This is a genomic window from Brachybacterium massiliense (genome assembly GCF_900184245.1).
GTDB lineage: Bacteria > Actinomycetota > Actinomycetes > Actinomycetales > Dermabacteraceae > Brachybacterium > Brachybacterium massiliense.
The window spans coordinates 114,145-225,651 of record NZ_FXXB01000003.1 but is presented as its reverse complement, the minus strand read 5'-3'; the positions used below and the strand labels follow the sequence as shown (position 1 = coordinate 225,651).

The 111,507-nt window shown below is 71.4% G+C and carries 105 protein-coding genes and 1 tRNA gene (2 of these 106 cut by a window edge); 46 read left to right on the top strand and 60 right to left on the bottom strand.

The window, feature by feature from the left end; genetic code table 11:
* Together BN4251_RS01370 and malQ are read left to right on the top strand one after the other, a co-directional pair.
* Positions 1 to 284, top strand: partial view of a dolichyl-phosphate-mannose--protein mannosyltransferase gene (locus BN4251_RS01370; RefSeq protein ID WP_245810143.1) — the end only. The gene continues 1,318 nt to the left of window position 1, outside the view; only the last 284 of its 1,602 coding nucleotides appear in the window; its start codon lies beyond the left edge, outside the window; its stop codon occupies positions 282 to 284.
* An 89-nt stretch (positions 285 to 373) separates the two neighbouring features.
* Positions 374 to 2,497, top strand: coding sequence for a 4-alpha-glucanotransferase (gene malQ / locus BN4251_RS01365; protein ID WP_087483380.1), 2,124 nt, complete (start codon positions 374 to 376; stop codon positions 2,495 to 2,497).
* Here malQ and BN4251_RS01360 read toward each other — a convergent pair.
* From BN4251_RS01360 to BN4251_RS01340, 5 genes are all read right to left on the bottom strand, one after another.
* Positions 2,484 to 2,957: an S-ribosylhomocysteine lyase gene (locus tag BN4251_RS01360; protein WP_087483379.1), complete on the bottom strand. Its 474-nt coding sequence runs from the start codon at positions 2,955 to 2,957 to the stop codon at positions 2,484 to 2,486. The genes malQ and BN4251_RS01360 overlap by 14 nt on opposite strands.
* Positions 2,958 to 3,001: 44 nt before the next feature.
* Positions 3,002 to 3,547: a LysR substrate-binding domain-containing protein gene (locus BN4251_RS01355; RefSeq protein WP_087483378.1), complete on the bottom strand. Its 546-nt coding sequence runs from the start codon at positions 3,545 to 3,547 to the stop codon at positions 3,002 to 3,004.
* A gap of 9 nt (positions 3,548 to 3,556) precedes the next feature.
* Positions 3,557 to 4,315, bottom strand: a complete 759-nt coding sequence (locus tag BN4251_RS01350) for an alpha/beta fold hydrolase (protein WP_087483377.1) — start codon at positions 4,313 to 4,315, stop codon at positions 3,557 to 3,559.
* A complete protein-coding gene (locus BN4251_RS01345) occupies positions 4,312 to 5,031 on the bottom strand; it encodes an alpha/beta fold hydrolase (protein WP_087483376.1) in 720 nt (239 codons plus the stop codon). Before BN4251_RS01345 ends, BN4251_RS01350 begins: the two co-directional genes overlap by 4 nt.
* A gap of 129 nt (positions 5,032 to 5,160) precedes the next feature.
* Positions 5,161 to 5,733 carry a dihydrofolate reductase family protein gene (locus tag BN4251_RS01340; RefSeq protein ID WP_087483375.1) on the bottom strand — a complete coding sequence of 191 codons (573 nt, stop codon included), beginning with the start codon at positions 5,731 to 5,733 and terminating at the stop codon, positions 5,161 to 5,163.
* Positions 5,734 to 5,933: 200 nt separating this feature from the next.
* On the opposite strand from BN4251_RS01340, the gene BN4251_RS01335 reads away from it, so the two are divergent.
* Positions 5,934 to 6,134 carry a hypothetical protein gene (locus BN4251_RS01335; protein ID WP_087483374.1) on the top strand — a complete coding sequence of 67 codons (201 nt, stop codon included), beginning with the start codon at positions 5,934 to 5,936 and terminating at the stop codon, positions 6,132 to 6,134.
* Positions 6,135 to 6,211: 77 nt separating this feature from the next.
* On the opposite strand, the gene BN4251_RS01330 is transcribed toward BN4251_RS01335, so the two are convergent.
* The 6 genes from BN4251_RS01330 to BN4251_RS01305 all read right to left on the bottom strand — a co-directional run bounded on the left by BN4251_RS01330 (position 6,212) and on the right by BN4251_RS01305 (position 11,411).
* Positions 6,212 to 6,284, bottom strand: a tRNA-Ala gene (locus tag BN4251_RS01330).
* Positions 6,285 to 6,360: 76 nt separating this feature from the next.
* A complete protein-coding gene (locus BN4251_RS01325) occupies positions 6,361 to 7,242 on the bottom strand; it encodes an inositol monophosphatase family protein (protein ID WP_087483373.1) in 882 nt (293 codons plus the stop codon).
* 58 nt (positions 7,243 to 7,300) lie between these two features.
* Positions 7,301 to 8,626 (bottom strand): D-arabinono-1,4-lactone oxidase, encoded by a 1,326-nt coding sequence (locus tag BN4251_RS01320; RefSeq protein WP_087483372.1) that lies wholly within the window; start codon positions 8,624 to 8,626, stop codon positions 7,301 to 7,303.
* A gap of 36 nt (positions 8,627 to 8,662) precedes the next feature.
* Complete coding sequence (locus BN4251_RS01315; protein ID WP_087483371.1) at positions 8,663 to 9,865, bottom strand: alanine racemase; 1,203 nt, start codon at positions 9,863 to 9,865, stop codon at positions 8,663 to 8,665.
* Between the two features lies 1 nt (position 9,866).
* Positions 9,867 to 10,748 (bottom strand): hypothetical protein, encoded by an 882-nt coding sequence (locus BN4251_RS01310; RefSeq protein ID WP_087483370.1) that lies wholly within the window; start codon positions 10,746 to 10,748, stop codon positions 9,867 to 9,869.
* Between the two features lie 36 nt (positions 10,749 to 10,784).
* Entirely contained in the window at positions 10,785 to 11,411 is a 627-nt protein-coding gene (locus tag BN4251_RS01305) for a GNAT family N-acetyltransferase (protein WP_087483420.1), read from the bottom strand.
* Positions 11,412 to 11,522: 111 nt separating this feature from the next.
* On the opposite strand from BN4251_RS01305, the gene BN4251_RS01300 reads away from it, so the two are divergent.
* The 5 genes from BN4251_RS01300 (at position 11,523) to BN4251_RS01280 (ending at position 14,823) form a co-directional block, all read left to right on the top strand.
* Positions 11,523 to 12,188 carry a 5-formyltetrahydrofolate cyclo-ligase gene (locus BN4251_RS01300; protein ID WP_087483369.1) on the top strand — a complete coding sequence of 222 codons (666 nt, stop codon included), beginning with the start codon at positions 11,523 to 11,525 and terminating at the stop codon, positions 12,186 to 12,188.
* A gap of 75 nt (positions 12,189 to 12,263) precedes the next feature.
* Positions 12,264 to 12,611 (top strand): FmdB family zinc ribbon protein, encoded by a 348-nt coding sequence (locus BN4251_RS01295; RefSeq protein WP_087483368.1) that lies wholly within the window; start codon positions 12,264 to 12,266, stop codon positions 12,609 to 12,611.
* Positions 12,612 to 12,721: 110 nt separating this feature from the next.
* The gene (locus BN4251_RS01290; protein ID WP_087483367.1) at positions 12,722 to 13,354 is read left to right on the top strand and encodes an SAF domain-containing protein; all 633 of its coding nucleotides are present in this window, start codon (positions 12,722 to 12,724) and stop codon (positions 13,352 to 13,354) included.
* 60 nt (positions 13,355 to 13,414) lie between these two features.
* Positions 13,415 to 13,843 (top strand): large conductance mechanosensitive channel protein MscL, encoded by a 429-nt coding sequence (gene mscL, locus BN4251_RS01285; protein ID WP_087483366.1) that lies wholly within the window; start codon positions 13,415 to 13,417, stop codon positions 13,841 to 13,843.
* A gap of 5 nt (positions 13,844 to 13,848) precedes the next feature.
* A complete protein-coding gene (locus BN4251_RS01280; RefSeq protein WP_087483365.1) occupies positions 13,849 to 14,823 on the top strand; it encodes an HhH-GPD family protein in 975 nt (324 codons plus the stop codon).
* 20 nt (positions 14,824 to 14,843) lie between these two features.
* On the opposite strand, the gene BN4251_RS01275 is transcribed toward BN4251_RS01280, so the two are convergent.
* From BN4251_RS01275 to BN4251_RS01265, 3 genes are all read right to left on the bottom strand, one after another.
* Positions 14,844 to 15,353, bottom strand: coding sequence for an amino-acid N-acetyltransferase (locus tag BN4251_RS01275; protein ID WP_087483364.1), 510 nt, complete (start codon positions 15,351 to 15,353; stop codon positions 14,844 to 14,846).
* A complete protein-coding gene (locus BN4251_RS01270; RefSeq protein WP_087483363.1) occupies positions 15,350 to 16,231 on the bottom strand; it encodes a VTT domain-containing protein in 882 nt (293 codons plus the stop codon). The genes BN4251_RS01275 and BN4251_RS01270 overlap by 4 nt, the downstream gene beginning before the upstream one ends.
* A gap of 164 nt (positions 16,232 to 16,395) precedes the next feature.
* A complete protein-coding gene (locus BN4251_RS01265; protein ID WP_087483362.1) occupies positions 16,396 to 18,975 on the bottom strand; it encodes an ATP-dependent Clp protease ATP-binding subunit in 2,580 nt (859 codons plus the stop codon).
* 196 nt (positions 18,976 to 19,171) lie between these two features.
* On the opposite strand from BN4251_RS01265, the gene BN4251_RS01260 reads away from it, so the two are divergent.
* The 6 genes from BN4251_RS01260 (at position 19,172) to BN4251_RS01235 (ending at position 25,276) form a co-directional block, all read left to right on the top strand.
* Positions 19,172 to 19,414, top strand: a complete 243-nt coding sequence (locus BN4251_RS01260; protein WP_087483361.1) for a DUF6458 family protein — start codon at positions 19,172 to 19,174, stop codon at positions 19,412 to 19,414.
* A 129-nt stretch (positions 19,415 to 19,543) separates the two neighbouring features.
* Positions 19,544 to 21,028 carry a malate:quinone oxidoreductase gene (locus tag BN4251_RS01255; RefSeq protein ID WP_087483360.1) on the top strand — a complete coding sequence of 495 codons (1,485 nt, stop codon included), beginning with the start codon at positions 19,544 to 19,546 and terminating at the stop codon, positions 21,026 to 21,028.
* A 79-nt stretch (positions 21,029 to 21,107) separates the two neighbouring features.
* A complete protein-coding gene (locus BN4251_RS01250) occupies positions 21,108 to 21,893 on the top strand; it encodes a (Fe-S)-binding protein (protein ID WP_087483359.1) in 786 nt (261 codons plus the stop codon).
* A gap of 82 nt (positions 21,894 to 21,975) precedes the next feature.
* Positions 21,976 to 23,556 (top strand): lactate utilization protein B, encoded by a 1,581-nt coding sequence (locus BN4251_RS01245; RefSeq protein WP_087483358.1) that lies wholly within the window; start codon positions 21,976 to 21,978, stop codon positions 23,554 to 23,556.
* A complete protein-coding gene (locus tag BN4251_RS01240) occupies positions 23,553 to 24,314 on the top strand; it encodes a LutC/YkgG family protein (protein WP_087483357.1) in 762 nt (253 codons plus the stop codon). The genes BN4251_RS01245 and BN4251_RS01240 overlap by 4 nt, the downstream gene beginning before the upstream one ends.
* Positions 24,311 to 25,276, top strand: a complete 966-nt coding sequence (locus tag BN4251_RS01235; RefSeq protein WP_087483356.1) for an aldose 1-epimerase family protein — start codon at positions 24,311 to 24,313, stop codon at positions 25,274 to 25,276. The genes BN4251_RS01240 and BN4251_RS01235 overlap by 4 nt, the downstream gene beginning before the upstream one ends.
* Positions 25,277 to 25,414: 138 nt before the next feature.
* Here the strand turns inward: BN4251_RS01235 and BN4251_RS01230 are convergent, their stop codons facing one another.
* The 15 genes from BN4251_RS01230 to BN4251_RS01160 form a co-directional block, all read right to left on the bottom strand.
* Positions 25,415 to 25,744, bottom strand: coding sequence for a histone-like nucleoid-structuring protein Lsr2 (locus BN4251_RS01230; protein WP_087483355.1), 330 nt, complete (start codon positions 25,742 to 25,744; stop codon positions 25,415 to 25,417).
* A gap of 119 nt (positions 25,745 to 25,863) precedes the next feature.
* Positions 25,864 to 26,043: a hypothetical protein gene (locus tag BN4251_RS01225; protein ID WP_087483354.1), complete on the bottom strand. Its 180-nt coding sequence runs from the start codon at positions 26,041 to 26,043 to the stop codon at positions 25,864 to 25,866.
* 1 nt (position 26,044) lies between these two features.
* Positions 26,045 to 27,553 (bottom strand): lysine--tRNA ligase, encoded by a 1,509-nt coding sequence (gene lysS, locus BN4251_RS01220; protein ID WP_087483353.1) that lies wholly within the window; start codon positions 27,551 to 27,553, stop codon positions 26,045 to 26,047.
* Between the two features lie 43 nt (positions 27,554 to 27,596).
* Positions 27,597 to 28,472: a pantoate--beta-alanine ligase gene (panC, locus tag BN4251_RS01215; protein ID WP_087483352.1), complete on the bottom strand. Its 876-nt coding sequence runs from the start codon at positions 28,470 to 28,472 to the stop codon at positions 27,597 to 27,599.
* Positions 28,469 to 29,374 carry a Rossmann-like and DUF2520 domain-containing protein gene (locus BN4251_RS01210; RefSeq protein ID WP_087483351.1) on the bottom strand — a complete coding sequence of 302 codons (906 nt, stop codon included), beginning with the start codon at positions 29,372 to 29,374 and terminating at the stop codon, positions 28,469 to 28,471. Before BN4251_RS01210 ends, panC begins: the two co-directional genes overlap by 4 nt.
* Complete coding sequence (locus BN4251_RS01205) at positions 29,371 to 31,020, bottom strand: PH domain-containing protein (RefSeq protein ID WP_087483350.1); 1,650 nt, start codon at positions 31,018 to 31,020, stop codon at positions 29,371 to 29,373. Before BN4251_RS01205 ends, BN4251_RS01210 begins: the two co-directional genes overlap by 4 nt.
* A complete protein-coding gene (locus BN4251_RS01200) occupies positions 31,017 to 31,622 on the bottom strand; it encodes a PH domain-containing protein (RefSeq protein WP_087483349.1) in 606 nt (201 codons plus the stop codon). The genes BN4251_RS01205 and BN4251_RS01200 overlap by 4 nt, the downstream gene beginning before the upstream one ends.
* Before the next feature lie 103 nt (positions 31,623 to 31,725).
* Entirely contained in the window at positions 31,726 to 32,235 is a 510-nt protein-coding gene (locus BN4251_RS01195) for a DUF3180 domain-containing protein (RefSeq protein ID WP_087483348.1), read from the bottom strand.
* Positions 32,232 to 33,122 (bottom strand): 2-amino-4-hydroxy-6-hydroxymethyldihydropteridine diphosphokinase, encoded by an 891-nt coding sequence (gene folK / locus BN4251_RS01190; RefSeq protein WP_087483347.1) that lies wholly within the window; start codon positions 33,120 to 33,122, stop codon positions 32,232 to 32,234. Before folK ends, BN4251_RS01195 begins: the two co-directional genes overlap by 4 nt.
* Positions 33,119 to 33,976, bottom strand: a complete 858-nt coding sequence (folP, locus tag BN4251_RS01185) for a dihydropteroate synthase (protein WP_087483419.1) — start codon at positions 33,974 to 33,976, stop codon at positions 33,119 to 33,121. Before folP ends, folK begins: the two co-directional genes overlap by 4 nt.
* Before the next feature lie 5 nt (positions 33,977 to 33,981).
* A complete protein-coding gene (gene folE, locus BN4251_RS01180; protein ID WP_087483346.1) occupies positions 33,982 to 34,548 on the bottom strand; it encodes a GTP cyclohydrolase I FolE in 567 nt (188 codons plus the stop codon).
* Between the two features lies 1 nt (position 34,549).
* Complete coding sequence (gene ftsH / locus BN4251_RS01175; RefSeq protein ID WP_087483345.1) at positions 34,550 to 36,655, bottom strand: ATP-dependent zinc metalloprotease FtsH; 2,106 nt, start codon at positions 36,653 to 36,655, stop codon at positions 34,550 to 34,552.
* Positions 36,656 to 36,659: 4 nt separating this feature from the next.
* Positions 36,660 to 37,214: a hypoxanthine phosphoribosyltransferase gene (gene hpt / locus BN4251_RS01170; RefSeq protein WP_087483344.1), complete on the bottom strand. Its 555-nt coding sequence runs from the start codon at positions 37,212 to 37,214 to the stop codon at positions 36,660 to 36,662.
* Between the two features lie 44 nt (positions 37,215 to 37,258).
* On the bottom strand, positions 37,259 to 38,353 hold the full coding sequence (gene tilS / locus BN4251_RS01165; protein ID WP_087483343.1) for a tRNA lysidine(34) synthetase TilS: 1,095 nt from the start codon (positions 38,351 to 38,353) through the stop codon (positions 37,259 to 37,261).
* Positions 38,353 to 39,759: a D-alanyl-D-alanine carboxypeptidase gene (locus BN4251_RS01160; RefSeq protein WP_087483342.1), complete on the bottom strand. Its 1,407-nt coding sequence runs from the start codon at positions 39,757 to 39,759 to the stop codon at positions 38,353 to 38,355. Before BN4251_RS01160 ends, tilS begins: the two co-directional genes overlap by 1 nt.
* A 68-nt stretch (positions 39,760 to 39,827) precedes the next feature.
* On the opposite strand from BN4251_RS01160, the gene BN4251_RS01155 reads away from it, so the two are divergent.
* Positions 39,828 to 40,340 (top strand): inorganic diphosphatase, encoded by a 513-nt coding sequence (locus tag BN4251_RS01155; protein WP_087483341.1) that lies wholly within the window; start codon positions 39,828 to 39,830, stop codon positions 40,338 to 40,340.
* A gap of 107 nt (positions 40,341 to 40,447) precedes the next feature.
* Here BN4251_RS01155 and BN4251_RS01150 read toward each other — a convergent pair whose 3' ends face one another.
* Positions 40,448 to 41,203, bottom strand: a complete 756-nt coding sequence (locus tag BN4251_RS01150; RefSeq protein ID WP_245810142.1) for a hypothetical protein — start codon at positions 41,201 to 41,203, stop codon at positions 40,448 to 40,450.
* A 97-nt stretch (positions 41,204 to 41,300) separates the two neighbouring features.
* A complete protein-coding gene (locus BN4251_RS01145) occupies positions 41,301 to 41,984 on the bottom strand; it encodes a peptide deformylase (protein ID WP_170931768.1) in 684 nt (227 codons plus the stop codon).
* 294 nt (positions 41,985 to 42,278) lie between these two features.
* On the opposite strand from BN4251_RS01145, the gene BN4251_RS01140 reads away from it, so the two are divergent.
* The 3 genes from BN4251_RS01140 to yczE all read left to right on the top strand — a co-directional run bounded on the left by BN4251_RS01140 (position 42,279) and on the right by yczE (position 45,488).
* On the top strand, positions 42,279 to 43,364 hold the full coding sequence (locus tag BN4251_RS01140; protein WP_087483340.1) for an ABC transporter ATP-binding protein: 1,086 nt from the start codon (positions 42,279 to 42,281) through the stop codon (positions 43,362 to 43,364).
* A gap of 155 nt (positions 43,365 to 43,519) precedes the next feature.
* Positions 43,520 to 44,761: a DUF4032 domain-containing protein gene (locus BN4251_RS01135; protein WP_087483339.1), complete on the top strand. Its 1,242-nt coding sequence runs from the start codon at positions 43,520 to 43,522 to the stop codon at positions 44,759 to 44,761.
* A gap of 16 nt (positions 44,762 to 44,777) precedes the next feature.
* The gene (yczE, locus tag BN4251_RS01130; protein ID WP_087483338.1) at positions 44,778 to 45,488 is read left to right on the top strand and encodes a membrane protein YczE; all 711 of its coding nucleotides are present in this window, start codon (positions 44,778 to 44,780) and stop codon (positions 45,486 to 45,488) included.
* Here yczE and rlmB read toward each other — a convergent pair.
* The 4 genes from rlmB to BN4251_RS01110 form a co-directional block, all read right to left on the bottom strand.
* Positions 45,473 to 46,441 (bottom strand): 23S rRNA (guanosine(2251)-2'-O)-methyltransferase RlmB, encoded by a 969-nt coding sequence (gene rlmB / locus BN4251_RS01125; RefSeq protein WP_087483337.1) that lies wholly within the window; start codon positions 46,439 to 46,441, stop codon positions 45,473 to 45,475. The genes yczE and rlmB overlap by 16 nt on opposite strands.
* 19 nt (positions 46,442 to 46,460) lie before the next feature.
* Positions 46,461 to 47,912, bottom strand: coding sequence for a cysteine--tRNA ligase (cysS, locus tag BN4251_RS01120; protein WP_087483336.1), 1,452 nt, complete (start codon positions 47,910 to 47,912; stop codon positions 46,461 to 46,463).
* Between the two features lie 67 nt (positions 47,913 to 47,979).
* Positions 47,980 to 48,462: a phage holin family protein gene (locus BN4251_RS01115; protein WP_087483335.1), complete on the bottom strand. Its 483-nt coding sequence runs from the start codon at positions 48,460 to 48,462 to the stop codon at positions 47,980 to 47,982.
* 52 nt (positions 48,463 to 48,514) lie between these two features.
* The gene (locus BN4251_RS01110) at positions 48,515 to 49,702 is read right to left on the bottom strand and encodes a LacI family DNA-binding transcriptional regulator (RefSeq protein WP_170931767.1); all 1,188 of its coding nucleotides are present in this window, start codon (positions 49,700 to 49,702) and stop codon (positions 48,515 to 48,517) included.
* Between the two features lie 148 nt (positions 49,703 to 49,850).
* On the opposite strand from BN4251_RS01110, the gene BN4251_RS01105 reads away from it, so the two are divergent.
* From BN4251_RS01105 to BN4251_RS01095, 3 genes are read left to right on the top strand one after another with little or no spacing between them, the layout of a single operon-like run.
* Complete coding sequence (locus BN4251_RS01105; protein WP_087483333.1) at positions 49,851 to 51,152, top strand: sensor histidine kinase; 1,302 nt, start codon at positions 49,851 to 49,853, stop codon at positions 51,150 to 51,152.
* Positions 51,149 to 51,802, top strand: a complete 654-nt coding sequence (locus BN4251_RS01100; protein WP_087483332.1) for a response regulator transcription factor — start codon at positions 51,149 to 51,151, stop codon at positions 51,800 to 51,802. Before BN4251_RS01105 ends, BN4251_RS01100 begins: the two co-directional genes overlap by 4 nt.
* Entirely contained in the window at positions 51,802 to 52,734 is a 933-nt protein-coding gene (locus BN4251_RS01095) for a DUF4097 family beta strand repeat-containing protein (RefSeq protein ID WP_087483331.1), read from the top strand. Before BN4251_RS01100 ends, BN4251_RS01095 begins: the two co-directional genes overlap by 1 nt.
* Positions 52,735 to 52,848: 114 nt before the next feature.
* Here BN4251_RS01095 and acs read toward each other — a convergent pair whose 3' ends face one another.
* Entirely contained in the window at positions 52,849 to 54,828 is a 1,980-nt protein-coding gene (acs, locus tag BN4251_RS01090; protein WP_087483330.1) for an acetate--CoA ligase, read from the bottom strand.
* Positions 54,829 to 54,992: 164 nt separating this feature from the next.
* Between acs and BN4251_RS01085 the strand changes: the two genes are divergently transcribed.
* From BN4251_RS01085 to BN4251_RS01075, 3 genes are read left to right on the top strand one after another with little or no spacing between them, the layout of a single operon-like run.
* Entirely contained in the window at positions 54,993 to 56,099 is a 1,107-nt protein-coding gene (locus tag BN4251_RS01085) for an NADH:flavin oxidoreductase/NADH oxidase (protein WP_087483329.1), read from the top strand.
* A gap of 19 nt (positions 56,100 to 56,118) precedes the next feature.
* Positions 56,119 to 56,907 (top strand): SDR family NAD(P)-dependent oxidoreductase, encoded by a 789-nt coding sequence (locus BN4251_RS01080; protein WP_087483328.1) that lies wholly within the window; start codon positions 56,119 to 56,121, stop codon positions 56,905 to 56,907.
* A complete protein-coding gene (locus BN4251_RS01075; protein ID WP_087483327.1) occupies positions 56,904 to 58,007 on the top strand; it encodes an AMP-binding protein in 1,104 nt (367 codons plus the stop codon). The genes BN4251_RS01080 and BN4251_RS01075 overlap by 4 nt, the downstream gene beginning before the upstream one ends.
* Here the strand turns inward: BN4251_RS01075 and BN4251_RS01070 are convergent.
* Together BN4251_RS01070 and BN4251_RS01065 are read right to left on the bottom strand one after the other, a co-directional pair.
* Positions 57,988 to 59,382: an L-serine ammonia-lyase gene (locus BN4251_RS01070; RefSeq protein WP_087483326.1), complete on the bottom strand. Its 1,395-nt coding sequence runs from the start codon at positions 59,380 to 59,382 to the stop codon at positions 57,988 to 57,990. The genes BN4251_RS01075 and BN4251_RS01070 overlap by 20 nt on opposite strands.
* Before the next feature lie 53 nt (positions 59,383 to 59,435).
* Positions 59,436 to 60,983, bottom strand: coding sequence for a DEAD/DEAH box helicase (locus BN4251_RS01065; protein WP_087483325.1), 1,548 nt, complete (start codon positions 60,981 to 60,983; stop codon positions 59,436 to 59,438).
* A 68-nt stretch (positions 60,984 to 61,051) separates the two neighbouring features.
* Here BN4251_RS01065 and panD point away from each other — a divergent pair, with 68 nt between their 5' ends.
* The 4 genes from panD to BN4251_RS18150 all read left to right on the top strand — a co-directional run bounded on the left by panD (position 61,052) and on the right by BN4251_RS18150 (position 66,883).
* The gene (gene panD, locus BN4251_RS01060) at positions 61,052 to 61,477 is read left to right on the top strand and encodes an aspartate 1-decarboxylase (RefSeq protein ID WP_087483416.1); all 426 of its coding nucleotides are present in this window, start codon (positions 61,052 to 61,054) and stop codon (positions 61,475 to 61,477) included.
* Between the two features lie 111 nt (positions 61,478 to 61,588).
* Entirely contained in the window at positions 61,589 to 62,515 is a 927-nt protein-coding gene (locus BN4251_RS01055) for an AEC family transporter (protein WP_087483324.1), read from the top strand.
* Between the two features lie 241 nt (positions 62,516 to 62,756).
* The gene (leuS, locus tag BN4251_RS01050; RefSeq protein ID WP_087483323.1) at positions 62,757 to 65,705 is read left to right on the top strand and encodes a leucine--tRNA ligase; all 2,949 of its coding nucleotides are present in this window, start codon (positions 62,757 to 62,759) and stop codon (positions 65,703 to 65,705) included.
* A 785-nt stretch (positions 65,706 to 66,490) separates the two neighbouring features.
* Positions 66,491 to 66,883, top strand: a complete 393-nt coding sequence (locus BN4251_RS18150) for a hypothetical protein (RefSeq protein WP_170931766.1) — start codon at positions 66,491 to 66,493, stop codon at positions 66,881 to 66,883.
* 19 nt (positions 66,884 to 66,902) lie between these two features.
* Here BN4251_RS18150 and BN4251_RS01040 read toward each other — a convergent pair whose 3' ends face one another.
* Positions 66,903 to 69,533 (bottom strand): ATP-dependent Clp protease ATP-binding subunit, encoded by a 2,631-nt coding sequence (locus BN4251_RS01040; RefSeq protein ID WP_087483322.1) that lies wholly within the window; start codon positions 69,531 to 69,533, stop codon positions 66,903 to 66,905.
* 283 nt (positions 69,534 to 69,816) lie between these two features.
* Here BN4251_RS01040 and BN4251_RS01035 point away from each other — a divergent pair, with 283 nt between their 5' ends.
* On the top strand, positions 69,817 to 71,214 hold the full coding sequence (locus tag BN4251_RS01035; RefSeq protein WP_087483321.1) for a PrsW family intramembrane metalloprotease: 1,398 nt from the start codon (positions 69,817 to 69,819) through the stop codon (positions 71,212 to 71,214).
* An 86-nt stretch (positions 71,215 to 71,300) separates the two neighbouring features.
* On the opposite strand, the gene BN4251_RS01030 is transcribed toward BN4251_RS01035, so the two are convergent.
* Genes BN4251_RS01030 through BN4251_RS01015 form a run of 4 tightly spaced genes read right to left on the bottom strand, consistent with a single transcriptional unit; the run spans position 71,301 to position 74,063 of the window.
* Positions 71,301 to 71,735 (bottom strand): RNA-binding S4 domain-containing protein, encoded by a 435-nt coding sequence (locus BN4251_RS01030; RefSeq protein WP_087483415.1) that lies wholly within the window; start codon positions 71,733 to 71,735, stop codon positions 71,301 to 71,303.
* Entirely contained in the window at positions 71,732 to 73,186 is a 1,455-nt protein-coding gene (locus BN4251_RS01025) for an amidase (protein WP_087483320.1), read from the bottom strand. Before BN4251_RS01025 ends, BN4251_RS01030 begins: the two co-directional genes overlap by 4 nt.
* Before the next feature lie 2 nt (positions 73,187 to 73,188).
* The gene (locus BN4251_RS01020; RefSeq protein ID WP_087483319.1) at positions 73,189 to 73,698 is read right to left on the bottom strand and encodes a low molecular weight protein-tyrosine-phosphatase; all 510 of its coding nucleotides are present in this window, start codon (positions 73,696 to 73,698) and stop codon (positions 73,189 to 73,191) included.
* Positions 73,695 to 74,063 carry a GNAT family N-acetyltransferase gene (locus BN4251_RS01015; RefSeq protein ID WP_087483318.1) on the bottom strand — a complete coding sequence of 123 codons (369 nt, stop codon included), beginning with the start codon at positions 74,061 to 74,063 and terminating at the stop codon, positions 73,695 to 73,697. Before BN4251_RS01015 ends, BN4251_RS01020 begins: the two co-directional genes overlap by 4 nt.
* Positions 74,064 to 74,087: 24 nt before the next feature.
* Here BN4251_RS01015 and BN4251_RS01010 point away from each other — a divergent pair, with 24 nt between their 5' ends.
* Both BN4251_RS01010 and BN4251_RS01005 read left to right on the top strand, forming a co-directional pair.
* The gene (locus BN4251_RS01010; RefSeq protein ID WP_087483317.1) at positions 74,088 to 74,453 is read left to right on the top strand and encodes a DUF952 domain-containing protein; all 366 of its coding nucleotides are present in this window, start codon (positions 74,088 to 74,090) and stop codon (positions 74,451 to 74,453) included.
* A 38-nt stretch (positions 74,454 to 74,491) separates the two neighbouring features.
* On the top strand, positions 74,492 to 75,127 hold the full coding sequence (locus BN4251_RS01005) for an L-threonylcarbamoyladenylate synthase (protein ID WP_087483316.1): 636 nt from the start codon (positions 74,492 to 74,494) through the stop codon (positions 75,125 to 75,127).
* Positions 75,128 to 75,157: 30 nt separating this feature from the next.
* Here the strand turns inward: BN4251_RS01005 and BN4251_RS01000 are convergent, their stop codons facing one another.
* The 8 genes from BN4251_RS01000 to gcvT form a co-directional block, all read right to left on the bottom strand.
* Positions 75,158 to 76,429 carry an MFS transporter gene (locus BN4251_RS01000; protein WP_170931765.1) on the bottom strand — a complete coding sequence of 424 codons (1,272 nt, stop codon included), beginning with the start codon at positions 76,427 to 76,429 and terminating at the stop codon, positions 75,158 to 75,160.
* 121 nt (positions 76,430 to 76,550) lie between these two features.
* Entirely contained in the window at positions 76,551 to 76,790 is a 240-nt protein-coding gene (locus tag BN4251_RS00995; RefSeq protein WP_087483314.1) for a hypothetical protein, read from the bottom strand.
* Between the two features lie 66 nt (positions 76,791 to 76,856).
* Entirely contained in the window at positions 76,857 to 77,600 is a 744-nt protein-coding gene (locus tag BN4251_RS00990; protein WP_087483313.1) for a gamma-glutamyl-gamma-aminobutyrate hydrolase family protein, read from the bottom strand.
* Positions 77,601 to 77,795: 195 nt separating this feature from the next.
* Positions 77,796 to 78,941 (bottom strand): glycosyltransferase family 4 protein, encoded by a 1,146-nt coding sequence (locus BN4251_RS00985; RefSeq protein ID WP_087483414.1) that lies wholly within the window; start codon positions 78,939 to 78,941, stop codon positions 77,796 to 77,798.
* Positions 78,942 to 79,082: 141 nt separating this feature from the next.
* Entirely contained in the window at positions 79,083 to 80,294 is a 1,212-nt protein-coding gene (locus BN4251_RS00980; protein ID WP_087483312.1) for a cobalamin-independent methionine synthase II family protein, read from the bottom strand.
* A gap of 108 nt (positions 80,295 to 80,402) precedes the next feature.
* Positions 80,403 to 83,351: an aminomethyl-transferring glycine dehydrogenase gene (gene gcvP / locus BN4251_RS00975; protein WP_087483311.1), complete on the bottom strand. Its 2,949-nt coding sequence runs from the start codon at positions 83,349 to 83,351 to the stop codon at positions 80,403 to 80,405.
* Positions 83,352 to 83,462: 111 nt separating this feature from the next.
* On the bottom strand, positions 83,463 to 83,834 hold the full coding sequence (gcvH, locus tag BN4251_RS00970) for a glycine cleavage system protein GcvH (protein ID WP_087483310.1): 372 nt from the start codon (positions 83,832 to 83,834) through the stop codon (positions 83,463 to 83,465).
* Between the two features lie 49 nt (positions 83,835 to 83,883).
* A complete protein-coding gene (gcvT, locus tag BN4251_RS00965) occupies positions 83,884 to 85,017 on the bottom strand; it encodes a glycine cleavage system aminomethyltransferase GcvT (RefSeq protein ID WP_087483309.1) in 1,134 nt (377 codons plus the stop codon).
* 228 nt (positions 85,018 to 85,245) lie between these two features.
* Between gcvT and BN4251_RS00960 the strand changes: the two genes are divergently transcribed.
* The gene (locus BN4251_RS00960) at positions 85,246 to 85,818 is read left to right on the top strand and encodes a GNAT family N-acetyltransferase (protein ID WP_170931764.1); all 573 of its coding nucleotides are present in this window, start codon (positions 85,246 to 85,248) and stop codon (positions 85,816 to 85,818) included.
* A gap of 93 nt (positions 85,819 to 85,911) precedes the next feature.
* Here BN4251_RS00960 and BN4251_RS00955 read toward each other — a convergent pair whose 3' ends face one another.
* Positions 85,912 to 87,144, bottom strand: coding sequence for an arginine deiminase (locus tag BN4251_RS00955; RefSeq protein WP_087483308.1), 1,233 nt, complete (start codon positions 87,142 to 87,144; stop codon positions 85,912 to 85,914).
* A gap of 128 nt (positions 87,145 to 87,272) precedes the next feature.
* Between BN4251_RS00955 and BN4251_RS00950 the strand changes: the two genes are divergently transcribed.
* Positions 87,273 to 88,118 carry an aldo/keto reductase gene (locus BN4251_RS00950; protein ID WP_087483307.1) on the top strand — a complete coding sequence of 282 codons (846 nt, stop codon included), beginning with the start codon at positions 87,273 to 87,275 and terminating at the stop codon, positions 88,116 to 88,118.
* A complete protein-coding gene (locus tag BN4251_RS00945; protein ID WP_087483412.1) occupies positions 88,115 to 88,894 on the top strand; it encodes an SIR2 family NAD-dependent protein deacylase in 780 nt (259 codons plus the stop codon). The genes BN4251_RS00950 and BN4251_RS00945 overlap by 4 nt, the downstream gene beginning before the upstream one ends.
* A 19-nt stretch (positions 88,895 to 88,913) precedes the next feature.
* Here the strand turns inward: BN4251_RS00945 and epsC are convergent, their stop codons facing one another.
* Together epsC and cysK are read right to left on the bottom strand one after the other, a co-directional pair.
* Entirely contained in the window at positions 88,914 to 89,501 is a 588-nt protein-coding gene (gene epsC / locus BN4251_RS00940; RefSeq protein ID WP_087483306.1) for a serine O-acetyltransferase EpsC, read from the bottom strand.
* A gap of 13 nt (positions 89,502 to 89,514) precedes the next feature.
* Entirely contained in the window at positions 89,515 to 90,444 is a 930-nt protein-coding gene (cysK, locus tag BN4251_RS00935; protein ID WP_087483305.1) for a cysteine synthase A, read from the bottom strand.
* Positions 90,445 to 90,629: 185 nt separating this feature from the next.
* Between cysK and BN4251_RS00930 the strand changes: the two genes are divergently transcribed.
* Positions 90,630 to 92,168, top strand: coding sequence for a DUF5129 domain-containing protein (locus BN4251_RS00930; RefSeq protein WP_087483304.1), 1,539 nt, complete (start codon positions 90,630 to 90,632; stop codon positions 92,166 to 92,168).
* 94 nt (positions 92,169 to 92,262) lie between these two features.
* On the opposite strand, the gene trpS is transcribed toward BN4251_RS00930, so the two are convergent.
* Both trpS and BN4251_RS00920 read right to left on the bottom strand, forming a co-directional pair.
* Positions 92,263 to 93,339: a tryptophan--tRNA ligase gene (gene trpS, locus BN4251_RS00925; RefSeq protein ID WP_087483303.1), complete on the bottom strand. Its 1,077-nt coding sequence runs from the start codon at positions 93,337 to 93,339 to the stop codon at positions 92,263 to 92,265.
* Positions 93,336 to 94,355 (bottom strand): LacI family DNA-binding transcriptional regulator, encoded by a 1,020-nt coding sequence (locus BN4251_RS00920; RefSeq protein ID WP_087483302.1) that lies wholly within the window; start codon positions 94,353 to 94,355, stop codon positions 93,336 to 93,338. The genes trpS and BN4251_RS00920 overlap by 4 nt, the downstream gene beginning before the upstream one ends.
* A gap of 160 nt (positions 94,356 to 94,515) precedes the next feature.
* On the opposite strand from BN4251_RS00920, the gene BN4251_RS00915 reads away from it, so the two are divergent.
* The 10 genes from BN4251_RS00915 to BN4251_RS00870 all read left to right on the top strand — a co-directional run bounded on the left by BN4251_RS00915 (position 94,516) and on the right by BN4251_RS00870 (position 106,678).
* Positions 94,516 to 95,790, top strand: a complete 1,275-nt coding sequence (locus BN4251_RS00915; RefSeq protein WP_087483301.1) for a sugar ABC transporter substrate-binding protein — start codon at positions 94,516 to 94,518, stop codon at positions 95,788 to 95,790.
* A gap of 116 nt (positions 95,791 to 95,906) precedes the next feature.
* Complete coding sequence (locus BN4251_RS00910; protein ID WP_087483300.1) at positions 95,907 to 97,484, top strand: ABC transporter permease subunit; 1,578 nt, start codon at positions 95,907 to 95,909, stop codon at positions 97,482 to 97,484.
* 20 nt (positions 97,485 to 97,504) lie between these two features.
* Positions 97,505 to 98,407: a sugar ABC transporter permease gene (locus BN4251_RS00905; protein WP_087483299.1), complete on the top strand. Its 903-nt coding sequence runs from the start codon at positions 97,505 to 97,507 to the stop codon at positions 98,405 to 98,407.
* A 101-nt stretch (positions 98,408 to 98,508) separates the two neighbouring features.
* Positions 98,509 to 100,212: a glycoside hydrolase family 13 protein gene (locus tag BN4251_RS00900; RefSeq protein ID WP_087483298.1), complete on the top strand. Its 1,704-nt coding sequence runs from the start codon at positions 98,509 to 98,511 to the stop codon at positions 100,210 to 100,212.
* 80 nt (positions 100,213 to 100,292) lie between these two features.
* A complete protein-coding gene (locus tag BN4251_RS00895; RefSeq protein WP_087483297.1) occupies positions 100,293 to 101,549 on the top strand; it encodes a carboxylate--amine ligase in 1,257 nt (418 codons plus the stop codon).
* 33 nt (positions 101,550 to 101,582) lie between these two features.
* Positions 101,583 to 102,857 carry a carboxylate--amine ligase gene (locus tag BN4251_RS00890; RefSeq protein WP_087483296.1) on the top strand — a complete coding sequence of 425 codons (1,275 nt, stop codon included), beginning with the start codon at positions 101,583 to 101,585 and terminating at the stop codon, positions 102,855 to 102,857.
* A gap of 80 nt (positions 102,858 to 102,937) precedes the next feature.
* Positions 102,938 to 103,420 (top strand): YbhB/YbcL family Raf kinase inhibitor-like protein, encoded by a 483-nt coding sequence (locus BN4251_RS00885; protein ID WP_087483295.1) that lies wholly within the window; start codon positions 102,938 to 102,940, stop codon positions 103,418 to 103,420.
* A 192-nt stretch (positions 103,421 to 103,612) separates the two neighbouring features.
* On the top strand, positions 103,613 to 104,866 hold the full coding sequence (locus tag BN4251_RS00880; protein WP_245810141.1) for a glycosyltransferase: 1,254 nt from the start codon (positions 103,613 to 103,615) through the stop codon (positions 104,864 to 104,866).
* Positions 104,863 to 105,564: a TVP38/TMEM64 family protein gene (locus BN4251_RS00875; RefSeq protein ID WP_087483294.1), complete on the top strand. Its 702-nt coding sequence runs from the start codon at positions 104,863 to 104,865 to the stop codon at positions 105,562 to 105,564. The genes BN4251_RS00880 and BN4251_RS00875 overlap by 4 nt, the downstream gene beginning before the upstream one ends.
* Before the next feature lie 13 nt (positions 105,565 to 105,577).
* Positions 105,578 to 106,678 carry a glycosyltransferase family 4 protein gene (locus BN4251_RS00870; protein WP_087483293.1) on the top strand — a complete coding sequence of 367 codons (1,101 nt, stop codon included), beginning with the start codon at positions 105,578 to 105,580 and terminating at the stop codon, positions 106,676 to 106,678.
* 4 nt (positions 106,679 to 106,682) lie between these two features.
* Here the strand turns inward: BN4251_RS00870 and BN4251_RS00865 are convergent, their stop codons facing one another.
* The 4 genes from BN4251_RS00865 to dnaK form a co-directional block, all read right to left on the bottom strand.
* On the bottom strand, positions 106,683 to 107,123 hold the full coding sequence (locus BN4251_RS00865; protein ID WP_170931763.1) for a heat shock protein transcriptional repressor HspR: 441 nt from the start codon (positions 107,121 to 107,123) through the stop codon (positions 106,683 to 106,685).
* Positions 107,124 to 107,175: 52 nt separating this feature from the next.
* On the bottom strand, positions 107,176 to 108,183 hold the full coding sequence (locus BN4251_RS00860; RefSeq protein ID WP_087483291.1) for a DnaJ C-terminal domain-containing protein: 1,008 nt from the start codon (positions 108,181 to 108,183) through the stop codon (positions 107,176 to 107,178).
* Positions 108,184 to 108,353: 170 nt separating this feature from the next.
* Positions 108,354 to 109,025, bottom strand: a complete 672-nt coding sequence (locus BN4251_RS00855) for a nucleotide exchange factor GrpE (RefSeq protein ID WP_087483290.1) — start codon at positions 109,023 to 109,025, stop codon at positions 108,354 to 108,356.
* The gene (dnaK, locus tag BN4251_RS00850) at positions 109,025 to 110,884 is read right to left on the bottom strand and encodes a molecular chaperone DnaK (RefSeq protein ID WP_087483289.1); all 1,860 of its coding nucleotides are present in this window, start codon (positions 110,882 to 110,884) and stop codon (positions 109,025 to 109,027) included. The genes BN4251_RS00855 and dnaK overlap by 1 nt, the downstream gene beginning before the upstream one ends.
* 383 nt (positions 110,885 to 111,267) lie before the next feature.
* Here dnaK and BN4251_RS00845 point away from each other — a divergent pair, with 383 nt between their 5' ends.
* Positions 111,268 to 111,507: the 5' portion of an OsmC family protein gene (locus tag BN4251_RS00845; RefSeq protein ID WP_087483410.1), read on the top strand. 318 nt of this gene lie beyond the right edge of the window; 240 of the gene's 558 nt are visible here — the first part of the coding sequence; its start codon is at positions 111,268 to 111,270; its stop codon lies off the right edge, out of view.

The following is a 111,507-nucleotide window of genomic DNA, read 5'->3' as shown; positions in this document are numbered from 1 at the left end:
TGGCCGGCTATGTGCCGTGGCTGCTGTTCTCCGAGCGCACCATCTTCACCTTCTACACGATCGCCTTCGCGCCGTGGCTGATCCTGTGCCTGGCCTACGTGATGGCGCTGGTGATCGGCCCGCCCGGGGCTGATCGGGAGCGGCGCCTGGCGGGCGGGCTGTTCGTGGGCTCCCTGCTGGTGCTGATCGTGCTGGTCTCCGCGTTCTTCTGGCCGGTGTGGACCGGGCAGGTGCTGGACATGGAGCAGTGGCGCTACCGGATGTGGCTGCCCTCCTGGACCTGAGCCCACGCCGCCGCCCTCGAGGATCGGTGGGGCGCAGGGAGGGGCTCGGAGGCGTCGTCCCCGCTCCCCTGTGCCGTTACTCTTGCCACATGGCTTCAGATTCCTCGATGCTGCGAGATCTTGCTCGCGACCTCGGTGTCAGCACCCAGTACTGGGGGTGGGACGGCAGCCGCAAGGACGTCTCCGACACCACCCTGCACGCGATCCTCGAGGCGCTCGGGGCGGGCATCCGCTCGGAGGAGGATGTCGCCACGGTGCGTGCGGCGCGGGAGCGGGAGCCGTGGGCGCGCACCCTGCCTCCGGTGACGGTGCTGCGCGAGGACCGCGCCTCGACCGTGCCGGTGCACGTGGACCACGGCACCTCGGTGCGTCTGCACCTGCGGCTCGAGGACGGCGGCCGCTGGGACCTGGCGCAGGGCGAGGACCACACCCCGCCCTTCGACCTGGATGGGACGCTGCGCGGCCGTGCCCGGTTCCACCTGCCGGCGGGGCTGCCACTGGGCTGGCACCGCCTGGTGGCCGAGACCGAGCAGGGCGTCCACGAGGCCGATCTGGTGGTCACCCCGGCGCGCCTGAGGGTCCATGAGCAGTACGCCTCCCACCGCGCCTTCGGGCTGCAGGCCCAGCTGTACTCGGTGCGCTCGCAGCGCTCCTGGGGCATCGGTGATCTCGGGGATCTGCGCGATCTCGCCGCGATCAGCGCGGCCCGGCACGGCGCGGACTTCCTGCTGCTGAACCCGTTGCACGCCTCCTACCCCACGGCGCCGGTGGAGCCCTCCCCCTATCTGCCGGTGACGCGGCGCTTCACCAGCGCGCTGTACCTGCGTATCGAGGACGTCCCCGAGTACCGGGACCTGCCCGGATTCGCGCGTCAGCGGGTGGATCTGCTGCGCGAGGGCGTGCAGGGCTGGAACACGCGCGCGGACCGGCTCGAGCGCGATGCGGTGCTGAGCGCGAAGATGGAGGCGCTCGAGGAGATCTTCGCGGTCCCGCTGACCCCGGGCCGGCAGGCGCTGCTGGACGCCTATCGCCGCCGCGAGGGGGAGGGGCTCGAGGACTTCGCGCTGTGGAGCGCGATCGCCGAGCACGTGCACGGCACCGCCGAGGAGACCGTGCTCGAGCACCTCGACGAGCCCCTGCTCGCGCGCGCCCGGACCGAGCTCGCGGACCGCATCGAGTTCCATGTGCGCGTGCAGTGGCTGCTGGACGAGCAGATGGGCGCGGCGCAGTCCGCTGCGCAGGACGCCGGCATGCGGATCGGGATCATGCATGACCTCGCCGTCGGCGTCGAGCAGATCGGGGCGGACTCCTGGCGGCTGCGCGAGGTGCTCGCGGGCGGCGCCGCCGTGGGCGCCCCGGCGGATCAGTACAACCAGCAGGGGCAGAACTGGCATCAGCCTCCCTGGCATCCCGAGCGGCTGCGCGATGCCTCCTACAAGCCCTGGCGGGACATGCTGCGCACCCTGATGCGGCATGCCGGCGCACTGCGCATCGACCACGTGCTGGGCCTGTTCCGGCTGTGGTGGATCCCCGAAGGGCATGAGGCGGCCGACGGCGCCTACGTCTCCTACGACCATGAGGCGATGATCGGGATCCTGGTGCTCGAGGCACAGCGCTCGGGCACCCTGGTGGTCGGCGAGGATCTGGGAACCTTCGAGCCGTGGGTGCGCGACTATCTCGTGGACCGCGGGATCCTGGGCACCTCGATCCTGTGGTTCGAGTACGACGGGGAGCGCCGGCCGCTGCGGGCTGAGGACTACCGCACCCTGTGCATGGCCTCGGTGAACACTCACGACCTCCCGCCCACTGCGGGGTACCTGCAGGGTGATCACGTCTCCCTGCGCCATGAGCTGGGGCTGCTGGAGAGGAGCCTTCCGGAGGAGCTCGCCGCCGATGCGGCGGGCCGGGAGCAGGTGCTCGATGTGCTGCGCGCCGAGGGTCTGCTCGGTGAGGGCGCGGGCATCGAGGAGACGGTGATCGCGCTGCACCGGCACCTGGCGCGCACCCCGTCGCTGCTGCTGGGCGTCTCGCTGGTGGACTGCGTGGGCGAGCGCCGGATCCAGAACCAGCCGGGCACCGACGAGGAGTACCCCAACTGGCGGATCCCGCTCGCGGATGCGGAGGGCGAGACCGTCTCGATCGACGACATCGCGAGCGATCAGCGCACCGCGCGCCTGCTGGCGGCGGTGCGCGAGGGGATCAGCTCGCGCTGACCCTGCCCCAGTCCGCCCGCTGGTCGAGGAACTCGCGGGCCGCGCGCTGAGCGCCCTCGAGGGTGTGGTGGGCGCCCCAGCCGCACTGGATCTCGTTCGCGGCGGGCACCTCGGTGGCCGCGAGCAGGTCGCGCAGGGTCGCCTCGAGCACCGGGGCGAAGTCCTCAACGGTGTGGTCGCCCACCAGCAGCACGTAGAAGCCGGTGCGGCAGCCCATCGGGGAGACGTCCAGGACGTCCCCGGAGTGGTTGCGCATGTGCTCGGCCATCATATGCTCGAGGGAGTGGACGGCCTCGGAGTCGAGGTGGGTGACGTTGGGCTGGGTGAAGCGCACGTCGAACTTGGTGAGCACGTCTCCCCCGGCGAGCTCCTTGCGGTCCGCGATGCGGAGATAGGGGGCGGCGACGGTGCGGTGGTCGAGGTTGAAGCTCTCGACGTTCATGCGGGGCTGCTCGGTCATGGGGATGCTCCTTCTGCGAGGGGTCGTGGGGTGAGGGCGAGGGGTCAGCGGCTGGAACGGGCGGTGCGCCCGCGCACGACGCCGACGAACTCCTGGCGCACCTCGTCATCGGCCGCGCGCGGCCAGGCGAGGGCGATGCGGGTGGGCTCGCCGTCGATCAGCGGACGGGCGGCGGCATCCTTGCGATGGTGGAGCCGGGCCAGGGAGAGCGGCATGCGGGTGTAGCCGATGCCCGTGGCGACCACGGCGACGCGGTCCGCGGCGTCGTCAGCGTGCTCGGCGGGGATCTCGGTCTCGCCGCTCAGATCCGTCTCGCTGATCTCGTCGAGGAGGCTGAGGACGTTCTCGGTGCCCACCACGATCGCGGCACGCTCCTCCCACAGCGGCACCAGGTGGTGGTCCGGGGCCTCGTGCGGGAGGCGCACGAAGCACATGTCCACCTCGCCCTGCTCGAGCGCTTCACGCTGGCGGGAGAGCGGGACCGGGACCAGTTCGAGCCAGGCCTGGCGGCGACCGGACTTCCAGCGGCGCAGGAAGCGATCGGGTTCGACCCCGGGCACGAAGCCGACGCGGAGGGTGGTGGTGTGCATGGCCTCAGCCTACGACCCTGAAGCGCCCCCTCGCCGCTCGCGCTGGGTGCGCTCCAGGACCCGCAGCAGATCGGCGTTGAACCGGCCCGGTGCGACGAGGTTGACCATGTGGTTGCCGTACGGGAGCACCTCGAGGTGTCCGTGCGGGGCGGCGGCGGTGAGGGTCTTCTCGTGGGCGCGCAGCTGGTCGCCGCGGCCGTGGAGGAAGGTCACCGGTGCGGTGATCCGGGCGAGGTCGCGGCGCAGGTCGAGCGAGGCGACGGCGGCGAAGGCCGGGGCGACCACGGAGAGGTCGGCGCGGCCTCCGCGGAGGTAGGCGCGAGCCCCGTCGGCCCCGAGGATCCTCTGGAACAGCGCTCCGCCCTCCCGCATCCCCGGCACCAGATCGGCGGAGGCGATGAGCCGGCCGTACAGGCGGGCGCCGCGCGGCCCGGGCTGCAGCGCGGCGCCGCAGGCGACGAGCCCTCCCAGGATGCCCGGGGTGGAGTCGAGATCGGCGGCGGCGCGGATCGAGAGCATCCCGCCCAGCGAGCTGCCCACCAGCAGCACCGGCTCGCCGGAGCTCTCGTGCAGCGTGCGGGCGGCGTGCTCGATGGTCTCCAGCGCTGTCTCGAGCGTGAAGGCTTCCTCGCGCCGGCTGCCGTGACCGGGCAGATCCGGGGTGGCGACCCTGTGACCGGCGGCGCGCAGGGCCGGCAACTGCAGGTCCCACTGGCTGTGCGAGGTGCGGGTGCCGTGGATCAGGACCACGGGCCAGCGGCTGGTCATCGCTGCGCCACCGGGGTGCTCGTCGCGGCGCGGCGGCGCAGCAGCTTCGCGAAGCGTTTGGGGCGGGAGAGGTTTGCGATGTGCCCGGCATCCCGGAGGATCACCAGCTCGCCGTACTGGGCGGTCTCCACGAACAGCGACTCGTGACGCCGGAACGGATCGTGCTCGCCGTTGACGAAGGTGATCGGCACGTCGATCGCGGCAACATCAGCCAGCAGGTCAAGGCTGCCGATGAAGCGCACCACGGAGCCGACCACGCCGTGGGCGCGGCCCCCGCCGTAGTAGCGCTTGGCCGCCTTGCGGGTGTGGCGTCGGGCGAAGGAGCGCGCCACCCGGGCGTCCGAGTCCCCCGGCAGCCAGTCCTTCATCGAGATCCACAGCCCGTACAGGCGTGCTGTGGCCGGGCCGGGGACGATCGTGCAGCCCGCCGCGACCACACCCGCGACCCTGCCGGGGTGGGTGCCGGCCCAGTGGAGGGTGAGGAAGCCGCCCAGGGACAGCCCCACCAGCAGGGGTGGCTCCGCGCAGGCGCCGACCGCCTCGTCGATGGTCTCGAGCGCTCCGGTGAGGGTGAACGGCTCGCCGCGCCGGCTGCCATGGCCGGGCAGATCCGGGGCGCGGACCTCATAGCCGTGCTCGCGTAGTCGGCGGCGCTGGCCCTTCCACATGGTGCGGGAGGAGCGCACGGCGTGGATCAGCACGATGCTGCGCGTCATGGCCCCTCCCCCGTGCGGGGTGTCGAGGGGACACTACCTCGCCGGTCTTGCGACGAGGTGACCGGGACGCGAAAAGTTCGGACCGCTGTGGTCTCCCGACTCAGTTCCCCCGCCGCGCCCTGTTGAGAGTCAGCCTCGGTGCGGCGGTGACGACCGGTAGCGCAGCGCCACGGCGCCGGAGTCGAACTGCTGACGGTCCACGAGCTCGAGGGAGAGGCGTTCCTGCAGGCCGGCCAGCAGCGTCGGCCCATGCCCGGCGATCACTGGCAGGATGAGGAACTCGTACTCGTCGATCAGGCCCGCCTCTGCCAGCGCGAGAGGGAGCCTCACACCGCCCACGGACAGCCTCCCGCCCGGCTGTTCCTTGAGTTCTCGGACCTGCTGGACGGGGTCGCCGCGCAGCAGCTCGGTGTTCCAGTCGACCTCGCGGAGCGTGCTGGAGATGACGTACTTCTTCGCCGCGTCGATCGCCTCTGCGAAGGGGATCTCCCAGTCCTGCATCCAGTCGGGCCAGCGGCCCGAGTCGGGTCTGCGCCAGGCCGATTCCATCATCCGGTAGGTCACCCGGCCGAAGATCTCGGCGTCCGCGCTGAGCATCTGCTCGGTCCAGTACGCCATCGATTCAGGGTCCGGCGGGATCCCCGCCTCGTGGTGCACACAGCCGTCAAGGGTGAGGTTGAGCGAATAGCGCAGCGGTCTCATGGCGCGGCTCTCCTTCGATGCGCACGGGCGGTGGGGTGGAGCGTACTCCTCCCATCCTCCGATCGCGGCGGTCCGCGTCGAGGACCATGGCGCGTGGCCGAGAGCGGTCCGACCGGAAGGTCGACGCTCGCGCGAGCGCTGGACCAGCGCAGATCGAGGCCACCCGTCGGCGGCGACGGATGTGACGGTAGTCTCACCGCATGATGAGCACAGGTCCAGGAGCACCCCTTCCGCACGGCTTCGTCGTCCCGCCGCACGACATCGTGAACGACGACGCCGCAGACCCGGAGAGCACGACCGAGGAGGCCGACAAGGACGAGGCCAGCGCTGAGGCCCTCGGCTACGCCGACCCCGAGGACACCCCGACCGGCGATCACGGGGGTGAGGACCAGCCGGGGTGAGGCAGCCTCTCGCGCCGGCATGAAAAAACCTGTGCCGCATCACCGTTCACGAACGGTGATGCGGCACAGGCCTGCGGTGGAGCTAGGGGGATTCGAACCCCCGACCTTCTCATTGCGAACGAGACGCGCTACCAACTGCGCCATAGCCCCATGTCGCTGTGCGACCACGACAGATTATCACCGCTGAGGGGCTGGCGTCGCACTCGGCCGGGGGCCTTGACGAAGGTCACAGGGCGGCGTCGCGCAGTTCCTGCAGCTCCTCGTGCAGCTCGTCGAGCACGCTCAGCCGCTCCTGGCCGGTGCAGGCCACGTAGGCGGGCTGCAGGTGGTCGGCCTGAGCGACGCCGGCCTTCCCTGGCCAGGTGCGGATCGTGCCGCCGGCGCGGCGCAGGATGTGGAATCCCGCGGCGACGTCCCAGGCGTTGATGGTCCCGAGCGAGGTCGCATCCGCCCAGCCGGCGGCGACGTAGGCGAGCTCGAGCGCCGCGGTGCCCAGGTGGCGCACCGAGGACACCCCGTTCTCGAGGGAGCGCTGGGCGCGGGCCGCGAACTCGGGGAACTCGTTGCCGATCCGCTGACCGGGGAAGCCCGAGAGCACCAGGGCATCAGCGGCGGGGCGGGTGGCGCGGGGGCGCAGCGGGCGGCCGTTGAGGGTGGCCTCGCCGGCGGCCGCGGCGAAGACCTGGCCGAGGATCGGGGCGTCGATCACGCCGGCGACCAGCTCGTCCCCGATCGCGACCCCGATCGAGACGCAGAACAGCGGCAGACCGGCGGCGAAGTTGCTGGTGCCGTCGATGGGGTCGACGAAGAAGCTGACCTGGGGCCCCTCGCTCTCGGCGGCCGGCTGCTCGGCGGGGCGGACGCCGCCCTCCTCGCCGACGATCCGGGCACTCGGCAGCAGGCGCTGCAGCTCGGAGACGATGATCTCCTCGCTCGCGCGGTCGTGCTCGGTGACGATGTCGTGGCTGGAGGTCTTGTACTCGCGGGCCAGGCCGTCGCGGTCCAGGCCGCGGATGTACTCGGCGGCGGCGAAGGCCGCGGTGGTCGCGATCTCGAGCAGCTGGGCGGGAGAGGGAGCGGACGGGGAGCGGGGCGCGGTGGTGTTCATCCCCGCCAGGCTAGCCGCCCCGCACTGCGCAGGAGCGTTCGCCTGAGGTGCGGACTGTTCAGCGCGCTGCGCGATGTTCCAGCAGGTGAGAGAGGTACGGGGTCATGAGCACACCGTCGGGGTCCACGGCCCGGCGCACCGCGGTGAAGTCCTCGAAGCGGGGGTACAGCTGCGCGAGCTCGCGGGCGCCGAGCCAGTGCTGCTTCCCCCAGTGCGGCCGGGCGTCGAAGGCGGCGAGGGTGCGCTGGACCATCAGCAGGTACGGCCCCGCCTGCTCCGCCTGGTAGCGATGGGCGGCGATGTAGACGGAGTCTCGCTCGTGGGCGGTCGAGAGCCAGACGTCGTCCGCTGCGACGCGGCGGATCTCGAGGGGGAAGGTGACCCGCACGTCCTCCTGCGCGAAGCGGGCACGCAGCGCCGCGAACGCCTCCTCGAAGCGGTCCGCCGGCAGCGCCCACTCGGATTCGTGGAACCGCACCCGGCGCGGGGCCGCGTAGACGGAGGCGGAGTCGTCGACCACTCGTGGCCCGGCCAGGACGTGCGAGGCGATCTCCGCCACGGGACGGCTGAGCGACGGCACCAGGGCGGCGCCGCGGCACATCAGCTCCCAGGTCCCGTTGCCGAGCACCTCGCTCTGCAGCAGCTCGAGCGCACGGGCGGGCCGGACGCGGGCGGTGCCCGCAGGGAGGCGGCGCATGGTGCGCTGGGTGGCGCGGCCGGTGCGGGGGAACCAGAAGAACTCGTGATGGTCCGCGCGAGCGGAGTCGTCGAGGAAGTGCGCGGCGGTCTCCTCGAGCGGCGCAGTGGTCTCGACCAGCTCGAGCCGGTAGGCGCTCACGCACTGCAGGGTGACCTCGAGGATCACCCCGATCGTGCCCAGCCCCAGCCGCGCCGCCTCGAACAGGTCCCGATCCTGCGTGGGCGAGGTGTCCACGATCGTCCCGTCGGGCAGCGCCAGGCGCAGGCCCCGCACCATCCCCGCGAAGCCGGTGAAGCGTGCGCCGGTGCCGTGGGTGCCGGTCTGGATCGCGCCGGCGATCGCCTGCCGGTCGATGTCCCCCATCACCGACAGCGCCAGGCCGTACGGTCCCAGCAGCTCGGCGATCGCCCAGAGCCGGGTCCCGCCGCGCAGGGTCACCAGGCCCGTGGTCGCGTCGGCGGCGACCAGGCCCTGCCAGTCATCGAGGCTCAGCAGGATCCCGTCGGTCGCCGCGAGGGCGGAGAAGGAGTGCCCGCCGCCGATCACCCGCAGGGAGCAGCCGCGCTCGCGCGCGATGCGCAGCGCCTCGAGCACCTGGGCCTCGCTGGTGGGCCGGCGCACCTGCTGCGGGCTGAAGCGCACCGAGCCGCTCCAGTTGCGGTGCCTGCGTGCGTTCGTCCTCATCGACTCCTCCATCGTGGCCTCGGCGCCCAGCGCGTCTCAGAGGAAGACTGCACCCTCACCGCGGTACGTGGGCACGGTTCCGAGGATCTCCTCGCCGCGCACCAGCACGTACTGGCCGAAGTGCTCGGCGGGCTCGCCCGCCTTCGCGTGCTGCAGCCACACCGTGTCCCCCACCCGCAGCGCGTCGGCCGCGGGGCCGAGCACGGGCGTCTGCACCTCGCCCGCAGCTTCCTGTGGCGCGAACCGCAGGCCGCCGGGGTGCAGGATGCGCGGCAGCCGGTCCGGGCCGGGCACGCCGCTGGCGATCCATCCCCCGCCCAGCAGGGTCGCCGCCCCGGGGGCGGGCCGGCGCACCACGCTCGCGCCGAGCAGCAGGGCGGGGCGCGGGGCGAAGTCGCGGTAGCTGCTGAACAGCCCGGAGCCGAGCAGGCCGGAGCCGGCGGCGATCTCGGTGACGGCCTCCTCCGCGGCGGTGGACTCGATCGACCCGGTGCCGCCGCCGTTGACGAACTCGAGCTCGGCCAGCTCGCGCACCGCGGCGACCGCCTCGGCGCGCCGTGCGGCGACGTCCGGGCGGGAGAGCCGCTTCATCGTGCGCACCGCCGCGCCATAGGGGCCCGGAGCGACGTCGGTGACCCCGGCGATGTGGCCCTCGTAGGCCATCAGGCCCACCAGCTGCAGGCGCGGCCGGGCGAGGATCTCCCGGGTCAGCCTTGCGGCCTGGGCGGGGGTGCGCACCGGTGAGCGCAGCGCGCCGAAGCGCACCCCTGGCAGCGGTGCGTAGGAGACGTCCAGCTCAAGAGCCACCCGGATCCGCCCGGCGGGGGCGAGATCCTCGATGGCGTCCAGGATCAGATCGGCCTGCGCGGTCTCGTCGATCATCAGCGTGATCGCCTCGAGCGCCTCGGGCCGGCTCGCGAGCCGGCGCAGCGCACCGCGCTCGGCGGTGGGATAGGCGACCACGACGTCGCGGGCCCCGTGTGCGACGAGCCAGAGCGCTTCGGGGAGGGTGAAGGCGAGGATCCCGGCGAAGCCGGGGCGGGCGAGCACCCGCTCGAGCAGCGTCCGCACGCGCAGCGACTTCGAGGCGACGCGCAGCGGGGTCCCGGCGGCGCGGCGCACCAGATCCTGGGCGTTGGCGTCGAAGGCGTCGAGATCGAGGACCGCCACCGGGCGCTCGGCCCATCCCTCGCGCGCCAGCAGCGCCGAGAGGTCCTCGAGCCGGCGGGCTGGGCTCATCTCAGGCCCGACGGCGGGCGAGGATCTCGTCGAGGTGGAGGTCCTGCGCGGGGGCGAAGCCCTCGTCGACGGCCTCGAGCTCCTCGACCTTCTCGTTCTCGAGCGGCACGGAGGTGGCCAGCATGCTCTGGCGGTGCGCGGCGTGACGGCTCGCGAGGTCATCGACCTCGCCGCGCAGCGCGTAGGTGGGGCGCGGCACGGGGCGGGGAGTCCACTCCCCCGGCCGTGCGACCTGCTCCGCTGAGCGCTCGGCGCCGTCCTCGAGGGCGGCCGGGGCCGGGACGGCAGACTGTCCCTGCGCAGCCCGCGGCGCAGGTGCCTGCGCCTGCTCCTCGGTGCGCGCGCGGCGGCGCTCGGTCTCCTCCTGCGCGCGGCGTTGCCGGGCCAGGGTCGCGGCGCGGGTGAGCCGGGCGCGGCGCTCGAGCTCGACGCGGCGCAGACCCACCAGGTAGCCGACGACGCCGACCGCGGCGATCGCCGGCAGCCACCAGGAGAGGATCTGGGCGACGGCGAGGGCGGTGAGCACGGCGGTGGTGACCAGCAGGCCCAGCAGCACGATGCGCAGCAGGCGGCGGGAACGGGCGAGCTCCTGGACGTGGTCGATGCGGGTGCCGGGCTCGGCGTCGAACCGGGGCCGACGGGTGGGATCGGCGGGGCGCAGGAGCAGACGGTCCTGGGACATGGCGGGATTCACCTCGGCAGTGGTGCGGCGGGCGTGGACGGCCGCGGAGAGATCCCGCGCCTGGGAGGTCATCTCCGCCTCGTCGGCGGCGCGGGCTCGGCCCATCACGTCGCGACGGCTCGCGGTGCGCGGCAGGGCGTAGGTCAGCCACAGCAGCAGCAAGATGCCGAAGAGGACGGCTCCGAGGTTGATGGTCTCCACACCGTCACCTTAGTGACACCGGTGTGATTCCCCTGGTCACATCGTGGGCGTGTCGCCGGGAAACTCTCTGCGGAGTCGTCGCAGCACACCCTTGCCGTCGTCCCCGGTCGCGACCTCCTCGGCGGTCAGCGCGAAGACCAGGTGGTCGCGCCAGGCACCGTCGACATGGATCGCCGCCTGCCGCATCCCCTCGGGGCGCAGATGCAGCTTCTGGACCACGCGCAGGCTCGCGGCGTTCTCCGGGCGCACGGTCACCTCGATGCGGTGCATGCCCAGCTCGGCGAAGAGGTGGTCGATCAGCAGCGCCGCGGCGCGGGGCACCGCTCCGCGCCCGGCGGCCCTGCGGTCGATCCAGTAGCCGAGGGTCGCCGAGCGCACCGCCCCGTACTGGATCGGGCCGGCGGTGATCTGGCCGACCAGCTCCCCGTGCAGCGTGATCACCAGCGGCAGATGGGTGCCCAGTCGCGCCTGCGCCTCGTTCGCCCGGCGCAGGATGCGGAAGGGCGGCAGCGCACGCCCGTGCTCGGGATCGGTCGCGTCCCAGGGACGCAGCCACTCGGCATTGCGCTCCCGCAGCCGTTCGAAGACCGCACGATCGCGCCGACGCAGCGGGCGCAGCGCCAGCTCCCCGTCGCGCAGTTGCAGCGGCCACACGTGAACCATCGCGTCATCGTAGAGCGCCGCGCGCGCCCGCATGCGCAGATCCTCGCTCCGCGGGCCTGTGCGGTGCCGGTTCCCGCCCCGTCACCTGCCCGGTCATGGCAGTCTGGTCGCATGGACGCGGAGACGACGGCGGCGAGGAAGCAGGAGCTGCGCAGAACCCTTCGGGCTCGGCGCACCGAGACCTACAGCGGGCAGGCCGGTGCACGGCGCCGCACCGAGGAGGCCGAGCGGATACTCGCCCATGCCTCTCCCCTGGTCGTCGCGGTCGAGCGGGCCGTCGCCCACGCCGCCGCGCAGGGTGCCGCACCGCCGCTGGTCGCGGCGTTCCACCCCACTCCCACCGAGGCCGACGTGATGCCGCTGGCACGCCGCCTCGCGGACGCCGGCGCCCGTCTCGCCTTCCCGGCGGCGGCCTCCGGCGAGGAGCTCGAGTGGGTCGCATGGGACGGGTCCAGCGAGTTCCTCCGCTCCCCGGGGAAGGGCTTCGGCAGGGAGCCGCAGGGCGAGCGTCTGGGGACGGGAGCACTGGCCGAGGCGATGCTGGTGCTGATCCCGGCCGTCGCGGTGGACCGCTCCCGCACCCGCATCGGGCACGGCGCGGGCTATTACGACCGTGCTCTGACCACCCTCCCGCCGAGCGCGATGGTGGTCGCGGTGATCCATCCCGACGAGCTGCTCGAGAAGGGGGCGCTGGTGCGCGGCGAGCACGATGTGCCGATCCCCGCCGTGCTCACCGCCGATGGCCTCGTCTCACTGGTCACGTCGGCGGGATTCTGAGCCCTTTGCGGCCGTAAGATGTGCGATGGTCCGCGCGGTGCGCGACCAGCCCATCGAAGACCCCGGAGGATCAGCGTGCCCACGTACGTCTACGCCTGCAAGAGCTGCGCACATCGTTTCGAGCAGTACCAGAGCTTCAGCGAGGACTCCCTGGTGACCTGCCCCGAGTGCGCCCAGGACGCGCTGCGCAAGGTCTTCGACTCGGTGGGCATCGTCTTCAAGGGCCCGGGCTTCTACTCGACCGATTCCGCCTCCTCCGGCACCTCCACCTCCTCGAGCAGCTCCTCGAGCTCCTCCTCCGACTCCTCGGCGAGCAGCACGGACTCCTCGTCCGGCTCGAGCGCCTCGAGCTCCTCCAGCAGCTCGAGCACCTCGAGCAGCAGCGGCGCCTCGAGCGCGCAGCCCGCCGCCGCGGCCTCGTGATCCTCACGGGCGCGGCCGTGCGGAGGTGACCTCTCCTCCCCATACCGCGCTCGTCCACCGTCGCGGCGAGGGCGCTGCGAGCACGGCGTCACGGACCTAGCGTCGGCCTCATGCTCAGCCGACTCCGCACCCATCTGCCCGCCTGGCGCCGTGCTCTGCGCCGACGGCGCAGGCTCCTCGCCCTTCTGATCCTCGCCGCGATGCTCGCGGCACTGCTGCCCTCGCTGCTGCCGCCTTCGGTGCGCGGCGTCCCCGCCGTGGTGGCCGACCAGGATCTGCCTGCCGGCACCGTGCTCGAGGCCGAGCACCTGCGGACCGTGCATGTGGCCGAGGAGCTGCTGCCCGTCGGCGCGCCGAGCGGTCCCGACGAGGTGATCGGGCAGCGCACCGCCCATCCCCTGCCCGCCGGCGCTCCGCTGCTGCCGACGGCTCTCGCCGCGGCGGAGCATCCCCTGCTGCCCGCGGGGATGGCGCTGATGGTGGTGCCCGTGCCGGGGGCCCTCGCGCCCCACCTCTCTCCCGGCACCCGGGTCGAGCTGTTCCCCACCGAGCTCGCCTCCGGGGCCGGGGCCGGCATCACGGCGCAGGTCATGCAGGGAGCGGAGAGCAGTGCCGGGGCCGCCGAGCTCGGCGACGGCACGGGCGGAATGCCCGAGATCCTCGTGGCGGTGCCGCGTGAGGGCGCACGAGAACTGGCTCACGCGCTCAGCACAGGGACCATATCGCTGGCTGTGATCGATTAGAGTCCCGTCCGGAACCGCAATCGCGGATCGTCCCATCCCCGACCCGAGAAGGATGACCCCATGAAGGGTTTCAAGGACTTCGTCATGCAGGGCAATGTCATCGACCTGGCGGTCGGTGTCGTCATCGGCAGTGCCTTCACCGCCCTGATCGGCGCGTTCGTCGACAATCTGATCCAGCCGGTGATCAACGTCTTCGGCGGCAGCAACGTCGACGGCCTCGCCTTCACGATCACCAACGAGAGCACCAAGGTCGACATCGGTGCGATCCTCTCGGCAGTCATCGCCTTCCTGATCACCGCTGCGGTGGTCTACTTCGTCTTCGTGCTGCCCATCTCGAGCGCGCGCAAGCTCGATCGCAAGCGCCGTGGTCTGCCTGAGGAGGAGGAGACCACGGTCAGCGAGGACATCGTGCTGCTGACCGAGATCCGCGACGCGCTCACCGCGCAGCGCGGCGGCACCCAGGCCGGCGGCACCACCCCGCAGGTCTGAGCGATATGCACGGTGCCGCGGCACCTTCCCACGGCGCGGGTCGGGACCTCGAGGTCCCGGCCCGCGCTGTTCATGATGCCCGCCTCCGCGCTGACGACACCGCCTCCGGGGTCGACGAGTCCGCCGTCGAGGCGGTGATCGCCTGGTTCGCCGAGGCGGGCCGTGATCTGCCCTGGCGTCACGAGGGGGTCTCCGCGTGGGCGATCCTGGTCTCCGAGGTGATGCTCCAGCAGACCCCCGTGGTGCGGGTGCTGCCGCGCTGGGAGGAATGGCTCCGGCTGTGGCCCACCCCGGCCCATCTCGCCGATGCTCCCACCGCCGAGGTGCTGCGGCGCTGGGACCGGCTGGGCTATCCGCGCCGTGCGCTGCGCCTGCAGGAGTGCGCCCGTGCGATCGTGCGCGAGCACGGCGGGGAGGGGCCGCGCGGGCAGGAGGCGCTGCGGGCGCTGCCCGGGATCGGTGAGTACACCGCCGCCGCCGTCACCGCCTTCGCCCATCATGAGCGCGCGGTGGTGGTGGACACCAACATCCGCCGCGTGCTGGCCCGGTCACGAAGGGGCCGGGCGCTGCCGGACCGTTCCTACAGCGCGGCCGAACGGGCCCTGGCCACGCGCAGCCTTCCCGCCGAGCGGGAGCGGTCGGTCGCCTGGAACCAGGCGGTGATGGAGCTCGGGGCGCTGGTGTGCACGGCCCGCTCGCCCCGCTGCGAGGACTGCCCGCTGTCCGCAGGCGGATGCGCCTGGTTCGCCGAGGGGCGCCCGGCGCCGACGGAGGACACCCGGCGTCGACAGGCCTTCGAGGGGACCGATCGCCAGCTGCGCGGGCAGATCATGGCCCTGCTGCGCCGGGACGGTGCCGCCGATGACCAGCAGCTGCTCGCCCTGGACCTCGAGGACCCGGCCCGGGTGCGTCGCTGCACCGCCTCCCTGATCGGCGACGGGCTCGCGGTCCGTGAGGGCGAGGCTCTGCGCCTGCCGTGACCCCGCGGCCCGGCCGGGGTTCAGATCTCCCGATCGAGCTGCTTGATCATGCGAGTGTTGCCCAGGGTGTTGGGCTTGACCCGGGCGAGGTCGAGGAACTCCGCGATCCCCTCGTCGGGTGAGCGCAGCAGCTGGTTGTAGAGATCGGGGTCCACGCCCTCGCTCATCACCTCGAAGCCGTGACGGGAGAAGAACTCCACCTCGAAGGTCAGGCAGAACACCCGCTGCAGGCCCAGCTGCACCGCCCGCTCCAGCAGGGAGTCCAGCAGCCGGTGCCCCAGCCCGGTGCCCCGCTGCGCGTCATGGACCGCCAGGGTGCGCACCTCGGCGAGGTCCTCCCACATCACGTGGAGCGCGCCGCATCCCACCACGGTCCCGTGCTCATCGGTCGCGACCAGGAACTCCTGGACCGCCTCGTAGTAGGAGACCAGGTCCTTGCCCAGCAGCACCCCGGTGTGGGTCATGGGCTCGACGAGCGCGTTGATGCCGCGCACGTCCGCAGGCAGCGCCGGTCTGATGGTGATGCTCATGCCGGGCTCCCCTCTCCCCTCGCCGTGCTCGGCGACTCGCCCGCTCCGGCCGTGGCGGGGGCGGGTTCCTCCCGCACCTCGGCGGGGGAATGCTCCGCAGCCGGCACCGTCGCCCGCTCATCCTCGGCGGATCCCGTCGCCGCGTCCTCAGCCCCGGCGCCCTGGTCGCCTGCGTCCTCACCGGCGGCGTCGGCGTCCTCGGTGTCGGCGCTCTGGGCGTGCTCGGCCTCGCGGCGCTCGGCCCGGCGATCCATCACGCGGTGCACCCACGAGATCATCCGCTCGAGCACCAGTGCCATGGCGAACGCGACGATCAGGGCGATGGTGATGCCCAGCAGGGGATTGTGCGCGAACCACGCCCCGGCGAGGGCGCCGATCGCGCACGAGTACACCGCCCACACGAAGGTGGACAGCAGCGAGCGGGGCCAGAAGTGGCGGTGGGGGTACTGCACGGCGCCGGCGACGAGGTTCACGGCGGTGCGCCCGAAGGGGATGTAGCGGGCGGTCATCAGGAACACCAGGGCCCGCTTCTGCAGTCCGCGATCCGCGGCCTCGACGGCGCGTCGGCCCTTGCCCTCGCGCAGGAACCGGAAGCGTTCCCAGCCGATCTTGCTGCCGATCAGGTAGCCGACGCTGTCGCCGGTGAAGGCGCCCAGCCAGGCCGCCAGGCCGATCAGGATGATCGAGGGTCGCCCGGAGGTGGACCAGAGCGAGGAGAGGGTGACGATCGTGGACTCGCTGGGCACCGTCGGGAAGAACCCGTCGAAGGCCGCGAACAGGTACACGAGAAGGTGGACCCACCAGGCGTCGGCGACACCGAGGATCCAGTTCTCCAGCTGCTCTGTCAGGGACAGCAGCCAGTCGATGGCGTCGACCATGCGTCCTCTCCGTCGAAGGTGCCCGGGTGCCGCCCAGGAGGGACGGGTCACCTCGGGCGCTTGCTCCCTGCCCGGTCACCACGGGCGGAGCGGGCGTCCGGCCCGGTGGGCCGTGCGCGATGGAGGTGCCGGCCCCGTCTCGTGGACGGGGCCGGCACCGGTGATCAGTTGGCGCTCGCCTCGGCGCTGCTGGCCTCGGGCGCCGAGCTGTCGGTCCGGGTGACGTCCTCGGCACGGGCCTGGGTCATCGACTCCAGATCGATCACCTCGGAGATCGGCTCGAGGGAGCCGTCGCCGCCACGGCGGGAGAAGGTCAGCTCGCCGAGCAGGCCCTCGCCCTCCGCGTCCACGACGATCTCGTCGCCCACCTGGACCTGACCGAACAGGATGCGCTCGGAGAGGGTGTCCTCGATGTCGCGCTGGATCGTGCGACGCAGCGGCCGCGCGCCGAGCACCGGGTCGTAGCCCTTCTCGGCCAGCAGGTCCTTCGCCACCGGGGTGAGCGTGAGGGACATGTCCTTGTCGTGCAGGCGCTTCTCGAGCTTGGCGATCTCGAGATCCACGATCTCGACGATCTCCTTCTTCGACAGCTGCGGGAAGACCACCACGTCATCGACACGGTTGAGGAACTCGGGCTTGAAGTGCTGCTTGAGCTCCTCGTGGACCTTCGACTTCATCCGCTCGTAGTCGGTGGAGAGGTCGCCGCCCGCGGTGAAGCCCATGGACACGCCCTTGGCGATGTCCCGGGTGCCGAGGTTGGTGGTCATGATGATGATGGTGTTCTTGAAGTCGACCATCCGGCCCTGCGAGTCGGTGAGGCGACCGTCCTCGAGAATCTGCAGCAGCGAGTTGAAGATGTCCACATGAGCCTTCTCCACCTCGTCGAACAGCACCACGGAGAACGGCTTGCGGCGCACCTTCTCGGTGAGCTGGCCGCCCTCGTCGTAGCCGACGTAGCCGGGGGGCGAGCCGAAGAGCCGCGAGGCGGTGTGCTTCTCGCCGAACTCGGACATGTCGAGCTGGATGAGGGACTCCTCGTCGCCGAAGAGGAACTCCGCGAGGGCCTTGGCGAGCTCCGTCTTGCCGACGCCCGTGGGGCCGGCGAAGATGAACGAGCCGCCCGGACGCTTGGGATCCTTGAGCCCGGCACGGGTGCGACGGATCGCGCGGGAGATGGCCTTGATCGCCTCGTCCTGCCCGATGACGCGCTTGTGCAGCTCGTCCTCCATGTGCAGCAGCCGCGAGGACTCCTCCTCCGTGAGCTTGACGATCGGGATGCCCGTCGAGGCGGCCAGCACCTCGGCGATGACCTCCTCGCTCACGGTGGTCACGGCGTCGGACTCGCCGTGGCGCCAGGCCTTCTCCTTGTCGTCACGCTCCGACTTGAGCTTCTGCTCCTCGTCGCGCAGGGAGGCGGCGAGCTCGAAGTCCTGCCCGTCGATAGCCTCCTCCTTCTTCTTGCGGGTCTCCTCGATGCGCGCGTCGAACTCCTTGAGCTCGGGCGGCGCGGTGAGGCGACGGATCCGCAGCCGGGCGCCGGCCTCGTCGATCAGGTCGATGGCCTTGTCCGGCAGGAAGCGGTCGTTGACATAGCGGTCGGCGAGGTTCGCCGCCGCGACCAGCGCTGCATCGGTGATGGTCACTTTGTGGTGCGCCTCGTAGCGGTCGCGCAGACCCTTGAGGATCTCCACGGTGTGGGTCACCGACGGCTCGTCGACCTGGATCGGCTGGAAGCGACGCTCGAGCGCGGCATCCTTCTCGATGTGCTTGCGGTACTCCTCGAGCGTGGTCGCACCGATGGTCTGCAGCTCGCCTCGCGCCAGCATGGGCTTGAGGATGCTGGCGGCATCGATCGCGCCCTCGGCGGCACCCGCACCGACCAGGGTGTGGATCTCGTCGATGAACAGGATGATGTCACCGCGGGTGCGGATCTCCTTGAGCACCTTCTTCAGGCGCTCCTCGAAGTCGCCGCGGTACCGGGAGCCCGCGACCAGGGAACCCAGGTCGAGGGTGTAGATCTGCTTGTCCTTGAGCGTCTCGGGCACGTCCCCGGCCACCACGGACTGCGCCAGACCCTCGACCACGGCACTCTTGCCCACGCCGGGCTCGCCGATCAGCACCGGGTTGTTCTTGGTGCGGCGCGAGAGCACCTGCATGACCCGCTCGGCCTCGTGCTCGCGCCCGATGACCGGGTCGAGCTTGCCATCGCGGGCGGCCTGGGTGAGGTTGCGGCCGAACTGGTCCAGCACCAGCGAACCGGCGGGCTGGCCCTCGGCGGGGCCTCCGGCATTGGCCGGCTCCTTGCCCTGGTAGCCGGAGAGGCGCTCGATGACCTCCTGGCGCACGGCCGACGGCTCGGCCTTGAGTCGGGAGAGCACCTTGACCGCGGTGCCCTCGCCCTCGCGCAGCAGGCCCAGCAGGATGTGCTCGGTGCCGATGTAGTTGTGGCCCAGCTGCAGCGCCTCGCGCAGGCTCAGCTCGAGCACCTTCTTCGCGCGGGGGGTGAAGGGGATGTGGCCGCTCGGGGTCTGGTTGCCCTCGCCGATGATGTCGCGCACCTGCTCGCGCACGGCATCGAGGGTGACGCCGAGAGCCTCGAGGGCCTTCGCGCCGACGCCTTCGGCCTCGTGGATGAGCCCCAGCAGGATGTGCTCGGTGCCGATGTAGTTGTGGTTCAGCAGCCGTGCTTCGTCCTGTGCCAGGACGACGACGCGACGGGCGCGATCTGTGAAGCGTTCGAACATGGTCCTCCCCCGTCCGGTGGTGGTGATGGATCGAGAGTACGCGGATCCGGGGCGGAAGCGGCGCCTGTTCGCCGCTGGCGTGACACCCCCCCCATCGCGCCGGCTCGCCCGCCGACCTCGCGGTCGATCACGTCCTCGCCCGACGCCGACGTCGTACCATGACGCACGTCACATCATCACTCCCCCAGGAGGTCCCATGGGTGCCATCGTCGGCGGCATCATCCTGTTCGTGCTCGGCGCGATCGCACGCTTCGCGCTCGAGTTCGACATGCCCGGCGTCGATTCCGCGATGCTCGGAACGATCCTGATGGTCGCGGGGGCCGTGCTCTTCGTGGTCGGGCTGCTGCTCATGCTCCGCTCCCGCAAGACGGTCGTGAGCACGCAGAACGGTCCGGGAGGCTCCGTCTCCGAGCGGAGGGACCCTCCCGCGGGCATCTGAGGACGCTCCCGCCGCGGGCGGCACCTGCCCTGTCCCAGGCGATACCCTGGACGGCACGGCCGCCCGCGCCGCGCGAGCCCTGCGCGCGATCACTCCGGGCGGATCCCGCGAACGCTCGAACGGAGAGACATGGCAGACCTGGACGTGACCCGTGCGGATGCGGTGCTGATCGGTGGCGGAGTCGCCAGCGCGACGCTCGCCGCGATGCTCAGCGAGCTCGAGCCCAGCTGGGACATCGTGGTCCTCGAGCGGCTCCACACCCTGGGCGCGGAGTCCAGTGACGCCTGGAACAACGCGGGCACCGGGCACAGCGCGCTGTGCGAGCTGAACTACACCCCGCAGGACGTGGACGGCTCGGTCAGCCCCACCAAGGCGATCTCCATCAACGAGCAGTTCCAGGTCTCCCGCCAGTTCTGGGCGCACCTGGTGGAGAACGACCGGATCGGCGATCCCGGCGAGTTCATCCACACCGTCCCCCACATGAGCTTCGTGCACGGCATGGAGAACGTGGACTACCTGCGTCGGCGTCATGAGGCGCTCGCGAAGAACCCCCTCTTCGACCGCATGGAGTTCACCACCGAGCACGCGCAGCTGGCCGAGTGGGCGCCGCTGGTCGCCCAGGACCGCCCGGTCACCGAGACCATCGCCGCGACCCGCTCCCCCGACGGCACCGACGTCGACTTCGGCGCGCTGACCCGGCAGATGCTGGACTTCGCCTCCCGCGTCTCCACCACCGTCTCGACCGGCTCCGAGGTGGTGGATCTGCGCCGCATGGGCGAGGACTGGGGCGTGATGGTCCGCTCGACCCAGGACGACTCGCTGCGCGTGGTGCGTGCACCGTTCGTCTTCGTCGGGGCCGGCGGCTACGCCCTCCCGCTGCTGCAGAAGTCCGGGATCGACGAGATCCGCGGCTTCGGCGGCTTCCCGATCTCGGGCCAGTGGCTGCGCTGCACGGATCCGGAGATCATCGCGCGCCACGACGCGAAGGTGTACGGCAAGGCGGCCGTCGGTGCCCCACCGATGAGCGTCCCCCATCTGGACACCCGCTACGTGGGCGGCAAGCGATCGCTGATGTTCGGCCCCTACGCGGGCTGGTCCCCGAAGTTCCTGAAGACCGGCCGCTTCACTGACCTGTTCGAGTCGATCAAGCCCTCGAACATCACCCAGATGATGGCCGTCGCACCTCCGAACCTCGACCTCATGGTCTACCTCGGCTCCCAGCTCGCGGCCACCCACCAGCAGCGTTTCGAGGCCCTGCTGGAGTACATGCCCAGCGCCGTTCCCTCCCAGTGGGAGGAGGTCACCGCCGGACAGCGCGTGCAGGTGATCGCCCCGGACGCGAAGAAGCACGGCGTGCTGCAGTTCGGCACCCAGCTGATCACCTCCGCGGACGGCTCGATCGGCGGCATGCTCGGCGCCTCCCCCGGCGCCTCCACCGCCACGAGCATCATGCTGAACATGCTCGAGCGCATGTTCCCCCAGCGCATCGACGCCTGGCGTCCCGCGCTGACCCAGATGGTCCCCAGCTGGGGACGCTCGCTCTCCGAGGATGCCGACGAGGCGCACCGCACTCTCGAGGCGACCGCGGACTCCCTGGGCCTGCGCCACTCCTGACCCCCGCTCCCGGGGCCGCAGCGACGTGGCCCCGGGCGCCTCAGCCGCCGGAGCGCATGATGACGAGGAAGGACAGCAGATGCGCATCTCCTTGATGACCACATGCCTGGTGGACGTGATGGCGCCGGACGTCGCCCGGGCTACCGTCACCCTGCTCGAGCGGCTCGGCCACGAGGTGGTGTTCGACAAGCGCCAGACCTGCTGCGGGCAGATGCACACCAACTCCGGGTATTACACGGAGGCCGCGCCGGTGGTGCGCTCGTTCGTGGACACCTTCGAGCCGTCCCTCGACGAGGTCGACGCGATCGTCATGCCGTCCGGCTCCTGCGCCGGCTGCGTGCGCGACCAGCACCGGCTGGTGGCCCGCCACCAGGGCGACAGCGAGCTCGAGGAGCGTGCCGCGGCCGTCTCGGCGAAGACCTACGAGCTCTCCGAGCTGCTGATAGACGTGCTGAAGGTCTCCGATGTCGGCGCCTACTTCCCGCATGCGGTGACCTACCACCCCACCTGCCACTCGATGCGCTTCCTCAAGGTCGGGGCGCGGCCGCTGAAGCTGCTGCGCGGCGTGGAGGGCATCGAGATCAGGAACCTGCCGGAATCGGACACCTGCTGCGGTTTCGGCGGCACCTTCTCCGTCAAGAACGACGCGACCAGCGATGCGATGGTCACCGACAAAGCCGCGAACGTGGAGCGCAGCGGTGCCGAGTTCGTGGTCGCGGGCGATGCCTCGTGCCTGATGAACATCGGCGGGAAGCTGCGCCGCACCGGCGCCGCGCCCCGCTCGATCCACCTCGCCCAGATCCTCGCCTCCACGCGCGAGGATCCCTTCGTGCCCTCCGAGACGATCCTGGGCAGGGCCCGGTGAACCCCGCGCACGGTGCGGCGATCGCCTCGCGGGGTTCCCTGATCTCCGCACGCTTCGCTCTGAGCAACGAGGAGTCAGCACAGTGAGCACAGTCGATCTCGGCATGCCGTCGGTCCGCCCGCAGCACGCCTCTCCCAGCTCCACCCTGCGCGGGCAGCGAGGGTTCCCCGCCATGGCGCGCGAGGAGCTCGCCGATCCCACGCTGCGCGGGAACCTGCGCCGCGCCACCTCCACCATCCAGTCCAAGCGCAGCGCCGCGGTGCGCGAGGTGCGCGACTGGCAGAAGCTCCGCAGCGCCGGCAGCGCACTGAAGTGGCAGGTCACCGATCATCTCCCGGAGATGCTGGAGCAGCTCGAGGAGTCCGTGACCGCGGCGGGCGGCGTGGTGCACTGGGCCCGCGATGCGGACGAGGCCGGGGACATCGTCACCCGCCTGGTCCGTGAGCGGGGCGCGAACGAGGTGCTCAAGGTCAAGTCGATGGCCACCCAGGAGATCAACCTCAACGAGGTGCTCGCCCATGCCGGCATCCGCGCGATCGAATCGGATCTGGCCGAGCTGATCGTCCAGCTCGCCGATGACACCCCCAGCCATATCCTGGTTCCGGCGATCCACCGCAACCGAGCCGAGATCCGCGAGATCTTCCTCGCCGCGATGCCGGACCTCGACCCGTCGATCACCGACGAGCCCTCCGAGCTGGCGGAGGCGGCCCGCCGCTTCCTGCGCGAGAAGTTCCTGGACATTCCCGGCTCGGTGGCGATCTCCGGAGCGAACTTCGCAGTGGCCGAGACCGGCACCATGGTGGTCGTCGAGTCGGAGGGCAACGGGCGGATGTGCCTGACCCTGCCCAGGACCCTCATCTCCGTGGTGGGCATCGAGAAGATCGTCCCCACCTTCGAGGATCTCGAGGTCTTCCTCCAGCTGCTGCCGCGCTCCTCGACCGGGGAGCGGATGAACCCGTACACCACGATGTTCACCGGGGTCCACGAGGGCGACGGCCCCGAGGAGTTCCACCTGGTGCTGCTGGACAACGGCCGCTCCGCGGTGCTCGAGGACCCTGAGGGACGCAGCGCCCTGCACTGCATCCGCTGCTCGGCGTGCCTGAACGTGTGCCCCGTCTACGCGCGCACCGGCGGCCACGCCTACGGCTCGACCTATCCGGGCCCGATCGGCGCGATCCTCTCGCCGCAGATGACGGGGATGAGCGGGAGCGATGACCCGAGCTCGACCCTCCCCTACGCCTCGAGCCTGTGCGGCGCCTGCTATGACGTCTGCCCCGTGAAGATCAACATCCCCGAGATCCTGGTGCATCTGCGCGCCCAGGACGTGGACCGCAGGCGCGAGACGCGCGGCGACTTCCACAGCAGCTGGGACCTGGCCCTCCAGGGCGCGAGCACGCTGATGTCCTCTCCGCGCGCCTATGACCTCGCGGTGCGCTCCGCCGGGCCGCTCACCTCCCTGCTGGGCGGCACCAACATCGGCAGGCTCCCCGGTGCGCTCCCGCTGATCCCGGGCTGGACCGATCACCGTGATCTCCCCAAGCCCGGCGCCTCCTTCCGCTCCTGGTGGGACCAGCGCGAGAAGGACCGCGCCCGGGGCGGCAGCGCCCCCGCCACGGACTCCACGCCACAGGATGACCGGAGCGGGCTGGAGGAGCAGTCATGAGCGGGTGGGACGATGCGCGCCCGGCCCGCACCCCCGGGGTGAGCGCCAAGGAGGAGATCCTCGCTCGGCTGCGCACCGCACTGGCCGCCCCTCGCCGGGACGAGATCACCACCGCCGAGGATGTGCCGCGCACCTACCAGCGCGCCGACGACAAGCAGGAGCTGCGCACCGCCCCCGAGAAGGTGCGCGGGGTGCTCGTCCAGCGCCTCGAGGACTACACCGCCGTGGTGCACCGCACCACCGCCTCACAGGCACCGGCGGCGATCGCGGCCGCGCTGGGAGAGGCCCGCTCCGTGGTGGTCCCCTCCGCGCTGCCGGGCTCCTGGACCGAGGCGGTCACGGCGGATCTGATCGTCGATGACGGCAGCGCGAGCCCGCGCGACCTCGATGCGATCGACGCCGTGCTCACCGGGTGCCACACCGCCATCGCGCTGACCGGCACGATCGTGCTGCGCGCCGACGGTCGCGGCGGTCGCCGCGCCATCTCGCTGGTGCCGGACCACCACGTCATCGTGGTCGAGGCCGAGCAGGTGGTGCTGGGCGTCCCCAAGGCGATCGAGCGCATGGGCGAGGATCCCCGTGCGGCCTGGACGATGATCTCCGGGCCCAGCGCGACCAGCGACATCGAGCTCGAGAGGGTCGAGGGCGTCCATGGGCCGCGCCGCCTCGACGTGGTGCTCATCGAGCCGGAGCCCGAGCCCGCCCCCGACGACGAGGCGGGCGCAGAGCCGTCCGCCGAACAGGAGAGAACCTCATGAACGATTCCACCCCCACCGCGGGCATCGAGCTGCCCGCCGCCGGGACCTCCCGCGACCGCGGGCAGCTGTTCCGCCTCAGCGCCGGGCCCTACACGGCCGAGATCTCGGCCGTCGGCGCGACCCTCGAGTCCCTCACGGTGGGCGGGCGCGATCTGCTGGTGCGCAGCCCGGAGACCGGGCCGATGCAGTTCTACCGCGGCGCGATCGTCGCGCCCTGGCCCAATCGCATCGGCGACGGCGCCTACACCTGGGACGGGCAGCAGATCCAGACCGCCCTCACCGAGCCCGAGCGCGGCAACGCCCTCCATGGCCTGGTCTCCTTCCAGCTGTTCTCCCCGACCACGGTCGCCGAGGACGAGCTGGTGCTGAGCACCCAGCTGTTCCCCTCCCCCGGCTACCCCTTCCACCTGGTGCTCGCCGTGCACTACGCGCTGGATCCCGAGGAGGGGCTCACCACGACCGTGACGGCGCGGAACATCGGCGCACAGGACGCGCCCTACGGCGTGTGCCCGCACCCGTACCTGGTCGCGGGCCCCGAGCCGCTGGACGAGTGGTCGCTGCGGATGGAGGCCGGCACCGTGCTCACCGTCACCGAGGATCGTCTGCTGCCCACCGGCACCGCTCCTGTCGCACCCGGTGACGCCTTCGACTTCCGCTCCCCCGCTGTGATCGGCGAGCTGTTCGTCGACCACGCCTTCACGGATCTGGGCCGTGACGCGCAGGGCCGCACCACCATCACGGTCACCGCGCCGGGCGGCACCGGGGTCGAGCTCACCGCCGGGGAGGAGCTCCCCTGGCTGCAGGTCCACACCGGTGACCGTCCCGAGCCGGAGAACCACCGCCTCGGTCTCGCGGTCGAGCCGATGACCTGCCCGCCCGATGCCTTCCGCAGCGGCACCGATGTGGTGCGCCTGGCCCCCGGCGCGGAGCACGTGGCCTCCTGGACCCTGCGCGGCTGGTGATCTCACGCGCCGGGGCGCGCGGTATCCGTCGCCCCGGCGGCACAGCACGCCAAGGGCCCGCCACCGATGGTGACGGGCCCTTGGCGTGCTGAGGGGACCCCTGGGGGCGGCGTCAGCCGCGTCCCGGAGGTGAGGGGATCACTCCCCGTGAGCCTCTTCGTAGGCCTTGCGGATGGTGCCGGAGATGCGGCCGCGGTCCGGGACCTCGTAGCCGGCCTCGCGCGCCCACTCACGAATCTTCGCCGAGTCGTTCGAGCTGCTGCGCGAGCCGGAGGTGCCCCGTGCGCGGCGTCCGCCGACGCGACGCGCCTTCTCGGTCCAGCTGCCGAGCTCCTCGCGGAGCTTCGCGGCGTTCTCCTCGGACAGATCGATCTCGTAGGCGACTCCGTCCAGAGCGAAGCTGACGGTCTCCACGGCCTTGTCGCCGGTGAGATCGTCGATCAGCTCCACGTACGTCTTCCGTGCCATAGGGGTTCTCCCTCGTTGATCTGGCTTCATAGTTCCACGCGATCTCTGGAGAGTTCCGCGCCGAGCAACAGTATCTGTGTATCACGGGCAGATTTCAAATGCATTACAGCATTCACCCACTAAGAGTGATTCGGTTCATCCTTGGCACGGCGTTCACGGTATTGGCGTTCCGCTTCTCGTTCCATCTCGCGCTCACCGCGATCTGCACGCATCATCGCCCTGATCACGAACCAGAACAGCAGCCCCACGCCGATCGACGGGAGCAGCGCACCGGCCTCGAACCAGAATCCGGAGTCCATCTCAGGCCTCCGGCTTCACGAGCGGGAACAGGATCGTCTCGCGGATGCCCAGGCCGGTCAGCGCCATGAGCAGGCGATCCACGCCCATGCCCATGCCGCCGGTGGGCGGCAGCGCGTACTCCATCGCCTCGAGGAAGTCCTCGTCCAGGCGCATAGCCTCGTCATCGCCCTGCGCGGCGAGCTCCGCCTGCTGGGCGAAGCGCTCGCGCTGGATGACCGGATCCACGAGCTCCGAGTAGCCGGTGCCGAGCTCGAAGCCGCGCACGTACAGATCCCACTTCTCGACCACGCCGGGCTCGCTGCGGTGCGCACGCACCAGCGGGCTGGTCTCGACCGGGAAGTCGCGCACGAAGGTCGGGGCGTGGAGGTGATCGCCCACCCGGTGCTCGAACAGCTCCTCGACCAGCTTGCCGTGCCCGTACTTGGGGTGATCCAGATCCAGCTCGAGGGAACGGGCGATCTCCCGCAGCCGCGCCGGCGAGGTCTCGGGGGTGATCTCCTCGCCGAGGGATTCTGAGAGGGAGCCGTAGACGGTGATCTTGTCCCATTCCCCGGAGAAGTCGTATTCAGAGCCGTCGGCGAGGGTGACCACCTGGGAACCGGTCGCGCGCTCCGCGGCCTCCTGCACGAGCTGACGGGTCAGCTCTCCGATCGTGTCGTAATCCCCGTAGGCCTGATAGGCCTCGAGCATCGCGAACTCGGGAGAATGCGTGGAATCTGCGCCCTCATTGCGGAAATTGCGGTTGATCTCGAAGACCCTCTCGAGCCCGCCCACAGCCGCGCGCTTGAGGAACAGCTCGGGGGCGATGCGGAGGTAGAGGTCCAGATCGAAGGCGTTCATGTGGGTGACGAAGGGCCGTGCCGCGGCGCCGGAGGGGATCACCTGCAGCATCGGGGTCTCGATCTCCACGAACTCGCGTTCGTGGAAGGAGCTGCGCAGGGAGTGCATCACCTCGGCACGCTGGCGCACCATGTCGCGCGCGTCCTGGCGCACGATCAGGTCCACGTAGCGGCGACGGACCCGGGACTCTTCCGAGAGCCCGGAGTGCAGCACGGGTAGGGGACGCACGGCCTTGGCCGCCATCTGCCAGCTGTCTGCGAAGATGCTGAGCTCGCCGCGCCGGGAGGCACCCACACGGCCGTGGAAGAAGACGTGGTCGCCCAGGTCGACGTCGGCCTTGAGATCGGCCAGGCGCTCCTCGCCGATCACGGCCTGCGAGGCCATGATCTGCAGGCGCTTCCCGGCGCCGTCCTGGAGGGTGACGAAGGCGAGCTTGCCGGTGTTGCGCTGGAACACCACGCGGCCGGCCACGCCGACCTCGTCCTGCGTCTCCTGGCCGGCCTCGAGATGGCCGTAGGCGGAGCGCACCTGGGCGATGCTGGTGGTCACGGGCACCGAGACGGGATAGGCCTCCTCGCCGCGCGCCAGCAGCCGCTCCCGCTTGGACTTTCGGACCGCGACCTGGTCGGAGGTGTCCGTCGTGTCGGGGCCAGGGAGATTCTCGCTCATGCCCGCGATTGTCTCATCACCTCTGCGGCGAGGGGCGTCCTGCTCACGCTCCTGTAGCAACCGCCACAGCCGCATCGAGCAGCCGGGTGCCCTCGACCCGGCCCGCGAGCACCAGCAGCACCTCGCCGCGGTAGTCTGAGCCGATCTCCTCGAGCGTGGCCGGGTCCAGGGCGAGGGCGTAGTCCCAGTCGATCTCGGCGCGCTCGAGCGCGGCCCGCAGAGCGGCCCGGATGCCGCTCACCGATCCGGCGGCGGCGAGGGCGGACTCGAGAGTGCGGGACAGGGCCAGCGCCTGCGCACGGCCCTGATCGCTGAGGTAGACGTTGCGGCTCGAGCGTGCCAGTCCCGTCTCCTCGCGCTCGATCTCGACCGGCTCGATCCGCACCGGCAGATCGAGATCGGCGACCAGGCGCTGGATGATGGCGAGCTGCTGGGCGTCCTTGCGCCCGAACACGCTGAGGTGGGGATCGATCAGGCGCAGCAGCTTGGCCACCACGGTGACCACCCCGTCGAAGTGCCCGGGCCGGGCGGCGCCCTCGAGGATCGTGCCGGCGTGCCCGGCGCTCACCGAGACCGTCGGCGGCAGCACCGGGTACATCTCCTCCGCCGACGGCGCGAAGACCACGTCCACGAGACCGTCCACCAGCGCGAGATCGCCCTCGAGGTCCCGCGGGTAGGCCTCGTAGTCCTCCCCCGGGCCGAACTGGAGGGGGTTGACGAAGACGCTGAGGATCACGTGATCGGCGAGCTCGCGGGCACGGCGCACGAGGGCCAGATGCCCGCTGTGCAGGGAGCCCATGGTGAGCACGGCGGCGACGGCGCCCTCCATCGCGGCCCGCTGCTCGCGCAGCTCCGCCTTGGTGGTCACCAGGCGCGTGGCCGTGCCGCGGGTCTGTCCGGCACCGGGCGGTGTGGTCATCTGTCGTCCTCCGTGGGCGGGCGGTCCTCGAGCAGGTCCCGGATCGCGCTCCGGGACTGCTCCGGGATTCTGGCACGGCGCAGCGCCGCCGATGCGAGGGCGCGGTAGGTGGCGGAGGTGTCGCCGTGCTCTCCCGGCGCGCCGGTGCCGTCGAGGTCCTCGAGCGCCTCGAGGTGCGCCGCGACGGTCCCGGCGTCCCCTCGCCCGACGGGGCCGGTGAGCGCCTTGCCGCCGTGGCGCAGGGACTCGTCCAGCGCGGCCTCCAGCAGCGGGCGCAGATAGGCCCCGGGATCGGCGATGCCGAGCCGGGACAGCGCCTCGCGGGCCTGGTCCACGAGCACCACCAGATGGTTCGCGGCGTGGGCGAGGGAGGCGTGGTAGAGCGAGCGGTCGCCCTCGGCGATCACGGTCGCCTCTCCCCCGAGCTCGACCACCAGCGCGGCCGCGATCGGCAGCAGCTCCGGGGAGGCGGTGATGCCCATCGGGCAGCCCACCAGGCGTGCGAGGTCGGTGCGCGTGCCGGTGAAGGTCATCGCCGGGTGGATCGCGAGGGTGGCGCTGCCGGCCTCGGCGAGGGGCGCGAGCACCTCGGTGCCGTAGCGGCCAGAGGTGTGGACCACGAGCTGTCCGCCCGGCATCAGCCCGGTCGCGGCGATGCCGGCGGCGAGGGGGCCCAGCTGGTCGTCGGGCACGGCCAGCAGCAGCATCTCGCTGCGTTCGACCAGGGCCGGCACATCAAGCAGCGGCACCCCGGGCAGCAGCTGCACGGCGCGCTCCCGCGAGGCGTCGGAGACGGCGTAGGCACCGGTGAGCGCATGGCCCTCGGCGCGCAGCGCGGCCCCGAGCACCGCGCCGACCCGGCCGGCGCCGATCACCCCGATGCCCAGTCGCGGCGGGGTCATCGCAGCCGGCCCTCGGCGGGGAGCGGCTCCTGCGCGGCCGCGGCGGGGGTGAGGCTGAGCACAGGCTGCGGCCAGTGCGCGCGGTCGCTGTAGCGGCGCAGCGTGGCCGCGTCGCGGGAGAGCACGGCGTGGAGGTCGAGGATCTCGGCGCGGGGCAGGCTGCTGACGTGCACCAGCTCCCCGGCGATGCCCACCTGCAGGTCCAGCACCCCGATCCGCCGGCTCAGCGGGCCGTCGGAGAGCGTGAGCTGCTGGATGCGCTCGCGGGGCACGATCTCCAGGCGGCGGGTGAACAGGCCCGAGCGGTTCACCAGCGCGCCGGGCAGCAGCACGGTCACGTCGGTGCGGCGCGCGATCCAGTACATCCGCACGCGGGTGCGCAGGCCCTCGATCTCGCGGGCGGGCGCGCTGAGCAGATGCTCGATGGTGGCCATGTCGTCGTCGGTGCCCAGGGGCGCGGCGAGGTGACCGAGGGTGGCGCGCAGCTCCTCGCGGGTGCCCACCGGGAGCACGTTCTGGGCGCCGTCCTCGCCGTCGTCCTCAATCCCGGCGACGGTGACGGTGGCAGCGGTCCAGTCCGGGCGGCGCCACAGCAGCGGTCGGCGCAGCTCGAGGCGCTGGATGCGCCCGGAGACGATGTTGTCGGTGCGCGTGTTCGCCAGGCCGCGGCGCATCCGCAGGCCCCGCTCGGTGATCCGGGAGACGAAGCCCCAGCCGGACTCGATCCGGCCGAACACGTACTTGGGCAGGGCGATGAGGGTGGGCAGCAGCGCGATGAACATCGCAGGGTTGATGCCGTCCTGCCAGATCGCGAGCGCGACCGCCACGGCCACGCCGACGATGCTCATCAGCACGCCGCTCACGAAGCCGATGTCCCGCACCAGCGAGCGGATCAGCCGCGAGGTGGGGATCTGCGCGATCAGCTCCCCCTCGGTGACCCCGTCGTGCAGGAAGCTCCGCAGCGCGCCGCCGGTCTGCGCCGACCCCTCCGACGCGGCAGGCGCAGGCTCGCTCCCGTCGGCGCCGCCCTCCGTGGCGGACTCGCCGTCCTGCCGGTGCGTGGGCTGCGCCTGCATGGCCTGCTCCGGGGGCGCGGCATGCTCGGCGATCCCGAGGATCCCGCGTCGCAGCTCCTCCGCGGCGGCGGACTTCACGTACTCGATGTCGATGTAGGACTCGCCGCTGCCTGCCACCTCGACCCGCACCTTGGCCATGCCCAGCAGCCGTGCCAGCAGCGGGCGCTCCACGGAGACGGATTCGATCCGTGCCCGCGGCGCGTACTCGCGGGAGCGGCTGATCATGCCGGAGTGCAGCGAGACGCCGCCCTCATCGACCGAGTAGGTGGTGAACCACCAGCTGAGCGCCGAGAGCAGGATCGCGATGAGGGCGGCGACCAGCAGCAGTCCCGCACCGATCAGGGCGCGCTGGATGGTGAACTCGTTCAGCAGCTGGGCGATGTTCTGGGCCGTGAGCACGGCGAGCACGCCCACCACGATCTTCCAGCCGGAGACCAGCGGGGTGATCGGATGGGTGCGATGGCGCGGGGTCTCGGGCCGGGGCTCGGTCGCGGCATGCGGGCCCGGGGCCGAGGGCGCCCGGCCCTCCTCGGGCGAGGTCTCGGCGGGGCTGGTCGGCGAGCTGCTCACAGCGCCGCCATCAGCTCGATGCCGCGGTCGGTGAGCAGGGAGCGCAGGCGCTCCGCCTCAGCCTTGGGCAGGCCGGGCAGGGTCTCCGTGCCACCGCCCGCGGCGGTGGTGATGGTCAGCGTCGCCAGGCCGTAGCGGCGCTCGATCGGCCCCTCCCCGATCTTCACGGACTGCACGCGACCGTACGGGATGGAGTGGACGGAGCGGAACATGATGCCGCTGGCGATGGTGAGGTCCTCCTCGCCGTCGAGGTAGCCGATCGCGCGCACCCGGCGCGGGGTCAGCAGCAGGCTCTGCGCGATCAGGGCCAGCGGCAGCAGGCCGCACGCGGCGATCCACCACCATCCGGTCAGCACCGTCCCCACGATCGCGGCGATGACCAGCACCAGCCAGAACACGTTCCCGGCGATGCCGCCGAGATAGCGGGCGGGGATCAGCTTCAGGGAGACAGGGCGCAGCCGCTCCGCGCCGAGCAGCCCGGGTGGGGCGTCGGCGAAGCGGCGAGCAGGGACGTGGGGCTGTGCGGGGGTCGCCTCGATCGGTGCGCCGTCCCCGGGGCGGGGTGCGGCGTGCTGCTCGTGGGGGTCGGGCGCTGAGGTCATGGGCACCATCGTGTCATCCCGAGGCCGCGACCTGCACCGCCGGGAGTGGAGAGATCCTCCTCCGAAGGTCCGGGATGCGTGCGCACGGAGGTCGCCGGACGGCTCAGCCGCCCGCCTCCGCACCCTCAGCACCGTGCTCGCCGTCCTCCGGGGGCAGCTGGCCCCAGCGTTCGACGATCACACCCAGCACGCCCAGGATGATCCCTGCGAGCGCGGCGGCCGCGGTGGGCAGGACTCCGCGCAGCGGGTCCCCGATCCCGGTGATCAGCAGGAACAGCACCTGCCCGGTGAAGATGCCGCCCACCACCGCGCCGGTGTAGGCGCAGGCGCGGGCCAGCAGCACCGTCCGGTAGGCGGTGGGCAGATCGATCTGGTGGCGCCGCGGGGCGAAGCTCGGATGCTCCTTGCGCTCGGCGCTCTCGAGCATGTAGCGCCGCAGCGGCAGACCGTTCAGGAGCAGCACCGCGGCCAGCACCAGCAGCACCACGGTGGTCAGCCAGCCGGCGATCGGCAGGGAGTGGCCCCGCACGGCGAGGGTCTCGAGCATCTGCGCACCGAATCCCGCGCCGAGCACCAGGATCAGCACGAGCACCGGAACGTTCAGCGGCCTCACGAGAGCCCGTACCCCTCGATCGCGGGTCCGTCCCGCAGCCCGTCGCGGTCGGCGGCGCGCCGCAGCAGCGCGGCGATCGGGCCGTGGCCCGGCAGCTCGGCATCGGGCCGGGCGGCGTGCCAGGGGGCGAGCACGAAGGCGCGCTGGTGCGCGCGGGGATGGGGCACCGTGAGGGTCTCGTCCTGGCTGGTCCAGTCGCCGTAGGTGATCACGTCGACGTCGAGGGTGCGCGGCCCCCACCGCACCAGGCGCTCGCGGCGGGCGGCGTGCTCGGCGGCCTGCGCCGCCTCGAGCAGCGCGAAGGGGCCCAGCTGGGTGCGCACGCCGAGCACGGAGTTGAGGAAGGCGCCCTGTCCGTCGGGTCCGCCGACGGGGGCGGTCTCGAGCACCGGCCCGGTCCAGGCGATCTCGATCCCCTCGGTGCCGGCGAGCTGCGCGAGCGCGGCCCGCAGGTGCTCCTCGCGATCGCCCAGATTGGTGCCGAGGGCGAGCACCGCCTCGACCGGCGCCGCCTCCCGCTGGATGCTCACGGTGACGTCGCCGACGGGGAGGCCGACGGGCGCGGCGGGCTTGTGGACCCGCACCTCCGCCCGTCGCACGAGCGGGCGTCCGGTGTCGCTGAGGATGCGCTCCGCGATGTGCTCGGCGAGAGTCTCGACCAGGTCGTGGGGGCCGCCGAGGATCTCCTCGTGGACGGCGTGGGCGATCTCGGCGTAGTTCACTGTGCGCGAGAGCGCGTCCGCACGCCCCGCGGGGGCAGTGGACAGGTGCAGGGTCACGTCGACCACGAACTCCTGGCCGATCCGCTTCTCCTCGGCGAGCACGCCGTGATGGCCCCAGGCGCGGATCCCGGTGACTTCGATGCGGTCCAGTCGCGGTGCGCTCATCGACGCATGCTCCGACGCAGCCGGTCGCCCACGCGCACGGCGGGCAGCGTGGACTCCACGTCGTGCACGCGCACGGCCCAGGCGCCGTGCTCGGCGCTGTAGGCGCTGATCGCGGCGGTGGCGAGGTCGCGGTCCACGCCCAGCGCGCTGACGAAGCGCTTGCGGGAGGCGCCGATCAGCAGCGGGAGACCGTGCGAGGCCATCGCCTCCCAGTCGGCCAGGACCTCCCAGTTCTGCGCGCCGGTCTTGGAGAATCCCAGGCCCGGATCGGCGACCAGGAAGCGGTCCTCGACACCGGCCTCGCGCAGCATCGCAAGGCGCTGGGCGAGCTCGTCGGCGCTGTCCCGGGCGACGTCCTCGTAGTGGGCGAGGTCGTTCATCACGTCGCTGTGGCCGCGCCAGTGCATCGCGATGAAGACCGGCGGGGTGCCCCTGCGGGTGCGCAGCCGTGCCGCTTCCCGGCCCATCTCGATGTCGGCGCGGCCGGCGGAGACGTCGTTGACGATCAGCGCCCCGGCCTCGACGCTCGCTGCGGCCACCGAGGCGCGCATGGTGTCGACGCTGATCACGACGTCCTCGGCGGCGAGGGCGGCGACCACCGGCAGCACGCGCCGCAGCTCCTCGTCCTCGTCCACGCGCGGTGCGCCGGGACGGGTCGACTCCCCGCCCACGTCGACGATCGAGGCGCCCTGGCGGATCAGCCGGTGCCCGTGCTCGATCGCGGCGGGCGCGTCGTCATGCTGCCCGCCGTCGGAGAACGAATCCGGGGTCACGTTCAGCACGCCCATCACGAGCGTCTCGTCCCCGCCGAGACGCTCGGGGAGCCCGTCGGGGCGGCGCAGCGGCGACGGCACGTCGCTCACGCCCTGTTGATCAGTGCCATGGCCTCGCCTCGGGTGCTGGCGCTGTCCCGCAGCATCCCGCGCACCGCGCTGGTGACCGTGCGAGCGCCTGCGGCGCGCACCCCGCGCATGGACATGCACATGTGCTCGGCCTCGACCACCACGATCGCCCCGTCGGCACCGAGCTCCTCCATCAGCGCATCGGCGATCTGGAAGGTCAGCCGCTCCTGGACCTGCGGGCGCTGGGCGTACACGTTCACCAGGCGGGCGAGCTTGCTGAGCCCTGTCACCACGCCCCCGCCGGGGATGTATCCCACATGGGCCGTGCCGTGGAACGGCAGCAGGTGATGCTCGCACATCGAGTAGAAGGCGATGTCGCGCACCAGCACCAGCTCCTGGTGCTCGATGTCGAAGGTCGTCGAGAGGGGCTCGTGCGCGTCCTGGCCGAGGCCCTGGAAGACCTCGGCGTACATGCGGGCCACCCGTGCGGGTGTGTCCAGCAGCCCGTCGCGGTCCGGGTCCTCGCCGATCGCGGCGAGGATCTCGCGCACTGCGGCCTCGATGCGGGGCCTGTCGACCGTCATCTCAGCTCTCCGTCCCCTCACCGCGGTCGTAGCCGTAACCGGGCCCGCCGGTCCCGGGACCGCCCTGCGGCGCGCCGGGGATCTGCGGCCCCTCGCCGCCCGGGTGGGGCAGCTCGGGCGGGTTCGGCTGCAGCGGCTCGCCCGCGTCGTGCTCCTCGGTGCCGCTCGCCGTGGTCGTCGCGCCGACGGACGGCGCCGCCAGCGCAGGCCGCTCCTCGCTGGAGACCCACACCTCGCGGGGGGCCTGCTTCTTCACGTCGCGGAAGATCTCGGCGAGCTCGTGCTCGTTCAGGGTCTCCTTCTCGAGCAGCTCCTCGACCAGACGGTCCAGCACGTGGCGGTTCTCCACGATCACGGCCCAGGCCTCGTCGAGCGCGGTGTCGACGAGCTTGCGGACCTCCTGGTCGATCAGGCTCGCGGTCTCGCCGCTGAAGCGGGGCGCCTGGCCCTGCTGCATCCCGACGAACACCTCCTGATCGCCTTCGAGCGCGACCTGGCCCACGGCCTGGCTCATGCCCAGCTGCATGACCATGGTGCGCGCGATCTTGGTGGCGTTCTGCAGATCCGAGCTGGGGCCGGTGGTGACGTCGTGGAAGATGCTCTCCTCGACCGCGTACCCGCCGAGCGCGTAGGCCAGGCGGTCCAGCAGCTCGTTGCGGGACTGGTAGTTGCGGTCCTGGGTGGGCACCACCATCGTGTAGCCGCCCGCGCGGCCGCGGGGCAGGATCGTCACCTTGGTGACCGGTGCGGAGTTGTTCATCGCGGCCGCGACCAGGGCGTGGCCGCCCTCGTGATAGGCCGTCATCTGGCGCTCGCGCTCGCTCATCACCTTCGAGTACCGCTGCGGGCCCATGGAGACGCGGTCGATCGCCTCGTCCAGGGCGCGGTTGTCGATGATCTGGTTGCCCGAGCGGGCGGTCAGCAGGGCCGCCTCGTTGAGCACGTTGGCGAGGTCCGCGCCGGACATGCCGATGGTGCGCTTGGCGACGTGCTCGAGGTCGACGTCGTGCGCGAGCGGCTTGCCCTTGGCGTGCACGCCGAGGATGTGCAGGCGGCCCTTGAGGTCGGGGGCCTCGACCGCGATCTGCCGGTCGAAGCGGCCCGGGCGCAGCAGCGCCGGGTCGAGGATGTCGACGCGGTTGGTGGCGGCGATGAGGATGACGTTCTGGTTCTCGTCGAACCCGTCCATCTCCACCAGCATCTGGTTCAGGGTCTGCTCGCGCTCGTCGTGACCGCCGCCCATGCCGGCGCCGCGATGGCGGCCGACGGCGTCGATCTCGTCGATGAAGATGATCGCCGGGGAGTTCTCCTTGGCGGTGTTGAACAGGTCGCGCACGCGGCTCGCGCCGACGCCCACGAACATCTCCACGAAGTCCGAGCCGGAGATCGAGTAGAAGGGCACGTTCGCCTCGCCGGCGACGGCCTTGGCCAACAGGGTCTTGCCGGTGCCGGGCGGGCCGTACAGCAGCACACCCTTGGGGATCTTCGCGCCCACGGCCTGGTAACGGCCCGGATCGACGAGGAACTGCTTGATCTCGTCGAGCTCCTCGACGGCCTCCTCGGCCCCGGCGACGTCCGCGAAGGTGACCTTGGGGGCCTCCTTGTTGAACAGCTTCGCCTTGGACTTGCCGAACTGCATCGCCTTGCCGCCGCCCTGGGCGTTCATGATCAGGAACCAGAACAGGCCGATGAAGATCAGCAGGGGCAGGAAGGACAGCAGCAGCGTGGACCACCAGGAGCTGGTGGCGATCTCATCGGTGTAGCCCTTGGCCGGGGCGTTCTCCTCGACCGCCTGGACGACGGCCTCGGCGCGCGCGTCGACGTAGGCGAATCGCACCTCGGTGCCCTTGCTCTCCTCGCCGTCGACGAACTCCTCGGTGAGCACCAGGTCCACCCGCTGCTGGTTGCCGCCGGTGATCTTCACCTGCTCGACGGTGTCCCCGGCGAGCAGCTCGAGACCCTGCTGGGTGTCGATTTGCTGGTAGCCGTCACGGCCGAACAGGGAGAACATCGCCATTCCCAGCAGGAGCGCGACGATGATCCACAGCGCGAGGCCGGAGAACGGGCGGCGCTTCCTGCCGCTGGAATTCTTGGCGGAATCTGCCACGGGATCAGTCCTCGTAGACCGAGCGTGCGAGGACGCCCACGTAGGGGAGGTTGCGGTAGTTCTCGGCGTAGTCGAGGCCGTAGCCGATGACGAACTCGTTGGGGATGTCGAAGCCGACGTACTTCACGTCGATCTCGACCCGCGCGGCCTCGGGCTTGCGCAGCAGGGTCGCGATCTCGACGCTCTTGGGCCCGCGCGAGCGGAGGTTCGACAGCAGCCACTTCAGGGTGAGGCCGGAGTCGATGATGTCCTCGACGATCAGCACCTTGCGCCCGGTGATGTCACCGGAGAGGTCCTTGAGGATCCGCACCACGCCGGAGGACTTGGTGCCCGAACCGTAGGAGGAGACGGCCATCCAGTCCATCTCCACCTTGAGGTCGATCTGACGCGCCAGATCGGCCATCACCATCACCGCGCCTCGCAGCACGCCGACCAGGACCGGCGGCTCGTCCGCGTAGTCCTCGGCGATCTGCTGGCCGAGCTCTGCGAGCCGATCGCGGATCTGCTGCTCGTCCAGCAGCACGCGGTCGACATCGGGGTGGGGGTGCGTCTGGGGCACGCGGATCTCCTCCATGGAACGTGGTGGGGTGCGTCTGCCGCGGATCACGGATCGAGGCGGCGCCACACCAACAGGCCGTCGCGGCGAGCGACCTCGATCCTACCCGGAACGGACACGGCAGCCTGACCGCGCCATGAGACGACCAGGGCGTCGATCGCGAGGACCTGGCGTCGAAGCAGGGACTTCGTCGTGCCGGAGCCCTCTGCGGTGCGGATTGCGCGGTCAGCGGAACGTGAGGCGTCGCGCAGGATGCGGGTGCGCAGCGGGGCCGCGATCGCGGCCAGGGCGTGGACGTCCAGCAGCAGCAGATCGCCGTCCTGTCGCAGCTCGCCGCCGTCGCGGCGCAGGGAGGCCAGCAGCTCACGGGCCTCGGCGTCGAGATGGTCGACGTCCGGGCGCACCAGGTCGGCGGTGCGGGCGAGGTTCTCGTCGATCTGCTCGCCGAGGATCTCGCGCAGCAGCGGCAGGGCACGGTGGCGCACCCGGGAGCGCAGCAGAGTCTGGTCCGCGTTCATGGGGTCCTCCCACCACTCCAGGTCGTGCAGGCGGCAGATCTCCTCGGTGTCGGCACGGCGCAGGGCGGTGGTCTCGTCGCGCCCGGTGCCCAGGAAGGGACGCAGCAGGGCGCCGCGGGCACGGAGGATCCCGGCCAGGGAACGGGGGCCGGCACCGCGGGCCAGTCCCATCAGCACCTGCTCGGCCTGGTCGTCGAGGGTGTGGGCCATCAACAGGGCGAGGCCCCCGCGCTCCTCGAGGGCGGTCTCGAGCGCCCGGTGGCGCGCGGTGCGGGCGGCGTTCTCGATGCCGCCGGGGGCATCGGCGTCGACCTCGACGCGCAGCACGTGCGCGCGCAACCCGAGCCGTTCGGCCTGGGCGACCGCGCGCTCGGCGATCTGCGCGGAGCCCTCCTGGAGGCCGTGGTCCACGATCGCCGCCTCGGTCTCCAGGCCCATCCGCGAGCCCACCCAGGCGGTGGTCGCCAGCAGCGCGAGCGAGTCCGCTCCCCCGCTGCAGCCCACCAGCAGGCGGGGCGAGAGATGCCCGACGGCGGTGTCGTCCGCGAGCGCCTCCAGACGGGAGGCGAGCGCGGCCCGCACGGCGGTGCGGGCACGGGCCACGACGGGCGGCGGGCCGGCCATCACGGCAGCACCATCTCGGCCGCGACGTGGTCCACGGCGGCGCGGGCGGCCTCGGCGTCGGCGCCGTCGAAGCCGTGCACCACGATCGAGTAGCCGACGGTGCGGCCATCGGGCAGCACCGCCACCCCGGCCAGGGTCGCGGCGCCTCCGAGATAGCCGGTCTTGCCGCGCACCAGGCCGGAGGCCGCGTCGGTGTCCTCGTCGTCGAAGCGCTCCGCGAGGGTGCCGGACAGCCCGGCGACGGGGATGTCGAAGAGGATCTGCTCGAGGGTAGGCATCCCCCCGGAGGCCACCTGGGCGAGGACCGCGGACAGCAGCGCGGGTGGCACCCGGTTCTGACGGGAGAGACCGGATCCGTCGCGCAGGGAGAGGGACCCGAGGGCCTCGTCCGGCACACCGAGCTCGGCGGCCAGCTCCCGGACCTCCGCCTCGACCGCGGCTGCGGCGCCGGCGGGGGTGGTCGGCTCGCCCCGGGCGAGGGCCACCAGGTGGGCGAGCAGCTCGGAGGTGGTGTTGTCCGAGATCAGCAGCGTGTGCCGCACGATCTCTGCGAGCGGTTCGGAGTGGATCTCGACGGAGGGGGCGGCCTCCGGGGCGGGGCGCTCGCTCACCTCGCCGGTGACCTCGAGCCCGGTATCGCCCACCAGCTGGGCGAATCGTTCCGCGGCGTCCCCGGCCGGATCGGTGGACTTCGGTCCGTACTGCTGGCCGTCGAGCCATCCGCCGTCCACGGCGAGCGAGGCGGTGGGCGTCACCCAGCCACCGGCGGTGCCGTTGTTCCCCCAGGCCTCGTTGTGCCCTCCCACGAGGTAGCTGTCGTCGTAGGCGATCTCGACGCTCCCCTCGCCCTGGGCCTCGGCCAGCTCGACGGCCTGCACGGCGAGATCCCGCAGCTCCTCCCCGCTGAGAGTCATGTCACCGCCGCCCACGAGGGTGATCACGCCGCCCTGGACGGTCGCGCGCGTGGTGAGCACCTCGTCCCCGCTGTACTGGCGCAGCGCGGCCGCCGCGGTGAGCAGCTTGAGTGTCGAGGCGGGCACGAGCGCCGTCTCGGCGCTGCGCTGGGCGAGGACGTCCCCCGTGCCGGCATCGACCACGCTGAAGGCGAGGCGGTCGTCGACTACCGGCAACGAGACCCACGACGACATGCGTTCTTCCAGGTCAGCACTCTCGACGGGAGTGGTCGCGGACGATGGCGGGGTCAGCACGTCCTCCGGGGCGAGCCGCTCCCACTCCTCGGCGACGGCCCGGGGACCGGCCTTCGGCCCCTCCTCGACGGTGCGGACCGTGAGCACCCCGGGGAAGGCGTCGGTGAGGTCTCCGAGCACGTAGAAGCTCGTGGGCACCGCCGCGCACATCACGATCGCGGTGGTGCGCCAGATGCGTTCAGATGCTCTCAGCGCCATGCGCCCCACGATATGGTGTCCGGGTCATTACCAGTGCCCCACGGGGCCGGAGCAACGGAGCCGCTGTCGTGGAATTCGACGTGACCATCGAGATCCCTCGCGGGAATCGGAACAAGTACGAGGTGGACCACCACAACGGTCGCATCCGGCTCGACCGGATGCTCTTCACCGCAACGCGCTATCCCGATGACTACGGTTTCATCGAGGGGACCCTCGGGGAGGACGGCGATCCGCTGGACTGCCTCGTCCTGCTCGAGGAGCCCACGTTCCCGGGATGCCTGATCCGCTGCCGCGCCCTGGGCATGTTCCGCATGCGCGACGAGGCCGGCGGTGACGACAAGATCGTGGCGGTGCCCGTGGGCGACCGTCGCCAGGTGCGACGTCAGGAGCTCACCGACGTCTCCGAGTTCCACCGCCTGGAGATCCAGCACTTCTTCGAGGTCTACAAGGACCTCGAGCCGGGCAAGAGCGTCGAGGGGGCGCACTGGGAGGGCCGCAGCGACGCGGAGGCGGAGATCCGCCGCTCCTACCAGCGTGCGGTCGGCACCGAGCACGCCAACGAGTTCACCCAGGAGATGTGAGGCGCTCCGGGACCCGCCCGCGGCGTCCCGGATCCCCTGGCACGAGCAGGAGGGCCGTCCCGATCGGGACGACCCTCCTGCTGTGTGCGCCCGGAGACTGCGCGGGATCAGCCCTGCAGCTCGCGGCGCTCGGCCGCGATCTCCCCCTCGAGGGTGGGGCCGTGGGCGAAGATCTCGAGCATCGCCTCGACCACGGACCTCGAGACCGCGCGGGTGCCGATCCCGCCGAGCACGGCACCGATGCCGAAGGGCAGCACTCGCAGCACCCAGAGCCTGCCCGCACGGGAGACCACGCGGCGGCGCACGTAGCGCGAGACCTGCTTGCTGATCAGGCTCGGCAGGAAGCCTCCACCGCCCCCGAGGACGGCCTGCCACTGCAGCCCGTGCTTGCCCATGGTCCTGGCGATGATCCGGGTGCCGCGCTCTCCGCCGAGCACGCCCATCAGCACCAGGCGGCGCGTGGAGGCGTCGGTCATGTCCACTCCGTGGATCTCCGCGGAGGCGAGGGTGAGGAAGGCGCACGCCTCGGCGAAGGAGATGCCCTCGCCGACGGTCAGTCCCACTGCCGCCACGGTGCCCAGCCCCGGCAGCGCCGCCACGCCACCGACACCCGCGCCGGCGAGGGTGGTCAGGGTGGTGAAGCGCGTGGTGACGTGCTCGAGCAGCTGGCGGTCCGTCGCCTCGGGGTGCTTCCTGCGCAGCGCGGCGACATAGCCGCGCGCGAGCGGCGCCTGCACGCGCAGCGCCGTGTCGATCAGTTCCAGCCAGGGCTCGTCGATCTGCTCGATGAGCCCGCCATCACCCGGCAGGGCGCCAGGCGCATGGGGGTCCGGCTGCGGGGTGTACGGTTCGCTCTGGGCCACCGTCGGCTCCGTTCTGTCGATTCGTGAACAGGGTCAAACTACCGCCTGGACCCGTGCATTCCTGGAGGAAGCGCGGGGCGCGCGAGCGGCCGCGCGGTCAGCCGATGACGACCTCGCCCTCGCCGAGCTCGGTGATCTCGCCGCTGAGGCCCAGCAGGCGCACGGCCTCGCCGAGATCGGCGTAGTGCCCGGAGTAGGCGGCATCGATGTAGGAGCGGGGGACGGCGAGATCGTGGCAGAGGGTCCCGGCCAGGTGGTCGGTCTCGTGCTGGAGGATCCGGGCGGTCCAGCCCAAGTGCTCCTCGTCGACCTCGCGCAGCCCGCCGTCCTCGAGCAGCTCGGTCGCGCGCAGGCGCACCCGGCGCGAGCGCGGCACGATCGACTGCCAGCCGTCGACGGAGAGACAGCCCTCGAAGGCGTAGACCCGCTCGGTGCCCAGCGGCTCGAGCACCGGGTCCAGCAGGTAGCGCAGTGCGAGCGGCCGCCGTTCGAGCAGGTCGTCGTCGGGGTCCTCCCCCTCGTCGGCGGCGAAGCTGTCCTCGATCACGTAGAAGCGCAGCGGCAGGCCCACCTGGGGTGCGGCCAGGCCCACCCCCGGCGCCTCGCGCATGGTCAGCGTCATCGCCTCCGCGAGCTCGAGCAGCAGCTCGACGTCGAGCCGCTCATGCGCGGTGACGGCCCGACGGCGCAGCGCCGGATGCCCGGCCTGCACGATGCGCAGCGGATCGTTCTCCCTCTCGCGGCGGTCGAGGATCTTCCGGGTCAGCTCAGTGATGTCCACCCCGCCAGTATCCCGCAGCCCGGGCCCCTCCCGTCCGGCGTCCACAGCCCTCGCCCCGCACCGGTGACAGGGCGGAGCGGCGGCCTCCGCGTCGCACTGCCAGGAGCGCGCCGGGAGAACGCTGTCCCGACACGCGAGATCCAGGGAGAGGGATGTCACCGAGAGCGTGAGACGTGGGATACACTCGCTCAAGCCGGTGCGACGGAGCACCTCTGTGAGAGCGACATCGACCCGGCCGACCATCACTTCACAACGGACCGTCCGGCACGTACCTGCCGGTGAAGGAGAACCACCATGGCAACAGTCACGTTCGATAACGCCTCACGCGTCTACCCGGGCCAGGAGCGCCCGGCCGTCGACAACCTGAACATCGAGATCGGCGACGGCGAGTTCCTCGTCCTCGTCGGCCCCTCCGGCTGCGGCAAGTCGACCTCGCTGCGCATGCTCGCCGGCCTCGAGGAGATCGACGCGGGCCGCATCCTGATCGGTGACCGCGACGTCACCGACGTGCCGCCGAAGGACCGTGACATCGCGATGGTGTTCCAGAACTACGCGCTGTACCCGCACATGACGGTCGCCGACAACATGGGCTTCGCCCTGAAGATCGCCGGCACCCCGAAGGCCGAGATCCGCAAGCGCGTCGAGGACGCCGCCGAGATCCTCGACCTCACCGAGTACCTCGACCGCAAGCCGAAGGCGCTCTCCGGCGGTCAGCGTCAGCGTGTGGCCATGGGCCGTGCGATCGTCCGCTCGCCCCAGGTGTTCCTCATGGACGAGCCGCTGTCGAACCTCGATGCGAAGCTGCGTGTCTCCACCCGTACCCAGATCGCGTCGCTCCAGCGTCGCCTGGGCGTCACCACGGTCTACGTCACCCACGACCAGACCGAGGCCATGACGATGGGTGACCGCGTGGCGGTGCTCGATCGCGGCGTGCTCCAGCAGATCGACTCCCCCCGCCGCATGTACGACCACCCGAACAACGTGTTCGTCGCCGGCTTCATCGGCTCCCCCGCCATGAACCTGTTCGATGCCCCGCTGTCCGATCAGGGCGTCGAGTTCGGCGGCGCGATCATCCCGGTGGATCGCTCCACCCTCTCGGAGACGGACGAGACCCACGTCACCGTCGGCGTGCGTCCCGAGGACCTCGAGATCGCCCCCGACAACCAGGGCCTGGCCGTCGAGGTCGACCTCGTCGAGGAGCTGGGCGCGGATGCGTTCATCTACGGCCGCCGCGTCGGCAGCGAGGAGACGGCCAAGCCGTTCATCGCTCGCGTCGACGCCCGTCGTCCTCCGGCCAAGGGCGAGACGGTGTACTTCCGTCCCTCGCCGGAGCACACCCACCTCTTCGATGCGAAGAACGGTCAGCGACTGGGCGACTGACCCGCACCAGAAGCACCGCGCGACGGGCGTCCGGCTGCTGCCGGGCGCCCGTCGCCGTCCTGCCCCGCAGGTTCTCGCGGCAGTCGGCGCGCCGAGGCGACGTGACATGATGCCGGGAGTGGTCGAAGCGTCCTCGCTCGGGAGAGAATGGAGCAATGGCACCTCTGGAGATCACCGCGTCCCGAGCAGATCCGGCTCTGCTGGACCTGCCGTGGGAACAGCCGCTGGAGCAGTGGCCCGAGGAGATCCTCGCCGCCCTCCCCCGCGGCATCTCTCGTCACGTCGTGCGCTTCGTGCGCGTCTCGGGCCGAGTCCTGGCCCTCAAGGAGATCACCCGTGATCTCGCCCAGCGCGAATACGAGATGCTGCGCGTGCTGGGACGCCTCGGCATCCCCTGCGTGGAGCCGTTCGCCGTGATCTCGGGGCGCACCACGCGGGAGGGCGAGCCGCTGGACGCCGTGCTGATCACCCGGCACCTGCAGTTCTCGCTGCCCTACCGCGCAGTCTTCAGCCAGGTCTCGCGCCCCGACACGGCGCACCGGCTGCTGGACGCGCTGGCCGTGCTGCTGGTCCATCTCCATCTCGAGGGCTTCTACTGGGGCGACGTCTCGCTGTCCAACACCCTCTTCCGCCGCGATGCGGGCGCCTTCGCCGCCTACCTCGTGGACGTCGAGACGGGCGCGCTGCACGAGAAGCTCACCGCCGGGCAGCGCCAGTACGACCTGGACCTCGCGCGCACGAACATCATCGGCGAGCTGATGGACCTGCAGGCCGGCGACATGTTCGATCCGGAGGCGGATCCGGTGGCGGTGGGCGATGATCTGGTCTCCCGCTACGAGGACCTGTGGGAGACCCTCACCTCGCGCGAGCGGTTCTCCGCCGACGAGCGCTGGCGGGTCTCCGCCCGCATCGAGAAGCTCAACGCGCTGGGATTCGACGTGGGCGAGCTCGAGATCACCACCGACCTCGACGGCACCACGCTGTCGATCATGCCGAAGGTGGTCGACGCGGGCCATCACGCCCGCCGCCTGATGCGCCTGACCGGCATCGATGCGCAGGAGAACCAGGCACGCCGCCTGCTCAACGACCTCGACCAGTTCCGCGCCGACACCGAGCAGCAGCTCGAGGACGAGGAGTTCGTGGCCCACGAGTGGCTCAAGGACCAGTACGAGCCCGTGGTGCGCGCGGTGCCGCGCTCGATGCGCTCCAAGCTCGAGCCGCCCGAGTTCTACCACGAGATCCTCGAGCACAAGTGGTTCCTGTCCGAGCAGGCCGGCCAGGACGTCAGCCTCGACGACACCGTGCGTCACTACATCCTCAACGTCCTCATCCACCGGCCCGACGAGCGCTCGCTGGTGACGACGGAGACCTCCGCCCTGCCGATCTTCGACTCCTGAGAGGGCCGTTTCCCTGATGCTGCGTCCGCGCGGCGGCGCTCCGGCGCGGCTGCAGAACCTCACCCTGCGCGATCAGCTGGGCGTGGACCGACTGGGCCTGCGCCTGCTGCAGATGATGGCGGGGCTGACGGGCTTCGGCGTCTCGCTCGCGATGCTGCTGGAGTCCGGGCTCGGAGGAGCCCCCTGGGACGTGCTCCATGCGGCGCTCGCCGACCGCCTGGGCCTGACCGTGGGCACGGTGAGCATCGCCGTGAGCTTCGTGCTCCTGGTGCTGTGGGTGCCGCTGCGCGAGCAGATCGGGATCGGCACGGTCGCGAACTCGATCTGGGTGGGCGTGAGCATCGACCTGGGGATGCTGGTGCTGCCCGAGGCCCGCTCCCTCGCGCTCGCCGTGCTGATGATGGCCGCGGGCGTGGTGCTCAACGGGATCAGCGGCGCGGTGTACATCGGGGCGCAGCTCGGTGCCGGGCCCCGTGACGGGCTGATGACCGGGCTGGGCCGTGTGCTGAGCCGCCCCGTCGGCCCCGTGCGGATCGTGCTCGAGGTGCTCGTGCTGGTGACCGGCTGGGCGCTGGGCGGTCCGCTGGGAGTCGGGACGGTGGTCTATGCGATCGCGCTGGGCCCGGTGATCCAGCTCGCGCTGCCGCATGTGACCATGCCAGTGCGCGCGGTGCGGGGCCGGGAGGACCCCGGCCCCGCGCACCGCTCCTCTCAGGCCAGGCCCTGACGCTCCCTGACCCCGGAGAGCTCGTACAGCGCGATCGCGGCGGCGACCGAGGCGTTCAGGGACTCCGAGCGCCCGCCCATCGGGATCGAGACCACCTGGTCGCTGATCTCGCGGGCGAGGCGGGACAGGCCCTTGCCCTCGGCGCCGACGACCAGCGCGACCGGCTGGGTGCCCAGCTCGAGCCCGCGGGTGGTCACATCGCCCTCGGCGTCCAGGCCGAGCACGAACACGCCCTTCTCCTTGAGGGAGGTGAGGGTGCGGTTGAGGTTGGTGACCTGGGCGACGCGCACCCGGCCCGCCGCGCCGGCGGCGACCTTCCACACGCTCGCGGTCATCGAGACGCTGCGCCGCTCGGGCAGGATCACCCCGTGCGCGCCGAAGGCGTCGGCGGAGCGGAGGATCGCCCCGAGGTTGCGAGGATCGGTGATGCCGTCGAGCGCCACCAGCAGCGGCGGCTCGAAGCGATCCGCGGCGATGTCCAGCAGATCATCGACGTCCGCGTACTCGTAGGGCGGGATGGTCAATGCCACGCCCTGGTGGACGGCGTGGTCGGTCATCCGGTCGAGGTCCGCGCGGGTGGCCTCGGCGATCGGCAGTCCGCGCGCGGTGGCCAGGCGCATGATCTCGCCCACCCGCTCATCGGTGTCCAGGCGCACCATCAGCGTCAGCTTGGTGGCGGGCACGTCCTCGCGCAGCGCCTCGAGCACTGCGTTGCGGCCCGCGACCTGATCGCTGCCGGGCTGCTTGCGGGCGCCCTTCGCGCCGGGGCCGCGACGTCCGCCGCCGCCCGCCCCGCCGGAGGTGCCCTTGTACGCCTTGTGCGCGGGGCGGTCCTCGGCCTTGGGCGTCGGGCCCTTGCCCTCGAGCCCGCGGCGGCGCACGCCGCCGGAGCCGACGGTGGCGCCCTTCTTGCTCTTGCGCACCGCGCCGCGGCGCGAGCTGTTTCCTGCCATCTGGCGTCTCCTCAGTCCTTCAGTTCGTGGTCTCGAGGGTCCATCGGGCGCCCTCCTGCCCGTCCTCGATGCGGATCCCCGCAGCGCTCAGCGCGTCGCGCAGCGCATCGGCACGGGCCCAGTCCTTCTCGGCCCGCGCGGCCTCCCGGGCCGCCAGCTGGCTGGTGATCAGGGCGTCCAGCGCGGCATGCTCGGCGCCGCTCGTGCCCCCGTCGGCCCGCCACCGGGGCGAGAGCGGGTCCAGGCCGAGCACGTCGAGCATGGCGCGCAGGCGGCCCAGCCCTGCGGAGATCTCCGCGCGCTCGGCGCCGGCCGCGCCGCGCGCGAGCAGGGTGTTCAGGGCCGACTGCTCGCGGTGGATCACGGCGAGGGCCTCGGGCACGGCGAGGTCGTCGTCCATCGCCGCAACGAAGTCCGCCGGCAGCTCGATCGCCACGAGGTCCGCCTCGGGCGAGACCGCGGGATCCTGCTCGCCGAGCAGCTCCGCGGCCCGGCGGGCGGTCGCGCCGAAGCGTTCCCAGACGGTCTCGGCCTCGCGCATCGCCGTCGCGTTGTACTCCACGGTCGCGCGATAGTGACCGCTGACCAGGGCGAGCCGCACCGCAGGGGTGGGGTGCTCGGCGAGGGCGCGGGCGGCGGTGACGAAGTTGTCCAGGCTCTTGCCCATCTTCAGCCCGTCCACGGTGAGCACCCCGGAGTGCATCCAGGTGCGGGCGAAGCCGAAGCCGGCCGCATGGGACTGGGCCTGCTCGTTCTCGTGGTGGGGGAAGCGCAGGTCGAGCCCGCCGGCGTGGATGTCGAAGGTCTCCCCCAGGTACTTGCGGCTCATCGCGGAGCACTCGAGGTGCCAGCCCGGCCTGCCGCGCCCGAAGGGGGTGTCCCAGGAGGCGGTCTCCGGCTCGCTCGCCTTCGCCGCCTTCCACAGCGCGAAGTCGCGGCGGTCACGCTTGCCCGGCTCCATCTCCTCGCCGGCGTCCTGCATGTCCTCGAGGGACTGCCGGGTGAGCGATCCGTAGCTCGGATGCGAGGCGACGTCGAAGTAGACCGAGCCGTTCCCGTCGGCGTAGGCGTGGCCGCGCTCGATGAGCAGCTGCATCAGCTCGATCATCTCGGGCACGTGGCCGGTGGCGCGCGGCTCGTAGCTGGGGCGGCGGTTGCCGATGCGGTCCAGGACGTCCTGGAACTCGCGCTCGAAGCGCAGCGACCAGGCCCACCAGTCCGCGCCGGCCTCGGCGGACTTGATCAGGATCTTGTCATCGATGTCGGTGACGTTGCGGATGTGGGTGACCGCGAGCCCGCTGCGCTCGAGCCAGCGCACGAGCACGTCGAAGGCGAGGAAGGTGCGCAGGTGCCCGAGGTGCGGGGCGCCCTGGGTGGTCGGTCCGCAGACATACAACGACACCGCCCCCTCGTGCACCGGCTGGAAGGGTGCGACGGATCGGGTGGCGGTGTCGTACAGGTGGAGAGTCACCCCACCAGGGTACTGCCCCGCGGTGCGGCCGACGGCCTCGGCGCACGCCGCAGCGGCAGGGGGACGCTCACTCGGCGCGGGCGCTGACCTGCTTGCCGTAGAGCTCCTCGAAGGTGTCGTCGTAGGAGACGGCGTTCTGGCGCCGCTTGCCCTGGACCGCGCCCACCGCGGCCTGCGCGGTCTCGATCGTGGTCTCGGGGGCCTTGAGCTTCTTGGACACCAGGAAGGCGACCAGGCCGAAGATCGCGCCGAGCACGACGAACACCCCGGCGACGATGAGGAACGCCGCCCAGTAGGGCAATCCGAGCGCCTCGAGGCCGGTGGCCGCCGCGAACAGCAGCATCACCCAGGCGGAGAGCAGCAGGAACAGCAGCACCGCCGCGCAGGCGGCGATGATGGTGACCTTGATCGCGAGGGCCCTGAACTCCTTCTTGGCGATGTCGATCTCATGGTGCACGACACCGAGGAGCTCGTCCCGGATGGACTGGACGAGCTCGCCGATGGACCGCTGGGTGGGCGGCGTGCTCGGGTCGTTCGTGGTGTTGATCATGGGTCGGAGCCTATCTCAGGGAGGTGGAGGTTCGTCAGGTACGCGAGACGGCTCAGTCGACCGAGATCCGCTTGCGCCGGGTGGTCTCGGGCCGGGGCCCCGCCGAGCTCGTGCGCCGCACCACCAGGGACGGGGCCACGGCCACGTCCCGGGGCGGGGCCTCGTCACCGGAGACCCGGTCCACCAGGAACTGGGCCGCGAGGGCTCCCAACCGGTCGGAATTCGGGTCGACGCTGGTGACCTGGGAGATGCCGGAGGAGGCGAGCGAGGTGTTGCCGTAGCCGGCCACCGCGAGCTCCTCGGGGACGCTGAAGCCGGCGTCGCGGGCCGCGGAGAGCAGCCCCACCGCGGTGACGTCGTTCGCGCAGGTCACCGCCGTCGGGACGCGGCTTCCGCGCAGCAGCATATCTCCGGCGGTCTGACCGACCTGCTCGGTGAAGTCGCCCGGCTCGACCCGGGCCAGCTCGCCCAGGCCGTGACGCTCCATCGCCTTGCGGAAGGCGTCCGCGCGCTCGCGGGCCACGGCCGCGCCCACGCCGCCGATGTGGGCGATCTCGCGATGGCCCAGGCTCACCAGGTGGTCCACCAGCAGGCCCTGACCCACCTCGTCGTCGATCCGCACGGTGTCGAAGCGGCCCACGAACTCCTGCGAGCAGCCGATGCCCACCAGGGGCCGGTTGCCGGCGGCCTCGAGCACGCTGTCCATGTCCGCGAGGTCGGAGATCATCAGGAAGCCGTCCACCCCGAGATGGACGAGGTTCTCGATCGCGTCGGTGTCCGCGGCCACGGGGTACTCGGGCACGCGGCGACGGGTGGGGACCACCACCGCGGTGCGGCCGGTCGCGGTCAGCTCGATGCGGATCGCGCGCACCAGATCGGAGATCCAGGTGTTGCGCATGGTGTTCACCAGCACGGCCACCACGCCTCGGTGCTCGGTCTCCTCGCTGAGCTCCTCGAGCGGGAAGCGGAGCCGCTCGGCGGTCTCGCGGACCCGGCGGATCATCTGGGGCTTGATCTCGTCGGACTCCCGCAGCGCGCGCAGGGCGACCGCGCTGGAGATCCCCAGCGAGTTGGCGACGTCCCGCAGGGTGCCGCGGTCCTGGCCGTCGTCGCGCAGCTCCGCGGCGGTGCGCTCGACGTTCTCGACGACCTGGCCGGTCGCGCCCTCGTCGTCCTGCGGGGTGGCGGTATCGGAGGCGGGGTCGATGGACCCCTCGGAAGAAGTGGCGTCACTGCTCATGGGACCCATTGAACCGCATTCGGGGCCCTGACCCGGGGCGGTCCGGCCGCTGATGCGTCGCAGATCGCTCCGAGCGGGGGTTTTCCCCCGCACAAGCGGAGGGCGCGCACCGTGGAACGGAGCGCGCCGCGCCGCATATCGTCAGGGCATGGACATTTCCTCCGCCCGCGACGCGGCCCCACGGCGCTCGCGGCTCTCCCCCGCCGCCCTCGCCTCCGTGGTCGTGGGCGGCCTGCTGCTGGGCAGCTGGTTCTGGGTGAGCCTCGCGATGCTCGTGGGCGGCGTCTCGGCTCTGCCCGCGCTCGGCAGCGGACTGCTGCTGCTGGTCCCGTGGCTGCTGGTGATGCAGCTGGCGGTGCGCATCGAGCGGCGGCGGGCGGTGGCGATCCACGGCATCCGCGTGATCCTCCCTCCGCGGCGGCGCTCGATGCGCACCGGGGCGGCCGGCTGGCTGCAGGATCGCTGGTTCGAGCTGGGCACCGGCGCGTTCTGGCGCGGAGTGCTCCACCATCACCTCGCGATGCTGGTCACCGGGATCTTCGCGGTGATGGCCCTTGTGATGCTGTGGCTCGGCTGGGCGGCGTGGGAGTCCGCTCTGCTGCGCGGGCCGCTCGAGCTCGGCGGGCGGGAGCTGAGCCGCTGGGTGCTGGCGATGCTCGGCACGGCGGGGCTGCTGGCGGCGGTGGGGTCGCTGGCGCTGGGGGCTCTGGCCGATCGAGGGCTCGCGCGCGGCCTGATCTCCGGCTCGGAGGACGATCTGCGCGAGCAGGTCGCCGAGCTCGCCGAGCGCCGCCGCGGCGCCGTCGATGCGGCGGCCCAGGAGCGCCTGCGCATCGAACGCGATCTGCACGACGGGGTCCAGCCCCGCCTGGTGAACCTCGCGATGACGCTCGGCGTCGCAAAGCGCGCGATCCGGGAGGATCCCGAGCGCGCCGAGCGTCTGGTCTCCGAGGCCCATGCCGAGGCGAAGGCCGTCATGACGGATCTGCGCCAGCTCGCCCGCGGCATCCATCCCGCGATCCTCGAGGACCGCGGCCTGGACGCCGCGCTCTCCGCCCTCGCCGCCCGCTCCCGCATCCCCGTCGACCTGCGGGTGGACCTGCGGCCCGGCGAGGAGCCGGTGCTGGACCGCGAGCTCGAGGCGGTCGCCTACTTCGTCGTCGCCGAGGCGCTGACCAACGTCGCCAAGCACGCCGAGGCGAGGACCGCCGAGGTCGTCGTCGGCCGCACCGCCGAGGCGCTGCAGGTGCGGGTCGCCGACGACGGCCGCGGAGGCGCCCGGCTGCGCCGCGACGGGCACTCCACCGGCCTCGCGGGCCTGACCGACCGCGTCCGCGCGACCGGCGGCCGGCTCGAGGTCACGAGCCCGCCCGGCCAGGGCACCGTCCTGACCGCCGTCATCCCGCTGGGGCCGCGCCACCCCACCGCACCCCTGGAGGCCCTCCGATGAGGATCGTGATCGCTGATGATGCCGTGCTGCTGCGCGCAGGGCTCGAGCGGCTGCTCACCGACGCCGGCCACGAGGTGGTCGCCGCGGTCGGCGACGGCAACGCTCTGCTCGGCGCCGTCGCCGAGCACCGGCCCGATCTCGCCGTGATCGATGTGCGCATGCCCCCGACCTTCACCGACGAGGGCATCCGCGCCGCGGTGCTGATCCGCCGGCAGGATCCCGAGGTGCCGCTGCTGGTGCTCTCGCAGTACGTCGAGGAGCGCTACGCCTCGGAGCTGATCGCGGACTCGCCCACGGGCCTGGGCTACGTGCTCAAGGACCGGGTCGCGGATGTGGAGGACTTCCTGGGCGTGGTGGCCGACGTCGGCGCCGGCGGCACCTGGCTGGACCCCGAGGTGGTCCAGCAGATCTTCATCCGCTCACGGCGCCGACGCTCGCTCGAGGGGCTCACGCCCCGCGAGCGGGAGGTGCTCGCGCTGATGGCCCAGGGCCGTTCGAACCAGGCGATCGCGGACACCCTGTTCGTCTCGGCCGGGAGCGTCGAGAAGCACATCTCCTCGCTGCTGGGCAAGCTCGATCTCCCGCCGGTGGACGGCGAGAACCGACGGGTCATGGCCGTGCTGCGCTACCTCGAGTCCGAGGAGCGATGATGACCGGCACCCTCCACGCCGACCCCGCCCGGCAGCCCGTGGAGCAGGAGCCCCGCTACGAGCCGGGCCGGCAGCTGACCCCCTCCCCTCAGCAGGATCGTCCCTGGCGGGTGCTCACCGTCCTCATCGGCGCGGTGACGACGCTGCTGGTGGTGGCCGGATTCGCCCTCGCCTCGGTCAGCAGCTGGATCGCTGTGCGCGATGTGGACGAGATCCCGGCCGTGACCGCCCTGGGCACGCCCGCCTCGCTCTCCCTGACCAGCACCGTCGGCACTGTGCAGGTGCTGCCCTCGGCGGACGTCGAGGAGGTCACCCTCGCCCTGACGGAGCCGGGTTCGACCGCACTGCCGGCAACCGGTCAGACGGTGCGCGCCCATCTCACCGAGGTCGCCGGCGCCTCGGGCACGACGGTGACCGTGCGCCAGCCCGAGCGGGTCAGCATCGCTCCCTGGACGAGCCCGGATCGTGACGTGCTGGTGCTCGTGCCCGTCGGCCATGAGCTCGCGCTCGATCTGCAGGCGGACGTCGGTGACATCCAGGTCGACGGGGAGTTCACCTCCCTGACGGCGCATTCGGACGTCGGCTCGCTCCGCCTCGGTCCCCTCTCCGTGGACGGCGAGGTGCGGGCAAGCTCCCAGGTGGGCGACATCAGCCTCGAGCTGGACTCACCGGGCACCGAGTCGATCGGCCTGCGCACCACGGCCGGTTCTGTCGCCCTGACCCTCCCGGCGGATGCCGAGACCAGGATCGATGTGCTCACCGAGCTCGGCGACGTGCAGGTCTCGCTGCCCGGGGCGGAGAGCTGGGATGTCACCACCGCGACCGATCTCGGGTCCGTCTCGATCGATCCCTCGCTCACCCGCGGCTCGGCGAGCGAGGGACGGGAGCTCACGGTGACCTCGAGCCTCGGGGACATCAGCATCACCCGCTGACCGCCTCCTCCGCGCGGCCCGTCGCGGCATGACGCAGGGCGGGTGCCCGGTCGATCGACCGGGCACCCGCCCTGCGCTGTTCCTCCTCGGCCCACCGGAGAGCGGGCGGCGGGCTCAGCTCCTGCCGCTCAGGCCCTGCTGGATGCGGTCCATGACGGAGGCGTCGGCGAGAGTCTGGGTATCACCCACCTCGCGGTTCTCAGCGACGTCCCGCAGCAGGCGGCGCATGATCTTGCCGGAGCGGGTCTTCGGCAGCTCGGAGACGATCAGCACCTTCTTGGGCTTGGCGATCGGGCCGATCTCCTTGCCCACGTGGGCGCGCAGCATCTCCGAGACGGCCTCCTCGCCGCCGGCCTCGGCGATCGCGTCCTCGTTGCCGGAGCGGAGGATCACGAAGGCGACCGGTGCCTGGCCGGTGGTCTCGTCGTTCGCGCCCACCACCGCGGCCTCAGCCACCCAGTCATGGCTGACCAGCGCGGACTCGATCTCCATGGTGGACAGGCGGTGCCCGGAGACGTTCATGACGTCGTCCACGCGGCCGAGGATCCAGATGTCGCCGTCCTCGTCACGCTTCGCGCCGTCACCGGCGAAGTACATGCCCTCGAAGCGCGACCAGTAGGTCTCCTTGAAGCGCTCGGGATCGCCCCAGATGCCGCGCAGCATGCCCGGCCAGGGCTGATCGAGCACGAGGTAGCCGCCCTCGCCGTTGGCCACCGAGGCGCCTTCGTCGTTGCGCACGTCGGCGCTGATGCCCGGGAGCGGCTGCTGTGCGGAGCCCGGCTTGGTCGCGGTCACGCCCGGCAGCGGCGAGATCATGATGCCGCCGGTCTCGGTCTGCCACCAGGTGTCCACGATCGGGCAGCGGTCCCCGCCGATCACGCGGCGGTACCACATCCAGGCCTCGGGGTTGATGGCCTCGCCCACGCTGCCGAGCAGGCGCAGCGAGGACAGGTCGAACTTGCCGGGGATGTCCTCGCCCCACTTCATCGCGGTGCGGATCGCGGTGGGCGAGGAGTAGAACAGCGAGACCTTGTGCTTCTCGATGATCTCCCACCAGCGGCCCTGGTGCGGGGTGTCCGGGGTGCCCTCGTAGATGACCTGGGTGGCGCGGTTGGCCATGGGGCCGTAGACCACGTAGGTGTGTCCGGTGACCCAGCCGACGTCCGCCGTGCACCAGTAGACGTCCGTGGAGGGCTTGAGGTCGAAGACGTTGCGATGGGTGTAGGCGGCCTGGGTGAGGTAGCCGCCGGTGGTGTGGACGATGCCCTTGGGCTTTCCGGTGGTGCCGGAGGTGTACAGGATGAACAGCGGGTGCTCGGCCTCCACGGGCACCGGCGCGTGCTCGGTCGAGGCGCTCTCGCGGACCTCGTGCCACCACACGTCCCGGCCCTCGGTCCACTCGACGTCGCCGCCGGTGCGGCGCACCACGAGCACCTTCTCGACGGAGGCGCCGCCACCGGCGAGCGCCTCGTCCACGGCGGGCTTGAGCGGCAGCTGCTTGCCGCGACGGTTCTGGCCGTCGGCCGTGATCACCACGCGGGCCTCGGCGTCCTCGATGCGCGAGCGCAGCGCCTCGGCGCTGAATCCGCCGAAGACCACCGAGTGGGGTGCGCCGATGCGGGCGCAGGCGAGCATCGCGAAGACGGCCTCGGGGACCATGGGCAGGTAGATCGCGACACGGTCGCCGGTCTTGACGCCGAGATCGGTCAGCACGTTGGCCATCCGGGAGATCTCGTCCTTGACGTCGGCGTAGGTGAAAGCGGCGTCGGAGCCGTCCTCGTACTCTGCCAGCAGCGCGACCTGCGCGCCGTGGCCGGACTCGACGTGGCGGTCCACACAGTTGTAGGCGACGTTCAGCGTGCCGTCGGCGAACCAGCGTGCGAAGGGCGGGTTCGACCAGTCGAGCGTCTCGGTGAACGGGGTCTCCCAGCTCAGCAGGCTCGCCCGGGAGCGCCAGAACGCGAGTCGATCCCGCTCCGCCTCCTGATAGAGGGAAGGCCGGCCGACGGAGTTCTGCACGAACTCGGTGGGCGGGGAGAAGGTGCGGGTCTCCTGCGAGAGGTTCTCGATCCCGGTCTTCGCGTCGTCAGACATCAACACTCCTGCTTCACGGGCCCCGGGGACACCGGGACGGACGGACGTCGCTACCGTATCGCAGGAGACCCACGTCACGCGCCCCGCTCACACTTCGCGGGCACCTGGCTGCACGCGTGAACCATCGCGCGAGCTGACAGGCGGGAGGACTACCGTAGGGAACCATGCGTCCCGATCCCGTCACCGCTCCCCCGGTGCTCCTGGCCCCTGCGCAGCTGCGCTCCCTCGAGATGCGCAACCGCATCTGGCTCGCCCCGATGTGCCAGTACATGGTCGAGGCGGAGGACGGCGTCCCCACCGACTGGCACCTGGTGCATCTGGGGGCGCGCGCGACCGGCGGTTTCGGGCTGATCGTCACGGAGGCCACGGCGGTGAGCCCCGAGGGCCGGATCAGCCCGCAGGACACGGGGCTGTGGAATGACGAGCAGGTCGAGGCGTGGCGGCGCATCACCCGGTTCTGCCAGGCCCAGGGCGCACCCGTCGCGGTGCAGCTCGCCCACGCCGGCCGCAAGGCCTCCACCTGGCCCGCGCTGCCTCGCTTCAGCCGGCGCCGCGGCACGGTGCCGGAGTTCGCCTCGGGCTGGCGCACCGTCGGCCCCACCGCGGATCCGTTCCCGGGGCTCGACGCCCCGGACGAGCTCGACACCGCGCAGATCGGGCGGATCATCGAGGACTTCGTCGCCGCCGCGCGCCGCGCCGAGCAGGCCGGCTTCGACGCCGTCGAGCTCCACTTCGCCCACGGGTACCTGGTCCACGAGTTCCTCTCCCCGCTGGTGAACACCCGCACCGACGAGTACGGCGGGGACGGCCCGGGCAGGCGCCGGCTCGCGCTTCAGATCGCCGCCGCGGTGCGCGAGCAGTGGCCGCAGGACCACCCGCTGATCGTGCGCCTGAGCGCCACGGACTGGATCGACGGCGGCTGGGACATCGAGCAGTCCGTCGAGCTCGCCCGCGAGCTCGAGAAGGTGGGCGTCGACGCCCTGCACGTCTCCACGGGAGGTGCGGTGATCGCGGACATCGCGGTGGGGCCCGAGTACCAGGTGGGCTTCGCCCGCACCCTGCGCGATGCGGTGTCGATGCCGGTGGCGGCCGTCGGGCTGATCACCGACCCCCGCGGCGCCCAGGACGTGCTCGAGCGCGGCGACGCCGACTTCGTGGCGGTGGGCCGAGCCGCCCTGCGCGAGCCGGGCTGGCCCCAGCGGGCCGCGCACGAGCTCGGGATGCGCGATGCCGCGCTCTACCCCGGCGCCTATCAGCGAGGTTCGTGGTGAGCAGCGCCGGCGGCCGGCGATGATCCTGGTCACGGGCGCGAGCGGGGGCGTCGGCCGGGAGGTCTGCCTCCGGCTCGCGGCGCGCGGCGAGCACCTGCTGCTGAGCGCCCGCGACGGCCTGCGCCTGACCGTTCTGGCCGAGCAGGTGCGCGCCGCCGGGGGCAGCGCCGAGGTGCTGCCCTGCGATCTGAGGGACCAGGGGGCGGTGCAGGAGCTGACCCGTGAGGTGCTCACCGTGCACGGCACGCCGCAGGCGGTGCTCTCCCTGGCCGGCCATTCGATCCGCCGCGACCTCGCCGAGAGCTTCGGCCGCCCCCACGATCTGGTGCGCCTGGTTGGTGCGAACATGCTGGGCCCGGCGACGCTGCTGCTGGGGATGCTGGAGGCGATGTGCGCAGGGGGCGATGGCCGGATCGTCGCGGTCACCAGCGCCTCCGCCCGCATCCCCGCGCCCGGCTGGGCCGCCTACGGCGCCTCGAAGGCCGGGCTGGACGCGTGGCTGCGTGCCGTGCGACCGCAGGCCGCTCGCCAGGGCGTGCGGATCGCGATCGTGGAGCTGCCGCTGGTGGCGACCGCGATGGCCGTCCCCACCTACGGCAGCGCCCCGCGCGGCGCCCTCTCCCCCGCGCAGGCCGCACAGCGCGTGCTGCACGCCCTGGATGCGCCGCGCACCCTCGTCTCCCCTGTCTGGGCGCGGGCGGGCGCGACGCTCGCCCAGGCGGCCCCCGTGCTCTCGGCCGCCGCCGCAGGACGCGCCGGTCAGCTGGTGCGGCGCATGGCCGCACGCAGAGGGGAGGAGCGGGTATGAAGCTGCTGCAGTCCACCACCGCGCTGCGGGCCCGGGTGGCGCTGCGTCCCCGCTCCGTGGTGCTCCGGGACCAGCACGGCACGCTGAGTGCGGGCGAGCTGATGGACCTGGTGGATCTCCACCGCCGCCGCTCCCGCCGCTCGGGTGCTCCGCCCGGTCTCGGCGCCCTGCCGGTCACCGCCCCGCTGCGGCAGGTGCTGGTGACCGCCCTCGCCGGAGACGGCCGTCTCGAGATGCGCTCGAGCGGCAGCACGGCGAGCCCGCGCCTGCTGCGCCGCAGCACTCTGACCCCCGCGCAGCTGACCACCCTCGCCGATCTGGCCCGGCGCATCGGACTGCGGCCCGGTCGCACGATCGCCTGCGCCGCACCGGGCGTCCACGGTCACGGCCTGCAGACCACCCTCGGCGCGCTCGCCCTGGGCGCCCCGCTGCTCGACCTCACCCACCTGCCCACGGCCGAGCGGATCGAGCTGCTCCACCGCGGCTCCGTTGATCTGCTCACCGGCGTGCCGGTGCATCTGCACGACATCCTCGAGGCGCACCGCTCCCTCGGCCAGGGGCGCCCGCTGCGGATCCCGCGCATCGTCTCGGGCTCCGACATGCTCTCGTCGGAGCTGCGCGCGGATCTCGCCCGTCACTTCCGGGCCCGGGTGCATGACGTGTACGGCACCACCGAGACCGGGACGCTGACGGTGGACGGGCGCCCTCTGCGCGGGGTGCGGATGCGCGCCGCGGGCGGTCTGCTGCACGCGCGCACGCCGTTCACCGCCGGCCGGGAGCTGCTCACCGACAGGGGCGTGATCAGCGCGGACGGGATCGTGCAGGTGCTGGGCCGGGCCGATGGGACGCTCTCCTCGGGAGGGATGCTCCACGACCCGGTCGCGGTGGTGCAGGTGCTGTGCGCCCATGACGGGGTGCGCGAGGCCCGCCTCGAGGTGGTGCCCGATGCGCGCTTCGGGGTGCGCACCCGTGCCGTGGTGCAGCTCGAGCCGGAGGCCCGGCCGGCACCGGGCGCGGAAGAGCTGCGGGCGCTGGTGCGCGACCGGCTGGGGGCGGCGGCGGTGCCGCGCGAGGTGGTCCTCAGCAGTCCGGGAGGCTGACCGGCACGGCGGTCACGGCGAGACCGCCCATCGCCGTCTCCTTGTACCGCTCGTGCATGTCCTTGCCCGTCTGGCGCATGGTCTCGATCACCGTGTCCAGCGAGACGAAGTGCTCGCCCGTGCCACGCAGCGCGAAGCGCGCGGCCGTGATCGCCTTGACCGCTGCCATGGCGTTGCGCTCGATGCAGGGGATCTGCACCAGACCCCCGATGGGATCGCAGGTCAGCCCCAGATTGTGCTCCATGGCGATCTCGGCGGCGTTCTCAACCTGCGCGGGTTTGCCACCCATCGTCTCGCACAGCGCGGCCGCCGCCATCGAGCAGGCGGAGCCCACCTCGCCCTGGCATCCCACCTCGGCACCGGAGATCGAGGCGTGCTCCTTGTACAGCGAGCCGATCGCTCCCGCGGTGAGCAGGAAGCGCACCGCGATCTCGTCGGGGTCCACCCCCTCGATGTAGGTGGTCGCGAAGTAGAGCACCGCCGGGACGATCCCCGCGGCGCCGTTGGTGGGTGCGGTGACCACTCGGCCGCCTGCGGCGTTCTCCTCGTTGACGGCGAGCGCCGCGAGGGAGACCCATTCGAAGGCGTTCATCGGCAGGCGCACCGGGTCCTCGGCGCTCAGCGAGTCGTACCAGGAGGCGGCGCGGCGCTTGACCTCGAGCCCACCGGGGAGGGTGCCGCCGGTGCGGGTGCCGCGCTCGATGCACTCGTGCATGGCGCGCCAGATCGTCAGCAGGCCGGAGCGGATCTCCTCGTCGCTGCGCCACTGCCGCTCGCGCATCAGCATCGCCTCGGAGATCGAGATGCCGCGGTCCTCGCAGACCCGCAGCAGCTCGTCCCCGGTGGTGAAGATCGTGCGGCCCTCGTCCTCCGCGGCGACCTCGGCGATCGAGCGGTCCATATCGGCCTCGTCCACCACGAAGCCGCCGCCCACGGAGAACATGGGCCGACGCTGCAGCTCCTCGCCCTGCGCATCCAGCGCGATGAAGGTCATGCCGTTGGAGTGCTGGGGCAGGAAGGTCAGCGGGTGGGTGACGATCGTGGAGGGGCGAAGGCTCACCGGCACCCGGCCGCCGAGCAGCAGACCGCCCTCCGCCTCGATCGCGGCGACCCGTTCGCGCCCGGCGACCGGGTCCACGGTCTCCGGGTCCGCGCCCTCGAGCCCCATCACCACCGCGTCCAGGGTGCCGTGACCCACGGCCGTCGCGGCGAGGGAGCCGTAGAGGTGCACGGCCACGTCGGCGACCCGGGGCCCCAGCTCGGGATCCGCCAGCACCTCGCGGGCGAACAGGCCTGCGGCCCGCATCGGCCCCACAGTGTGCGAGCTCGAGGGCCCGATACCGATCTTGAACATGTCGAAGGTGCTGATGCTCATCGCGTGCCTCCTCGGCGTCTCACCGGCTCGCCGTCGAGCTCAGGGTCCGGGGCTCATCGTCCCCCACGTCGGCGCGGCGCCCTTGTCGGCGCGCCGGAGCGGCCCCGCCCCTGGCCCGCACCCTTGCCGGTGCTCGGGCCCTGGCCGCGGCCCTGCCCCGCGCCCCGGCCTCCGGACGAACCGCCGGAGCCGCTGCGGCCTCCGCCGCCGCGGGAGCCTCCGCCGCGAGAGGCTCCGCGGCCTCCCCCGCCCTGCGCGGGGCCGGGCTCCTCCCAGGAGGAGCGGCGCTCCTCGTTCGCCCGGCGCTCCTGCGCCTTGCGGGCGTCGGCCCCGCCCCGGCGCCCGAGGTCGAGCTTGCGGGGTGCGCCCTTGTACTTCACGGTGGCCGGGTCCTCGGTGGGCTCGCCCGAGGGGGTCCGGCCGCCCAGCTGCTCGAGGGCGGGATGCTCTGCGGAGTCGACGTCCTCCACCCAGGTAGGCTCGACTCCTGCCCCTTCCAGCACGCTGCGGGACCTGCCGAGCTGATGCGGCAGGGCGAGGGTGACCACGCTGCCCGCGGCGCCCGCACGGGCGGTGCGACCGGAGCGGTGGACGTACTCCTTGACCTCGTCCGAGGGGTCCACGTGCACCACCATGCTCACGTCGTCGATGTGGATGCCGCGGGCGGCCACATCGGTCGCGACCAGCACCGGATAGGCGCCCTCGCGGAACCCGGCCAGCACGTTGGTGCGCAGCCCCTGCTGCTTGCTGCCGTGCAGCGCGGCGGCCTTGATCCCCACCTCGACGAGCTCCCGCGCCACGCGCTCGGCACCGAGCTGGGTGCGCGTGAACATCAGGGTGCGGCCCTTGCGCGCGGCCAGCTGCGCGGTGACCTCGCGCTTGGCGGAGGGCTCGATGGCCAGCACGTGGTGGTCCATGGTCGCGACCGCGGCGCTGACGGGGGTGGTCTCGTGACTGACGGGGTCCACCAGGAAGGTGTCGACGATCTGCTCGACCTGCCCGTCCAGGGTGGCGGAGAACAGCATCTTCTGGGTGCCCATGGGGATCGCGGCAAGGATGTCGCTGACGTCCGGCAGGAAGCCGAGGTCGGCCATGTGGTCGGCCTCGTCGATCACGGTGGTCTCCACCAGGTCCAGCTGCAGCGCGCCGCGCTCGGCGAGGTCGATCAGGCGGCCCGGCGTGGCCACCACGATCCCGACGCCGCGGGCGACGGCGTCGGCCTGCTTCTCGATGTTCATGCCACCGGCGACCAGCTGCGCCTTGACCCCGACAGCGCGGGCGAAGGGGTGGATCGTGTCGACCACCTGGACCGCGAGCTCGCGGGTGGGGACCAGCACCACGCCGAGCGGCCGACGGCGGTGCACCTTGCGGCCGCGGAAGCGGGCGGTCATCGCGAGGGTGAAGGCGAGGGTCTTGCCCGAGCCGGTCTCGGCACGGGCGAGCACGTCGCGTCCCGCGAGGGCGTCGGGCAGGATCACCGACTGGATCTCGAAAGCGTGCTCGAAGCCCTGATCAGCGAGGACGCCGAGCAGCTCATCGGGCAGCGCCATGTCCTCGAACCGCTCGGAGCGGGACGACGGGCGGCGACGGGCCTTGGGCATGGTGATCCTCCTGACGAAACGTACGCTCCCATCATCCAGCATGCGCCAGTGATGGGAGAATGGAGGCGATGTTGCGCACTCTGATGACCTCGAAGATCCACCGGGCCACCGTCACGCAGGCAGATCTGCACTACGTGGGCTCGGTGACGATCGACCCCGCCCTCACGGAGGCGGCGGGACTGGTCGAGAACGAGCAGGTCACGATCGTGGACATCACCAACGGGCACCGCCTGGTCACCTACGTGATCGAGGGCGAGCGCGACAGCGGCGTGATCGGCATCAACGGCGCGGCGGCCCATCTGGTCACCCCCGGGGACCTCGTGATCATCATCGCCTACGGCCAGCTGGACGAGACCGAGGTCTCCTCCCACCGCCCGCGCGTGGTCCATGTGGATGAGCGCAACCGCATCGTGGCCCTCGGCGCCGACGGCGCGGAGCCCGTGCCCGGCATGGACGATCAGATCGACGGGCGCACCTCGCACGGCATGCGCTGAGCCGGCGCGTCCGCACACCCCGGAGCGTCCGAAGGATGGCCGCGGGAAGACCCTTTCCCGCTGGTGGGCTAGGATCCCTCCGGTGAGCATCTCGTCCCCTCGAGCCGCACTGTGAGCGGCGTACTCGCCGGCTTCTTCATCGTCTGGGCCATGATCGGCGTGGGCTGGGTCGCCGGCCGCACCGGCGTGCTCGGCCCGCACGGCCGCTACGTCCTGAACCGCGCCACGTTCTTCATCGCCTCCCCCGCACTGATCCTGGTGGGCCTGCTCGGCTCCGATGTGCGCGAGGTACTCTCCACACCCATGCTGGTGGCCGGGATCTCGGGGCTGAGCACCGGCGCGATCGTGCTGGGGGCGGTGGCACTGCTGACCAGGCGCCGCGGCGCCGATCTCGTGATGACCGCGATCAGCGGCTCGGTGGTCAACGGCGCGAACATGGGCTTCCCCATCGCCGCGTACGTGCTCGGCGACATCTCCCACGCCCTGCCGGTGATCCTGTTCCAGCAGGCCGTGTACACGCCGCTGTACCTGTTCGTGCTGCACCGGGTCACAGTGGACTCCTCCCCCGGCCTCGGCGGGGTGCTGCGCAGCGTCGTGGCCAACCCCACCATCATCGCCTCGGCCATCGGGCTGCTGCTGGTGCTGCTCGGGGCGAGGATCCCCGAGGTGGTGCTCGAGCCCGTGCAGTCCCTGGCGGATATGGCGATCCCGGCGATGCTGCTGGCCTACGGGCTCTCGCTGCACGGCTCCCGCCCACTCGCCAAGGATGACGGCTATCGCGGGCTGATCGCGGTCGCCTCGGGCTCGAAGCTGCTGCTGATGCCGGTGATCGCGGTGGGTGTGGGGCTGCTGCTGGGGCTGCGCGGCGCCTCGCTGTACGAGGTGGTGGTGATGGCGGCGCTGCCCACCGCGCAGAACGTCTATGTCGCCGCGGCGCGCTACAGCGCCTCGGAGAACCTGGCCCGCGACACGGTGCTGATCACGACCATCGGCACGGTGCTGGTGCTGCTGGTGATCTCCGCCGTGCTCGGGGTCTGAGCCCGGATCGGCGTCGACGGTCCGGCGCGGTACGATGGACCGGTGACTCGACGGCTCCTGCTTATGCAGCCGCGTCGGACAGGGCCCGCGCCCACCCCTCGCTCCTGAGCGTGGACGGTGCGTCGGTGCGGCACCGACGCGGCTCCCCTCGCCTGCGCGAGGGTTTTTTCATGTCACGAGATCCTGTCACCCAACGCCTGGCGGCTCCCGCCGCGATGATCCTTCGGAGGACGATTCACCCATGAGCGAGGCCCCGCACCGCTATTCCGCCTCGGTGGCGGACGAGATCGAGCGCCGCTGGCAGCAGCGCTGGGACGAGGAGGGCACCTTCTACGCCGACAACCCCGTCGGCGAGCTGCGCGCGCAGACCGGCTCACTCGAGGAGGCGGCGACCTCGGCGACCTCGTCCTCGCGCGAGAAGATGTTCATCATGGACATGTTCCCCTACCCCTCCGGGGCGGGACTGCATGTGGGCCATCCGCTGGGCTACATCGCCACCGACGTGGTCGCCCGCCATCAGCGCATGATGGGCAAGAACGTGCTGTACACGATGGGCTACGACGCCTTCGGCCTGCCCGCGGAGCAGTACGCGGTCCAGACCGGCACCCATCCGCGTCTGACCACCGAATCGAACATCGCGAACATGCGGCGCCAGCTGCACCGCCTGGGGCTCTCCCATGACTCGCGCCGCTCGCTGGCGACCACCGATCCCGGGTTCGTGAAGTGGACCCAGTGGATCTTCCTGCGGATCTTCGACTCCTGGTACGACCCCGAGGCCCCGAACGCCGACGGCGTCACCGGCCGCGCCCGCCCGATCGCAGAGCTGCGGGAGGAGCTGCGCAGCGGCGCGGTGGATCCCTTCGCGCTCGCGGACCGGCAGAGCATCGAGCTGCCCGAGGCATGGCGGGGCCGCAGCGCCGCCGACGTCACGGGAGCGAGCGAGGCGGAGATCGCGGAGCTGGCGGACGCCTTCCGCCTGACCTACATCTCCGAGACCCCGGTGAACTGGTGCCCGGGCCTGGGCACCGTGCTGGCCAACGAGGAGGTCACCGCCGAGGGCCGCTCCGAGCGCGGCAACTTCCCGGTGTTCACGCGCCGCCTGCGGCAGTGGAACATGCGCATCACCGCCTACGCGGATCGTCTGATCGATGATCTGGACCGGGTGGACTGGCCCGAGTCGATCCGGGCGATGCAGCGCAACTGGATCGGTCGCAGCGAGGGTGCCCAGATCACCTTCCCCATTGCCGGCACCGAGCACTCCTTCGACGTGTTCACCACGCGCGCCGACACCCTGTTCGGGGCCACCTTCACCGCGCTGTCCCCCGAGCACGACCTGCTGAGCGATCCCTCGCGCCTGCCGGAGGCCTGGCCCGAGGGGACGAAGGACGCCTGGACCGGCGGAGCGGCGAGCCCGCGCGCGGCGGTCGCGGCGTACCAGGCCCGTGCCGCGGGCCTGGGCGAGGACGAGCGCACCGCCGAGGACCGCGAGAAGACCGGAGTGTTCACCGGCTGGTTCGCGACCAACCCGATGGACGGCCGCGAGATCCCCGTGTTCACCGCGGACTACGTGCTCACCGGCTACGGCACGGGCGCGATCATGGCCGTGCCCGGCGAGGACGAGCGCGACTTCGAGTTCGCCGCCACGTTCGAGCTGCCCGTGATCCGCACGGTGCGACCGCCGGAGGACTTCACCGGCGGGGCCTGGACCGGCGAGGGCGAGAAGATCAACTCCGCCAGCGCCGAGCTGGACCTGAACGGGCTCGGCGAGGCCGAGGCGAAGTCCCGCGCCACCGCCTTCGCCACCGAGCGCGGCTTCGGCCGCGCCCGCACCACGTACCGCCTGCGCGACTGGCTGTTCTCCCGTCAGCGCTACTGGGGCGAGCCCTTCCCGATCGTCTACGACCCCGCCGCCCCGGAGACCCCGATCCCGCTGCCGGAGTCGATGCTGCCGGTGGACCTGCCGGAGGTCGCGGAGTTCTCTCCGAAGACCTTCGATCCGATGGATGCCGACACCGAGCCGCAGACCCCGCTCTCGCGGGCGAGCGAGTGGGTCGAGGTCGAGCTGGACCTCGGCGAGGGACCGCGCACCTACCTGCGCGAGACCAACACGATGCCGCAGTGGGCGGGCTCGTCCTGGTACCACCTGCGCTACATCGACCCCACCGAGGACGACGTCCTGGTGCGCCCCGAGAACGAGAAGTACTGGCTGGGCGCCCGTGAGGACGGCGGCGTGGGCGGCGTGGACCTGTACGTGGGCGGGGTGGAGCACGCGGTGCTGCACCTGCTGTACGCGCGGTTCTGGCACAAGGTGCTGTTCGACCGCGGTGACGTCTCCAGCCAGGAGCCGTTCCACCGCCTGTTCAACCAGGGCTACATCCAGGCCTTCGCTTACACCGACGCCCGCGGCGTGCACGTGCCCGCCGAGGAGGTCGTCGAAGAGGCCGACGGCACCTTCACCTACCAGGGCGAGCCCGTCACCCAGGAGTACGGGAAGATGGGCAAGTCGCTGAAGAACGCGGTCGCCCCGGACGACATGTACGAGGAGTACGGCGCGGACACCCTGCGCGTGTACGAGATGTCGATGGGTCCGCTGGATCTCTCCCGGCCGTGGGAGACCCGTGCGGTGGTGGGCTCCCAACGCTTCCTGCAGCGTCTGTGGCGCCTGGTGGTGGATGAGGAGACCGGCGCGCTGACCGTCTCCGACGAGCCGGCCGAGCGGGCCCTCGCGCAGGCCACGCACCGCACCATCGACGGGGTCTCCCGCGACATGGAGCGGATGCACTTCAACACCGCGATCGCGAAGCTGATCGAGCTGGTGAACCAGCTGACCAAGCAGCTGACCTCCACCGGCTCCACGCCTCGCGAGGCGGTCGAGCCGCTGGTGCTGATGGTCTCCCCGTTCGCGCCGCACCTGGCCGAGGAGCTGTGGGCGCGGCTGGGCCGTTCCGGCAGCGTCTCCCGTGTGGCGTACCCGGTCGCCGATCCGGAGCTGCTGAAGGCCGATCAGGTCACCTGCGTGATCCAGGTCAAGGGCAAGGTGCGGCACCGGATCGAGGTGGACCCGGAGATCTCCGAGGCCGATCTCGAGGCTGCGGTGATGGCCGAGCCGCGCGTGCAGGAGCTGCTGGAGGGCCAGACGCTGCGCAAGCTGATCATCCGCGCCCCCAAGATCGTGAACATCGTGATCTGAGCCGGTCGCGCACCGCAGACGTCCCGGGGCCCGTGCGGGGTCCCGGGACGTCTGCTGTCCGGGCCCGACGCCGAGTCCACGACTGCTCCTCCACATTCCCCGTTCATCCACATTCGCGGGCGCGGGCCAGCGCCGCGGCACCTGCTGTCCCTACGGTCGCGGCATGAACACTTTCTGGGGATGCGAGCCCGAGGCCCTCACCGATCTGTCCACCGTCTTCGCCGACGGCGGTGACAGGATCCGGCTCCTGCGGGAGCGGATTCTGGAGACGATGCATGCGACCACCTGGGAGGGGCCCGATGCCCAGGTGCATCGGCAGCGCACGGCCGACGCTGCCGCGACGATGACCCACCTGCTCGAGGCGTTGCGCCGCTTCTCCGAGCAGCTCTGCCAGGAAGCGGAGGCACAGACCGTGTGCTCGAGCGCCGAGGGCGCACCCTCGCACGACCCGCTCGGCATCTGGGCCACGCCGCCGTGGGTCCGGGATCCGGTGCCGCTGCCGATCCCCGCACCATCCCGCGCCCCACCCCGGTGCCGGACACCGGTGAGCTCGACATCGACCCCGCCCTGCTCACGGAGGCCCAGCAGTCGCGCCGGCTCGCGCTCGGCGCGATCCCGGTGGTCGGCACCGCGCAGATGGCGATGGGGCTCCATGCCGAGTACGACAGCTTCCTCGACCGCGGGGAGCAGGATCTCGAACAGGCCGGACTGGGTTTCCTCGCCCCGGCCGTCTCGGTGGCCCGCATCCCGCACACGGTGGCGGGATCGCGGTCGGCGAGGACTCCGTGCTCGGTCAGGCCACCTCGGGTGTGGACGCCTCGATCGCGAGCGCCGTGCAGACCCGTGAGGAGATCTCCGCCGCGATCGGCGAGGGCGACGTGGCCGGCGCCGTGAGCGCTGCGGAGAAGGGGCTCTTCCGCCAGGCGGGGGTGTCCGCGGACATCCTGACCGCCACCCCCTTCGCCGCCGTCAGCGACACCCTCGCGGACGGCCTCGGCGCGGGGGCGCACGTGGTCGAGGCGGTCGCTCCCGGGGCGGCGGCGCCGCTGCGCGAGGCCGAGCAGGTCACCCGCCAGGTCGGCGAGACCTGGGAGGCGGATCGGGAGAGCCTGCTGGATCCCGAGCGCTACTACGGCCTGCGCCGCGAGCACCTGCCGATGCCCTGGGACCAGGGGTGAGCGGTCCCAGGGCCCGGTCTCACTCCTGAGCCGGCGCGGCCGTCTCCGGGGCGGTGTCGACCACAGCGAGCGCGAGCCCGCCCTCTTCGGCATGCACCTGGACGGTCTGGCCGTCCTGCACCTCGCCCTTCAGGATCAGGCGCGCGAGGGAGTCGCCGATCTCCTTCTGCACCAGGCGCTTGAGAGGGCGCGCCCCGTACAGCGGATCGAAGCCCTCCGCGGCGAGCCAGCCGGTGGCGGACTCGTCGACCTCGAGCGCGATGCGGCGATCCCGCAGACGGGAGGCGACCTCCTCGACCTGCAGGGTCACGATGTGGGTCAGCTGCTCCCGGGTGAGGGAGTCGAACATGACGATGTCATCGAGGCGGTTGAGGAACTCCGGCTTGAAGGAGGCCCGCACCACCTGCATCACGCGCTCGTGGCGCTCCTTCTCGGTGAGCAGCTGATCCTGCAGCGCATGCGCGCCGAGGTTCGAGGTGAGCACCAGGATCGTCGAGCGGAAGTCGACGGTGCGCCCCTGGCCGTCGGTGAGGCGGCCGTCGTCGAGCACCTGCAGCAGCACGTCGAACACGTCGGGGTGCGCCTTCTCGATCTCGTCCAGCAGCACCACCGAGTACGGCCTGCGGCGCACGGCCTCGGTGAGCTGGCCGCCCTCGTCGTAGCCGACATAGCCGGGAGGAGCACCGACCAGGCGCGCCACCGTGTGCTTCTCGCTGTACTCCGACATGTCGATGCGGATCATCGCCCGCTCGTCGTCGAAGAGGAACTCCGCGAGCGCCTTGGCGAGCTCCGTCTTGCCCACGCCGGTGGGGCCCAGGAACATGAACGAGCCGGTGGGCCGGTCCGGGTCGGAGATGCCGGCCCGGGCACGGCGCACCGCGTCGGAGACCTCCTGCACCGCCCGCTGCTGGCCGATCAGGCGGCGACCGATGATCTCCTCCATCTGCAGCAGCTTCTCGGTCTCTCCGCGCAGCAGCCGCCCCGCGGGGATGCCGGTCCAGGCCGAGACCACATCGGCGATGTCATCCGGCCCCACATGGTCGGCGACCATGGGGCGCTCCTTGTCGCCCTCTCCCCCGGCTTCCTGCTCCTCCGCCTCGCGCAGCTGCTCCTTCAGCGCGGGGATGTCGCCGTAGAGGATTTTCGAGGCCGCGGTGAGATCGCCCTCGCGCTGCGCCCTGTCGGCCTGCATCCGCAGCTGTTCGAGCTGCGCCTTGAGGTCGCCCACCAGGTTCAGCCCGGCCTTCTCCCGCTCCCAGCGGGCGGAGAGCTCCTCCATCTGCTCGGTGCGGTCGGCCAGCTGGGTGCGCACGGACTCGAGCTGGGCGATGCTGCCGGGATCCTCGCTGCCGGCCAGGGCCAGCTCCTCCATCTTCAGCCGGTCCACCTGGCGGCGCAGGATGTCCAGCTGCTCGGGCGAGGAGTCCAGCTCCATGCGCTGGCGCGAGGCGGCCTCGTCGACCAGGTCGATCGCCTTGTCCGGCAGCTGGCGGCCCGAGATGTAGCGCGAGGAGAGGGTCGCCGCGGCCACCAGCGCGCCATCGGTGATGGTGACCTTGTGGTGCGCCTCGTACTTGTCCTTGAGGCCGCGCAGGATCGTCACGGTGTCCTCGACGCTCGGCTCCCCCACCAGCACCTGCTGGAAGCGGCGCTCGAGCGCGGGGTCCTTCTCGATGTTCTCGCGGTACTCGTCCAGCGTGGTCGCACCGACCATCCTCAGCTCGCCGCGGGCGAGCATGGGCTTGAGCATGTTGCCCGCGTCCATCGAGCCATCGCCGGAGCCGCCGGCGCCGACCACCGTGTGGAGCTCGTCGATGAAGGTGACGATCTGCCCGTTGCTGGTGCGGATCTCGTCCAGGACGGCCTTCATCCGCTCCTCGAACTCGCCGCGGTACTTCGAGCCCGCCACCATCGAGGAGAGGTCCAGGGAGATCAGTCGCTTGCCGCGCAGGGAGTCCGGGACGTCGCCGGCGACGATGCGCTGGGCGAGCCCCTCGACCACGGCGGTCTTGCCCACGCCGGGCTCGCCGATCAGCACGGGGTTGTTCTTGGTGCGACGCGAGAGCACCTGGACCACGCGGCGGATCTCGGCGTCACGGCCGATCACGGGGTCCAGTCGGCCCTCGCGGGCCAGCTCGGTGAGGTCCACGCCGAACTTCTCGAGGCTCTGGAAGGTGCCCTCGGGGTTCTGGGAGTCCATCTGGTTCATACGGTCATCTCCTGGGGTCAGCTGGGTGACGGCATCGCGGAGTGCTCCGGGGGTGGCGCCCGCAGCGGTGAGCAGCCGGGCGGCGGCGTCCTTGCCGAGCGCGATGCCGATCATCAGATGCTCGGTGGACAGGTGGGTGCGGCCGGCGGCGTCGGCCTCGTGCCGGGCCGCCTCGAGGGCGTCGAAGCCGGTGCCGACGAAGGTGGGCGAGGCCCCGCCGGTGGCGCGCGGCAGGGCGTCGATCGCCCGTTCGGCGCGGCGGATCACGTCGCGGGGTTCCGCGCCGGTGGCCGTCAGGGCGGCACGGCCGATGCCGTCCTCCTGGGAGGCGAGGGCCCACAGCAGGTGCATGGAGCTGATCTGGGGATTGCCGAGCTCGGCGGCCTTCTCCGCAGCGGCGGTGACGGCCTCCTGCGAGCGAGTGGTGAACTGGAACTCCACGATGCTCCTTCTCTGCGTCAGGTGGGGTGGTGCGGGGTTCGACGGGATCAACGCGAACGAAGTTGAGTCTATTCCGCTCAACCTTGACGGTAGTGCACAGCACGGCGCCGGGCCGATGCGGGTCCTGCACAATCCGCCCCGGGGCCCGCGCCCCTCCGCGATGACGGGGAGGCTCCCCTGTAGCATCGCACTCGCCGCGGGTCGGCCGTCAGGGGGAACCGACGGCGCCCGCATACCCGCTGCTCGTCTTCCCCGCGTCCCCGCCGCTGAAACAGAGGCCCTCATGTCCCAGCCCCCGCCCCAGCCGCCCGGCGGTCAGTTCATGCCCAACGGACGGCCCCGTCCGGGCGCTCCGAGCTCCGCCGCCGGCTCGCCGTCCTTCCAGTCCCAGCCGCGGTACGTCGACTACGGCAACCCACGCGCCTATGACACCTCGGTGCGTCCCACCTCGGGACTGACCGCAGCCCGCTACGCCCCCGCGCAGATCCAGCAGCCCGGCCAGGCCCAGCCGCAGTCCGCCTGGTCCACGCAGACCCGACGCGTGCAGGAGGTCGCGCAGCACGCGGCGAGGCCGCCGGCGGTGAACATCATGGTCTGGATCATGGTGGTCGCCCTCGCGTTCAGCCTGCTGTTCGTGCTGGGCTGGTTCTTCCTGGAATTCGTGCTGACGGCGAGCTCGAGCCCGGCCTGGTGGCCGGTCACCGCCTTCCTCGCCTCGATCTCCCTGTTGGTGATCGCCGGGATCATGCTGCTGGCCGATCGCTGGGATCCCCAGCCCCTGCCGCTGCTGCTCATCGCGGTGTTCTGGGGCGCGGCGATCGCGGCCTTCGCCAGCTACTGGCTGAACACGATCAACTCTCTGCTGGTCTACCTCGTCACCGGCAGCGAGGCGGCCGCGAACTTCGCCGGCCCCGTGATCAGCGCGCCGCTGGTGGAGGAGACCACCAAGGGGCTGGGCCTGCTGCTGCTGATGGTGCTCGCGCGGCGCTACTTCAACGGCCCCCTCGACGGGCTGATCTACGGCTCGCTGATCGGCGGCGGCTTCGCCTTCACCGAGAACATCATCTACTACACCCGCGGCCTCGAGGACATGGGCGCGGGAGGGGTGCTGTTCCTGTTCATCCTGCGCGGCGTCATGAACATCTTCGGCCATGCGATCTACGTGTCGCTGACCGGCGTCATCGTCGGCTTCGTGGCGCGCAAGTGGGGCACGGCCATGGGCTTCCTGGTGTTCCTGCCGGCGCTGATCCCCGGCATGCTGGTCCACGCCGCATGGAACTTCTTCGCCGGTCTGGGCGGCGGCGTGCTGGTGCTCGTGCTCATGTACGGCGCGAAGGCGATCATCTCGCTGCTGTGGCTGATCACGATCGGCCTGCTGATCTGGGACGAGTCCCGCCTGACCCGGATCCGGCTGGGCGACTACGCCAACCGCGGCTGGCTCACCCACGAGGAGGTGGACATGCTCGCCACCTGGAAGGGGAGGCGCGAGGGGCGCCGATGGGCGGCGCAGATCGGTGCCAGGCCCGTGATGAAGAGGTTCATCCGGGAGAGCGCCGATCTCGCCTCGATCCGGCAGCGGCTGCTCGCCGACGGCGCGAACCCGAAGGTGGTCGAGATCGAGCGGAACCTGCTGAACCGCCTGACCACGAACCGTCAGGAGCTGCTCTCCTACGCCCGCTGAGCAGCACCACGGGACGCCGCTGCCGGCGGCCCGTGCCCTGGGCGACCCGAGGGCCCCGCACACGGTGTGCGGGGCCCTCGCCGCGTTCAGTCCGCGGGCGGCTCCCAGGGCGGGGCGGCACCGGTCGAGTCGCGCCCGCGCAGACGGTCGAACTGTCGGCGCTCCCGTTTGGTGGGCCTGCCGGTGCCGCGCTCCCTGCGCGGCGGGGCGGCGGCGAGCTGAGGTGCCGGTTCGGGGCTGTGGTCCTCGTAGCACTCCCGGGCGATCGGCGCTCCCACGCGCTTGGTGAGGATCCGGGTGACCACCACGATCCTCTCCCGGCCCGGGGAGCGCACGCGCAGCTCATCGCCCACCACGATCCTCTGGGCGGCCTTGGCCGGGTCGCCGTTGCGGCGCACGTGCCCTCCGCGGCAGGCGGCGGTCGCCGCCGAGCGGGTGGGCATCAGCCGGGCGCTCCACAGCCAGATGTCCAGCCGGACGCTCTGCTCCCCCGCCCCCGCCCCGTTCGCAGCGGCGCTCATGCGCGGAGCGCAGCGGGCAGCAGCGGCCACGGGTCGTGGGCCTCCAGCTGCGCGGCGAGGGACAGCAGGAGCGCCTCCTCGCCGTGCCGGGCGGCGCCGAGCTGCACCGCGAAGGGCAGCTCGATCCCCTCGATCTGCTCGCGATGGTTCGGCACCGCGACCGCGGGTGCTCCGAGCATGTTCCAGGTGCTGGTCCAGGGGGTGAAGGCTCGCTGGGCGTCGAAGTCGGCGCCGCCGTCGGGCAGCTGCAGATCCTGGGGGAAGGCGGGCGGCCCGGAGAGCACCGGGGAGATCACCACGTCGAAGGGGGCGAGCGCCTGGAGGGTGCGCCGTGCCAGGGCCTGCACCCCGGAGTAGGCCTGGGCGAGCTCGACGCCGCTGTAGGTGCGGCCACGCTCGCGCAGCCAGCGGGTGAGCTCGAGGATCTTCGTCTCCTGCGCCTCATCGAGCGGGATCGAGGCGGCGCCCACGGTCCACAGCGGCATGAAGGCGGTCCAGTCCTCGGGGGCGAACGGCGCGGGGATCTCGGTGAGCTCGTGCCCCAGGCCGCGCAGCACCTCGAGGGCGCGCTCGAGGCCGCGCAGCGCGGCCGGGTGCACCTCGGTCTCGGCGGCCAGGGGCTCGCGCAGCACTGCGATGCGCAGGCTGCGAGAGCCGGCGGCTTCGGAGTCCAGCTGTGCGAGGTATCCCTGCCGCGGGGCGGGCACGGGGAGGTAGTCGCCGGTCCGCGGGCCGGCCAGCAGATCGAGGCCTGCGGCGGCATCGCGCACGCTGCGTGCGAGCACCCCGTCGGTGGTCAGTCCCATGCCCTCGACGCCGTAGGGGCCGGGCGAGACCGCCCCGCGAGAGGGCTTGATGCCCACCAGGCCGCAGCAGGCCGCGGGGATCCGCACCGAGCCTCCGCCGTCGGAGCCGTGCGCGATCGGGACGATGCCGGCGGCGACCGCTGCGGCCGCTCCCCCGCTCGAGCCGCCGGCGGTGCGGCGCGGGTCCCAGGGGGTGCGGGCGGGAGCGCCGGTGGCGGGCTCGGTGTAGGCGGGCAGCCCGAACTCGGGGGTGGTGGTCTTGCCGACGGTGAGGGTCCCGGCGTCGAGGATCTTCTGCGCCACACCGTCGGTGACGGTGGCGATGTTCCCGGCCAGCGCGGCGCTGCCGGCCTCGAAGGGCGCCCCGGCCACCTGGGTGAGGTCCTTGATCGGCATCGGCACGCCGAACAGCGGCAGCTCGGCGGCGAGCTGCTGCGGGGTCCCGGTGCGCCGTGCCTCCTCGAGGCGTTCGGCGGCCGCCTGCGCCTGCTCGCGGGTGAGGTCCTCGAGCAGGTGGGCGAAGGCGCCGACCTCCTGCCCCGCTCCGCGCGCGGACTCGAGGGTGCGCTCGGCGAGCTCGCGCACGTCGAGCTCTCCCGTGCGCAGGGCGGCGGCGGTCTCGAGGGCTCCCCTCGGCTCCGGCATCGTCACCGCCCCTGCCCCTCGGTCGCGGAGCGGTCGGCGAGCTGCTCGCGCACGTGCGCGACGATCCCGCCCGTGGCCTCGTCGATCTGCTCCCAGACGATCTCGAAGTCGCTCTCGTCCCCGTACCAGGGGTCACGGATGCCGGTGTCCTCGACGCGCTCGGGAGCGAAGTCGCGCACCATCCGCAGGCTCTGCTCGGCACGTGGCCCGAGCACGCGGCGCAGCGGCTCCACATGGTCGTGATCGAGGGCGAGCACCAGATCCGCCCGGTGCAGCTCGGACTCCTCCATCTGACGTGCGACGTGCTCCTCGGTGCCGATCCCGCGCTCGCGCAGCAGCGCGCCGGCGCGCGGATCGATCGGGTTGCCGACCTCCCAGCCGGAGGTGCCTGCGGAGGCGACCTCGGCGCGGTCGCCGAGCCCGGCCTGCTCGAGGGCGTCGCGCAGGGCGTACTCGGCCATCGGAGAACGGCAGATGTTCCCGGTGCACACGGTCAGGATGCGGAAGGTCAACGGGTCTCCTCGTCGGGTCGGGCTGGCGGGCTCTCCAGCAGATCGGCGTACTCGGGGTGGCGCTCGATCCAGCCTTTCACGAACCAGCATGTGGGGCGCACCCTCATGCCCTGGCCGCGGATGTCGTCGAGAGCGAAGCGCACGATCGCGGAGCCGATGCCCTGCCCGGAGCGCTCGGGGGCGACGACGGTCGAGCGGAGGTCGCGGACGGTGAGGCCCAGGCCATCTCCCTGCCCGGGCGGGACCTGCTCGTCCCCGTGGGCGAGGACGGCCACGAGCTCCTCGCCGTCGAGGGCCTCGTAGCGATCTCTGTCGTCATCGTGGACCAGGCGCACCGCGCCCGGCCCGGCGGAGGTCTCATCCATGCCGGTCACGGTACACTGCCCCTCATGCCTGCGCCTCTGATCTGGCACATCACCGAACTGCCCGCCTGGGAGGCGGCCGTTCGGTCGGGCTCCTACACCCGGGCGACCCGAGGCAGGGATCTGGCCGAGGAGGGCTTCCTCCACGCCTCCTGGCCCGAGCAGATCTCGAAGGTCGCCAAGCGCGTCTATCCCGACCGTCCCGATGATCTGGTGATCCTCGAGATCGACGTGGGGCGCGTGGAGGCCGCCGGCATCGCCGTCGACATCGAGGAGGACGTGGACGGCAAGGGCCGCGGCTATCCGCACATCAAGGGACCGCTGCCTGTCAGCGCCGTGCTGCGGCTGCGCCGCACCAAGTGGATCGGCCGGGAGTTCGTGGTGGTCGCCTGACCCTGGCCCCTCAGGCGCCGCGCGGCGTACCATCGGGCATGGCCAGGTCACATCGCTCCGCGAAGTATCTCGACATCCATCCTGAGGATCCCCAGCCACGGCTCATCGAGCAGGCGGTCTCGGTGCTGAAGGACGGCGGCCTGATCGCCTACCCCACCGACTCCTGCTACGCGCTGGGCTGCACGCTCGGCAATGCGGACGCGCTCGAGCGGATCCGCCGCATCCGCCAGGTGGGCAAGGACCACCACTTCACGCTCGTGTGCGCGGACTTCGCGCAGCTGGGCCAGTTCGTGCTGGTCTCCAATCCCGTGTTCCGGCTGGTCAAGAACGCGACCCCGGGGCCGTACACCTTCATCCTGCCCGCCACCCGCGAGGTGCCGCGCAAGCTCTCCCACCCCAAGAAGAACACGGTGGGTGTTCGGATCCCCCAGCACCGGGTCGCCCATGCCCTGGTCGAGGCGCTGGGCGAGCCGATCGCCTCCTCGACGCTGCTGCTGCCGGGCCAGGAAGACCCGCCCTCCGAGGGCTGGGTGGTGCAGGATCTGCTGGGCGAGCAGGTGGAGGCGATCATCGACTCGGGCGAGGTGGGGATCGAACCGACCACCGTGGTGGACCTCTCGGCCGGGGATCTGGTGATCGCGCGCGAGGGCGCCGGGGACGTCACGCGGTTCTGAGCCTCGGGGGCTCGAGCCCGCCCGTCCGGCTCAGCGCCTGCTGTGCACGGTCCGTGTGCCGAGCGCTCCGGCGAACACCAGGATCCCCACGGCGTACAGCGGCATCATCCACAGCGCGTAGCGCAGGGTGAGCGCATCGGCCAGCGCCCCGACGACCGGCGGGGAGACGAAGAATCCCAGCCGTGCGAACCAGCCCACCACCGTGATGCCCACGCCCTGGGGCACGCCCGGCAGATCATCCGCGGCGCGATAGCCGGCAGGGAACAGAGTGGCCACACCCCAGCCCGCGGCCGCGAAGCCGAGCAGCGCTGTGGCGGGGCTGGGCAGCAGCAGAGCGATGCTCATACCGGCCGCGGAGATCAGCCCGCCCAGGCGCGCGGTCGCTCGGTCCCCCAGGCGATCCACCACCGCATCACCGGTGAAGCGGCCGATGGTCTGCGCGCCCTGCAGCGCGACGAACGCCATCCCGGCCATGAACGGTGTCGCCGCGAAGGTGTCCTGCATGAACAGAGCTCCCCAGGTGCTCGCGGCATCTTCCGTGGACCCGGCGAAGACGAGGATCATGCCCAGCGCGCTCACCAGGCCGAGAGCGCGCAGGCTCATGCCCGCCACCCGGAACCCCGGCGTCGCCTGCGGGGCGGGGACCTCGCCGGCGGAGGCCGCGGCGGGAGCGGCGACCGGGGTGCGCTCGGTGCTGTCGGGACCGGGCAGCAGGAAGCGGTGGGAGCCGAGGGCGAGGGCGCCGAAGCCGACCAGACCGCTCAGTCCCTGGAGCCACAGCGGAACGCCCAGCTGCGCGCACGCGGAGCCGAGCAGGCCGCCGGCCACCGCGCCCAGCGACCACCAGCCGTGGTAGCTGTTCAGGATCGAGCGGCGGTAGCGGCGTTCGACCCGCATCCCGTGGGCGTTCATCGAGATGTCGGTGATGGCATCGGCCGCCATAGCCAGCAGCAGCGAGCAGGTCAGCCACAGCCAGGAGCCGGAGACATAGACGGCCAGGTGCGAGGTGGAGGCGACCACCTGGAACACCACGGCCATGCACGCGGAGCCGAAGCGGGACATCAGCCGCGCGGCGAACAGACCGGCCAGCAGGCCTCCCAGTGGTCCGAGCCCGACGGCCAGGCCGAAGGCGGTGTTGCTCAGCCCGATCGACTCGACCAGCTCCGGATAGCGCGGCAGGATCGCGCAGAACGAGGCACCGTTGAGCAGGAAGATCAGCGACAGCGCCCAGCGGGCACGACGGGCCTCGAGCGGCACGGTGGGGCGGAGGGGATCGTCGACAGACGGATCGTGAGCGTTCACGGTCACCCATTCTGCACGACCCGGAGCGCGGGCGCGCGCTCAGTCGACGCGAGCGGCCCGGAATGCATCGTGCCCGGCCGCCGTGAGGCGCCGGGCACGAGGAAGCGTGGAGCGGTGGGGCTCAGCTGAGGAAGCGGGGCACCGTGTCGAAGGTCAGGTACAGCGCCGCAAGGCACATGGCGAGCCCGATGAGGAAGGGCGTGGCGGCGAACAGGGACATCATGTACAGCCCGCCCACGAAGATGCCGAACAGCACGATGAACAGGACCACCGACACGACGGGGTTGTTGCCGGTCGACGTCACGTTCTCGTCCTGGCGCGTGCGCGCGTCGGTCGCGTCCGCGACATGCTGCTTGCTCATGCTGCCTCTTCCTCTGCCTCAGCGATCGCTGCGTCCGGCACGGGGCACGGACGACCGGTGCCCATCTTAGACCAGGGATGCCGCAGGTGTGGCCGCCTCGCGGTGGCGGATCGCCGTGAGCAGGCTCTCGAACACCCCGGCCCCGGCCTCGCCGTCGATCTCGGGATGCCACTGCACGCCGAGCACGGCCGAGCCGGACGCCGCTTCGACGGCGAGGACGAGCCCGCTGTCGTGACGGGCGACGGTGCGCAGGTCTCCGCGGACGGCGCGGATGCCCTGGTGGTGGTAGGCGGTGACCTCGGCGCGGGTGCCCAGGGCGAGCGCGAGGTCGCTGGCGGCGTCGATGCGGGCCTCGACCCGGGTGGGGGCGCTCCCGGTGGCGGGATGCGCGGGGAGGTCCTCGGGCAGGTGGCGGTGCAGCTGCCCGCCCTCGGCGATCACGATGATCTGCAGGCCGCGGCAGATGCCCAGCACCGGCACGTCGTTGCGTCGGGCGGCGCGGTACAGCGCGGTCTCGAAGGCATCGCGCTCGGGGTCCGGGGTCATGTCGGTGGGCAGCGCGCCCTCGCCCCAGGCGGCGGGGTCGAGATCGGTGCCGCCGGTGAGCACGAGGCCGTCGAGCTCGGCGATCTCCTCGTCGCTCCACTCGTCCTGCGGGGCGATGATCACGGGGCGGGCACCGGCCGCGCGCAGGGCGCGCACGTAGTGCTCGTTGACGGCGACGGCGTCGTGGCCCGCCCAGGCGCCGGACATCATGGTGCGGGTCCCCGCGGTCACGCCGATGAGCGGGCGACGAGTGCGCTGCGCCATGATGTTGTCCTTTCCGCAGAGGAGCGATGTTCCGGGCCGTCGGTCGACGACTGAGAACAGTTCACCCCACCGGCTGCGGTGCGGACGAGCTATGTGGCGGAATGTGACGAGCCGATGTGACGGGCTGATGTGACGGGCTGATATGACGGGGTTCCGTGCCCCGCCGAGGCTCGCTGAGCTCTACGTCGCGTCCCCTCAGCGCAGCGCGCTGACCCGCTGCTCCTGCTCGATCGCCTGCAGGTAGTAGCCGCGCAGCTGCTCTGCCAGGACCGGCCAGGTGCGCTTGCGCACGGAGTCCGCGGCGGCGCGGCCGAAGGCCCGACGCTTGGCGTCGTCGAAGAGCAGGTCGCTCGCGCGGTCGCGCATCTCGTCGAGCATGCCCGGGGTGTAGAGCCAGCCGGTGCGGCTCGGGGAGACCAGGTCGACGGGGCCGCCGCGGCGGGGCGCGATCACCGGCAGGCCGGAGGCCATGGCCTCCTGGACGGTCTGCCCGAAGGTCTCCAGCTCGCCGGGGTGGATGAACAGGTCGGCGCTGGCGAGGTGCTCGGCCAGGTCCGTGCCGGAGCGGAAGCCGGCGAAGCGGGCGCGCGGCATCATCCGCCGCAGCGTCTCGCGCTCGGGGCCGTCGCCCACGATCAGCAGGCGCACCCCGGGCATGTCATGGATAACCTTGAGATCCTCCACCTGCTTCTCCGCGGCCAGGCGCCCCATGTAGATCACGAGCTTCTCGTGCCGCTTCGCGTACTGGGCCCGCAGCGACTCGCTGCGCAGCGAGGGGCTGAACAGGGAGGTGTCCACGCCGCGCCGCCACAGGTCCACCCGCTCGATGCCGTGTTGGATGAGCTCATCGCGGGTGGCGTGCGAGGGGGCGAGGTTGAGGGTGGCGCGGTTGTGCACGTCGCGCAGCAGCTGCCAGGTGGCGTTCTCGAGGAACGGCATGCCGTAACGCGCGGTGTAGCCGGGGATGTCGGTCTGGTAGACGGCGACCGTGGGCACGCCCGCCTTCTGCGCGGCGACCACGGCGCGCCCGCCCAGGACCATCGGCGAGGCGAGGTGGATGACATCGGGCTGGAACTCGTCGATCCGCCGACGCAGCGTGGTGGCGCTGGTCGCGGCGATGCGGACGTCCGCGTACCCGGGCATCGGGGCGGAGACCACCCGGTGCACCCTCACCTTGCGCCCGCAGGTGGTGCGCAGGTGCTTGTCGGCTCCGGGCCACTTCGGGGCGATGATCCCGAGATCATCTCCGGAGGCGGCGAAATGGTCGACGACGCGGAGCACCGAGTTGGTGACTCCGTTCATGTGCGGAAGGAACGACTCGGCCACGAAGAGAATCCTCACGATCTCGAGGATGCGCCTGCGAGGCTTCGCCAGCGCCACCGGCACGTGGCCGGAGGTCGACAGCCGGGTGAACTCTTCCCCACCGGGACCGCCGCGGGCAGGCGGCGGCCCCGGCGGGAGGGCCGGAGGCGGCGGGAGGGATCAGAGGCGGCGGGAGGCGATCTTCGCGCCCTCGACCAGCGACTCGAGCTTCGCCCAGGCGATCTGGGGGTGGATGCGGCCGCCGAGTCCGCAGTCGGTCGAGCCGATCACGCGCTCGGGGCCCACGAGCCTCGCGAAGCGCTCGAGGCGCTGGGCGACCAGCTCGGGGTGCTCGACGACGTTGGTGGCGTGGGAGACGATCCCGGGCACCAGCACCTTGTCCTCGGGCAGTGCGAGGTCCTGCCACACGGTCCACTCGTGCTCGTGACGCACGTTCGCGGCCTCGAAGGAGTAGTACTTCGCGTCGATCTCCAGCAACAGCGGGGCGAGGTGACGGAACTCGATATCGGTGGTGTGCGGTCCGTGCCATGAGCCCCAGCACAGGTGGAAGCGGGTCTGCTCGGTGGGCACGTTCACCAGGGCGCGGTTGACGGCGTCGACGCGCTTGCGGGTGAAGGCGAGGTAGTCCTCGACGCTGGGCTCGGGGTTGATCTGATCCCAGTTCTCGGCGATCGAGGGGTCATCGACCTGCACGGTGAGCCCTGCGGCGGCGATCGCCTCGTACTCGGGGCGCATCACCTCCACCCAGGCGTCGAGGAAGGCGTCGACGTCGCCGTAGTGGTCATCGACGATGCGACTGCCCGAGCCGGGCGAGAGGGAGTTGAGGAAGCCGTGCTCGTAGCCGGACGCCTCGAGCGCCGCCTGCACGTTGGTGATGTCCTCGGCGACCAGGGAGCGACCGGTCTCGGAGTAGGCGATGGGCCCGGTCGCGGCGGGGAAGGTGGGCTGGCTGCCCACGGTGATGCCGGAGGTCGGATCCTGGTAGGCCTCGGCGAAGAGCGTCCAGTCGCGGCGGTCGGGGAAGGTGGTCAGGCGCACGTCCCCCGGGGCGGAGCGCACGGGCTCGGTGGAGAAGTGGTCCGCGCCGGTGAGCTCGAGCCCGCTGACGCGGTCGAAGATGTAGGACCACCAGGAGCCGTAGTTCACCGCCGAGCCCATCAGGTGCCCGTACTCGCCGTCATTGGGCACAGAGATGCCGATCTCGCGCTGCCGGGCGACGACGTCGACGACGGCCTGGCGCAGGATCTCGCGGAACTCGTCGGTGGGCTCGGGGGTCAGCCCGTCGGCGCCGACGGGGCGGGCCGCGTTCGCCGCGATCAGCTCGGGGCTGCGAGGGAGGGAGCCGGCATGGGTGGTGAGGATCTCGGTCATGGACGAGAGCGTACGAGCAATGACGCCGGGCCGGAAACCGGGGCGTCATGATGGTTCACGCCACCCGGGCGCGCGACGCCTGCGCGGTGCGCGCCCGCGTGGCGCTGGTCAGTCTCGCGGCCAGGTGGGCACCAGGTTGCGGTCTCCGTAGGCCTGGTCGATGCGGCGCACCGGCGGCCAGTACTTCGACTGGATCCGCATCTGGGCGCTGTCGTGCACGGACTCGTCCTCGAGCGCGGTCCAGCTGCCGGGGTAGACGGCGACCTCGCGCGAGTAGGGGTGGGTCCATTCCGCGGCGGCGATCGAGGCGGCGGTGTGCGGGGCGCCGACCAGCGGGTTGTCACCAGCGGGCCAGGTGCCGGCGACGACCTCCTCGGCCTCCTTGGCGATCATCAGCATCGCGTCGACGAAGCGGTCGATCTCGGCGAGATCCTCGGACTCGGTCGGCTCGATCATGAAGGTCCCCGCGACCGGGAACGACATGGTCGGGGCGTGGAAGCCGTAGTCGATCAGCCGCTTGGCGACGTCGTCCACGGTGATCCCGGTGCGGGCGGTGAAGGGGCGCAGGTCCACGATGCACTCGTGGGCCACCAGGCCGTTCTCGCCGGTGTAGAGGATCTCGTAGGCCTCCGAGAGGCGGCGTGCCATGTAGTTCGCGGCGAGCACCGCCGAGCCGGTGGCGTGGCGCAACCCGTCGGGCCCCATCAGGCGGATGTAGGTCCAGGTGATCGGCAGGATCGACGGGGAGCCGTAGGGCGCCTGGGAGACGGGCGCCCCGCCGTGCGACCGTGCTCCCTCCCCCACCACCGGGTGCTCCTCCTGCTGGATCGCGGGGTGGCCCGGCAGGAAGGGTGCCAGGTGGGCCTTGGCCGCGACCGGGCCGACGCCCGGGCCACCGCCGCCGTGCGGGATGCAGAAGGTCTTGTGCAGGTTCAGGTGGGAGACGTCGCCGCCGAACTCACCGGGGCGGGCCACCTGCAGCAGAGCGTTGAGGTTCGCGCCGTCGACGTACACCTGACCGCCGGCGTCGTGGACCAGCTCGCAGACGGTGCGCACCTCCTCCTCGTACACGCCGTGGGTGGAGGGGTAGGTGATCATGATCGCGGCGAGCTCGTCGCCATGCTCCTTGATCTTCTGCTTCAGGTCATCGAGGTCGATGTTGCCGCGGGCGTCGGAGGCGACGACCACCACGCGCAGCCCGGCGATCACGGCCGAGGCCGCGTTGGTGCCGTGCGCGGAGCTCGGCACCAGGCACACCTCGCGCCCGGACTCGCCGCGGGAGGCGTGGTAGGCGCGGATCGCGAGCAGTCCGGCGAGCTCTCCCTGGGAGCCGGCGTTGGGCTGGAGGGAGACGGTCTCGTACCCGGTGAGGTCCGCGAGCCAGGTCTCCAGCTGGGTGATCATCTCGAGGTAGCCCTCGACGTCCTCGCGCGGGGCGAAGGGGTGCACGGCGCTGAAGCCCGCCCAGGTGATGCCGGCCATCTCGGTGGCTGCGTTGAGCTTCATCGTGCACGAGCCCAGCGGGATCATGCCGCGGTCGAGCGCGAAGTCGCGGTCCGCGAGGCGGCGCAGGTAGCGCATCATCGCGGTCTCGGAGCGGAACGAGGAGAAGACCGGGTGCTGGAGGAAGGGATCCTCGCGCACGAGCCCGTCCCAGCCGCCGCCGGAGGGGGTCTCCTGCAACTCCGGGCCGGGGTTCGGGGCGTGCGGGGCGAAGGCCGCGCCGATCGCCTCGAGATCGGCCGGGGTGACGGTCTCGTCGAGGGAGAGGTGCACGATGTCGTCGCCGACGGTGCGGACCAGGTAGCCCGCGGCCCCCAGCGAGGCGGCGATGTCGCCGGCGATGCCGGTGGCGCGCACCTCGAGCGTGTCGAAGAAGCTCTCGTGCACCAGCGCGAAGCCGCTGCGACGCAGCAGGTCGGCGAGCTCCGCGGTGCGGTCGGCGACGGTGCGCCCGATCCGGGTGAGGCCCTCGGGACCGTGGTAGACCGCGTACATCGCGGCCATCACGGCCAGCAGCACCTGCGCGGTGGTGATCGCGCTGGTGGCCTTCTCGCGGCGGATGTGCTGCTCGCGGGTCTGCAGGGACAGCCGGTAGGCGGGGTTCCCGTCGGCGTCCACGGAGACGCCCACCAGGCGGCCGGGCAGCTGCCGCTCGAGGCCCTTGCGCACGGCGACGAAGCCGGCGTGCGGCCCGCCGAAGCCGAGCGGGATGCCGAAGCGCTGGGAGGTGCCGACGGTGACGTCCGCGCCGAGGGAGCCCGGGGAGGCGAGCATGGTCAGGGAGAGCAGGTCCGCGGAGACGATCGCGACCGCCTTGGTGGACTTCACCTCGGAGATCACGTCCCGCGGATCCCACACCCGCCCGGAGGCGCCGGGATACTGGATCAGGGCGCCGAAGTACTCGCCCTCGAGGGCGCCGTCGCGGGCGAAGTCGACCTCGCGCAGCTCGATCCCGAGCCCGGTGGCGCGGCCCTGGAGCACGGCCTTGGTGGCGGGGAGGGTGTCCGCATCGACGAGGAACACATTCCCGTTGCGCTTGGCGGTGCGGCGGGCGAGCATCAGCGCCTCGGCCGCCGAGGTCGCCTCGTCGAGGGTCGAGGCGTTGGAGACGTCCATCCCCGTCAGATCGCAGATCATCGTCTGGAAGGTCAGCAGCGCCTCGAGACGGCCCTGGGAGATCTCGGGCTGGTACGGGGTGTAGGCGGTGTACCAGGCGGGGTTCTCGAGCACGTTGCGCTGGATCACGGCGGGGGTATGGGTGCCGTAGTAGCCCAGACCGATCAGGGAGCGGCGCACCCGGTTGCGGTCCGCGAGGGCGCGCAGCTCGGCGAGCGCTGCCGGCTCGGTGATCCCCTCCGGCACGACCGAGGCCGCGCTGCGGGAGCCGCCCTCGCCGTCGGCGGCCAGCAGGATCGAGCCCGGGACCGCCGCGGTGAGCATCTCGTCCAGGGACTCGTACCCCAGGACCTCGAGCATGTGTCGCTGCGTATCGGGATCGGTGCCCACGTGACGGCGGACGAAAGAGTCGTGGGCGTGCACGGAGGATGCGGTCATGGAAGGAGTGCCCCTGGGGTCTGTGAGCTGATCTGGGTGGAGGTGTCCGTCCGCGCCACCTGCGCGGCACCGGCGAGGGGCGGCCGCACGACGGCGCCCGCCCCGCGCCCGTCAGGACTCGGTGAAGGCCTTGTAGTCCTCGGCGCTCAGGAGATCGTCGGGCAGCGCGTCGAAGCGAGCCTTCAGCAGCCAGCCCTCCTCGAACGGCGAGGAGTTGACCAGCTCGGGGGTGTCGACCACGGCGTCGTTGATCTCGACCACGGTGCCGCTGAGCGGGGAGAACAGGTCCGAGACGGACTTGGTGGACTCGATCTCTCCCATCTCGGTGCCGGCGGTGATCTCGTCGTCGACGGCGGGGAGGTCCACGTAGACGACATCCCCGAGCTGCTCGGCGGCGTAATCGGTCACGCCGATGACGGCGAGGCCGTCGGACTCGACGCGGACCCACTCGTGGTCCTTGCTGAAGAGGAGTTCTGCGGACATGAGGATGGTCCTTCCTGGAGGTTCGGGACTGCTCGGGGAATCTGTGGGGTCAGCCGCGGCGGTAGAACGGCAGCTCGACGACGCGGACCGGGAGGTCCTTGCCGCGGACATCGGCGATCAGCTCGGTGCCGGGCTCGGCGACGTCGGTACGGACGAAAGCCATCGCGATGGGATGGCCGAGGGTCGGGGACAGCGCGCCCGAGGCGATCGCCCCGACCTCGCGGCCCTCGCCGTCGCGCACCTGGGCACCGGCGCGGGCCGCGCGGCGCCCGTCGGCGACCAGTCCCACCAGGACCGGTCGGTCGGAGAGATCGGCCGCCTCGATGCCGGCGCGGCCCACGAAGTCGCCCTTGGAGGACAGGGCGACCACGCGCTCCATGCCGGTCTGGGCGGGGAAGATGTCGCGGCCGAGCTCGTTGCCGTACAGCGGCATGCCGGCCTCGAGCCGCAGCGTGTCGCGGCAGGCGAGGCCGCACGGGGTCAGGCGGTCCCCGCCAGCGGCGCTGAGCTGCTCCCACAGCGCGGCGGCGAGCTCGTCGGAGACGTACAGCTCGAAGCCGTCCTCGCCGGTGTAGCCGGTGCGGGCGATCAGCAGCTCGTGACCGCGATAGCTGCCGGCGGCGAAGCGGTAGTTCCGCATCGAGGTGAGGTCCTCGGCGGTGATGCCTTCGACGCCGCCGTCAGCTCCCAGCAGCGCGTCGAGCAGGATCTGCTCGCTCGCGGGGCCCTGCACGGCGATCAGCGAGGTGCGGTCCGAGGCGTCGTCCACCTCGACGTCGAAGCCCTTCGCGCGCTCGGTGAGCTCATGGGAGTCGACCTCGGCGTTGGAGGCGTTGGCGACCACTAGGAAGTGGTCCTGTGCCAATCGGTAGGTGATGACGTCGTCGATCACGCCGCCGTCCTCGGTGAGCAGCAACGAGTACTTCGCGCGGCCCACGGACATGGCCGAGAGCTTCCCCGCGAGCGCGTGGTCGAGCGCCTCGCCGGCCCGGGGGCCGCGCAGGTGGATCTCCCCCATGTGGCTGAGGTCGAAGATCCCGGCGCTCTCGCGCACCGCCCGGTGCTCGGCGAGATCGGAGTCGTAGCGGACGGGCATCTGCCATCCCGCGAAGTCCGTGAAGGTCGCTCCCAGCGAGCGGTGGACCGCCTCCAGTGCAGTGCTGCGCAGGTCCTGATCGACCATGGTGCTCCTTACTCGTCCCGGGGAGAGGTTCGACTCCGGTCCCCACCGCGCCATCGCACAGCACGGCATGGGCCGTGGACCGACCTGTGCGGCACACCGCTGTGCCTCAGGGCTCACCATACCGTTCCGCCGCCTCCCATGCGGACGTCCCCGGTACACGGCGCGAGGTGAGGGCGGCCGGGGCGGAGGACCTGCGGAGCATGCCCGGGAACCTAGTACCGTGGGGGCGTGACACGGGAAGGCACGACAGAGTGGCCGGTACGGATCCGCAGCCCGCGGCTGGTGATCCGGCCGCCGGGCGACGCCGACCGCGAATCCCTGATCCGCCTGATGACGGATCCGGTCACCCGTGAGTACCTCGGGGGCGCGGTCGACTACGCCTCGCGGCAGGCGCTCGAGCTCTCCCCGCTGGGCCTGACCTGGGGGCGTTGGGCGCTGGCCCTCGCGGAGGAGGACACCCTGATCGGCTCGATCACCCTCAGCTACGACCGCGGCGAGCTCGAGCTCTCCTATGCCCTGCTGCCGGAGTGGACCGGTCAGGGCTATGCCGCCGAGTCGTGCATCGCGCTGCTGGAGTGGGCGCGCGAGGAGCTCGAGGACGAGCACGTCATCGCGATCAGCCAGACCCGCAACAAGCGCAGCGTGGCCCTGCTGCGCAAGCTCGGCTTCACCGTGCGCAAGGGGCTCGAGGAGTTCGGCGCCCAGCAGCTGCTGCTCGAGCGGTCGCTGAGCGAGCCGCTGCCCGCCTATGAGCAGCCGCTGCAGACAGCGGCCGATCCGCCGCCGCCCACGCGGCGCTGAGCCGCCGCTCCTCGACCGTTCGGCACAGGGACTCTTCGGACCCGGGACTCTTCGGCCCCGCGGCCCCTCGGATCCTCGGATCCCCAGGCCCTGTCAGCCCCGTGCGACCGGGCAGCTCATGCAGCGCGGTCCGCCGCGGCCGCGGCCCAGCTCGTCCCCGGCGAACTCGAGCACCTCGACGCCCTGGGCGCGCAGGTACTCGTTGGTCGCCGCGGCGCGCTCGTAGGCCACCACCTTCCCCGGCGCGAGGGCCAGCACGTTGCAGCCGTCGTCCCACTGCTCGCGCGCGGCCGCGTAGGGGTCCAGCGGCGGGGTCAGCACCCGCAGCGCTTCCACCCCGAGCCCGCGGGCGAGCACCTGATCCATCTCGTCCCCCGCCCGGGCGCGGGAGACGAGCCGGTCCGCGGGGCGGGTGATCTCGAAGGTCTCCAGCAGCCCCAGCGGCCCGAAGCGGACCATCGACTCGTGGTCGACCACGGTGGTGACGGTGTCCAGATGCATCATCGAGCGGCGGTGCGGCAGGGCGATCGCGATCACTCGTTCGATCGTCCCGTCGGCCAGCAGATCTGCGGCGAGCCGTTCGACGCCGACGGCGCTCGTGCGCTCCGACATCCCCACCGCGACCACCTGCGGCGACAGCATCATCACGTCCCCGCCCTCGACGGTCGCGGCGCCGGCGCCGCCGCTGCCCAGGAGCCTGCGCGGGGCGGCGGCTCCGCCGAAGACGGGGTGGTGGCGGTAGATCATCTCCAGGTGGAGGCTCTCGCGGCGGCGCGCCGGATGCCGCATGGGGCTGACCGAGACCACGTCCCCGATCCAGGCGGAGGGGTCGCGGGTGAACAGATGGTTGGGCAGCGGGTCCAGCACCAGGTGCTCCTCGCTCACACGCTGGAGGGCGATCGAGCGGGGCGCGACGCCCAGCGCACGCAGCTCTCCGACGGTGATCCCGCCGATCAGCACGTCCGCGAGCGGCTCGGGGCCATGCCCGGCGAGGGCCTCGTGGAGGTCCTGCACCGCGATGTCCCCGAGCGTGGCGGGGTCCAGGGCGCGGGCCAGCAGCTCCTCGCGCAGGCCGGGGTCGGTGAGCAGATCGGTCAGCAGGTCCCGCAGCTCGAGCACCTCGACGCTCTCGGCGGCGAGCAGGGTCGTGAACTCCGCGTGCTGGGCCTGTGCGCGGTCCCGCCAGAGCACCTCGTCGAAGAGCAGCTGCTCGCGGGTGTCGGGGGTGAGTCGTTCGAGCTCGGGGCCGGGGGCGTGGACGATCACGCGCCGCAGCGGCGAGATCTCGTCATGCACTCCGGTCCGCTGCGAGGGGGTGGCATCCATGGCACTCCTGCGGGGTCGGGGTGCGAGCACGCTAGCAGAGCCGGGGCCGGGGCCGGCGGCCGCCGTGCATCCTCGCGGGAGAGATGGATACGCTGGCACCGTCCCTCGCACTCTCCAGGAGGTCCTCGATGTCCGCGACCACGCTGTCCATCCCCACCACCACCCTCGCCGACGGCTCACCGTTCCCGCTGATCGGCTTCGGCACCTCCAGCATGAAGGGCGTCGAGGGGGCCCGGGCCGTGGCGTCCGCGGTGCGGGCCGGCTACCGCCTGATCGACACCGCCGCGCAGTACGGCAACGAGGCCGCCGTGGGGCAGGGCGTGCGCGGCAGCGGCGTGGATCCCGACGAGACCCTGGTGACCACCAAGATCGCCGGGGGCGATCAGGGGCGCGAGGCCGCTCGCGAGGGTCTGCTGGGCTCGCTGCGCCGGCTCGGCCTCGACAGCGCGGCGCTCGTGCTCATCCACTGGCCGAACCCCTCCCGCGGGCTCGCGCTCGAGACCTGGCGCACCCTGATCGATCTCAAGGAGGAGGGCCTCGCGCAGCACATCGGCGTCTCCAATTTCCGGCCCGAGCAGCTCCAGGAGCTCATCGACGCCACCGGCGTGACCCCGGAGGTGAACCAGATCCAGCTCTCCCCTGCCCTGCAGCGGCCGGAGGCGGTGGCCTTCCACCGCGAGCACGGGATCGTCACCCAGGCGTGGGGCCCGCTGGGCGGCCGCGAGGGCCTGGCCGAGCAGTTCGCGCTGCGCAAGGTGGCGCGCAAGCACGGCGCCGCTCCCTCCCAGGTCTCGCTGCGCTGGGCGATCGACCAGGACATCGTGGTGATCCCGAAGTCCACGGACCCGCAGCGCCAGCTCGACAACGCCTCCCTCGACCGGATCGTCTTGGACGACGAGGACCGCGCGCTGCTGGCGACCCTCGACCTGGGCGAGGAGACCGCCTGGGACTCGCGGGAGCACGAGGAGTGGTGAGCCCCGCCGCCCGGTTCTCCCCGGGACCCGAGCATCGCGAGATCGTGTTCCTGACCGGTTCGGGCATCAGCGCCCGCACCGGTCTGGGCACCTTCCGCGGCCCCGAAGGGCTGTGGGCCCTCGAGCCGGAGACCGAGCAGGCGATGCATGCCGAGCTGCTGCCCGAGTCGCTGCCGCAGCTGTGGAACGTGTGGGGCCGCATGGCGCGGATCGCGCTGGACCACGGCCCCACCCCCGGGCACCGGGCGATCGCCCGGCTCGGCTCTCCCGTGATCACGCAGAACATCGACGGCCTGCACCAGGCCGCGGGCAGCGAGGTGGTCGCCGAGCTGCACGGCAGCGCCCTGCACGCGGTGTGCCTGGATCCGGAGTGCCGCTGGAAGGCGCCCCTGACGCCCGGCGCCGGCTCCTCGGCGGAGGACCACGGGGTGCCCGCCGACTGCCCGCACTGCGGCGCCCGGACCAGGCCCGACGTCGTGCTCTTCGACGAGGCGCTGCCCCAGGCGGAGCTGGACCTCGCGGTGCGTCTCGCGCAGCGCGCGGATCTGTTCGTCGCCGTCGGCACCAGCGGCGTGGTCTTCCCCGCCGCGCAGCTGGCCCCGCTCGCGGCCGAGCACGGCGCGACCACGGTGCTGGTGGACATCGACCCGCCCGAGACCGCGCGCTCCTTCTTCGATCATGTGATCGCCGAGGACGCCCATGAGGTGCTCCCCGCCTGGGAGCGTGCCCTGCACAAGGTGGGCGGCACCTCGTTCCTGGACCCGTTCCTGAGCTGATCCGGTCCGGTCTCAGCGCTCAGATCCAGATCGCGGGATCCATCTGCTCCTCGGGATGGGCGGCTCCGCTGCGCACCGTCGCGGGGATCCCGATCGCGGTGGCCCCGGCAGGGACGTCCTTGACCACCACGGCGTTGGCGCCGATCTGCGACTCCTCGCCGATCACGACGGGGCCGAGCACGCGCGCCCCGGCACCGATCGTCACCCCGTCCTCGACCGTGGGGTGACGCTTGACCCGCTCCATCGAGCGGCCTCCCAGGGTGACGCCGTGGTAGAGCATCACATCGTCCCCCACCTCGGCGGTCTCCCCCACCACCACGCCCATGCCGTGGTCGATGAAGAAGCGCCGGCCGATCGTCGCCCCGGGGTGGATCTCCACGCCGGTGATCGAGCGTGCGCCCTGGGCGAGCACGAGGGCCGGCAGCTTCGCGCCGCGCTTCCACAGGCGATGCGCGACGCGGTGGGTCCAGATCGCGTGGAGGCCGGGAGAGGTCAGGACGATCGCGAGATCATCCGTCGCCGCGGGATCGCGACGATGCGCCGCCGCGAGGTCCTCCCGGACCGTCGCGACGACGCCCATCACCCGATCGAGCGGGCTCTTCGCCATTCTCGCTCCTGCGTCAGTCCGCGTACTGCGCGAACAGCGGGGTGGAGAGGTAGCGCTCGCCGAAGGAGGGGACGACCACCACGATGGTCTTCCCCGCGAACTCCTCGCGGGCGCCGACGCGGGCGGCGGCCTCGATCGACGCACCGGAGGAGATGCCGACCAGCAGGCCCTCGGTCGCGGCGACGGAGCGGGCGCGCTCCATGGCGGTCTCCGCGTCGATGTCGAGGACCTCGTCGTAGATCTCGCGGTCCAGGATGCTGGGCACGAAGTTCGCGCCGAGGCCCTGGATCTTGTGGGGGCCGGGCTGGCCGCCGTTGAGGATCGCGGACTCCTCCGGCTCGACGGCGATGATCTTCACCTCGGGCTTGCGCTCCTTGAGCACCTGGCCGACGCCGCTGATGGTGCCGCCGGTGCCGATGCCGGCCACGACCGCGTCGACGGTGCCGTCGGTGTCGTTCCAGATCTCCTCGGCGGTGGTGCGACGGTGGATCTCGACGTTAGCGGGGTTGTCGAACTGGCGGACCTGGACCGCACCGCGCTCGGCGGCGATCTCCTCGGCCTTCTCAACGGCGCCCTTCATGCCCTTGGGGGCCTCGGTGAGGATCAGCTCGGCGCCGTAGGCGCGCAGCAGCATGCGCCGCTCCTTGGACATCGACTCGGGCATCGTGAGGATGACCTTGTAGCCGCGGGAGCTGCCGATCATCGCGAGCGCGATGCCGGTGTTGCCGCTGGTGGCCTCGACGATGGTGCCGCCGGGCTGGAGCTCGCCGGACTTCTCGGCCGCGTCGATCATGGCCACGCCGATGCGGTCCTTGACGGAGTTGGCGGGGTTGTAGAACTCGAGCTTCGCGACGACGGTGGCCTTCACGTCATCGCCCAGACGGTTCAGCTTCACCAGCGGGGTGCGGCCGACCAGCTCGGAGACGTTCTCGTAGATGGGCATGCTTCTCCTCGACGTTGCGGGGCCCGCGCGGGGCGAGCACTAAGGGATCCTTGGTCCGATCATAACGGCGCGGTGCGCACGGCTGCTCAGGAAGTTCACATTGACCGCGAGAATCCCTCGAACTGCTCGGAGCGACCGACCATCGTCGGGGGCCGCCGAGGCACCCGGCGCTCTACCGTCGAGCCATGTGCCCATCCCCCTCCGCCGCCGCTCCGGCGCGCTCCCCGCTCGCACCCCGTTCGCTCCGAGCGATGCTCCTCGCCCTGGTCCTGCTGGCCGCCGCGCTGCTCGCCCCGGGCGCCGCGCATGCCGAGGCGCCGCGCTCGGTGACCGTGCGCGACACCACCGCCTCCGTGGACCGCGACGAGCTCGAGGACGAGCTCGGGGGCGTCGACTTCCGCACGCAGGTCGATCTGGTGGTGCTGGTCCTCGACGTCACGGACCACGGCGCCTCGCCCAGCGATGACCTGGCGCTGAACGATGCGGTGCTCAACCATGCGCGCACCACGGACCCCTCGATGCTGTCACCGGACGGGGTGCTCTTCGCCGACGGCACCGTCATCATCGCCCTGGACCCGGACAACCGCTTCGTGGGCACCTATGCCGGGGAGGACGTGAAGCTCGACGACGGCGAGTTCACCGCCGTCCAGGACGCGATGAAGGACGACGCCCGTGATCGCGACTGGGAGGCGGCGCTGCTGGCCGGGGCCGAGAAGTACGCGGATCTGCTGCTGCGCCCCTGGTGGCAGAAGCCCGCCGCGCTCGTGACCGCAGCGGTGGGGATCGCGGCCGCGCTCGGCGCCGCGCTGACCATGCTCGGCCTGCGCGACGCGGCACGGCGCCGTGTGGACGATGCGCTCCCGCGCTTCCAGGGGGTGCTGGCCTCGCGCGAGCTCACCGACACCGCCGCGAGCACCCTCCCCGAGGCCTCTCCCTACGCGCAGGCCGTGCTGCGGGACCACCTGGAGTACCGGGCGAAGGTCGCCGAGGCGACCCGGCTGAGCGAGGAGCTGCCCGCGCCGGAGGATCGCCCTTGGAGCTGGGGCTTCACCTCCCGGCAGCGCCAGCAGGCGCGCGAGCTCGAGAGCACGGTGAGCTTCCTCGACGACACTGATGACGACATCGTCTCCGCCGCCGATCTGCTCCACCGCATCGGGGATTGGCGCACGGGCTGGGAGCGCGAGCTGACCCCGCTGCGGGACTCGGTGGCGACCGTGGACGAGGTGCTCGAGGAGCTCTCCGAGATGTCGACGCCGGAGAGAGCTGCCGCGAAGGAGCTGGAGGCCGCCAGCCGCGCGGCCTCGGAGGAGATGGACACGCTCACCGCGCAGCTCGAGGAGGACAGGATCACCCCCGAGGCGGCGCTCGCACGGCTCGATGCCCTGACCGAGGAGCTCTCGGCCGCGGCCACGCTGCTCCAGCGCCACCGGATCGAACGACTCGCCGAGGACGAGACCGAGCAGATGCTGCTGCGCGAGGTGGAGGTCGAGGACAGCACGGTCTACCGCTCGGTGCGGGCGAGTCGGCTGCGGTGGGACCGCCGCAGCGGCACGTCGGACGCCTTCAGGGCGATGAGCCCCGTGCTGTGGCTGAACACCTGGCAGCACTCCGCAGGGTCCGCGCTGGAGACCCATCGGGCGCCCTCCTCCTCAGGAGGAGGCAGCTTCTCGGGCTACTCGGGGGGCGGCGGCTTCTCGGGGGCGGGCAGTTCGAGCCGCTTCTGAGGCCCGCCGCGCAGGGACCGGCGCTTCCTGACGTACGGAGCCCCGGGGCACCACGGGGTGCGCCGGGGCTCCGCGGCTCAGCGGGCGCGGTGGGTCAGTAGACCATCCCCATGAACTCGCGGACCTTCGCGAGGGTCGCCTCGGCCTCGGCGTTGGCCTTCTCGTTGCCGGCGCGGAGCACCTCGAAGAGGTAGCCCGGATCCTGCTCGAGCTCCTTGCGGCGTGCGCGCAACGGGGCCAGGTGCTCGTTGAGCGCCTCGGCGGTGTAGATCTTCAGCGTCCCGGCGCCGCGATCCCCGATCTCCTCGGCGATCTCCTCCGGCGTACCGTCCGTCGCCTGCGAGGCGAGCGTCAGCAGGTTCGCGACCTCCGGCCGGCCCTCGGGGTCGTAAGTGATCAGCCGCTCCGAGTCGGTCTTGGCCTTCTTGATCTTCTTGAGGGTCTCGTCCGGGTCCATCCGCAGCATGACGGTGTTGCCTCGGGACTTGCTCATCTTGTGCTCGCCGTCCAGACCGAGGATCGTCGGTGCCTCGGACAGCAGCGCATCGGGCTCGGGGAAGTACTGCTCCCCTCCCGCGTAGCGCTCGTTGAAACGGCGCGCGATGACGCGGGTCTGCTCGATGTGGGGCAGCTGGTCGCGGCCCACGGGCACGAGGTTGCCGTGGCAGAACAGGATGTCCGCGGCCTGGTGGACGGGGTAGGTCAGCAGCAGCCCGCCCATGGCGGACTTCCCGGCGGCGGCGAGCTCGGTCTTGACGGTGGGGTTCCGCTCGAGCTCGGGCTGGGTCACCAGCGACAGGAACGGCAGCATCAGCTGGTTCAGCGCGGGCACCGCGGAGTGGGTGAAGATCGTGGAGCGCTCCGGGTCGATGCCCGCCGCGAGGTAGTCGGTCAGCAGCTCGCGGACCGATCCCTTGATGTCCCCGATGACTTCACGGTCGGTGATCACCTGGTAGTCCGCGACGATCAACCACGTCTCCACCCCTGCGTCCTGCAGGCGCACGCGGTTGCGCAGCGAGCCGAAGTAATGGCCGATGTGCAGCGCGCCCGTGGGGCGGTCGCCGGTGAGCATGCGCAGTCCGGAGGGGTCCGAGTCGATCGTGGACCAGATCTCGTCGCTGCGCTTCTGGGCGGTGTCGTAGCTGGTGCGGGTGGTGTTCGGTGCGGTCACCGCTCCATGCTAGCGGCCCCGCCGGGTACGGCCGCCGTGGAGCCGCGCACGATCAGCTGCGGGCGCACCACCACCTCGGTGCGCGTCGGGCGGCGCGAGTCCTCGCCGCCGCTGAGGGCGGTGCGCACGGCGGCCCGGGCGATCGATCCGACGGCCTGGCGCACGGTGGTCAGCGGCGGATTGGTCAGCGAGGCCCAGAAGACGTCGTCGTAGCCGGCCACCGAGATGTCGCGCCCGACGCTCAGGCCCAGGGAGCGCACGCCCTCGAGGGCGCCCGCGGCCATCACGTCGGAGCCGCAGACGATCGCGGTCACCCCGCGCGCGACCAGGTCCCGGGCCGCCTCGTAGCCCCCGGCGTAGGAGAAGTCGGTGAAGGAGACCGGCTGGGGGCCCTCCGCCCAGCCGGCGGTGACTGCCTCGAAGGCTCGCAGCTTCTCGCGCACCGGCCAGGTGTGCTCATCGCCCACGGCCAGGCCCACCCGCTCATGACCGAGCTCCTGGAGATGGCTCAGCACCGCACGCACCGCATGGTCGTCGTCCGTCGAGAGGAAGGCCGCATCGAGCTCCTCCTGCACGCCGTTGACGAGCACCAGCGGGACCCCGGCGGACGTCACCTCGCGGTAGTGGTCCAGCGGGCTGCGCTCCTGGGCGTGATACCCGGAGACCACGATGATGCCTACCACGCCGCACCGCAGAAAGCGTTGCAAGATCTCTCGTTCGCGCTCGACGGTCCGGGCGCGCATGGCCACCAGTGTGGAGGCGCCACGCTCGAACAGCTCCGCCTCGATCCGCTCGGCCCAGGAGGTGAAGACCTGGTTGTCGAGATCGGGGACGAGCACGCCGACCAGCGGCCCGTCGTCCACCTGGCCGGCGTCGACAACGCGGCCCATCCGGCGCGCCACTTCCGCCACTGACCTGCGGGTCGCCTCGTTCACGCCGGAGCGCCCGTTGAGCACGCGGGAGACGGTCGCCTCGCTCACGCCGGCAGCCTTCGCGATATCGATGAGCCGCGCCATCACGCTCTCCCTCCGGGCCCCCGGCATCCTCACCGTGGCCCAATCGTAATCTGCAAGATCTTGCGTATTCTTGCACAAAGGTGGCCTCAGGGTCTACGGTGCTCCCATCAGGCACAGACCTGGCAACGGTCGAGAACGACCACGATTCAAAGGAGAAGACGTGCAGATCCGTCGTAAGAGCTTCCTCGCACTGGGTGGCCTCGCAGCCTCCATGACCGTCCTCGCCGCATGCGGCGACGACTCGTCCTCCGGTGGCACCACCGGAGGCGACGCCTCCGACGGCGGCGGCGCCGCGACCGGCGGCGACTCCTCCGGCCGCCTGGTGATCTGGGCCGACGAGGAGAAGGCCCCCGCACTCGAGCCCCCTGCCACGGCGTGGGGCGAGGAGAACGGCATCGAGGTCGTCGTCGAGGTAGTCCCCGCTGACGAGCTCCAGAACAACTTCATCACCGCCAACCAGGCCGGAAACGGCCCGGACGTCACCATGGGCGCCCACGACTGGATCGGGAACCTGGTCCAGAACGGTTCCATCGCCCCGGTGCAGCTGCCCTCGGACGTCGGCGACACCATCGCGCCGATCGGCATCGAGGCCGTCACCTACGACGGCCAGACCTACGGCGTGCCCTACGCGGTCGAGACCCTCGCGCTGTATGCGAACCACGACCTCACCGACGCCCCCGCCCCCTCCACCTTCGAGGAGCTGATCTCCGCGGCGGAGGCCGGCGGCGCCGAGAACATCCTCTCCCTGCCGATCGGCGAGGAGGGCGACCCGTACCACATGCAGCCCATCTACACCTCGGCCGGCGGCTACCTGTTCGGCAAGGACTCCGAGGGAAGCCTCGACCCCTCCGACCTCGGTGTGGGCGAGGAGGGCTCCCTCGCCGCGGCGGATAAGATCGCCGAGCTCGGCGAGCAGGGCGTGCTGAAGAACTCGATCAACGGCGACAACTCCATCTCGCTGTTCACCGAGGGCAAGTCCGCGTACCTGATCTCGGGTCCGTGGGCCCTGGCCGACGTGCGCGATGCGGGCTTCGAGTTCACCATCTCCCCCATCCCCGGCTTCGAGGGCATGGAGGATGCCGCGCCGTTCGCCGGCGTGAACTCCTTCTACGTCGCCTCCAACGCGGCCAATGCCGGCTTCGCCCAGCAGTTCATGACCGATGTGGCCTCCTCCCCGGATGTCGCCAAGGCCATGTACGAGGCGAACCCTCTGCCTCCGGTGAACCTCGAGCTGCGCGAGGAGATCGCCACCTCGGACGAACACGTGGTGATCTTCGCCGAGGCCGCCGAGGCCGCCGATCCGATGCCGGCCATCCCCGCGATGGCCGCGATCTGGGGCCCGCTGGGCATCGCCCAGGCCAACATCGTCGGCGGCGCTGACCCGCACTCGACCATGGAGGGGGCGGGCGAGGAGATCGCCACCGCGATCGGCTGACGTCCCCGAGCCGATCGATCGTGCCCGCCGCCCTCGTGGCGGGCACGATCGATCGGCGTCCTCGCCTCCCGCCACCGTGCACTCCGCCCTGATCCCCTGAAAGGCACAGTCGCCTCATGACCTCGACGCACGCCCCTGCGCACCGGACGCGGTCCACGTCGGTCCCGGCCGTGGTCACCCGAGTCCTGGTGCTCGGCATCACCCTCGCGCTGACGGTGTTCATCGCCCCGGTGCTGATCTCCCAGCAGTCATGGATGTGGCTGACGGTGCTCCTGCTCGCCGCAGCAGGGATCTTCGTCCTCTACTCCACCAAGCGCTTCGTGCCGGGCAAGTACCTGTTCCCGGGCTCGTTCTTCCTCGCCGTCTTCCTGATCCTGCCGATCGCCCTGACGGTCGGCTACTCCTTCACCAACTACGGCGACGGCACCCGCGGCACGAAGGAGCAGGCGGTCGGCTCGATCATCGCGAGCTCGGTGCAGCAGAGCCCCGACGCCCCGCGCTACGCCATGACGGTGGCGACCTCGGGCACCGCGGCCGAGGGCCCCTATGAGCTCTTCCTGGTCGACCCCGATGCCGGCACCGTGCTCAGCGGCGACGCCGAGAACGCGCTCGAGGAGGTCCCCGCCGGGGACGTCACCGTCGTCGACGGCCGCGTCACCGAGGTCGACGGGATGACCGTGCTGAACGCGGGCGAGGTCAACGCCATCTATAACGAGCTGATGGAGCTGGCCGTACCGGTGGACGAGTCCACCGCCGTGCGCCCGCTGGGCGTGAACCAGGCCTTCGTGGGAACCACGGTGCTGCAGTACGACGAGGACGCGGACACCATCACCGACACCGCGACCGGTGAGGTGTACACCGTCAGCGTGATCGGCGATGAGGAGTACTTCGTGGACTCCGAGGGCCAGCGGGCCTTCTCCCAGAGCTGGCTGCAGAGCGTGGGCATCTCCAACTACGAGCGGCTGTTCACCAACCCGACCGTGGCCAACCAGTTCGTCTCCGCCTTCGTGTGGACGCTGGTGTTCGCCGCCGGCTCGGTGCTGCTGACCTTCGCGCTCGGTTTCGCCCTCGCTCTGATCCTCAACGATCAGCGCCTCAAGGGCCGCCGCGTCTACCGCTCGATCCTGATCATGCCGTACGCGATCCCGGGCTTCATCTCCCTGCTGGTGTGGTCGAACTTCTACAACCAGGAGTTCGGTCTGATCAACCAGACCCTCGGGCTGAACCTGAACTGGTTCGGCGACCCGACCCTCGCCCAGGTGGCGGTGCTGCTGACGAACCTGTGGATGGGCTTCCCCTACATGTTCATCGTCTCCACCGGTGCGCTGCAGGCGATCCCCGACGAGCTGACGGAGGCCGCACGGATGGACGGCGCGAGCCGTTTCCAGTCCACCTCGAAGATCGTGCTGCCGCTGCTGCTGGTGGCCGTAGCCCCGCTGCTGGTCTCGTCCTTCGCCTTCAACTTCAACAACTTCAACGCGATCGAGCTGCTCACCGGCGGCGGTCCGTTCCCCGACGGCTCCGGCCGCGGCTCCACGGACATCCTGATCTCGATGGTCTACCGCATCGCCTTCGGCGGCTCCGGCGCCGATTTCGGCTTCGCCTCCGCGGTCTCCGTCTGCCTGTTCATCCTCACCGGTGTCCTGGCAGCCATCCAGTTCCGTTTCACCAACGTCCTCGAAGACGTCAACTGAGCCCGCGGAAGGGGTCCCCCATGAGCACCACCGCCACTGCCCGCGGCGACGCACAGCAGCGCCGCATGCCCTTCGGCCGCTGGTTCAGCGAGATCGGTTGGCGGCACATCATCGGTGTGCTGGCCGTCGTCTTCGCCGTCTTCCCGATCCTGTTCGTGATCTCCGCATCGCTGAACCCGAGCGGTTCGCTGACCTCCGCCGGTCTGATCCCCACCCGGGGCGTCACCCTCGACCACTACGCGGCGATGCTCAGCGGCGAGCGCGCGAACTTCCTGCGCTGGTACCTGAACACCATCATCGTGTGCGGCGTCGTCGCCACCGGTCAGGTGTTCCTCTCGCTGCTGGCCGCCTACGCCTTCAGCCGCTTCCGCTTCCGCGGCCGCCGCGGCGGCATGCTCGCCGTCCTGCTGATCATGATGTTCCCCGCGATCCTGTCGATGATCGCGGTGTACACGATGATCGCGGACCTCGGCGACGCGGTGCCGATGCTGGGCCTGAACACCCTCGCCGGCTACATCGCGGTGCTGATGGGGGGCGCCTTCGGCCAGGTCTGGCTGATCAAGGGCTTCTTCGACACCATCCCGAAGTCCCTGGACGAGGCCGCGATCATCGACGGCGCCACCCACTGGCAGACCTTCCGCAAGATCCTGGCCCCCTCGATGACCCCGATCCTGGCGACCACGCTGCTGCTGGCCCTGGTCGGCTCGATGAGCGAGTTCCTCATCGGCTCGATCTTCCTCACCGACGACTCCAAGAAGACCCTCGCCGTGGGCATGTACGGCATGTTCTCCTCGGATCGCTCCAACAACCTAGGCGTCTTCGCCGCCGGCTCGGTGATGGTCATGGTCCCAGTGATCATCCTGTACCAGTTCCTGCAGCGATACATCGTCGGCGGCTCGACCGCCGGCGCCGTCAAGGGCTGACCCGCCCGCCCACCGAACCTCGCCGCACCCGCCTGGCCCGTCGGCACGGGCCGGGCGGTGCGGCGCGTCGCATCACCCCCTGTTCCACCGGAAGGACCGCCATGACCCCCCAGACCTCCCTCGCTGCGCGCACCGCCGAGCAGCAGACCTCCCCGGACCTGCAGTGGTGGCGTGATGCCGTCGTCTACCAGGTCTACCCCCGCTCCTTCGCCGATTCCGACGGCGACGGCATGGGCGACCTGCCCGGCGTGACCGCCCGCCTGCCCTATCTGCGCGACCTCGGCGTCGACGCGATCTGGCTCTCTCCCTTCTACACCTCCCCGCAGAAGGACGGCGGCTACGACGTCTCGGACTACCAGGACGTCGACCCCCGCTTCGGGTCGCTCTCCGACGCCGACGAGATGATCGCCCGCGCCCACGAGCTCGGGCTGAAGGTCATCGTGGACATCGTCCCCAACCACTCCTCGGATCAGCACGTGCTGTTCCAGCAGGCGCTCGCGGCCGGGCCCGGCTCGCCCGAGCGAGACATGTACGTCTTCGCCGACGGCAAGGGTGAGAACGGGGAGCTGCCGCCGAACAACTGGACCTCGATCTTCCACGGCCAGGCCTGGACCCGCATTACCGAGGCCGACGGCACGCCCGGCCAGTGGTACCTGCACATCTTCGACACCAGCCAGCCGGACTGGAACTGGGAGAACCCGCGGGTGCACGAGCTGTTCCAGGACGTGCTGCGCTTCTGGCTGGATCGCGGCGCCGACGGCTTCCGCGTGGACGTCGCCCACGGCATGATCAAGCCCGAGGGACTGCCGGATGCGACGGTGAACTCCGCCGGGCTGATCGACATCCCCGAAGGCGAGGTGCCGATCTACTTCGACAACGACGGCGTGCTGGACATCTACCGCGAGTGGCGCCCGATCCTCGACTCCTACGAGGGCGACCGCATGATGGTGCTCGAGGCGTGGATCCCCGAGCACCGCCTGCCGCTGTACATCGGCGACGAGAAGGCGCACCAGTCCTTCAACTTCGGCTTCCTCCAGGCCCGCTGGGGCGTGGAGACGATGCGCGCGGCGATCGAGAAGCCGCTCGCGCTGGCCGATGCGGTGGGCTCCCCCACCACCTGGGTGCTCTCGAACCACGACGTGATCCGTCACGCGAGCCGCTACGGCTTCGCCCCGGACTACGAGTTCGGCGAGGGGCTGCGCCGCGACGAGATCCCCGATGCGGAGCTCGGCCTGCGCCGTGCCCGCGCCGCGACCCTGCTGATGCTCTCCCTGCCCGGCTCCGCCTACCTCTACCAGGGCGAGGAGCTGGGCCTGCCCGAGGTCAGCGACATCCCCGACGAGCTGCGCGAGGACCCCTCCCACTTGCGGGCCGGCGTGCCCGGCCGCGACGGCTGCCGCGTGCCGCTGCCGTGGACGCAGGACGCACCGGGCTACGGTTTCTCCCCCACCGGGAAGAGCTGGCTGCCGCAGCCGGAGGCCTTCGGCCCCCTGGCCGCCGACGCCCAGGACGGGGTGGAGGGCTCGACGCTCGAGATGTACCGCACGGCGGTGCACCTGCGTCGCGAGCTGGGCCTGGGCCGTCCCGATGCCGCGGTGGTCTTCGCCGAGGACCTCCCCGCGGGAGTGCTCGGCGTGATCCGCGGTGATGTCACGATCCTCGTGAACACCACCGACGCTCAGGTCGAGCTGCCGGCCTCCTCGGTCGCAGGCGATCTCGCCTCGGCCGAGGTCCTGGTCGCCTCCGCCCCCACCTCCCCGGGCACGGTCCCGGCGGATACGGCGGTGTGGCTGCGCACCTCCTGAACGTCGCACGGATCACGCCCGGCCGTCGGAGGATGCAGTCCTCCGCGGTCGGGCGTGCTCGCGCCGCTAGGATCGCCTCCATGCGTCCTTCCCCCTCGGTCGACCCCGGATTCGACGTCGTCGTGCTCGGGGCCGGGCTGAACTCCCTGAACCTCACCATCGCCTTCCATCAGCAGTACGCGATACGCTGCACCACGGTGGTGCGCGTCCCCGTGGCGATGAACGAGCGCACGGTGACCTCGGACCTGCTGGTCCTCGGCGCCGAGGCGAGCGATGAGCAGATGCGCGACGCGCTCGTGGAGCTGGCCTCGCGCCGCCCCGTCGGCCGCCCTGCCCTGCTGCTGACCAACGCGGACTCGCTGGTCGACTTCATCGACACCTTCCGTGAGGATCTCGCCCCCCACTATCTGCTCGCGCAGGTCGATGCGCAGCTGCTCGCGCGCCTGGCGGACAAGGCGACGTTCGCGGAGATCTGCGAGGACCTCGGCATCGGCACGGTCCCCACCCGGATCGTGGACTTCTCGCGCGCCGACGAGCCGGGCTGGAACGGCACCGAGGAGCTGCCCTGGAGCTACCCGGTGGTCGGCAAGGCCGCGAACACCGCGGAGTACCACCACGTGCAGTTCCCCGGGAAGAAGAAGGTGTTCTTCCTGGAGTCAGCCGAAGAGCAGCAGGACCTCGTGCGCCGTCTGCGCGAGTCCGGCTTCACGGGGCGCTTCCTGTTCCAGGAGCTGATCGAGGGCGATGACACCTTCCAGCGCTCGATCACCGCGTACCGCTCGAGCCGCGGGAAGGTGACGCTGCTGTGCGCCGCGCAGGTGCTGCTGGGCGAGCACACGCCCGAGGCGCTGGGCCGGCCCGCCGCGATGGTCACCGGGGACTTCCCCTCGCTCACCGCTGCGGCGGAGAAGTTCCTGGATGCGGTGGACTACGTGGGGTTCGCGAACTTCGATGTGAAGATCGATCCGCGCACCGGCCGGGAGTGCTTCTTCGAGATCAATCCGCGCATCGGCCGCAACAGCTACTACGTGACCGCGGCCGGCGAGTCGGTGGCGCGGCACGTGGTCGAGGATCGCGTCCATGACCGGGACATCGACCAGGTGGTGGTGACCGCCCCGGTCCTGTACACGATCCTGCCGCTGCGCCTGGTGCTGCGCTACGTGCGCGACGCCGCTCTGCGCGCGCACGTGAAGCGCGTGGCGCGCCGGGGCCTGCGCAATCCGTTCCGGTACGGTCCTGAAGGTCTGTGGATGCGTGCCTACTCCGTCATCTCGGGACTGAACTTCGTGCGCAAGTACCGCGCCGTCTACCCTCGCCCCACCGACACCGGCTTCTGAGACCAGGCCCGCAGCCCCGAAAGGCCCCGCACCATGCCCGACACCCCGCCCCATCCCTTCGCCGCGACCGCCAACCCGGAGGTCGACCTGGTGCTGCTGGGCGGCGACATCGGCATCTACGCCCTGGCCCGGGCGTTCCACGAGAAGTACGGCACGATCTCCACCGTCGTCACGCGCAAGGTCGCGGGCCCGGTGGCGGACTCCTCGATCCTGAGCACCGTGGAGCTGGGGATGGGCGCCTCCGAGGAGGAGATGATCCAGGCGCTGCTGGCAGTGGGCGCGGACAAGGCCTCGCACCCCTCGAGCGTGCGCCCTGTGCTGCTGGCCAATGCGGACTTCCTGGTCGCGCTGATGGCCGCGCACCGCGAGGAGCTGGGCCGGTACTACCACCTGCCGCTGCTGGACGACGAGGTGCTGCACGCGGTCGCGGACAAGGCGACCTTCTCCGAGATGTGCACCGAGATCGACGTGCCCACCCCGCGCACGGTGGTGCTGGACTTCTCCTCGGGCACGGCCCCGGAGATCCCCGAGCTGGATCTGGGCTGGCCGCTGGTGGCCAAGGCCTCCCGCTCCTCGGCGTACAACGCGGTCTCCTTCCCCGGCAAGCGCAAGGTGTTCGAGATCGAGGACCGCCATCAGCTGGCCGATCTGGTGCAGCGGCTGACGGCCGCCGGCTACCGGGACCGCTTCGTGGTCCAGGAGATGATCCCCGGCGATGACACCGCGATGCTCTCGGTGACCGCCTACGTCGACACCCGCGGCGCGGTCACGCTTCTGGGCGGGGCGCAGGTGCTGCTGGAGGAGCACACCCCCGGCGCGCTCGGGAACCCTGCGGCGATGTTCACCACCGATCTGCCGGAGGTCTTCGAGCAGTCGGTGCGCTTCCTGCAGCACTCCGGCTACCGCGGCTACGCGAACTTCGACGTGAAGATCGACCCGCGCGATGGGGTCGCGAAGTTCTTCGAGGTCAATCCCCGCATCGGCCGCAACAACTATTACATGACCGCCGCCGGCGCGAACGTCGCCGAAGCCGTGGTCGCCGACTTCCTCGAGGAGCGCGAGCCGGAGCGCCTGGTGCCCCGCGAGGAGATCCTCTACTCGATCGTGCCGTGGCCGCTGCTGCGCCGCTACATCATCGACCCCGATCTGCGGGATCGGGTGCAGGAGATCCGCAGGCATCGCACCGTCCACCCCCTGGCCTACGGGGTCGAGGGCATGAAGCGGCGCCTCTACGTGGCGGCGGCCAAGGTCAACCAGGTCAAGAAGTTCCTCCAGCACTACCCCCGCCCGTCGGCCGACGGCTTTTGAGCCGCAGGGCTCGTCCCTGCGCAGGGCGCTGCGGCGCGAGGTGGTCGACATCCCCGCCGTCACTGCCTAGCCTGGCGGGCATGAGCGAGACCACATTCATCCTGACCTCGAACGCCACCCCGGACTCCACGGAGGTGGCGCCGCAGCAGCTGGTGGAGGGGCTCGGCGGCGAGAACCTCTCCCCCGACCTGAGCTGGACCGGTGCCCCGGAGGGCACCCGTTCCTTCGCCGTCACCTGCTTCGATCCCGACGCCCCCACCGGCTCCGGGTTCTGGCACTGGGTGGCCTGGGACATCCCGGCGAGCACCACCTCGCTGCCTCTCGGGGTCTCCCGGGAGGACTCCTCGCTCAAGCAGGCGCGCAACGATTTCGGGAACGTCGGCTATGACGGCCCGGAGCCGCCCGCCGGCGCCCCGCACCGCTACCAGTTCTCCGTGCACGCCCTGCCGGTGGAGACCCTCGGCGCCGATCCGGCGGATCCCCACGTAGGCGCACGGTTCGCGATCTTCTCCCAGCAGCTGGCCTCCGCCACCCTCACAGCCCGTTACCAGGTGAAGGACTGAAGCACTAGGGGGAAACTCTCCGCGACAGGTCGGGCGCGCCCCGTGTCGAGCATCCGAGGGCGATCGTAGGCTCGAGACATGAACGGCAGGACGCTCCGCACCGCCCCCGAGGCGCAGGGATCAGACCGAGGTCTGATGCCTCTCGTCCGCTCGGAGGACGCGTGCTCACCGCCGCGGTGGAAGGCTGGGAGCGTGAACGTCGAGAAGAACCGCCACCGCCCCCGGCACCTGGAGGAGCAGCACCGTCCCCTGCGCGTGCTGATCACCACCGACTGGTGGGAGCCCGTGGTCAACGGAGTGGTCGCCTCCGTCCAGACCCTGCGCCGCGAGCTGATCGCCCTGGGCTGCGATGTACGGGTGCTGACCCTGTCCCAGGGGATCCGCCCGCATCACGAGCCCGGGGTGTACCGCATCGGCTCGGTCTCGGCCTCGCTGGTCTACGAGCGTGCCCGCATCGGCATGCCCTCGAGCCGGAGGGTGCTCAAGGACATCCTCGGCTGGCGCCCGGATGTGGTGCACTCCCAGGCCGAGTTCTCCACCTATGTGTGGGCGCGGCGCATTGCCCGCACCCTGTCCGTGCCGCTGGTGCACACGTACCACACCATCTACGAGGACTACACGCACTACTACTCCCCGAGCCGCACGATGGGCCGGAAGGTGGTGGAGTCCTTCTCCCGCCGTGCGCTCTCCGCCGCCGACGCGGTGATCGTGCCCACCGCGAAGGTGGCCCGCCTGCTGGACAGCTACGGGGTGGACCGGCCCCTGCACGTGGTGCCCACGGGCCTGGACCTGAACAAGTTCCGCCCCGCCCGCAGCGCGGAGGAGCTCGAGGACGCCCGTGCCCTGCGCGAGAGCCTCGGCATCGATGCACGGCAGCGGGTGCTGGTGTCCGTCTCGCGCCTGGCGAAGGAGAAGAACCTCGACGAGGTGCTCGAGATGGTCGCCGCGGCGGATCGCCCGGACACCGTGCTGGTGCTGGTGGGCGATGGTCCGCACCGCCCTGAGCTCGAGGCCCGCGCGGAGGCGCTCGGCATCGCACACCGGGTGCGCTTCACCGGTGTGGTGGAACCCGCCGAGGTGCAGCGCTGGTACCGGGTGGGCGATGTGTTCGTCAGCGCCTCCCGCAGCGAGACCCAGGGGCTGACCTTCATCGAGGCGATGGCCAGCGGCCTGCCGCTGCTGGCCCGGCGCGACCCCTCGCTCGAGAACGTGATCCTCGAGGGACGCACCGGCTGGCAGTACGAGGGCTCTGCGCAGTTCGCCGCCCAGCTGGACCGCCTGCTCGGCGAGCCGATGCGGCGCGAGCAGATGGCGGTGGCCGCGCTCGAGCACGCTCACGCCACCTTCGGGGCCCAGGAGTTCGGGCGCCAGGCGCTGAGCGTCTACCAGCAAGCGCGCGCCCGGCGCAGCCCGCAGATCATCCGTCATGAGCTGGTGGCGGCATGAGCACCTCCACCGGCAGCCTCCGCGTGGTCCCCGCCGCGCCCGCCCGTCCCCGCACGGAGACGCAGCGCCCGCGCACGGAGACGGAGCGTCTGCGTCCGGACACGGAGCGACCGCGTCGGGACCCGGTGCGGATCGCCGCACGCCTGTCCCCGCTGCTGGGCCTCGCGCTCAGCATCGGCCTGGTCGTGTGGGGGCTGCAGACGGGCGTGCTGCAGTCGCTCGAGAACCTGCAGGCGTTCATCGGCTCGCTCGGGGCATGGGGGCCGATCGCGTTCCTGATCGCCTCGGTCGCCTCGGTGGTCTTCCCGATCGTGCCGGCGGGCCTGCTCGTGCTCGCCGGGCCCGTGCTCTTCGGCCCGCTCGAGGGCACGCTCTACAACTACGTCGCGGTGTGCGCGGGATCGCTGCTGAACTTCCTCATCGCACGGCACGTGGGGCTCTCGCTGATCGAGCGGATCTTCCCCGAGCGCACGGTCGAGAAGTTCCTGGGCTGGACGCGCAGCCCCCGTTTCACCCGCGCCTTCGCGATCGCGATCGCACTGCCCGTGGCCCCCGATGACCTGCTGTGCTATATCGCCGGCACCACGAAGATGAGGTGGCGCACCTACGTCGCGATCATCCTGCTGTGCAAGCCGTGGGCGCTGATCGCGTATGGACTGGGCATCAGCGCCCTCGTGATGCGCTTCCTGCCCTGGTGAACGGAGACCTGCCATGCTCATGACCTCTCGCGCCCTGCGCCGCCCCCGCATCGGGACCCGGCCGGAGGGCCCGCTGCGGGTGCTGATGCCTCGCGGTCTCGCCGCGCTCGCGACGCAGTCGGGCATCGGTGCTGCGATGCGCCATCAGGAGAAGGCGATCCGCGCGCTCGGGCACGAGGTGGTCACCTCTCCCCTGCAGCCCTTCGACGTGGTGCATCTGAACACCCCCTTCCCGGACACTCCCCTGCTGGCGGCCTGGGCGCGCCTGCGGCGCCGGCCGGTGCTGGTGTGGGCGCACTCCACCGAGGACGACTTCCGCGACTCCTTCACCGGGTCGAACCGGCTGGCCCCGCTGTTCCGCCGCTGGATCTCGCTGCTGTACCGGCGCGGGGACGTGGTGGTCACGCCCAGCGACTACTCGAAGCAGCTGGTCTCCGCACCGAAGTACGGGATCACCGCCCCGATCCGGGTGCTGTCCAACGGTGTGGACACCACGTTCTTCCGCCCAGAGGCGTCGGCCCGTGCGCGACTGCGCGAGAGTCTGGGGCTCGCACCCGAGGCGACCGTGGTGATCAGCGTGGGCATGCAGCTGGTGCGCAAGGGGATCCTGGACTGGGTGGAGGTCGCCCGGCGGATGCCCGAGACCACCTTCGTGTGGTTCGGTCGCACCGATCCGCGCCTGCTGACCGCCGAGGTGCAGCGTGCCCTCGAGAGCGCACCGCCGAACACCCTGTTCCCCGGCTACGTCGGTGCGGAGCGGCTCCAGGAGGCCTACGCCGGGGCGGATGTGTTCGCCTTCCTCACCAAGGAGGAGACGGAGGGGATCGTGCTGTGGGAGGCGCTCGCGAGCGGCACCCCCACGCTGGTGCGCGGGATCCCGCTGTACCGCGAAGCGATGCCCGACGGGGTGATCACCCACCAGGTCACCGGGGACGGCCCCGAGTTCGCGGGCGAGTTCGCCGCGAAGCTGTCCGCTCTGCTGACCGGCGAGCTCGAGGATCTGACGGAGGCCGGCAGGCGCGCGGCCGAGGGCGTGGACCTCGAGCAGGTGGCGCTGCGGCTGGAGGGGATCTACGAGCTGGCCGGGGTGGTTCCTACGGGCCGTCGCGTCTGAGGGTTCAGGAGCGGCGGGTGGGCCGCCACACCACCATCGCGCTGCCGCTGCTGCGGCGCCGCGGCCGCTCACCTCGGCGCAGGGCGCTGATCTCCCCGTCGCGGTCGGCGGAGAAGACCCTGCGCTGTGCGGGGGTCATGGTGCTCAGCCGCTCGCGCACGCTCTCGAGCGTGCCCTCGAGCGCGGCGACCTCGTCCTGCAGCTCGAGGATCCGCTTGATGCCGGCGAGGTTGATGCCCTGGTCCTGGGAGAGGGCCTGGATCTCCCGCAGCCGGGTGATGTCGCGGGTGCTGTAGCGGCGGCCCCGCCCGCGGGTGCGCTGCGGGATCACCAGGCCCAGCCGGTCGTACTGACGCAGAGTCTGGGGGTGCATCCCGGACAGCTCCGCAGCCACCGAGATCACGAAGACGGGCGCATGATCGTCGACGCGCGGGGTGTGCGCCATCGGGATGCTCCTTCCTGGATCGGGCGGTGCGCGGGCAGGGCCGGTGCCCGGCTCAGCGGGCGGCGGCCTCGCTGAGCCCGGCGCGGGGGTCCTCGCCGGCGAGCGCCTCGCGCAGGTCCTCGACGGCCTTCTTCGCCGCGCCCTCGACGTGGGTGGGAACTGCGACCTGCACGGTGACGTGGAGATCGCCGGTGCGCTTCTTGGTGACCAGTCCCTTGCCGCGCACTCTCAGGGTACGACCGGAGGGCGTGCCGGGCGGGACCTTCACCGAGACGGTGTCCCCGTCCAGCAGCGGGACCGCGACGGTGGTGCCGAGCACAGCCTCGTCGAAGGAGATGGGCACCGTGATGCGCAGGTTCGCGCCGTCGGCACTCCACACGGGGTGCTCCTCGACATCGAGTGTCAGCAACAGGTCACCGGCGCCGCCAGGACCGGAGCGGCCCTTGCCGCGCAGGCGGATCTTCTGCCCGTCGTGCACGCCGGCGGGGATGCGGGTGGTGATCGTGCGGCCGTCCACGGTCAGGCGGATCTCGGTGCCCTGCGCGGCGTCGCGGAAGCTGATCCGGGTGCGGGCGGAGATGTCGGCGCCCTTGGCGGGCGGGCCGCCGTAGCCGCCGCTCTGGAAGCCGCCGGGTGCGCCGCCGAAGCCGCCGCCCTGCCCGCCGAACATCTTCAGCAGGTCATCGATATCGGGGCCTCCCGCGCCGCCGCCCGGGGCAGGGCGGGCACCGGGATGACCACCGCCGCCGAACATCGAGGAGAAGATGTCCTCGAAGCCGGCGCCGCCGGGGCCGCCCTGGCCGGCGGAGAAGCGCGCGCCGCCCGAGCCCATGGCCCGGATCGCGTCGTACTGCTGGCGCTGCTCGTCATCGTTGAGGACCGAGTAGGCCTCACCGATCTCCTTGAACTTCTCCTCGGCCTTCGCATCATCGGGGTGATGATCAGGGTGGTACTTGCGCGCCTGGGCGCGGTAGGCCTTCTTGATCTCCTGCGCGCTCGCGTCCTTGGAGACACCGAGGACCGCGTAGAAGTCCTTGTCCAGCCAGTCCTGTTGGGACATGTGCGTCTCCTTCCGGGAGCGTCAGGTGCTTCTTCGTGTGGTGCTTCGGGGACGGGTGCGGGGCCGGCCGGCCAGCGGCCGACAGGCCCCGCACCGCGTCATGGTGATGCCTCGATCAGGCGGCGCTTACTGCCTGATCTCCTGCCGTTCGCAAGCTCACAGCTCGTCGATCAGGCAGGACCGCGGGTGCCGACGCGGGCGGGGCGCAGCACACGCTCGTGCATCCGGTACCCGGGCTGCATGACGAGCGAGATCGTCGCGGTCTCGACGTCGTCGGCATCCTCGTGCATGAGCGCCTCGTGGAGGTTCGGGTCGAACTCCTCGCCCACCGCGCCGAAGCGCGTCAGGCCATGGGAGCCCAGCACCTCCTCGAGCTTCTGGGCGATCGAGTGGAACGGGGTGCCCTCGGCGATGTCGCCGTGCTGGCGTCCCAGCTCCACGTCGTCGAGGACGCCGATCAGCGAGCCGAGGACGCGGGCCACTGCCGCCTCCTTGCTCACCTCGGCCGCACCCTCGATGCGCCGGCGGGAGTTGACGTACTCCGCCTGCTCTCGCTTGAGCTGCTCGGTCAGGGCTGCGACCTGACCCTCGAGCTCGGCGACGCGTCCGGCGTCGGCCGGGACGGACTCCTCGCCCTGCTCAGCCTGCTCGAAGAGCTTCGCCGCCTCGGCGTCGATCGGGTCGAGGGGCTCGCCCGAGCCCTGGCCCTCCGCCGCGGGGGTGCCCCCCGAGGGACGGACGGTGCCGTCCTCGGGGTTCACCTTGCGCTTGTCGGTGAAGGAGAACCTCGGCTCGCCCTCGGGACGCTCCGCGTCGTCAGGAGTGCTCCGGTCCTCGGTCATCACTTCTTCTCCTCGTCCTCGTCCACGATCTCGGCGTCGACCACGTCGTCATCGTCCGACGACTGCTCAGCGCCCTCAGCGCCCTCGGCACCCTCAGCACCCTCGGCCTGCGAGTAGATCGCGGTGCCGACGGCCTGCAGCGCCTCGTTCAGGGAGTCGCGCTTGGCCTCGAGGTCCTCGGTCGAGGCGTCCTCCTTGGCCAGCTCGTCCTTGGCCTCCTTGATGGCGTCCTCGGCCTTCGTCTTGTCGCCGTCGGAGATCTTCTCCTCGTTGTCCTTGAGCAGCTTCTCGCCCTGGTAGACGAGCTGCTCGAGGGTGTTGCGAGCATCGGCGTTCTTACGACGCTCCTCGTCCTCGGCGGCGTGGGCCTCGGCGTCCTTCACCATGCGGTCGATGTCCTCCTCGGACAGTGCCGAGCCGCCGGTGATCTGGATGGACTGCTCGTTGCCGGTGCCGCGATCCTTGGCGGTCACGTGCACGATGCCGTTGGAGTCGATGTCGAAGGTGACCTCGATCTGCGGGATGCCGCGCGGGGCCGGGGCGATGCCGGTCAGCTCGAAGGTGCCGAGCATCTTGTTGTCGCGGGTGAACTGACGCTCGCCCTGGAACACCTGGATCGCCACGGAGGGCTGGTTGTCCTCGGCGGTGGAGAACACCTCGGAGGTCTTGGTGGGGATGGCCGCGTTGCGCTCGATGAGCTTGGTCATCACGCCGCCCTTGGTCTCGATGCCGAGCGACAGCGGGGTGACATCCATGAGCAGGACGTCCTTGCGCTCACCCTTGATGACGGCGGCCTGCAGGGCAGCGCCCACGGCGACGACCTCGTCCGGGTTCACGGACTTGTTGGGCTCCTTGCCACCGGTCAGGGACTTCACGACCTCGGTGACGGCCGGCATACGGGTCGAGCCGCCGACGAGCACCACGTGGTCGATGTCGGAGACGGAGATGCCCGCGTCCTTGATGACCTGGTGGAAGGGGGCCTTGGTGCGCTCGAGCAGATCCGAGGTCATGTCCTCGAACTGCGCCCGGGTGAGCTTCTCGTCCAGGTGCAGCGGGCCGTTCTCGGTCATCGACAGGTACTGCAGCGAGATCGAGGTGGAGGTCGAGGAGGACAGCTCCTTCTTCGCCTGCTCAGCGGCCTCCTTGAGGCGCTGCAGGGCGATGCGGTCCTTCCCGAGGTCCACACCCTCCTTGTTCTTGACCTGGGAGATCAGCCAGTCCACGACCTTCTGGTCCCAGTCGTCGCCGCCGAGGCGGTTGTCACCGGCGGTGGCCTGGACCTGAATGGTCGAGCCCTCCTCGTCCTTGCTCACCTCGAGCAGGGAGACGTCGAAGGTACCGCCGCCGAGGTCGAAGACCAGGATCTGCTCGTCGTCCTTACCCTTCTCGAGGCCGTAGGCGAGAGCTGCAGCGGTGGGCTCGTTGATGATGCGCAGGACGTTCAGGCCCGCGATGGTGCCGGCGTCCTTGGTGGCCTGGCGCTCGGAGTCCGAGAAGTAGGCCGGGACGGTGATGACCGCGTCGGTCACGGACTCGCCCAGGTAGGACTCGGCGTCCTTCTTGAGCTTGCCCAGGGTGCGCGCGGAGATCTCCTGCGCGGTGTACTTCTTGCCATCGATCTCCTGGCTCCAGTCGGTGCCCATGTGACGCTTGACCGAGGAGATGGTGCGATCGACGTTGGTGACCGCCTGACGCTTGGCGACCTCACCCACGAGGACCTCGCCCTGCTTGGAGAAGGCCACGACCGACGGGGTGGTGCGCGAGCCCTCAGCGTTCGCGATGACAGTGGGCTGACCGCCCTCGAGGACGGCGACGGCGGAGTTGGTGGTGCCGAGGTCGATTCCGACGACACGGGACATGGGTGCCTGCCTTTCTGCGGCGCGAAGCCGCAAGGTGGTTCGTGCGATGCCGCTGCACGGGCCCGGTCTCCCGGTACTCCGCCCTGCGGCTCCGCCAGCCGCCGGGGCCGGCGGCAAGACTTGAGCTGTACGCACTCAAGTAGAGAACCCGGGATCCATGTTGTCAATCTGAGGGTGACTGAACTTGAGTACACCCGACTCAACTTCACCCCATTCGGTTTCATTCCCAGTCGCCATGGATGTGCTCGGGGTCACCAATCTGTCTCCCTGAAGGGTGCGCCGCACCCTGAGGTCGGTCCGTCCCATCGGCCCTGGCATCCCCCACATGACGGCAGATGACGCCGCCCTTGGTGCTGCGTGCGGGCGCTTCTATCGTCGTCGCCATGACCGCCACAGCAGACATCCAGACCACTGTTCCCGCGATCAGCGCCGAGGAGCGCGCAGCCCGCCTCACTACAGCCGGAGCCGCATGGGCCGAGCGCATCGAGGCCGATCGCTCCAGCGCCCACCTGACCTACGCCGTCACCGGGGAGGGCGCCGGCTCGGTGGCCACCACCGTGCGCGCCGGGAAGCACACTTTCATCGTCGACGAGCCCGCCGCGCTGGCCGGGGACGACGCCGGG

What these genes read in the sequence shown, in the direction of transcription:
- BN4251_RS01355 (WP_087483378.1), bottom strand. Translation starts at nt 3,547, where the DNA reads ATGCACACCACCACCCTCCGCGTCGGCTTCGTGCCCGGGGTCGAACCC.
- BN4251_RS01250 (WP_087483359.1), top strand. Translation starts at nt 21,108, where the DNA reads ATGCGCATCTCCTTGATGACCACATGCCTGGTGGACGTGATGGCGCCG.
- BN4251_RS01300 (WP_087483369.1), top strand. Translation starts at nt 11,523, where the DNA reads ATGGACGCGGAGACGACGGCGGCGAGGAAGCAGGAGCTGCGCAGAACC.
- panC (WP_087483352.1), bottom strand. Translation starts at nt 28,472, where the DNA reads ATGACCACACCGCCCGGTGCCGGACAGACCCGCGGCACGGCCACGCGC.
- BN4251_RS01095 (WP_087483331.1), top strand. Translation starts at nt 51,802, where the DNA reads ATGACCGGCACCCTCCACGCCGACCCCGCCCGGCAGCCCGTGGAGCAG.
- BN4251_RS00900 (WP_087483298.1), top strand. Translation starts at nt 98,509, where the DNA reads ATGACCCCCCAGACCTCCCTCGCTGCGCGCACCGCCGAGCAGCAGACC.
- BN4251_RS00890 (WP_087483296.1), top strand. Translation starts at nt 101,583, where the DNA reads ATGCCCGACACCCCGCCCCATCCCTTCGCCGCGACCGCCAACCCGGAG.
- cysK (WP_087483305.1), bottom strand. Translation starts at nt 90,444, where the DNA reads ATGCCCATCTACGAGAACGTCTCCGAGCTGGTCGGCCGCACCCCGCTG.
- mscL (WP_087483366.1), top strand. Translation starts at nt 13,415, where the DNA reads ATGAAGGGTTTCAAGGACTTCGTCATGCAGGGCAATGTCATCGACCTG.
- BN4251_RS01290 (WP_087483367.1), top strand. Translation starts at nt 12,722, where the DNA reads ATGCTCAGCCGACTCCGCACCCATCTGCCCGCCTGGCGCCGTGCTCTG.
- tilS (WP_087483343.1), bottom strand. Translation starts at nt 38,353, where the DNA reads ATGGCCGGCCCGCCGCCCGTCGTGGCCCGTGCCCGCACCGCCGTGCGG.
- BN4251_RS01230 (WP_087483355.1), bottom strand. Translation starts at nt 25,744, where the DNA reads ATGGCACGGAAGACGTACGTGGAGCTGATCGACGATCTCACCGGCGAC.
- malQ (WP_087483380.1), top strand. Translation starts at nt 374, where the DNA reads ATGGCTTCAGATTCCTCGATGCTGCGAGATCTTGCTCGCGACCTCGGT.
- BN4251_RS01225 (WP_087483354.1), bottom strand. Translation starts at nt 26,043, where the DNA reads ATGGACTCCGGATTCTGGTTCGAGGCCGGTGCGCTGCTCCCGTCGATC.
- BN4251_RS01260 (WP_087483361.1), top strand. Translation starts at nt 19,172, where the DNA reads ATGGGTGCCATCGTCGGCGGCATCATCCTGTTCGTGCTCGGCGCGATC.
- BN4251_RS01235 (WP_087483356.1), top strand. Translation starts at nt 24,311, where the DNA reads ATGAACGATTCCACCCCCACCGCGGGCATCGAGCTGCCCGCCGCCGGG.
- BN4251_RS00860 (WP_087483291.1), bottom strand. Translation starts at nt 108,183, where the DNA reads ATGTCCCAACAGGACTGGCTGGACAAGGACTTCTACGCGGTCCTCGGT.
- BN4251_RS01280 (WP_087483365.1), top strand. Translation starts at nt 13,849, where the DNA reads ATGCACGGTGCCGCGGCACCTTCCCACGGCGCGGGTCGGGACCTCGAG.
- BN4251_RS01320 (WP_087483372.1), bottom strand. Translation starts at nt 8,626, where the DNA reads ATGAGGACGAACGCACGCAGGCACCGCAACTGGAGCGGCTCGGTGCGC.
- panD (WP_087483416.1), top strand. Translation starts at nt 61,052, where the DNA reads ATGTTGCGCACTCTGATGACCTCGAAGATCCACCGGGCCACCGTCACG.
- BN4251_RS01025 (WP_087483320.1), bottom strand. Translation starts at nt 73,186, where the DNA reads ATGCCGGAGCCGAGGGGAGCCCTCGAGACCGCCGCCGCCCTGCGCACG.
- BN4251_RS01075 (WP_087483327.1), top strand. Translation starts at nt 56,904, where the DNA reads ATGAAGCTGCTGCAGTCCACCACCGCGCTGCGGGCCCGGGTGGCGCTG.
- lysS (WP_087483353.1), bottom strand. Translation starts at nt 27,553, where the DNA reads ATGAGCGAGAATCTCCCTGGCCCCGACACGACGGACACCTCCGACCAG.
- epsC (WP_087483306.1), bottom strand. Translation starts at nt 89,501, where the DNA reads ATGGCGAAGAGCCCGCTCGATCGGGTGATGGGCGTCGTCGCGACGGTC.
- leuS (WP_087483323.1), top strand. Translation starts at nt 62,757, where the DNA reads ATGAGCGAGGCCCCGCACCGCTATTCCGCCTCGGTGGCGGACGAGATC.
- BN4251_RS00990 (WP_087483313.1), bottom strand. Translation starts at nt 77,600, where the DNA reads ATGGCGCAGCGCACTCGTCGCCCGCTCATCGGCGTGACCGCGGGGACC.
- BN4251_RS01035 (WP_087483321.1), top strand. Translation starts at nt 69,817, where the DNA reads ATGTCCCAGCCCCCGCCCCAGCCGCCCGGCGGTCAGTTCATGCCCAAC.
- BN4251_RS00870 (WP_087483293.1), top strand. Translation starts at nt 105,578, where the DNA reads ATGCTCATGACCTCTCGCGCCCTGCGCCGCCCCCGCATCGGGACCCGG.
- BN4251_RS01350 (WP_087483377.1), bottom strand. Translation starts at nt 4,315, where the DNA reads ATGACCAGCCGCTGGCCCGTGGTCCTGATCCACGGCACCCGCACCTCG.
- BN4251_RS01015 (WP_087483318.1), bottom strand. Translation starts at nt 74,063, where the DNA reads ATGGATGAGACCTCCGCCGGGCCGGGCGCGGTGCGCCTGGTCCACGAT.
- BN4251_RS01275 (WP_087483364.1), bottom strand. Translation starts at nt 15,353, where the DNA reads ATGAGCATCACCATCAGACCGGCGCTGCCTGCGGACGTGCGCGGCATC.
- BN4251_RS01160 (WP_087483342.1), bottom strand. Translation starts at nt 39,759, where the DNA reads ATGGCGCTGAGAGCATCTGAACGCATCTGGCGCACCACCGCGATCGTG.
- BN4251_RS00920 (WP_087483302.1), bottom strand. Translation starts at nt 94,355, where the DNA reads ATGGCGCGGCTCATCGATATCGCGAAGGCTGCCGGCGTGAGCGAGGCG.
- rlmB (WP_087483337.1), bottom strand. Translation starts at nt 46,441, where the DNA reads ATGGCAGGAAACAGCTCGCGCCGCGGCGCGGTGCGCAAGAGCAAGAAG.
- BN4251_RS01110 (WP_170931767.1), bottom strand. Translation starts at nt 49,702, where the DNA reads ATGAGCAGTGACGCCACTTCTTCCGAGGGGTCCATCGACCCCGCCTCC.
- BN4251_RS01080 (WP_087483328.1), top strand. Translation starts at nt 56,119, where the DNA reads ATGATCCTGGTCACGGGCGCGAGCGGGGGCGTCGGCCGGGAGGTCTGC.
- BN4251_RS00910 (WP_087483300.1), top strand. Translation starts at nt 95,907, where the DNA reads ATGACCTCGACGCACGCCCCTGCGCACCGGACGCGGTCCACGTCGGTC.
- BN4251_RS01270 (WP_087483363.1), bottom strand. Translation starts at nt 16,231, where the DNA reads ATGGTCGACGCCATCGACTGGCTGCTGTCCCTGACAGAGCAGCTGGAG.
- BN4251_RS01255 (WP_087483360.1), top strand. Translation starts at nt 19,544, where the DNA reads ATGGCAGACCTGGACGTGACCCGTGCGGATGCGGTGCTGATCGGTGGC.
- BN4251_RS01240 (WP_087483357.1), top strand. Translation starts at nt 23,553, where the DNA reads ATGAGCGGGTGGGACGATGCGCGCCCGGCCCGCACCCCCGGGGTGAGC.
- dnaK (WP_087483289.1), bottom strand. Translation starts at nt 110,884, where the DNA reads ATGTCCCGTGTCGTCGGAATCGACCTCGGCACCACCAACTCCGCCGTC.
- BN4251_RS01105 (WP_087483333.1), top strand. Translation starts at nt 49,851, where the DNA reads ATGGACATTTCCTCCGCCCGCGACGCGGCCCCACGGCGCTCGCGGCTC.
- gcvH (WP_087483310.1), bottom strand. Translation starts at nt 83,834, where the DNA reads ATGTCCGCAGAACTCCTCTTCAGCAAGGACCACGAGTGGGTCCGCGTC.
- BN4251_RS00875 (WP_087483294.1), top strand. Translation starts at nt 104,863, where the DNA reads ATGAGCACCTCCACCGGCAGCCTCCGCGTGGTCCCCGCCGCGCCCGCC.
- BN4251_RS01100 (WP_087483332.1), top strand. Translation starts at nt 51,149, where the DNA reads ATGAGGATCGTGATCGCTGATGATGCCGTGCTGCTGCGCGCAGGGCTC.
- BN4251_RS01115 (WP_087483335.1), bottom strand. Translation starts at nt 48,462, where the DNA reads ATGATCAACACCACGAACGACCCGAGCACGCCGCCCACCCAGCGGTCC.
- gcvT (WP_087483309.1), bottom strand. Translation starts at nt 85,017, where the DNA reads ATGGTCGATCAGGACCTGCGCAGCACTGCACTGGAGGCGGTCCACCGC.
- BN4251_RS01315 (WP_087483371.1), bottom strand. Translation starts at nt 9,865, where the DNA reads ATGAGCCCAGCCCGCCGGCTCGAGGACCTCTCGGCGCTGCTGGCGCGC.
- BN4251_RS00855 (WP_087483290.1), bottom strand. Translation starts at nt 109,025, where the DNA reads ATGACCGAGGACCGGAGCACTCCTGACGACGCGGAGCGTCCCGAGGGC.
- BN4251_RS00950 (WP_087483307.1), top strand. Translation starts at nt 87,273, where the DNA reads ATGTCCGCGACCACGCTGTCCATCCCCACCACCACCCTCGCCGACGGC.
- BN4251_RS01070 (WP_087483326.1), bottom strand. Translation starts at nt 59,382, where the DNA reads ATGAGCATCAGCACCTTCGACATGTTCAAGATCGGTATCGGGCCCTCG.
- BN4251_RS01010 (WP_087483317.1), top strand. Translation starts at nt 74,088, where the DNA reads ATGCCTGCGCCTCTGATCTGGCACATCACCGAACTGCCCGCCTGGGAG.
- folE (WP_087483346.1), bottom strand. Translation starts at nt 34,548, where the DNA reads ATGACGGTCGACAGGCCCCGCATCGAGGCCGCAGTGCGCGAGATCCTC.
- BN4251_RS00885 (WP_087483295.1), top strand. Translation starts at nt 102,938, where the DNA reads ATGAGCGAGACCACATTCATCCTGACCTCGAACGCCACCCCGGACTCC.
- yczE (WP_087483338.1), top strand. Translation starts at nt 44,778, where the DNA reads ATGCTGCGTCCGCGCGGCGGCGCTCCGGCGCGGCTGCAGAACCTCACC.
- BN4251_RS00930 (WP_087483304.1), top strand. Translation starts at nt 90,630, where the DNA reads ATGTGCCCATCCCCCTCCGCCGCCGCTCCGGCGCGCTCCCCGCTCGCA.
- BN4251_RS01265 (WP_087483362.1), bottom strand. Translation starts at nt 18,975, where the DNA reads ATGTTCGAACGCTTCACAGATCGCGCCCGTCGCGTCGTCGTCCTGGCA.
- BN4251_RS01335 (WP_087483374.1), top strand. Translation starts at nt 5,934, where the DNA reads ATGATGAGCACAGGTCCAGGAGCACCCCTTCCGCACGGCTTCGTCGTC.
- BN4251_RS01360 (WP_087483379.1), bottom strand. Translation starts at nt 2,957, where the DNA reads ATGACCGAGCAGCCCCGCATGAACGTCGAGAGCTTCAACCTCGACCAC.
- BN4251_RS01325 (WP_087483373.1), bottom strand. Translation starts at nt 7,242, where the DNA reads ATGAACACCACCGCGCCCCGCTCCCCGTCCGCTCCCTCTCCCGCCCAG.
- BN4251_RS01030 (WP_087483415.1), bottom strand. Translation starts at nt 71,735, where the DNA reads ATGAGCGCCGCTGCGAACGGGGCGGGGGCGGGGGAGCAGAGCGTCCGG.
- BN4251_RS01140 (WP_087483340.1), top strand. Translation starts at nt 42,279, where the DNA reads ATGGCAACAGTCACGTTCGATAACGCCTCACGCGTCTACCCGGGCCAG.
- BN4251_RS01085 (WP_087483329.1), top strand. Translation starts at nt 54,993, where the DNA reads ATGCGTCCCGATCCCGTCACCGCTCCCCCGGTGCTCCTGGCCCCTGCG.
- BN4251_RS01210 (WP_087483351.1), bottom strand. Translation starts at nt 29,374, where the DNA reads ATGACCCCGCCGCGACTGGGCATCGGGGTGATCGGCGCCGGCCGGGTC.
- BN4251_RS00895 (WP_087483297.1), top strand. Translation starts at nt 100,293, where the DNA reads ATGCGTCCTTCCCCCTCGGTCGACCCCGGATTCGACGTCGTCGTGCTC.
- BN4251_RS00980 (WP_087483312.1), bottom strand. Translation starts at nt 80,294, where the DNA reads ATGACCGAGATCCTCACCACCCATGCCGGCTCCCTCCCTCGCAGCCCC.
- BN4251_RS01340 (WP_087483375.1), bottom strand. Translation starts at nt 5,733, where the DNA reads ATGAGACCGCTGCGCTATTCGCTCAACCTCACCCTTGACGGCTGTGTG.
- acs (WP_087483330.1), bottom strand. Translation starts at nt 54,828, where the DNA reads ATGTCTGACGACGCGAAGACCGGGATCGAGAACCTCTCGCAGGAGACC.
- BN4251_RS00955 (WP_087483308.1), bottom strand. Translation starts at nt 87,144, where the DNA reads ATGGATGCCACCCCCTCGCAGCGGACCGGAGTGCATGACGAGATCTCG.
- BN4251_RS01200 (WP_087483349.1), bottom strand. Translation starts at nt 31,622, where the DNA reads ATGACCTCAGCGCCCGACCCCCACGAGCAGCACGCCGCACCCCGCCCC.
- BN4251_RS01005 (WP_087483316.1), top strand. Translation starts at nt 74,492, where the DNA reads ATGGCCAGGTCACATCGCTCCGCGAAGTATCTCGACATCCATCCTGAG.
- BN4251_RS01305 (WP_087483420.1), bottom strand. Translation starts at nt 11,411, where the DNA reads ATGGTTCACGTGTGGCCGCTGCAACTGCGCGACGGGGAGCTGGCGCTG.
- folK (WP_087483347.1), bottom strand. Translation starts at nt 33,122, where the DNA reads ATGAGCGCACCGCGACTGGACCGCATCGAAGTCACCGGGATCCGCGCC.
- BN4251_RS00865 (WP_170931763.1), bottom strand. Translation starts at nt 107,123, where the DNA reads ATGGCGCACACCCCGCGCGTCGACGATCATGCGCCCGTCTTCGTGATC.
- BN4251_RS00995 (WP_087483314.1), bottom strand. Translation starts at nt 76,790, where the DNA reads ATGAGCAAGCAGCATGTCGCGGACGCGACCGACGCGCGCACGCGCCAG.
- BN4251_RS01345 (WP_087483376.1), bottom strand. Translation starts at nt 5,031, where the DNA reads ATGACGCGCAGCATCGTGCTGATCCACGCCGTGCGCTCCTCCCGCACC.
- BN4251_RS01065 (WP_087483325.1), bottom strand. Translation starts at nt 60,983, where the DNA reads ATGCCCAAGGCCCGTCGCCGCCCGTCGTCCCGCTCCGAGCGGTTCGAG.
- BN4251_RS01135 (WP_087483339.1), top strand. Translation starts at nt 43,520, where the DNA reads ATGGCACCTCTGGAGATCACCGCGTCCCGAGCAGATCCGGCTCTGCTG.
- BN4251_RS00905 (WP_087483299.1), top strand. Translation starts at nt 97,505, where the DNA reads ATGAGCACCACCGCCACTGCCCGCGGCGACGCACAGCAGCGCCGCATG.
- gcvP (WP_087483311.1), bottom strand. Translation starts at nt 83,351, where the DNA reads ATGACCGCATCCTCCGTGCACGCCCACGACTCTTTCGTCCGCCGTCAC.